The organism is Ferrovibrio sp., assembly GCF_041906005.1.
Lineage (GTDB): Bacteria > Pseudomonadota > Alphaproteobacteria > Ferrovibrionales > Ferrovibrionaceae > Ferrovibrio.
On record NZ_JAYRJY010000001.1, the window covers coordinates 953,266 to 1,065,498 of the forward strand.

107 protein-coding genes, 1 tRNA gene, 1 pseudogene and 1 riboswitch (2 of these 110 cut by a window edge) are annotated in these 112,233 nt (G+C 64.9%); of the genes and pseudogenes, 51 read left to right on the forward strand and 58 right to left on the reverse strand.

Going from position 1 to position 112,233, the window contains the following annotated elements; all coding sequences use genetic code 11:
* The 5 genes in view from ACE3OO_RS04670 to ACE3OO_RS04690 are tightly spaced (at most 12 nt apart) and all read left to right on the forward strand, a layout consistent with a single transcriptional unit that may run on beyond the window.
* Positions 1–500: the 3' portion of an extracellular solute-binding protein gene (locus ACE3OO_RS04670; protein WP_374300233.1), read on the forward strand. The gene continues 1,318 nt to the left of window position 1, outside the view; only the last 500 of its 1,818 coding nucleotides appear in the window; its start codon lies off the left edge, out of view; its stop codon occupies positions 498–500.
* Between the two features lie 12 nt (positions 501–512).
* Positions 513–1,622, forward strand: coding sequence for a microcin C ABC transporter permease YejB (locus ACE3OO_RS04675; protein ID WP_374300236.1), 1,110 nt, complete (start codon positions 513–515; stop codon positions 1,620–1,622).
* A gap of 4 nt (positions 1,623–1,626) precedes the next feature.
* On the forward strand, positions 1,627–2,655 hold the full coding sequence (locus ACE3OO_RS04680) for an ABC transporter permease (protein WP_374300238.1): 1,029 nt from the start codon (positions 1,627–1,629) through the stop codon (positions 2,653–2,655).
* A 5-nt stretch (positions 2,656–2,660) separates the two neighbouring features.
* Positions 2,661–4,289 carry an ABC transporter ATP-binding protein gene (locus ACE3OO_RS04685; RefSeq protein ID WP_374300241.1) on the forward strand — a complete coding sequence of 543 codons (1,629 nt, stop codon included), beginning with the start codon at positions 2,661–2,663 and terminating at the stop codon, positions 4,287–4,289.
* Positions 4,290–4,300: 11 nt separating this feature from the next.
* Positions 4,301–5,230: a 2-hydroxyacid dehydrogenase gene (locus tag ACE3OO_RS04690; RefSeq protein ID WP_374300244.1), complete on the forward strand. Its 930-nt coding sequence runs from the start codon at positions 4,301–4,303 to the stop codon at positions 5,228–5,230.
* A gap of 17 nt (positions 5,231–5,247) precedes the next feature.
* Here the strand turns inward: ACE3OO_RS04690 and ACE3OO_RS04695 are convergent, their stop codons facing one another.
* Entirely contained in the window at positions 5,248–6,945 is a 1,698-nt protein-coding gene (locus tag ACE3OO_RS04695; RefSeq protein WP_374300246.1) for an AAA family ATPase, read from the reverse strand.
* Between the two features lie 402 nt (positions 6,946–7,347).
* On the opposite strand from ACE3OO_RS04695, the gene ACE3OO_RS04700 reads away from it, so the two are divergent.
* Positions 7,348–7,596 carry a hypothetical protein gene (locus ACE3OO_RS04700; RefSeq protein WP_374300248.1) on the forward strand — a complete coding sequence of 83 codons (249 nt, stop codon included), beginning with the start codon at positions 7,348–7,350 and terminating at the stop codon, positions 7,594–7,596.
* A gap of 12 nt (positions 7,597–7,608) precedes the next feature.
* Here ACE3OO_RS04700 and ACE3OO_RS04705 read toward each other — a convergent pair whose 3' ends face one another.
* Positions 7,609–8,007 (reverse strand): hypothetical protein, encoded by a 399-nt coding sequence (locus ACE3OO_RS04705; protein ID WP_374300250.1) that lies wholly within the window; start codon positions 8,005–8,007, stop codon positions 7,609–7,611.
* A 78-nt stretch (positions 8,008–8,085) separates the two neighbouring features.
* On the reverse strand, positions 8,086–10,257 hold the full coding sequence (locus ACE3OO_RS04710) for a primosomal protein N' (protein ID WP_374300252.1): 2,172 nt from the start codon (positions 10,255–10,257) through the stop codon (positions 8,086–8,088).
* A gap of 128 nt (positions 10,258–10,385) precedes the next feature.
* Here ACE3OO_RS04710 and fsa point away from each other — a divergent pair, with 128 nt between their 5' ends.
* The 6 genes from fsa (at position 10,386) to ACE3OO_RS04740 (ending at position 15,433) form a co-directional block, all read left to right on the forward strand.
* A complete protein-coding gene (gene fsa, locus ACE3OO_RS04715; RefSeq protein WP_374300254.1) occupies positions 10,386–11,054 on the forward strand; it encodes a fructose-6-phosphate aldolase in 669 nt (222 codons plus the stop codon).
* A 17-nt stretch (positions 11,055–11,071) separates the two neighbouring features.
* On the forward strand, positions 11,072–11,791 hold the full coding sequence (locus ACE3OO_RS04720; RefSeq protein ID WP_374300256.1) for a DUF484 family protein: 720 nt from the start codon (positions 11,072–11,074) through the stop codon (positions 11,789–11,791).
* Positions 11,767–12,747: a tyrosine recombinase XerC gene (locus ACE3OO_RS04725; protein ID WP_374300258.1), complete on the forward strand. Its 981-nt coding sequence runs from the start codon at positions 11,767–11,769 to the stop codon at positions 12,745–12,747. The genes ACE3OO_RS04720 and ACE3OO_RS04725 overlap by 25 nt, the downstream gene beginning before the upstream one ends.
* Before the next feature lie 63 nt (positions 12,748–12,810).
* Positions 12,811–13,590 (forward strand): DUF3750 domain-containing protein, encoded by a 780-nt coding sequence (locus ACE3OO_RS04730; RefSeq protein ID WP_374300260.1) that lies wholly within the window; start codon positions 12,811–12,813, stop codon positions 13,588–13,590.
* A gap of 126 nt (positions 13,591–13,716) precedes the next feature.
* The gene (locus ACE3OO_RS04735; RefSeq protein ID WP_374300262.1) at positions 13,717–14,670 is read left to right on the forward strand and encodes a DUF692 domain-containing protein; all 954 of its coding nucleotides are present in this window, start codon (positions 13,717–13,719) and stop codon (positions 14,668–14,670) included.
* Complete coding sequence (locus ACE3OO_RS04740; protein WP_374300264.1) at positions 14,654–15,433, forward strand: putative DNA-binding domain-containing protein; 780 nt, start codon at positions 14,654–14,656, stop codon at positions 15,431–15,433. The genes ACE3OO_RS04735 and ACE3OO_RS04740 overlap by 17 nt, the downstream gene beginning before the upstream one ends.
* Positions 15,434–15,573: 140 nt before the next feature.
* Here ACE3OO_RS04740 and ACE3OO_RS04745 read toward each other — a convergent pair.
* The 3 genes and pseudogenes from ACE3OO_RS04745 to ACE3OO_RS04755 form a co-directional block, all read right to left on the reverse strand.
* Positions 15,574–16,752, reverse strand: a pseudogene (locus tag ACE3OO_RS04745) (amidohydrolase); the annotation flags it as partial.
* The gene (locus ACE3OO_RS04750; RefSeq protein WP_374300266.1) at positions 16,724–17,008 is read right to left on the reverse strand and encodes a hypothetical protein; all 285 of its coding nucleotides are present in this window, start codon (positions 17,006–17,008) and stop codon (positions 16,724–16,726) included. The pseudogene ACE3OO_RS04745 and the gene ACE3OO_RS04750, both read right to left, overlap by 29 nt.
* A 91-nt stretch (positions 17,009–17,099) precedes the next feature.
* The gene (locus ACE3OO_RS04755; protein ID WP_374300268.1) at positions 17,100–18,314 is read right to left on the reverse strand and encodes an MFS transporter; all 1,215 of its coding nucleotides are present in this window, start codon (positions 18,312–18,314) and stop codon (positions 17,100–17,102) included.
* A gap of 118 nt (positions 18,315–18,432) precedes the next feature.
* Between ACE3OO_RS04755 and ACE3OO_RS04760 the strand changes: the two genes are divergently transcribed.
* Positions 18,433–19,797 (forward strand): alpha/beta fold hydrolase, encoded by a 1,365-nt coding sequence (locus ACE3OO_RS04760; protein ID WP_374300270.1) that lies wholly within the window; start codon positions 18,433–18,435, stop codon positions 19,795–19,797.
* Positions 19,798–19,804: 7 nt separating this feature from the next.
* Here the strand turns inward: ACE3OO_RS04760 and ACE3OO_RS04765 are convergent, their stop codons facing one another.
* The 8 genes from ACE3OO_RS04765 to ACE3OO_RS04800 all read right to left on the reverse strand — a co-directional run bounded on the left by ACE3OO_RS04765 (position 19,805) and on the right by ACE3OO_RS04800 (position 29,624).
* Complete coding sequence (locus ACE3OO_RS04765) at positions 19,805–20,683, reverse strand: DMT family transporter (protein WP_374300272.1); 879 nt, start codon at positions 20,681–20,683, stop codon at positions 19,805–19,807.
* A gap of 68 nt (positions 20,684–20,751) precedes the next feature.
* Positions 20,752–22,155 carry a dihydrolipoyl dehydrogenase gene (lpdA, locus tag ACE3OO_RS04770; RefSeq protein ID WP_374300275.1) on the reverse strand — a complete coding sequence of 468 codons (1,404 nt, stop codon included), beginning with the start codon at positions 22,153–22,155 and terminating at the stop codon, positions 20,752–20,754.
* A gap of 18 nt (positions 22,156–22,173) precedes the next feature.
* Positions 22,174–22,488, reverse strand: a complete 315-nt coding sequence (locus ACE3OO_RS04775) for an antibiotic biosynthesis monooxygenase (RefSeq protein ID WP_374300277.1) — start codon at positions 22,486–22,488, stop codon at positions 22,174–22,176.
* 12 nt (positions 22,489–22,500) lie between these two features.
* Positions 22,501–23,715 carry a 2-oxoglutarate dehydrogenase complex dihydrolipoyllysine-residue succinyltransferase gene (gene odhB, locus ACE3OO_RS04780; protein ID WP_374300279.1) on the reverse strand — a complete coding sequence of 405 codons (1,215 nt, stop codon included), beginning with the start codon at positions 23,713–23,715 and terminating at the stop codon, positions 22,501–22,503.
* Positions 23,716–23,763: 48 nt separating this feature from the next.
* Complete coding sequence (locus tag ACE3OO_RS04785; RefSeq protein ID WP_374300281.1) at positions 23,764–26,643, reverse strand: 2-oxoglutarate dehydrogenase E1 component; 2,880 nt, start codon at positions 26,641–26,643, stop codon at positions 23,764–23,766.
* 50 nt (positions 26,644–26,693) lie between these two features.
* On the reverse strand, positions 26,694–27,572 hold the full coding sequence (sucD, locus tag ACE3OO_RS04790) for a succinate--CoA ligase subunit alpha (RefSeq protein ID WP_374300283.1): 879 nt from the start codon (positions 27,570–27,572) through the stop codon (positions 26,694–26,696).
* Position 27,573: 1 nt separating this feature from the next.
* Positions 27,574–28,743, reverse strand: a complete 1,170-nt coding sequence (gene sucC / locus ACE3OO_RS04795; RefSeq protein WP_374300285.1) for an ADP-forming succinate--CoA ligase subunit beta — start codon at positions 28,741–28,743, stop codon at positions 27,574–27,576.
* Positions 28,744–28,946: 203 nt separating this feature from the next.
* Positions 28,947–29,624: an outer membrane lipoprotein carrier protein LolA gene (locus tag ACE3OO_RS04800; RefSeq protein WP_374300287.1), complete on the reverse strand. Its 678-nt coding sequence runs from the start codon at positions 29,622–29,624 to the stop codon at positions 28,947–28,949.
* A 78-nt stretch (positions 29,625–29,702) separates the two neighbouring features.
* Between ACE3OO_RS04800 and ACE3OO_RS04805 the strand changes: the two genes are divergently transcribed.
* The gene (locus ACE3OO_RS04805; RefSeq protein WP_374300289.1) at positions 29,703–30,026 is read left to right on the forward strand and encodes a heavy metal-binding domain-containing protein; all 324 of its coding nucleotides are present in this window, start codon (positions 29,703–29,705) and stop codon (positions 30,024–30,026) included.
* 69 nt (positions 30,027–30,095) lie between these two features.
* Positions 30,096–31,058 (forward strand): alpha/beta hydrolase, encoded by a 963-nt coding sequence (locus ACE3OO_RS04810; protein WP_374300291.1) that lies wholly within the window; start codon positions 30,096–30,098, stop codon positions 31,056–31,058.
* Between the two features lie 4 nt (positions 31,059–31,062).
* On the opposite strand, the gene ACE3OO_RS04815 is transcribed toward ACE3OO_RS04810, so the two are convergent.
* Together ACE3OO_RS04815 and ACE3OO_RS04820 are read right to left on the reverse strand one after the other, a co-directional pair.
* Positions 31,063–32,268: a Bcr/CflA family efflux MFS transporter gene (locus ACE3OO_RS04815; RefSeq protein ID WP_374300293.1), complete on the reverse strand. Its 1,206-nt coding sequence runs from the start codon at positions 32,266–32,268 to the stop codon at positions 31,063–31,065.
* Positions 32,265–33,455: an acetyl-CoA C-acyltransferase gene (locus ACE3OO_RS04820; protein ID WP_374300295.1), complete on the reverse strand. Its 1,191-nt coding sequence runs from the start codon at positions 33,453–33,455 to the stop codon at positions 32,265–32,267. Before ACE3OO_RS04820 ends, ACE3OO_RS04815 begins: the two co-directional genes overlap by 4 nt.
* An 88-nt stretch (positions 33,456–33,543) precedes the next feature.
* Here ACE3OO_RS04820 and ACE3OO_RS04825 point away from each other — a divergent pair, with 88 nt between their 5' ends.
* Positions 33,544–34,125, forward strand: a complete 582-nt coding sequence (locus ACE3OO_RS04825; RefSeq protein WP_374300297.1) for a TetR/AcrR family transcriptional regulator — start codon at positions 33,544–33,546, stop codon at positions 34,123–34,125.
* A 48-nt stretch (positions 34,126–34,173) separates the two neighbouring features.
* Here ACE3OO_RS04825 and ACE3OO_RS04830 read toward each other — a convergent pair whose 3' ends face one another.
* Both ACE3OO_RS04830 and ACE3OO_RS04835 read right to left on the reverse strand, forming a co-directional pair.
* Positions 34,174–36,681: a DNA translocase FtsK gene (locus tag ACE3OO_RS04830; protein ID WP_374300299.1), complete on the reverse strand. Its 2,508-nt coding sequence runs from the start codon at positions 36,679–36,681 to the stop codon at positions 34,174–34,176.
* A gap of 93 nt (positions 36,682–36,774) precedes the next feature.
* Complete coding sequence (locus ACE3OO_RS04835; protein ID WP_374300301.1) at positions 36,775–37,995, reverse strand: aminotransferase class I/II-fold pyridoxal phosphate-dependent enzyme; 1,221 nt, start codon at positions 37,993–37,995, stop codon at positions 36,775–36,777.
* 360 nt (positions 37,996–38,355) lie between these two features.
* Here ACE3OO_RS04835 and ACE3OO_RS04840 point away from each other — a divergent pair, with 360 nt between their 5' ends.
* The 4 genes from ACE3OO_RS04840 to ACE3OO_RS04855 are packed head-to-tail and all read left to right on the forward strand — an operon-like array spanning position 38,356 to position 41,321.
* Positions 38,356–39,171: a 2-oxo acid dehydrogenase subunit E2 gene (locus ACE3OO_RS04840; protein WP_374300303.1), complete on the forward strand. Its 816-nt coding sequence runs from the start codon at positions 38,356–38,358 to the stop codon at positions 39,169–39,171.
* The gene (locus ACE3OO_RS04845) at positions 39,168–40,529 is read left to right on the forward strand and encodes a cytochrome P450 (protein WP_374300305.1); all 1,362 of its coding nucleotides are present in this window, start codon (positions 39,168–39,170) and stop codon (positions 40,527–40,529) included. Before ACE3OO_RS04840 ends, ACE3OO_RS04845 begins: the two co-directional genes overlap by 4 nt.
* Positions 40,526–41,089: a hypothetical protein gene (locus tag ACE3OO_RS04850; protein WP_374300307.1), complete on the forward strand. Its 564-nt coding sequence runs from the start codon at positions 40,526–40,528 to the stop codon at positions 41,087–41,089. The genes ACE3OO_RS04845 and ACE3OO_RS04850 overlap by 4 nt, the downstream gene beginning before the upstream one ends.
* Before the next feature lie 43 nt (positions 41,090–41,132).
* On the forward strand, positions 41,133–41,321 hold the full coding sequence (locus ACE3OO_RS04855) for a hypothetical protein (protein ID WP_374300310.1): 189 nt from the start codon (positions 41,133–41,135) through the stop codon (positions 41,319–41,321).
* Here ACE3OO_RS04855 and ACE3OO_RS04860 read toward each other — a convergent pair.
* Positions 41,318–43,636, reverse strand: coding sequence for a mechanosensitive ion channel domain-containing protein (locus ACE3OO_RS04860; RefSeq protein WP_374300311.1), 2,319 nt, complete (start codon positions 43,634–43,636; stop codon positions 41,318–41,320). The two genes, ACE3OO_RS04855 and ACE3OO_RS04860, sit on opposite strands and share 4 nt — an antisense overlap.
* Before the next feature lie 103 nt (positions 43,637–43,739).
* Positions 43,740–43,815, reverse strand: a tRNA-Phe gene (locus ACE3OO_RS04865).
* Between the two features lie 127 nt (positions 43,816–43,942).
* Here ACE3OO_RS04865 and ACE3OO_RS04870 point away from each other — a divergent pair.
* The 4 genes from ACE3OO_RS04870 (at position 43,943) to ACE3OO_RS04885 (ending at position 47,356) form a co-directional block, all read left to right on the forward strand.
* A complete protein-coding gene (locus tag ACE3OO_RS04870) occupies positions 43,943–44,716 on the forward strand; it encodes an ABC transporter ATP-binding protein (RefSeq protein WP_374300313.1) in 774 nt (257 codons plus the stop codon).
* Positions 44,713–45,525, forward strand: a complete 813-nt coding sequence (locus tag ACE3OO_RS04875) for an ABC transporter permease (RefSeq protein ID WP_374300315.1) — start codon at positions 44,713–44,715, stop codon at positions 45,523–45,525. The genes ACE3OO_RS04870 and ACE3OO_RS04875 overlap by 4 nt, the downstream gene beginning before the upstream one ends.
* Before the next feature lie 162 nt (positions 45,526–45,687).
* On the forward strand, positions 45,688–46,485 hold the full coding sequence (locus ACE3OO_RS04880; RefSeq protein ID WP_374300317.1) for a motility protein A: 798 nt from the start codon (positions 45,688–45,690) through the stop codon (positions 46,483–46,485).
* Positions 46,478–47,356, forward strand: a complete 879-nt coding sequence (locus tag ACE3OO_RS04885; protein WP_374300319.1) for an OmpA family protein — start codon at positions 46,478–46,480, stop codon at positions 47,354–47,356. Before ACE3OO_RS04880 ends, ACE3OO_RS04885 begins: the two co-directional genes overlap by 8 nt.
* A gap of 9 nt (positions 47,357–47,365) precedes the next feature.
* Here ACE3OO_RS04885 and ACE3OO_RS04890 read toward each other — a convergent pair whose 3' ends face one another.
* Positions 47,366–47,761, reverse strand: coding sequence for a DUF2306 domain-containing protein (locus ACE3OO_RS04890; RefSeq protein ID WP_374300321.1), 396 nt, complete (start codon positions 47,759–47,761; stop codon positions 47,366–47,368).
* A 117-nt stretch (positions 47,762–47,878) separates the two neighbouring features.
* On the opposite strand from ACE3OO_RS04890, the gene ACE3OO_RS04895 reads away from it, so the two are divergent.
* The 16 genes from ACE3OO_RS04895 to ACE3OO_RS04970 all read left to right on the forward strand — a co-directional run bounded on the left by ACE3OO_RS04895 (position 47,879) and on the right by ACE3OO_RS04970 (position 67,060).
* On the forward strand, positions 47,879–48,586 hold the full coding sequence (locus ACE3OO_RS04895) for a response regulator transcription factor (protein ID WP_374300323.1): 708 nt from the start codon (positions 47,879–47,881) through the stop codon (positions 48,584–48,586).
* Positions 48,587–48,616: 30 nt separating this feature from the next.
* Entirely contained in the window at positions 48,617–50,212 is a 1,596-nt protein-coding gene (locus ACE3OO_RS04900; protein WP_374300325.1) for a stimulus-sensing domain-containing protein, read from the forward strand.
* Positions 50,213–50,289: 77 nt separating this feature from the next.
* Positions 50,290–50,769 carry an HPr kinase/phosphorylase gene (locus ACE3OO_RS04905; protein ID WP_374300327.1) on the forward strand — a complete coding sequence of 160 codons (480 nt, stop codon included), beginning with the start codon at positions 50,290–50,292 and terminating at the stop codon, positions 50,767–50,769.
* Positions 50,766–51,671 carry an RNase adapter RapZ gene (gene rapZ / locus ACE3OO_RS04910; RefSeq protein ID WP_374300329.1) on the forward strand — a complete coding sequence of 302 codons (906 nt, stop codon included), beginning with the start codon at positions 50,766–50,768 and terminating at the stop codon, positions 51,669–51,671. The genes ACE3OO_RS04905 and rapZ overlap by 4 nt, the downstream gene beginning before the upstream one ends.
* Before the next feature lie 51 nt (positions 51,672–51,722).
* The gene (locus ACE3OO_RS04915; protein WP_374300331.1) at positions 51,723–52,130 is read left to right on the forward strand and encodes a PTS sugar transporter subunit IIA; all 408 of its coding nucleotides are present in this window, start codon (positions 51,723–51,725) and stop codon (positions 52,128–52,130) included.
* Positions 52,130–52,429, forward strand: a complete 300-nt coding sequence (locus ACE3OO_RS04920) for an HPr family phosphocarrier protein (RefSeq protein WP_374300333.1) — start codon at positions 52,130–52,132, stop codon at positions 52,427–52,429. The genes ACE3OO_RS04915 and ACE3OO_RS04920 overlap by 1 nt, the downstream gene beginning before the upstream one ends.
* A gap of 118 nt (positions 52,430–52,547) precedes the next feature.
* On the forward strand, positions 52,548–53,942 hold the full coding sequence (ahcY, locus tag ACE3OO_RS04925; RefSeq protein ID WP_374300335.1) for an adenosylhomocysteinase: 1,395 nt from the start codon (positions 52,548–52,550) through the stop codon (positions 53,940–53,942).
* 133 nt (positions 53,943–54,075) lie between these two features.
* Positions 54,076–56,187, forward strand: coding sequence for a PAS-domain containing protein (locus ACE3OO_RS04930; RefSeq protein ID WP_374300337.1), 2,112 nt, complete (start codon positions 54,076–54,078; stop codon positions 56,185–56,187).
* A gap of 9 nt (positions 56,188–56,196) precedes the next feature.
* Positions 56,197–56,679 (forward strand): tRNA (adenosine(37)-N6)-threonylcarbamoyltransferase complex ATPase subunit type 1 TsaE, encoded by a 483-nt coding sequence (gene tsaE, locus ACE3OO_RS04935; protein ID WP_374300339.1) that lies wholly within the window; start codon positions 56,197–56,199, stop codon positions 56,677–56,679.
* Positions 56,672–57,685 carry an aminoglycoside phosphotransferase family protein gene (locus ACE3OO_RS04940; protein ID WP_374300341.1) on the forward strand — a complete coding sequence of 338 codons (1,014 nt, stop codon included), beginning with the start codon at positions 56,672–56,674 and terminating at the stop codon, positions 57,683–57,685. Before tsaE ends, ACE3OO_RS04940 begins: the two co-directional genes overlap by 8 nt.
* Positions 57,682–58,404 carry a nucleotidyltransferase family protein gene (locus tag ACE3OO_RS04945; protein ID WP_374300343.1) on the forward strand — a complete coding sequence of 241 codons (723 nt, stop codon included), beginning with the start codon at positions 57,682–57,684 and terminating at the stop codon, positions 58,402–58,404. Before ACE3OO_RS04940 ends, ACE3OO_RS04945 begins: the two co-directional genes overlap by 4 nt.
* A complete protein-coding gene (gene addB / locus ACE3OO_RS04950; RefSeq protein ID WP_374300345.1) occupies positions 58,394–61,363 on the forward strand; it encodes a double-strand break repair protein AddB in 2,970 nt (989 codons plus the stop codon). The genes ACE3OO_RS04945 and addB overlap by 11 nt, the downstream gene beginning before the upstream one ends.
* Positions 61,360–64,833 (forward strand): double-strand break repair helicase AddA, encoded by a 3,474-nt coding sequence (gene addA / locus ACE3OO_RS04955; RefSeq protein ID WP_374300347.1) that lies wholly within the window; start codon positions 61,360–61,362, stop codon positions 64,831–64,833. The genes addB and addA overlap by 4 nt, the downstream gene beginning before the upstream one ends.
* Before the next feature lie 49 nt (positions 64,834–64,882).
* Positions 64,883–65,653: a DUF1223 domain-containing protein gene (locus ACE3OO_RS04960; RefSeq protein WP_374300349.1), complete on the forward strand. Its 771-nt coding sequence runs from the start codon at positions 64,883–64,885 to the stop codon at positions 65,651–65,653.
* A gap of 155 nt (positions 65,654–65,808) precedes the next feature.
* Positions 65,809–66,234 (forward strand): GNAT family N-acetyltransferase, encoded by a 426-nt coding sequence (locus tag ACE3OO_RS04965; RefSeq protein ID WP_374300351.1) that lies wholly within the window; start codon positions 65,809–65,811, stop codon positions 66,232–66,234.
* 28 nt (positions 66,235–66,262) lie between these two features.
* On the forward strand, positions 66,263–67,060 hold the full coding sequence (locus ACE3OO_RS04970) for a hypothetical protein (protein WP_374300353.1): 798 nt from the start codon (positions 66,263–66,265) through the stop codon (positions 67,058–67,060).
* Between the two features lie 10 nt (positions 67,061–67,070).
* On the opposite strand, the gene htpG is transcribed toward ACE3OO_RS04970, so the two are convergent.
* From htpG to ACE3OO_RS04995, 5 genes are read right to left on the reverse strand one after another with little or no spacing between them, the layout of a single operon-like run.
* Positions 67,071–68,933: a molecular chaperone HtpG gene (gene htpG / locus ACE3OO_RS04975; RefSeq protein ID WP_374300355.1), complete on the reverse strand. Its 1,863-nt coding sequence runs from the start codon at positions 68,931–68,933 to the stop codon at positions 67,071–67,073.
* A 23-nt stretch (positions 68,934–68,956) separates the two neighbouring features.
* Positions 68,957–70,099, reverse strand: a complete 1,143-nt coding sequence (locus ACE3OO_RS04980; protein ID WP_374300357.1) for a DUF4340 domain-containing protein — start codon at positions 70,097–70,099, stop codon at positions 68,957–68,959.
* A gap of 25 nt (positions 70,100–70,124) precedes the next feature.
* Positions 70,125–72,059, reverse strand: coding sequence for a Gldg family protein (locus ACE3OO_RS04985; protein WP_374300358.1), 1,935 nt, complete (start codon positions 72,057–72,059; stop codon positions 70,125–70,127).
* A 9-nt stretch (positions 72,060–72,068) separates the two neighbouring features.
* Entirely contained in the window at positions 72,069–72,803 is a 735-nt protein-coding gene (locus tag ACE3OO_RS04990) for an ABC transporter permease subunit (RefSeq protein ID WP_374300360.1), read from the reverse strand.
* Between the two features lie 14 nt (positions 72,804–72,817).
* Positions 72,818–73,558, reverse strand: a complete 741-nt coding sequence (locus ACE3OO_RS04995; RefSeq protein ID WP_374300363.1) for an ABC transporter ATP-binding protein — start codon at positions 73,556–73,558, stop codon at positions 72,818–72,820.
* Between the two features lie 161 nt (positions 73,559–73,719).
* On the opposite strand from ACE3OO_RS04995, the gene ACE3OO_RS05000 reads away from it, so the two are divergent.
* From ACE3OO_RS05000 to ACE3OO_RS05020, 5 genes are read left to right on the forward strand one after another with little or no spacing between them, the layout of a single operon-like run.
* On the forward strand, positions 73,720–73,905 hold the full coding sequence (locus ACE3OO_RS05000; RefSeq protein ID WP_374300365.1) for a DUF1289 domain-containing protein: 186 nt from the start codon (positions 73,720–73,722) through the stop codon (positions 73,903–73,905).
* Positions 73,905–74,855 carry an ABC transporter permease gene (locus ACE3OO_RS05005; protein WP_374300367.1) on the forward strand — a complete coding sequence of 317 codons (951 nt, stop codon included), beginning with the start codon at positions 73,905–73,907 and terminating at the stop codon, positions 74,853–74,855. Before ACE3OO_RS05000 ends, ACE3OO_RS05005 begins: the two co-directional genes overlap by 1 nt.
* Positions 74,848–75,693: an ABC transporter permease gene (locus ACE3OO_RS05010; RefSeq protein ID WP_374300370.1), complete on the forward strand. Its 846-nt coding sequence runs from the start codon at positions 74,848–74,850 to the stop codon at positions 75,691–75,693. The genes ACE3OO_RS05005 and ACE3OO_RS05010 overlap by 8 nt, the downstream gene beginning before the upstream one ends.
* 4 nt (positions 75,694–75,697) lie before the next feature.
* On the forward strand, positions 75,698–76,690 hold the full coding sequence (locus tag ACE3OO_RS05015; RefSeq protein ID WP_374300372.1) for an ABC transporter ATP-binding protein: 993 nt from the start codon (positions 75,698–75,700) through the stop codon (positions 76,688–76,690).
* On the forward strand, positions 76,687–77,682 hold the full coding sequence (locus ACE3OO_RS05020; RefSeq protein WP_374300374.1) for an ABC transporter ATP-binding protein: 996 nt from the start codon (positions 76,687–76,689) through the stop codon (positions 77,680–77,682). The genes ACE3OO_RS05015 and ACE3OO_RS05020 overlap by 4 nt, the downstream gene beginning before the upstream one ends.
* Here ACE3OO_RS05020 and ACE3OO_RS05025 read toward each other — a convergent pair.
* The 5 genes from ACE3OO_RS05025 to ACE3OO_RS05045 all read right to left on the reverse strand — a co-directional run bounded on the left by ACE3OO_RS05025 (position 77,663) and on the right by ACE3OO_RS05045 (position 79,975).
* Positions 77,663–78,007, reverse strand: coding sequence for a hypothetical protein (locus tag ACE3OO_RS05025; protein WP_374300376.1), 345 nt, complete (start codon positions 78,005–78,007; stop codon positions 77,663–77,665). The genes ACE3OO_RS05020 and ACE3OO_RS05025 overlap by 20 nt on opposite strands.
* Before the next feature lie 8 nt (positions 78,008–78,015).
* Positions 78,016–78,348 (reverse strand): hypothetical protein, encoded by a 333-nt coding sequence (locus ACE3OO_RS05030; protein WP_374300378.1) that lies wholly within the window; start codon positions 78,346–78,348, stop codon positions 78,016–78,018.
* Between the two features lie 9 nt (positions 78,349–78,357).
* The gene (locus ACE3OO_RS05035; RefSeq protein ID WP_374300379.1) at positions 78,358–78,714 is read right to left on the reverse strand and encodes a hypothetical protein; all 357 of its coding nucleotides are present in this window, start codon (positions 78,712–78,714) and stop codon (positions 78,358–78,360) included.
* Positions 78,715–78,818: 104 nt separating this feature from the next.
* Complete coding sequence (locus ACE3OO_RS05040) at positions 78,819–79,199, reverse strand: Rap1a/Tai family immunity protein (protein ID WP_374300381.1); 381 nt, start codon at positions 79,197–79,199, stop codon at positions 78,819–78,821.
* The gene (locus ACE3OO_RS05045; RefSeq protein ID WP_374300382.1) at positions 79,199–79,975 is read right to left on the reverse strand and encodes a competence/damage-inducible protein A; all 777 of its coding nucleotides are present in this window, start codon (positions 79,973–79,975) and stop codon (positions 79,199–79,201) included. The genes ACE3OO_RS05040 and ACE3OO_RS05045 overlap by 1 nt, the downstream gene beginning before the upstream one ends.
* 59 nt (positions 79,976–80,034) lie before the next feature.
* On the opposite strand from ACE3OO_RS05045, the gene sfsA reads away from it, so the two are divergent.
* From sfsA to bluB, 5 genes are all read left to right on the forward strand, one after another.
* The gene (gene sfsA / locus ACE3OO_RS05050; RefSeq protein ID WP_374300384.1) at positions 80,035–80,727 is read left to right on the forward strand and encodes a DNA/RNA nuclease SfsA; all 693 of its coding nucleotides are present in this window, start codon (positions 80,035–80,037) and stop codon (positions 80,725–80,727) included.
* A 61-nt stretch (positions 80,728–80,788) separates the two neighbouring features.
* The gene (map, locus tag ACE3OO_RS05055; RefSeq protein WP_374304662.1) at positions 80,789–81,601 is read left to right on the forward strand and encodes a type I methionyl aminopeptidase; all 813 of its coding nucleotides are present in this window, start codon (positions 80,789–80,791) and stop codon (positions 81,599–81,601) included.
* Between the two features lie 10 nt (positions 81,602–81,611).
* A complete protein-coding gene (gene radC, locus ACE3OO_RS05060; RefSeq protein ID WP_374300386.1) occupies positions 81,612–82,307 on the forward strand; it encodes a DNA repair protein RadC in 696 nt (231 codons plus the stop codon).
* Between the two features lie 35 nt (positions 82,308–82,342).
* Positions 82,343–82,492: riboswitch (TPP riboswitch) on the forward strand.
* Positions 82,493–82,571: 79 nt separating this feature from the next.
* A complete protein-coding gene (gene thiC, locus ACE3OO_RS05065; protein ID WP_374300387.1) occupies positions 82,572–84,410 on the forward strand; it encodes a phosphomethylpyrimidine synthase ThiC in 1,839 nt (612 codons plus the stop codon).
* Positions 84,407–85,054, forward strand: coding sequence for a 5,6-dimethylbenzimidazole synthase (bluB, locus tag ACE3OO_RS05070; RefSeq protein WP_374300389.1), 648 nt, complete (start codon positions 84,407–84,409; stop codon positions 85,052–85,054). Before thiC ends, bluB begins: the two co-directional genes overlap by 4 nt.
* Before the next feature lie 320 nt (positions 85,055–85,374).
* On the opposite strand, the gene ACE3OO_RS05075 is transcribed toward bluB, so the two are convergent.
* The 10 genes from ACE3OO_RS05075 to ACE3OO_RS05120 all read right to left on the reverse strand — a co-directional run bounded on the left by ACE3OO_RS05075 (position 85,375) and on the right by ACE3OO_RS05120 (position 94,717).
* Positions 85,375–86,058 carry a hypothetical protein gene (locus ACE3OO_RS05075; protein WP_374300391.1) on the reverse strand — a complete coding sequence of 228 codons (684 nt, stop codon included), beginning with the start codon at positions 86,056–86,058 and terminating at the stop codon, positions 85,375–85,377.
* A 26-nt stretch (positions 86,059–86,084) separates the two neighbouring features.
* On the reverse strand, positions 86,085–86,714 hold the full coding sequence (locus ACE3OO_RS05080) for a hypothetical protein (RefSeq protein ID WP_374300394.1): 630 nt from the start codon (positions 86,712–86,714) through the stop codon (positions 86,085–86,087).
* A gap of 397 nt (positions 86,715–87,111) precedes the next feature.
* Positions 87,112–87,744: a hypothetical protein gene (locus ACE3OO_RS05085; RefSeq protein WP_374300396.1), complete on the reverse strand. Its 633-nt coding sequence runs from the start codon at positions 87,742–87,744 to the stop codon at positions 87,112–87,114.
* 197 nt (positions 87,745–87,941) lie between these two features.
* Entirely contained in the window at positions 87,942–88,343 is a 402-nt protein-coding gene (locus ACE3OO_RS05090; protein WP_374300398.1) for a F0F1 ATP synthase subunit epsilon, read from the reverse strand.
* A 23-nt stretch (positions 88,344–88,366) separates the two neighbouring features.
* Complete coding sequence (atpD, locus tag ACE3OO_RS05095; protein ID WP_374300400.1) at positions 88,367–89,791, reverse strand: F0F1 ATP synthase subunit beta; 1,425 nt, start codon at positions 89,789–89,791, stop codon at positions 88,367–88,369.
* 45 nt (positions 89,792–89,836) lie between these two features.
* Positions 89,837–90,721 (reverse strand): F0F1 ATP synthase subunit gamma, encoded by an 885-nt coding sequence (locus ACE3OO_RS05100; RefSeq protein ID WP_374300402.1) that lies wholly within the window; start codon positions 90,719–90,721, stop codon positions 89,837–89,839.
* A 26-nt stretch (positions 90,722–90,747) separates the two neighbouring features.
* A complete protein-coding gene (atpA, locus tag ACE3OO_RS05105; RefSeq protein ID WP_374300404.1) occupies positions 90,748–92,277 on the reverse strand; it encodes a F0F1 ATP synthase subunit alpha in 1,530 nt (509 codons plus the stop codon).
* Entirely contained in the window at positions 92,277–92,837 is a 561-nt protein-coding gene (locus ACE3OO_RS05110) for a F0F1 ATP synthase subunit delta (protein WP_374300406.1), read from the reverse strand. Before ACE3OO_RS05110 ends, atpA begins: the two co-directional genes overlap by 1 nt.
* Before the next feature lie 350 nt (positions 92,838–93,187).
* Positions 93,188–93,811 carry a hypothetical protein gene (locus ACE3OO_RS05115; protein WP_374300408.1) on the reverse strand — a complete coding sequence of 208 codons (624 nt, stop codon included), beginning with the start codon at positions 93,809–93,811 and terminating at the stop codon, positions 93,188–93,190.
* A gap of 129 nt (positions 93,812–93,940) precedes the next feature.
* Entirely contained in the window at positions 93,941–94,717 is a 777-nt protein-coding gene (locus ACE3OO_RS05120) for a hypothetical protein (protein ID WP_374300410.1), read from the reverse strand.
* A 260-nt stretch (positions 94,718–94,977) separates the two neighbouring features.
* Here ACE3OO_RS05120 and ACE3OO_RS05125 point away from each other — a divergent pair, with 260 nt between their 5' ends.
* Positions 94,978–96,018 carry a helix-turn-helix domain-containing protein gene (locus tag ACE3OO_RS05125; RefSeq protein WP_374300412.1) on the forward strand — a complete coding sequence of 347 codons (1,041 nt, stop codon included), beginning with the start codon at positions 94,978–94,980 and terminating at the stop codon, positions 96,016–96,018.
* 4 nt (positions 96,019–96,022) lie between these two features.
* On the opposite strand, the gene glpK is transcribed toward ACE3OO_RS05125, so the two are convergent.
* The 17 genes from glpK to ACE3OO_RS05210 form a co-directional block, all read right to left on the reverse strand.
* Positions 96,023–97,516 (reverse strand): glycerol kinase GlpK, encoded by a 1,494-nt coding sequence (gene glpK, locus ACE3OO_RS05130; RefSeq protein ID WP_374300414.1) that lies wholly within the window; start codon positions 97,514–97,516, stop codon positions 96,023–96,025.
* A gap of 16 nt (positions 97,517–97,532) precedes the next feature.
* Positions 97,533–97,781, reverse strand: coding sequence for a DUF1272 domain-containing protein (locus tag ACE3OO_RS05135; protein WP_374300416.1), 249 nt, complete (start codon positions 97,779–97,781; stop codon positions 97,533–97,535).
* 15 nt (positions 97,782–97,796) lie between these two features.
* Entirely contained in the window at positions 97,797–98,465 is a 669-nt protein-coding gene (locus ACE3OO_RS05140) for a bifunctional 4-hydroxy-2-oxoglutarate aldolase/2-dehydro-3-deoxy-phosphogluconate aldolase (RefSeq protein ID WP_374300418.1), read from the reverse strand.
* 186 nt (positions 98,466–98,651) lie between these two features.
* On the reverse strand, positions 98,652–99,278 hold the full coding sequence (gene ureG, locus ACE3OO_RS05145; RefSeq protein WP_374300420.1) for an urease accessory protein UreG: 627 nt from the start codon (positions 99,276–99,278) through the stop codon (positions 98,652–98,654).
* The gene (locus ACE3OO_RS05150) at positions 99,275–99,994 is read right to left on the reverse strand and encodes an urease accessory protein UreF (RefSeq protein WP_374300422.1); all 720 of its coding nucleotides are present in this window, start codon (positions 99,992–99,994) and stop codon (positions 99,275–99,277) included. Before ACE3OO_RS05150 ends, ureG begins: the two co-directional genes overlap by 4 nt.
* Entirely contained in the window at positions 99,978–100,583 is a 606-nt protein-coding gene (locus ACE3OO_RS05155; RefSeq protein WP_374300424.1) for an urease accessory protein UreE, read from the reverse strand. The genes ACE3OO_RS05150 and ACE3OO_RS05155 overlap by 17 nt, the downstream gene beginning before the upstream one ends.
* A 132-nt stretch (positions 100,584–100,715) precedes the next feature.
* Positions 100,716–102,488, reverse strand: coding sequence for an urease subunit alpha (gene ureC / locus ACE3OO_RS05160; RefSeq protein WP_374300426.1), 1,773 nt, complete (start codon positions 102,486–102,488; stop codon positions 100,716–100,718).
* A gap of 11 nt (positions 102,489–102,499) precedes the next feature.
* Entirely contained in the window at positions 102,500–102,808 is a 309-nt protein-coding gene (locus ACE3OO_RS05165; RefSeq protein ID WP_374300429.1) for an urease subunit beta, read from the reverse strand.
* 13 nt (positions 102,809–102,821) lie between these two features.
* Positions 102,822–103,124, reverse strand: coding sequence for an urease subunit gamma (locus tag ACE3OO_RS05170; RefSeq protein ID WP_374300431.1), 303 nt, complete (start codon positions 103,122–103,124; stop codon positions 102,822–102,824).
* Between the two features lie 30 nt (positions 103,125–103,154).
* Positions 103,155–103,850 (reverse strand): urea ABC transporter ATP-binding subunit UrtE, encoded by a 696-nt coding sequence (urtE, locus tag ACE3OO_RS05175; protein ID WP_374300433.1) that lies wholly within the window; start codon positions 103,848–103,850, stop codon positions 103,155–103,157.
* 4 nt (positions 103,851–103,854) lie between these two features.
* Positions 103,855–104,682 (reverse strand): urea ABC transporter ATP-binding protein UrtD, encoded by an 828-nt coding sequence (gene urtD, locus ACE3OO_RS05180; protein ID WP_374300435.1) that lies wholly within the window; start codon positions 104,680–104,682, stop codon positions 103,855–103,857.
* Positions 104,679–105,854 carry an urea ABC transporter permease subunit UrtC gene (gene urtC, locus ACE3OO_RS05185; protein ID WP_374300437.1) on the reverse strand — a complete coding sequence of 392 codons (1,176 nt, stop codon included), beginning with the start codon at positions 105,852–105,854 and terminating at the stop codon, positions 104,679–104,681. Before urtC ends, urtD begins: the two co-directional genes overlap by 4 nt.
* Positions 105,847–107,811 carry an urea ABC transporter permease subunit UrtB gene (gene urtB / locus ACE3OO_RS05190; protein ID WP_374300440.1) on the reverse strand — a complete coding sequence of 655 codons (1,965 nt, stop codon included), beginning with the start codon at positions 107,809–107,811 and terminating at the stop codon, positions 105,847–105,849. The genes urtC and urtB overlap by 8 nt, the downstream gene beginning before the upstream one ends.
* A 106-nt stretch (positions 107,812–107,917) precedes the next feature.
* The gene (urtA, locus tag ACE3OO_RS05195) at positions 107,918–109,210 is read right to left on the reverse strand and encodes an urea ABC transporter substrate-binding protein (protein ID WP_374300442.1); all 1,293 of its coding nucleotides are present in this window, start codon (positions 109,208–109,210) and stop codon (positions 107,918–107,920) included.
* Positions 109,211–109,507: 297 nt separating this feature from the next.
* Positions 109,508–110,410, reverse strand: coding sequence for an urease accessory protein UreD (locus tag ACE3OO_RS05200; protein ID WP_374300445.1), 903 nt, complete (start codon positions 110,408–110,410; stop codon positions 109,508–109,510).
* A gap of 6 nt (positions 110,411–110,416) precedes the next feature.
* A complete protein-coding gene (locus tag ACE3OO_RS05205) occupies positions 110,417–110,971 on the reverse strand; it encodes a dTDP-4-dehydrorhamnose 3,5-epimerase family protein (RefSeq protein WP_374300447.1) in 555 nt (184 codons plus the stop codon).
* A gap of 83 nt (positions 110,972–111,054) precedes the next feature.
* A protein-coding gene (locus tag ACE3OO_RS05210; RefSeq protein WP_374300449.1) for an inverse autotransporter beta domain-containing protein crosses the window boundary here: on the reverse strand, positions 111,055–112,233 show its 3' portion. Its footprint extends 444 nt past the window's final position; 1,179 of the gene's 1,623 nt are visible here — the last part of the coding sequence; its start codon lies beyond the right edge, outside the window; the stop codon is at positions 111,055–111,057.

Genomic DNA, 112,233 nt, shown 5'->3' on the forward strand with positions numbered 1-112,233 from the left:
AGCCCAGCTTCCAGCGCATCATCAATCCCTTCGCCCGCAACCTGGAACGCATCGGCATCACTGTCTCGATCCGCGTGGTGGACGTCTCCGCCTTTGAAAACCGCATGCGGAGCTTCGATTTCGACGTGATGTCGCGCCGCTTTGCCCAGCCGCTCACGCCCGGCATCGAGCAACGCAATTACTGGAGTTCACGCGCCGCCGACACCGTGGGCAGTTTCAACTTCTCGGGCGTGCGCGATCCGGCGGTGGACGATCTGGTGGAACACATCGTCTCGGCCAGGAACCGCGACGAGCTGCGCACCGCCACCCGCGCGCTGGACCGCGTGCTGATGTGGGGCTGGTATGTGATTCCGCACTGGTACAGCGGCACGGTGAAACTGGGCTACTGGGACCGCTTCGAGCGGCCGGCCGTAAAACCCGCCTATGATGTGGGCCTGATCGATACCTGGTGGATCGACCCGAAAAAAGACAGGGCATTGAATTTGCCGCGGCAGAGGTGAGAGACTGGCGCCATGCTTGCTTATATCATCCGCCGCCTGGCCCTGATCGTGCCGACCCTGCTTGGCATCATGATCATCAATTTCGCCGTGGTGCAGTTCGCGCCCGGCGGCCCGGTCGAGCAGGTGATCGCCCAGGTGACGGGCACGGCCGCCGATGTCACGGCGCGCGTCTCGGGCGCCACCGGCGGCGAAACCGGCCCCGGCGCCGGTGCCTTCGCCCAGGCGGCCGAAGGCAGCGCCAAGTATCGTGGCGCCCAGGGCCTGGACCCGGAATTCATCAAGCGGATCGAGAAGCAGTTCGGTTTCGACAAGCCAGCCCATGAACGTTTTTTCCTCATGCTGGGCCAGTATGTCCGCTTCGATTTCGGGGTGAGCTATTTCAAGGACCGCCCGGTGGTGGACCTGATCATCGAGAAACTGCCGGTTTCGATCTCGCTCGGCCTGTGGACCACGCTGATTGTCTACCTGATCTCGATCCCGCTGGGCATTGCCAAGGCCGTGCGCGACGGCAGCCGCTTTGACATCTGGACCTCGGCTGCCATCGTGGTGGGGTATGCCATCCCCGGCTTCCTGTTCGCCGTATTGCTGGTGGTGCTGTTCGCGGGGGGAAGCTTCGTGCAGTGGTTTCCCCTCCGTGGCCTGACCTCGGATAACTGGGACCAGCTTTCCTGGGGCGCCAAGGTGCTGGATTATTTCTGGCATCTGGCCCTGCCGGTGATCGCCATGGTGATCGGCGGATTTGCCGGCCTGGTGATGCTGACCAAGAATTCTTTCCTGGAAGAGATCAACAAGCTGTATGTGCTCACCGCCCGTGCCAAGGGCCTGAGCGAGCGGCGCGTGCTGTATGGCCATGTCTTCCGCAATGCCATGCTGATCGTGATCGCCGGGTTCCCTTCGGCTTTCATCGGCATCCTGTTCACCTCCTCCCTGCTGATCGAGGTGATCTTCTCGCTCGACGGCCTGGGCCTGCTCGGTTTCGAGGCGGCGCTGAAACGCGACTATCCGATCATGTTCGGCTCGCTGTTCATCTTCACCCTGCTGGGTCTGGTGGTGAACCTGATCTCCGACCTGATGTATGTTGTGGTCGACCCGCGCATCGATTTCGAGAGCCGGGAGGCCTGAACCGATGCAGCTCTCACCCATCAACGCCCGACGCTGGCGCAATTTCCGCGCCAATGGCCGTGGCTTCTGGTCGCTGTGGATTTTCGCGCTGCTGTTCGTGGTCAGCCTGTTCGCTGAACTCGCGGCCAACGATTCCCCTTTGCTGGTGAAATACGACGGCCAGCTCTATTTCCCGGTCTTCAAGGCCTATCCGGAAACCACGTTCGGCGGCGATTTCGAGACGGAAGCGAAATACCGCGATGCCTTCGTGCAGGAACTGATCGCCGAAAAGGATGGCTGGATGATCTGGCCGCCGATCCGTTACAGCTACCGCACCATCAATTACGACCTCGGTCGCCCGGCCCCGGCGCCTCCCAGCACGGAAAACTGGCTCGGCACCGACGACCAGGGCCGCGACGTGATGGCGCGGCTGATCTACGGCTTCCGCATCTCCGTGCTGTTCGGCCTGGTTCTGACCCTGCTCAGTTCGGTGATCGGCGTGATCGCCGGCGCGGTGCAGGGCTATTTCGGCGGCAAGACCGACCTGATCTTCCAGCGCTTCATCGAAATCTGGTCCGGCCTGCCGACCCTGTATCTGCTGATCATCCTGGCCAGCATCGTGCAGCCGAACTTCTGGTGGCTGCTGGGCATCATGCTGCTGTTCTCGTGGATGGCGCTGGTCGGCGTGGTGCGCGCGGAATTCCTGCGGGCGCGCAATTTCGGCTATGTGCGCGCCGCCCGCGCCTTGGGCGTATCCGACACAGCCATCATGCTGCGCCATCTGCTGCCCAACGCCATGGTGGCGACGCTGACCTTCATGCCTTTCATCCTGAATGGTTCGATCACCACGCTGACCGCGCTGGACTTCCTCGGCTTCGGCCTGCCGCCCGGCTCACCCTCGCTGGGCGAACTGCTGAGCCAGGGCAAGACCAACATCCAGGCGCCGTGGCTGGGCATCACGGCTTTTGCCGTTCTGGCGGTGATGCTCAGCCTGCTCATCTTCATCGGCGAGGCGGTTCGCGACGCCTTCGACCCGCGCAAGACCTTCCGGTGAGCGGCATGACCGAACAACAACCCCTCCTGCGGGTGAAAGACCTGAGCGTGCGCTTTGGCCGCGATGCCGATGCCGTGAAGCATGTGTCGTTCGACATCCATCGCGGCGAGACCCTGGCGCTGGTGGGCGAAAGCGGCTCGGGCAAATCGGTGACGGCTTTGTCGGTGTTGCAGCTGCTGCCTTATCCACTGGCCAGCCACCCTTCCGGCTCGATTGCCTTCCGCGGCGGCGAGGAACTGGTTGGCGCGACCGAGCCGGTGCTGCGCGACATCCGTGGCAACCGCATCGCCATGGTGTTCCAGGAACCGATGACTTCGCTCAACCCGCTGCACACCATCGAGCGGCAGATCAACGAGGTATTGTTCCTGCACAAGGGCCTGGACAAGGCTGCCGCGCGGGCCCGCACGCTGGACTTGCTGCGCCTGGTCGGCCTGCCTGAAGCCGAAAAACGCCTGAACGCCTACCCGCACCAGCTTTCCGGCGGCCAGCGGCAACGCGTGATGATCGCCATGGCGCTGGCCAACGAGCCCGATCTGCTGATCGCCGACGAACCGACCACCGCGCTGGATGTCACCATCCAGGCGCAGATCCTGAAACTGCTGAAAGACCTGCAAGCCCGGATGGGCATGGCGATCCTGCTGATCACCCACGACCTGAACATCGTGCGCAAGGTGGCCGATACCGTCTGCGTGATGACGAAGGGCGAGATCGTCGAGGCCGGGCCGACGGCAGAAATTTTCGCGGCACCGAAACATGCCTATACGAAAAAGCTGCTGGCCGCCGAGCCGAAAGGCAAGCCGCATATCGCGGATATCGATGCCCCGGTGGTGACCGAGGCCAAGGACGTGAAAGTCTGGTTCCCGATCACTGCCGGCCTGCTGCGGCGGACCATCGGCCATATCAAGGCAGTGGACGGCATTTCCCTGAGCATCCGCGCCGGCGAGACGCTGGGCGTGGTGGGCGAAAGTGGTTCGGGCAAGTCGACGCTCGCCTATGCCCTGCTGCGGTTGCAGAAAAGCGAAGGCAGCATCCGCTTCGACGGCCAGGAATTGCAGGGCCGCAGCTGGGCCGAGATGCGCCCGCTGCGACGCGCGATGCAGATCGTGTTCCAGGATCCGTTCGATTCCCTCTCGCCGCGCCTGAGCGTATTCCACATTGTGGAGGAGGGCCTGCGCGTGCACGGCATCGGCCGCGACGAGACGGATCGCCGCACGATGGTGGCCGAAGCCCTGGCCGAGGTTGGCCTCGATCCTGCCACCATGGACCGCTATCCGCATGAATTTTCCGGCGGCCAGCGCCAGCGTATCGCGATTGCCCGCGCCATGGTGCTGAAACCCCGCTTCGTGGTGCTGGACGAACCGACCTCGGCGCTGGATATGAGCGTACAGGCCCAGATCGTCGACCTGCTGCGCGATCTGCAGCAGAAACACCGCCTGGCCTATCTGTTCATCAGTCACGACCTGCGCGTGGTGCGCGCGCTGGCCGACCGCGTGATGGTGATGAAGGACGGCCACGTGGTCGAACAGGGCATGGCTACGCAGATATTCCAGGCGCCGCAGACCGACTACACCCGCGCCCTGATCGCCGCGGCTTTCGACGTGGCGGTAAGCCACAGTCATGCCGTGCGCACCTGACCGCAACCACCATGGCCCTGCTGATCTATTCGAAGAACCATCCGGTCGAGGACTGGGCCTCGGCCCTGAAAGCCGAAGCGCCGGACCTGGACATCCGCCTGCACCCACAGACCGGCAATCCCGCCGAGATAGACGTGGCCCTGGTGTGGAAGCCGCCGCCGGGCCTGCTGCAGACTTTTCCGAACCTGAAGCTGATCCAGAGCTTCGGCGCCGGGGTGGACGGCATCCTGGCCGATCCGAATATCCCGAAACATGTGCCGCTGGCCCGCGTCGTGGACGGTCGCCTGACCCAGGGCATGAGCGAATACGTGCTGCTGCATGTGCTGCGCTTCCATCGCCAGGTTGACACCATGGCCAACAACCAGCGCAACCGCACCTGGCGCTGGCTGCCCCCGGTGGATGCCTCGGAGCGCGTCATCGGCATCATGGGCATGGGCACGCTGGGCGGCCATGTCGCCAGGAAACTGGTCGATTTCGGCTTTCAGGTGGCGAGCTGGAGCCGCAGCCTGAAAGCCGTGGATGGCGTCACCAGTTTCCACGGCGATGACCATCTGGAAGGTTTCCTGCGCATCTGCAACGTTCTGGTCTGCCTGCTGCCGCTCACACCGCAGACCAAAGGCATCATCAACCGCCGCACCCTGTCGCTGCTGCCGCGTGGGACTTATGTGATCAATGCCGGGCGTGGCGGCCATGTGGTGGAGGCCGATCTGCTGCACGCCCTGGACAGCGAATGGCTGTCGGGCGCCACGCTGGACGTATTCAACGAGGAACCGCTGCGGCCCGACCACCCGTTCTGGACCCATCCGAAGATCACGGTGACACCGCATAACGCGGCCGACAGCATCCCGGCCCATGTGGCGCCGCAGATCGTCGACAATATCCGCCGCCTGCGGCAGGGCCTACCGATCCTGCGTCTGGTGGACTACGCGCGCGGCTACTGACGCAGACCGCGCCTCCTTCAGAGGTCGAGCTGGCGGCCGCCGATATTCAGCAGATTGGAATTGGTGGATGCCTGCTCCTCGGGAGAGGACGCCCGGGTTGCATGCTCATCGGCCCAGCGGCGCATCGCGGTGATTTCGGTCTGCCTCATCTTGGCAAGCGGCACAATCCGCTCCAGCGCCGTTTCCAGATCGGTCATCGACAGGTCGGTTTCCGTGCCATCGTGCCGTCGGCGCTGGAAGGCGGCAATCAGGGCTTCGTTGACCCAGGAGTTGATCTCTGCACCGGTCAGCGCGACATCCGCGCCGAAGCGCTCCGGACCGGACATGGCAGCCAGCCGGTCGAGATCGAACGACGCCGGATCGCGGCCGCCGCGGCGAATGTGAATCTCGATGATCTCGCGCCGCTCCTCCTGGTTCGGCAGATCGACGAAAAAGATCTCGTCGAAGCGGCCCTTACGCAGCGCCTCGGGCGGCAGATATTCGATCGCATTGGCCGTCGCAAAGACAAAAACCGGCGATTCCTTCTCCTGCAGCCAGGTCAGAAACGTGGCCAGCACGCGCAGCGAGGTGCCGCTGTCGCCGACATAGCCATGGGTTCGCGGCAGGCCCTTTTCGATTTCGTCGATCCACAGAACGCAGGGCGCCACGGCCTCGCAGACCTGGATCGCCTCGCGCATGCGGTTCTCCGACGAGCCCACCAGCGACGAGAAGACCTTGCCCATATCCAGATGGATCAGCGGCAGCTTCCAGGTCGCGGCCACGCTCTTGGCCGACAAGGACTTGCCGCAACCCGGCACACCGGTGACGAGAACACCTTTCGGCGCGGCGATACCGAACGAACGACCTTCCGACGAGAAGGCCGCCTCCCGACGGGTCAACCACAGCTTCAGTTGATCAAGGCCGCCGACGTCATCAAGGGACAGCGTACGTGCATCGATGTATTCCAGAATCCCGCTCTTGCGCACGATCTGCTGCTTCTGCAGGAAGATGGACTGGACATCATGGTCGTCGAATTTCATGTCATCGACGATGGCTTTCGACAGGCAATTGCCGATCTCGGCCATCGTCAGTCCGATGGCGGAATCGACCATGCGGGTGACCAGCGCGGGATCGGGATCGACTTCGAAAGCGCGGTTCGGTTTCAGCCTGGCGACCAGGCCAGAGACATGGGCCTCGATCTCCGCCCGGCTCGGCAGCGGCAGGTCGATGATGGTGATTTCCTTTTCCAGTTCCTCCGGAATCGCGTTGCTCTGCGAAATCACCAGGCAGTTGGCGTGATAGCTGCGAGAGCGGATCGCCACCACCAGATCGCGCAGCTTGCGACGATAGATCGGATTGGCGGCCGGCTGGGACAGGTATGGATAGGGATCGAGGAAAACGAAAAGATAGCCGCCCTTGTGACGGTCCTTGTGCACGACCATGCGCTCGAACAATTCCAGCGCGGATGCCAAGTCACTCAGCGCCGCCTGCGCGGCCGCCGGAAAGGGGCCTTCGACCTTGCCGACCAGGTCGTGACGGTCTATCGGCGAACCGTCGACATTGTGAACGCCGCGGCTGGCGCTCCAGATGATCAATTTCTTGTTCAGTTCCGTCGCGATGGCCCCCAGGGCGGCGAGCGCCCGGTCTTCCTCATGGGTTGCGATCTGCACCAGCGGATAACGAGCCCGGATCAGCATTCGCAATTCGGCGGCAAAATCGTTCAGATCACGCAGCATTTCGTCATCCCCGGGACGGCGGTCCGACCAGACCATGTCCTGCAAGACTGACCGATGGCGTGGCCGGCGGCAATGATCCTGATGGCTGGGCGACCCCGCACATGCCAAGCCAATTGCCAATCAGGCGGTCAACGGTTCCCGGATGGTTCGCCCGTGCGGCCTGCCCAGGCGGGCTTGCCTAGGCGGGCTTGCCTAGGCGGGTCTGGCTGACAAACCCGGCCCAGGGGGCCAGATCCGATCTTTTTGCCACAACCGGATGCCGATCCCGACCGCCAGCATGCCCTGCGCCGGGATAGCCGCGACAATCTGCCCTGCGGCAATCTGCCGGGTGGCCTTCGCCCCTTCTGGCCATCATTTTCTGCTCCGCCTCCCTTTCGAGACGACACAAAAAAAGAGACCGCCATGACCGATATTGCCGCCGACGACCTGCTTGTGGCCGACGACGAAGCCGCCATTCCGCCCGAGGGTTTTGCCGCCAACGAGCGTCAGCCCCAGGCCATGAAGGCAACCCTGTTTTTCGTCAATATCCTGCTGCTGATCGGCGTGCTGGCTTTTGCCTGGACGCCTGCGGTGATCTTCTGGGTCGCGCTGGCGTTGGCTCCGATCACGCTGGCGGCGATTCTCGCCATCACGCTGGGATGGTGGATGTGAGCGGTACGCCGCTCACTCCCATTTACGGAATACGTCGACGAATTTTTCCTCGCCGCAGGCGATGAAATAACCACGCAGCACGCAGTTTTCAGACTCGCCGAGCCGCTGCCGGACGGCCTTAAGTGCCGGCAGCATTTCCTTGGCGAGCTGCTTGTCGCGGAAACGCATCACCTCGCCCTGCGTGCGGGCACCGTCATAGATCACGCCCAGGCTTTCTTCCGAATTGATCTCGGGCCGCCGCTTCTGGAAGGTGTTGAGGCTTTTCAGGCCGCCGGTCTTCTGGATGAACTGCTGGAAATTGCTCAACGAGCTATGCCGCTGATCCGGCGCAGTCTCCTTTTCCTGACATCCGGCCAGAGCGATGGCGGCAAACGACACCGCAAGGATGCCGGACAGGCGTGCGCGACGCATGGAATTCTTCCCCTCGTTTTCCGGTTTCCCCTTCTGCGGGGCCCGGGTCGACCATGGCTTTCCTTAAAAACCGGACTTCTAAAGAAAGCTATAAGGATCAACATCTACCGCGCGTTTTACAGCCGATGGTAGTTTTATACTTGAAATCCATTCCCGTAGAACGTTTGGCACATCGATCTCCCGCGCCGCCTTGAGCAGCAACCGTTCGCGAAAGCGGCCGCGCAGGTAATGCAGGGGCGCCGGGGCTGGGCCCAACACCGTCAATCCCGGCCCACGCGGCGCGGCGCGGGCCAGATCGCGGGCCGCCTGCTGTACCTGGGCCTGGTCGGTACCGCTCAGGATGATGGCCGCCAGCCGGCCGAAAGGCGGCATGCCGGCGCGCTGCCGTTCGGCCATCTCGGCCGCGATGAAACCGGCATTGTCGTGCCGGCTCAATGCCGCGATCACCGGATGTTCGGGCAGGAAACTCTGCAGCAATACGCGGCCGGGATGGTCGGCGCGACCGGCGCGGCCGGAAACCTGGGTGAGCAACTGATGCGTGCGCTCGGCGGCGCGTGGATCGCCACCGGCCAGTCCCAGATCGGCATCGATCACGCCCACCAGCGTCAGCAGCGGAAAATGATGACCCTTGGCCACGATCTGGGTGCCCACGAGAATGTCGATCTCGCGGTTTTCCATACGCGTCAGCATCTCGCCGATCTGCTGTGGCGAATTGGCAGTATCGGAGGCCATCACCGCCAGCCGCGCCTCGGCGAACAGCATGGCCGCTTCCTCGGCCAGCCGCTCCACGCCGGGGCCACAGGCCTTGAAACGATCCTCGGCACCGCAGGACGGGCAGGCATCAGGCAGGCGCTGCTGATGGCCGCAGTGATGGCATTGCAAACGGCCGTGGCGTTTGTGCTCCACCAGCCAGGCGGCACAGTTCGGACATTGCAGGCGATGGCCGCAGGCGCCGCACAGCGTGAGCGGTGCATAACCGCGGCGATTGAGAAACAGCATCGCCTGCTCGCCGTTTTCCACGGTTTCACGGATCGCCGTCTGCAGCGGCGCACTGATGAAGCGCTGGGCCGGCAGGCGTTCCTTGCGCAGATCAACGATATCGATACGCGGCAGCGTGGCGGCACCATGGCGCTCGGGCAGCACCGCATGGGCATACCGCCGGCGCGAGACATTATGCAGGCTTTCCAGCGACGGCGTCGCCGAAGCGAGAATGACGGCGATGCCTTCTAGCTTGGCGCGCACCACCGCCATGTCGCGCGCATTGTAGATCACGCCCTCTTCCTGCTTGTAGGAAGCGTCATGCTCCTCGTCGACCACCACAAGGCCGAGATCGGCATAGGGCAGGAAAAGCGCCGACCGCGCGCCGATCACCACTTTCGCCTCGCCATGGCCGATGGCGCGCAGGGTGGCGGCGCGACGGCCTTCGGCCATTTCCGAATGCCAGGCCCAGGCCGGCGCGCCGAACCGCTGTTCGAAACGGTCCAGCGACTGCTGGGTCAGCGCGATCTCGGGCAGCAGCACCAGCACCTGCCGGCCGGCCTTGAGCGCCTCGGCCACCGCCTCGTAATAAACTTCGGTCTTGCCCGCGCCGGTCACGCCTTCCAGCAATGTGACCGAGAAATCCCGTGCCGCCACCGCCGCGCGTAATCCGGCGGCGGCCTCGGCCTGAGTGGCATTCAGCGCGCGCCCGTCGCGGCGCCAGTCGGGTGGCGGCGGCGGCCGGAAGGCCGGCACCTGGTCGGCCTGCAATGCTCCCAGCTCGACCAGTTTGCGCACCACAGCCACCGACACGGCGGCGGCCTCGGCCAGTTCGGTAGGACTCAAGCCCGGCCGTTCGGCCGCGATCTGCAAAACACGGTCGCGCTGCGCACTGGTCCGCATCTCGATGGCCTTGCCGGGCCGCAGAATCTGCCGCATCGGCGGCGGCTCGACCAGGGCACGCGGCTCGGGCAGGCACATCTTCAGCACGGCACCCGTCGGATTGAGCGTATAGCCCGCCACCCAGTCGACCAGTTTGCGCAGGGCCGGCGATATCGGCGGCGCATCGCACCGGCGCAGCACCGCCTTCACCTTGGCCGGCGGCAGCGGCTCAGGATTACCATCCCAGACCACACCCAGCGAAACGCGGTTGCCGATCGGCACCTCCACGATGTCGCCCGGTACCAGCGGCCCCGCTTCTCCGGTGCGATAGGTGAAGGGTTCGGCCAGCGGCAGGGGCAGCAGAACGCGGATTTGATCGGACGGCGTCAAGGAATGGGTTCCGGTGGATCAGCCCGGTCTGGCTGGAAGCACTTGGCCGGGTCGGGTATTGTTAACCAAACGACATATACCATCGGGGCCGATTCGGGCAGGCCGGCGCCGCCCATGGAGTTTAGGACATGAAATTTTTCGTCGATACCGCCGATGTGGCCGAGATTGCCGACCTGAACGACAGCGGTCTGCTGGACGGCGTGACGACCAATCCCTCGCTGGTGGCCAAGACCGGCCGGGATTTCGTCACCACCGTGAAGGAAATCTGCAAGATCGTGAAGGGGCCGGTTTCGGCCGAGGTCGCCGCCACCGATCACGCCACCATGCTGGCCGAGGGCCGCAAGCTGGCCGCGCTGGCAACCAATGTGGCCGTGAAAGTGCCGCTGACGCTGGACGGCCTGAAGACCTGCAAGGCGCTGTCGGACGACGGCATCATGGTGAATGTCACGCTGTGCTTCTCGCCCGCCCAGGCGATCCTGGCCGCCAAGGCCGGCGCGGCTTTCGTCTCGCCCTTCGTGGGGCGGCTGGACGATGTGGGCCATGACGGCATGGCGCTGATCGCCGATATCGTGCGCATCTACACCAACTACCCCGATTTCCAGACCGAGGTGCTGGTCGCCTCGATCCGCCATCCCATGCATGTGGTGGAAGCCGCCAAGCTGGGCGCCGATGTCTGCACCGTGCCGCCGGCCGTGCTGCGCTCGCTGGTCAAGCATCCACTGACCGACAAGGGCCTGGATGCCTTCCTCGCCGACTGGAAGAAAACCGGTCAGTCGATCCTGGGCAACGACAAGTAACGCGGGGCGCGACGACGATGGCCGATGGCATCACCGCTCCCGCCGCCAGCATCACCGGCCTCGATGAAACCGAGGTCATCGCGTGGCTGAAGCAGCATCCCGATCTGCTGACCCGCCATCCCGATCTGTGCGAAGTTTTGCTGCCACCGGCCCAGCCGCATAGCGGCAACAATGTGGTCGACCTGCAGCGCTTCATGGTGCAGAAGCTGCAGGGCGAACTGACCCGCATCTCGCATGTCGGCTCGGAATTGCTGGATGCCAGCCGGCAGAATCTGTCGGCCACCCAGCGTGTGCACGCTGCCGTGCTGATGCTGCTGGAAGCCGGCAGCTTCGAGCATATGGTGCATATGGCGACCCAGGACTGGACCGATCTGCTGGAAGTCGACGTGATCAGTCTCTGCGTCGAGGGCGACCCTGAACGCATGAAGGATATCGCCACCGGCGGCGTCTTCGTGCTGCCCAACGGCGCCATCGATACCTTGCTGGGTGCCCTGCCCGCCATCGCACGCGACAAATGCGAAGCGGCCGACTGGATATACGGCCCCGCCGCCGGCTTGGTGCGTTCGGATGCGCTGGCGCGGCTGGATTTCGGCCCGACCTCGCCGGCTGCCATGCTGGCCCTGGGCTCGCGCGAGCCCGACAAGTTCCAGCCCAGCCAGGGCACGGAGCTGCTGCAATTCCTTGCCGGCGTGCTCGGCCGCTCGGTGCGCTCATGGCTCGACCTGCCGCAGCCGTAATCGCCGACGAGGAGCGGCTGCCGTTTTTTCTCGCGGCCGATGATGCGAAAGCCGCGGCCGAAAACTGGTATCGCTGGCTGGCCAAGGAAAAGCGTTTCTCGCGCCACACCCTGCGCGCCTATGGCCAGGACCTGGCCGGTTTCTTCGCATTCTTAAGCGAGCATCTGGGTGGCGCGGCTTCGCTGGAGGACCTGCGCGGCCTGCGGCTCAGCGATTTCCGCGCCTATTCCAGCCATCGCCGCAAGGACGGATTGGAAGCCACATCGCTGGCGCGCAATTTAAGCGCCGTGCGCAGCTTCTTCCGCCGCCTGCAACGCGACGGCCAGGTGGACACCGCCGCCATCAGTCTGCTGCGCAGCCCCAAACGCCCCCATAGCGTGCCCAAGCCTTTGAGCGTGCCGGCGGCGCAGGAGATGATCGACACGGCAGAGGATTTCGCCACCGAGCCCTGGCTGCAGGCGCGCGACGCGGCGATCCTGACGCTGCTGTGGGGTGCCGGCCTGCGCCTGGGTGAAGCGCTGGGCCTGAACGGCGGCGATGTTCCAAAAGGCGACAGCCTGACCGTGACCGGCAAGGGCAACAAGCAGCGCCTGGTGCCGATCCTGCCCGTGGTGCGGCAGGCAATCGCCGAATATGTGAAACTCTGCCCCTGGCCGATTGCTTCCGGCACGCCGCTCTTCTACGGCGCGCGCGGCAAGCGGCTGGACCCTGCCATCGTGCAGAAGGCCATGCGCAATGCCCGCCGCGCCCTGAACCTGCCCGAGACGGCAACACCTCATGCCCTGCGGCATTCCTTCGCCACGCATCTGCTGGCGGCCGGCGGCGACCTGCGCACCATCCAGGAATTGCTGGGCCATGCCTCGCTGGCCACCACCCAGCGCTATACCGAGGTGGATGCCGAGGCCCTGCTGCGCGTTTATGGCGGCGCGCATCCGCGCGCGCGCGCCGGAGCGTAGCCCCCGTCCCTGCCCTGCCGTTGCCACAATCGCCGGCCAGCCTATGCTTACTGGCAGGCAGACATGAAATCCCGACGCATAACCCGCTTCATCCTGGCCGCATTCACGGCCCTGATCGCGATGCCGCTGATGGCCAGCGGCGTCAGCATCGCCACGGCCGAGCGCAAACACTGGTCGACCAGCCGCTGGGATTCCGCCGGTCTGGCGCCCGATCCGCTGTCGGTGACGGATGCCGTGGTGCAGGTCTATGCCGCCCGGGTCTGGGGCTGGCGCGGGGCTTTCGCGGTCCATACCTGGCTGGTGGTGAAACCGGCGGGCGCGGCAGGCTATACCCGCTATGAAGTGGTCGGCTGGGGCGGTTCACCGGTGCGGGTCAGCCAGCGGGTGCCCGACGGCTATTGGGCCGGCAATCCTCCGGAACTGCTGCATGACCTGCGCGGAGCGGAAGCCGCCGCCGCCATTCCGCTGCTGATCGCCACCGCCGAACGATATCCCTACCGCGACGGCTATGTGATCTGGCCGGGGCCGAATTCGAACAGCTTCATCGCCTATCTGGCCCGCGAGGTTCCCGAACTGGGCCTGGAACTGCCGCCGACGGCCGTGGGCAAGGACTGGATCGGCACCGACCGTCTGTTTGCGCCCGCTCCCAGCGGTACCGGCTGGCAGGTTTCGCTGTTCGGCCTGGCCGGCATCACGGCCGCGGCGCGCGAGGGGCTGGAGTTGAATCTGCTGGGCCTGACCATCGGAGTCGATTTCCTGCGGCCTGCCCTGAAGCTGCCCGGCCTGGGGCGGTTGGGCCTGCCGGCCGGTAATGGTTCGCCGGTGGAAGAAACTGCTGGTTGATCTGATTTCTCGCTGAACTCGGCAGTTTTTTTCTCAAATGGAATGCTACACTTGCAGGCGGCGCCGGAACCCTGGGACGCCAAACAGCCACCAGTGTGGGATGTCCATCGTGATCTGCAGACTGCCATGACCGATCTGAAGCCGATTGCCGAAAGGGATCAGGCTTCGCCGCGGCCGGCCGTCCTGGCACCGGAGCGGGTGGGGATCGGCCTGCGGCCGCCGCATCATCGCGACCTGCTCGACCATCGCCCTGCTGTCGGCTGGCTGGATATCCATGCCGAAACCTATATGGGCGGCGGGGCGGCACGACATTACCTGGAACAGGCCCGCGCCCACTGGTCGGTGACCGTGCAGGGCATCGGCCTGGGCCTGGGCGGCAGCGAGCTGCCCGACCATGACCATCTGGAGCGTCTGGCCCGGCTGGTCGACTGGCTGGAGCCGGCGCAGGTTTCCGAACATCTGGCCTGGACCGGCATCGACGGCCGCTATTACAACGACCGCCTGCCCCTGCCTTACACGCTGGAAAGCCTGGAGACCTGCCGGCGCAATGTCGACATCGTGCAGAGCCGGCTGAACCGCCCGATCCTGATGGCCAATCCCGCCACCTATCTGCGCTTCCGCGACAGCCAGATCGCCGAGGCGGAGTTCCTGACCCGCCTGAGCCAGCAAAGCGGCTGCGGCATCCTCTGCGATGTGAACAACCTTTATGTTTCCAGCGTGAACCATGTCGGCCGCGAGGCCGCGCCAGCGGTAGCCGAGGCCTATCTCGACAGCCTGCCAGCCACAGCGGTGCACCAGATCCGCCTGGCCGGCCACAGCGAGATCCAGGCCGACGACCGGCCACTGCTGATCGACGATCATGGCGCGCTGGTGGCCGAACCGGTCTGGCGTCTCTATGCCAGCGCGGTGCAGCGTTTCCCGTATGCGGCCACCCTGCTGGAATGGGACAGCAACCTGCCACCACTGGATCATCTGGTGGCCGAGGCCCGCCATGCCGAGCGCCAGCGCGCCGCGGCCCTGCGCCCCAGCAACGCAACCGATCCCGACACCCTCGAGACGGATGATGAGCGCGCAGCTTGATCTGCAACGGGAATTCGCCGAGGCGCTGACCGGCTCGCTTTGCACCATCGCCGAAAAGGTGATCGGTGATGCGATCCCGGCCGAAGGCCGCCTGCAGATCTATGCCAATCGCTTCCGCGCCGGATTGCTGGATGCCATCGCCGCCACGTTTCCCGTCACCCGCGCGCTGGTGGGCGAGGCCTTCTTCGCCCAGACGGCGCGCGACTACCTGATCTACGATCCGCCGCGCTCACCGATCCTGCATCTTTACGGCGCGGGCTTTCCGACCTTCCTCGCCGCCCTGCCCGATCTGGCCGGCCATCATTACCTGCCCGACATCGCCGCCTTCGAATGGGCGCTGAACATCGCCGAGCATGCCGAGGATGCCACGTTGTTGCGCCCTGAAGACCTGCCCGACACGGATGCCACGGCGCAACTGGTGCTGCCGCTGCATCCTTCGGCCCAACGGCTTTCCACGCCATTCCCGGTCAGCGAGATATGGCAGGTGCACCAGCCGGAAGCCCCCTTTGTCGACCGTATCCAACTGGCCGGCAGCAGCGAACGCCTGCTGGTCTGGCGGCGCGACATCACCGTGCAATGGCGCAAGCTGGATCATGGCGAGGATCGTTTCCTGGCCGAGATTGCCGGCGGCGCCTCGCTCGGGCTTGCCGCGCTGGCCGCCGCCAGCGGCAGCGATTTCGACTTCCCCGCCAGTTTCAGCTGGATGCTGGATGGCGGCGTGTTCGCCCGCCCCGAGGCCCTCGCCTGGTCCAGCCAGGTATAGGCCGCGGCCAGCATCGCCTCTACGCCGGTGCGCAGCGTGGGGTGCAAAACGGGGGCATAGAAAGGCGAGTGGTTGACCGGCATCGCACCCGGATCGTCGCCGTTCATCGCCTTGGCAAATACTTCCGGATCGGTGCCACCGATCACCCAGAAAACCGAGGGCACGTTCCATGCCGTGCCGAACAGGCCGAAATCCTCGCTGCCCGAAGCGGCCTCCACCGCCACGACGCGATCGCCACCGAACCAGCCCTTCATGCCATCCACCGTGCGCGCCGTGGCGGCCTCGTCATTGAAGGTAAGCGGGAACTGGCTGATCACCGAGAATTCGGGCGGCTTGGGTGCGCCGGAGGCCTGGGCCTCGGCTTCGATGATCCGTTTCACCGAGGCCAGCACGCGCTGACGCACGTTTTCCTTGAAGGTGCGGATATTGAGCCGCAGCAGCGCCTCGTCGGGAATGACGTTCTCGTTGAAGCCGGACTGGATGGTGCCGACGGTGACCACCGCGCTGTCGGCCATCGCCACTTCGCGCGACACCACGGTCTGCAGCCGCATCACCGTGGCCGAGGCCATGACGACCGGATCGATGCTGTTCTGCGGTTTGGACCCATGGGCGCCGCGGCCGAACAGCTTTACCTCCCAGCTATCGGCGGCCGACATCGCCACGCCCGACTTGTAGCCGATGCGGCCGGCCGGCAGGGGAATGACATGCTGGCCCAGCGAAACGGTAGGCTTGGGGAAGCGCTTCACCATGCCGTCCTCCAGCATGGCGCGGGCGCCGGCACCGGTTTCCTCGGCGGGCTGGAACACGGCCATCACCGTGCCCTTCCAGGTATCGCGCGCTTCCGCAAGCAGCTTGCACACCGCCATCAACCAGGTGACGTGAAAGTCATGCCCGCAGGCATGCATGATCGACACCGACTGGCCGAAACGGTCGGTGCCGGTCTGCTCGCTGGCGAAAGGCAGGCCGGTCTTTTCCTTCACCGGCAAACCATCCATGTCGGCGCGCAACAGGATCACCGGGCCATCGCCATTTTTCAGCAGGCCGACCACGCCGGTCTTGCCCACGCCGGGATGCACCTCGAAGCCATGCTTGTCGAGCCAGGCTGCGGCAATACCGGCCGTGCGGATTTCCTGCATCGACAATTCCGGATGCTTGTGCAGGTCGATGTAGATTTTCTCCAGCTCCGGCATCAGGGCGTCAATCCTGGCAAAGACGGCAGCTTTCTGAGGCGCGAGACTGGTGCGGGCGGGAGCGTTCATGGATAGCGGGTCCGGGGTTGGAGAGGCAGGATCACTTGTATTCCCTGAAAGCCGGCGCATTGCCGGCGCGCAGGCGCGGCAGGCCTGACAACAGGGCTTCGGCTTCGGCGCCCTCGCCGATCTCGTCCAGCAGGGCGAGGATTTCCTGGCCGATGCGCAGGGCATCGCCGGGCGGCAGGGCTTCGGGATGTTCGATAAGCGCGAGCAGGTCGAGGATGCGCTGCTGCTGATACTGGCGATGCCAGTCGGGCGTGCCGATCTGACCCGAAAGGTCCATCAGGTCGGCATCGGACTGCATCTGGCAACGCTGGCACATGCCATGCTCGTGATTGAATAACGACTGCGGGATTAGACCGGATCATCCCGATACGGTCAATGCAGGTATTGCCGTTACACTATCCGCGAGCTCAGGCCGCGCGACGTCCAGCCCAGTACAAAGCGAGCGGACCAATCAGCGCACCAATTCCCATCACGGCAAGGCCAAGGCCCCAGCTTGCGACAGTCTGGCCGTCCAGCATGCGCTCGGCCTGATCGAGCGCGAAGCCGACGCAGAGTGGGCCGAGCACCGAGATGCCAAAACCCAGCGCGGAATGCAGCGCCATGGTGGAGCCGCGGTGCTCGGGCTCGGCGGCAGCCATCATGCCGGAGGTGAGCGCACCGGAATCGCCGCAGATGAAAACGAAATACACCGCGCAGTAGAGCAGCACGACCCAGGCTGGCAGAATGGCGGTAAAGCCCATCAGCACGCCCATGATACCCGAGATTCCCATGATCAGGATCAGGGCGCGGCGACGGCCGATCTTCAGCGCAAGCTCGTTCCCCAGCAGACTGGCCGGCAGGCCGATCAGGGTGACGATGGCGGCCAGAACGGTGGGACTGGGCAAACTGGCCGCAAGGGCGGCGTCACGCGCCAGCACAAAAACAAAGAATGCCGTAACCCAGGCGCGCATGGCGGTGAGTTCAAAGCCATGGGCGGCATAGCCAATGATGTAGCCCATGGCATCGCGGTTGCGCAGCACCGGACGCAACGCAAAGCCGGCCCTGGCGCCGGCCTCGGCACCGGGCGGGGTCTGCGGCTTCAGCAAAATCCAGGCGAGAATTGCGGCGATCAGGCTGCCCAGGCCGATCCCCGCGAAACTCCAGCGCCAGCCATACCATTCAGCCAGCAGGCCGGTGATGGTGAAACTGAGGGAAATGGCGATGGAATAGCTGGCGGTATAGAAGGTGACGGCGCGGCTCTGCTCGCCACCCTTGAGGCGATCGGTCAGCGCACGCAGGCCGGGCATGTAGACCGCCGCCTGTCCGGCACCGCCGATGGCGCGCAGCAACAAACCGGACCAGAAATCATCGGCAAAAACGGCAAAGGCCAGTGTGCTGATGCCGGTGACGGCACTGCCGATGATGAAAATAACCCGGGCATCGACACGGTCGGTCAGCATCACCGCCGGCGTCACCAGCAGCATGTAGCCGAGATAATAAATACCCGCGATCCAGCCGGCCTCGGTATTGCTGAGACCCCAGGCGGCAATGAAATCGGGCAGCAGGGCGGGGAAGCTGGCGATGGGCAGAATCGCTAGCACCTCCAGCGCGGAGAGCAGCAGAATCAGGCGACGCGAGGACATGGCTGGCGGGACGGGGGGAACATGATATCGTTGTCACACAGTATTCACCGATCTCGCCTAAACCGCCAGAGGCAACCGCTTGCCGGCCCAAGCCTCGGCACATGATCAGGGAAACGCCATGTCGATCCGCCAGCCCGTTATCACCCGCCGTCATTTCCTCGCCGGTTCCGCCGCATTGGGCTTCGCGACCGCCCTGCCCGGCTGCGCCGCCCGTTTCGGCCAGGCCGCGCCCATCGTGTTCGTTCATGGCAACGGCGATACGGCCGCGCTCTGGCACACCACCTTCTGGCGATGGGAAAGCAACGGCTTCGATACCGACCGGCTGTTCGCCATCGATTTCCCCTATCCGCTGGCGCGCAACGTGGATGCGACCTATCAGGCTTACCGTTCGTCTTCGGCCGATCAGCGCGAACAGCTGGCCGCCTTCGTGGCCGAGGCCAAACGGCGCACCGGCGCGCCGAAAGTGGTTCTGGTCGGCTCCTCACGCGGCGGCAATGCGATCCGCAACTACATCAAGAATGGCGGCGGCGCGGCCCATGTGAGTCATGCCGTTCTGTGCGGCACGCCCAACCATGGCGTGCTGGTTTCCGACAAGGCGCTGGTGGGCAGCGAGTTCAACGGCGCCTCGCCTTTCCTGCGCCAGTTGAACGAAGGTCCCACGGAAGTGGTGCCAGGCGTGGCCTGGATGACCACGCGCAGCGACAACGCCGACAAGTTCGCGCAGGCCGACGGCGCGGCCCTGGGCATGCCCGGCCAGCCGACCGGCGTAACGGCGGAAGGCCCGGCCCTGAAAGGCGCCAAGGACGTGGTGCTGGCCGGGCTGGACCATCGCGAGGTGGCCTTTCATCCGAAAGCCTTCGCCGCGGTCTGGGAATTCGTCATGGGCGGCGCACCGGCCACCACCGGCATCAGCAGCGAGAGCAGCCCGCTGCTGAACGGCAAGGTGAACGACATGGTGCGTGGCGCGGGCACCAACCTGCCGGTGGCCGGCGCCGTGGTCGAGGTTTACGAAACCGACCCCAAGACCGGCGTGCGGCGCGCGCTGGTGCACAAGCAGACCACGGGCGAGGATGGTTATTGGGGCCCGTTCCGCGGCTCCAGCCGGGCCACCTATGAATTCGTGATCAGCACGCCGGACCACCCGACCACGCATATCTACCGCTCACCCTTCGCGCGCTCGTCGCAGATCGTGCATCTGCGCCCGGGCGTGCTGACCGACAAGGACAAGGCGGCGGCCTCCAGCGTGACGATCAGCCGGCCGCGCGGCTATTTCGGCGCCGCTCGCGGCGACATCGTCACCTTCGACGGCCAGCCCGGCCCGGGCATCCCGCCCGGCATTCCGGTGAACTCGACCTCCACCCTGCTGCTGCCCGCCGGCACGGCCCAGCGCAGCGTGACCTGCCGCTTCAACGACGAGGTGATCGCGGTGCAGTCATGGCCGGTGGCCGACAACCGCGTGGTGATCGCGGAATTGCATTATTGATGGCGCCTTAACGCCGGATCAGCAGCAGGCCGCCAGCCACGATCAGAGCCGCGCCCAGCAGCGTGGCGAGCGTGGGCAGGTCGCCGAAGCCGATCCAGCCGATCAGCGCGGCAAAGACCAGCGCGCTGTAGCCGAACGGCGCCAGCCAGGCGGCATCGGCCAGGCGATAGGCCTGCACGTTGCACATCTGGCCGGCGATCGCCATCGGCCCGAGCAGACAAAGCGCGGCCAGTTCCCACGCCGGCGCCGGCTGCCACAGCATCAGCATCGGCAGAACCAGCAGCAGGGCGGCGAAGCCATTCACATGCAGCAGCATGGACAGCATGCTTTCATGGCGCGACAGCACCTTGATCAGGATCACTTCACAGGCGGTGAGGAAGGCGCCGGCGATCATCGCCAGCGGCGCGATACCGATGGGAAACGAAAATCCCGCCGCCGCTTCGGGAGCATTGCCGCGCACGATCACAACCGCGCCGGCCAGGCAAAGCGCGGCCGCCAGCACCTGCATCATGCTGACCCGTTCGCGCAGCAACAGCACGGCCAGCGCCATGACGAACACGCCCTGCAGCAAGGCCAGCGCCGAGGCATCGGCCAGCGGCATATGGGTGGCGCCATAGATCGAGCAGGCGCCGCCACCCACGCCACACAGCGCACGGACGAAATGCAGATGCCGACGGCCGGTATTCAGGATGCTGCGCGGCGGGATGCGACGGGCAGCCACGATGCTGCCAACCGTGGCGAAGCCGCTGACATAGCGGATGAACACGATCTGGATCGCCGGCACCAGACCGCCGGTCAGCTTGCCCGAGGCATAAAGCAGCGAGAAGGCCAGCGCCGCGCCCAGCACCCAGAGAGCGGCGCGAATCTTTACATCGAGGAGAGGCATACGAGCCGGAGTCTAAAACGAAAAGGGCGGCCCTGCAGCCGCCCTTTCCACATCCTGATGCCTGTGTGTCAGATGTTGATCGTGCGGCCATCCACGGCCAGGGCGGCTTCCTTCACCGCCTCGGTCAGTGCCGGATGGGCGTGCACGGTGCGATAGACGTCCTCGGCCGAAGCGCCGAATTCCAGCGCCATCACCAGTTCCTGGATCAGATGGCCGGCATCGGGGCCGATGATGTGGGCGCCCAGAACCTTCTTGGTCTTCTCGTCTTCCAGGATCTTCACGAAGCCGTCGGTCATGGTCATGGCGCGCGCGCGGGCATTCGCCGTGAAGGGGAACTTGCCCGCCTTGTAGGCGATGCCGGCCGCCTTCAGCTCTTCCTCGGTCTTGCCCACGCTGGCCACTTCCGGCCAGGTGTAGACCACGCCCGGAATGGCGTCGTAGTTGATATGCGGCTTCTGGCCGGCCAGCAGCTCGGCCAGCACCACGCCCTCTTCCTCGGCCTTGTGGGCCAGCATGGCGCCCTGGATCGCATCGCCGATGGCATAGACGCCCTTGGCCGTGGTCTGGAAATGATCGTCCACCTTCACGCGACCGCGCTCGTCGAGCTGCACGCCGGCGGCCTCCAGACCCAGGCCCTTGGTGTAGGGCCGGCGGCCGATCGAGACCAGCACGATATCGGCCTTCACCTCTTCGGCGGCACCACCGGCGGCCGGCTCCATGGTCAGCGTCACGCCGCCCTTGCCCGCCTTGGCGGCGGTGACCTTGGTGCCGAGCTTGAATTTCATGCCCTGCTTGGCCAACACGCGCTGCATCTGCTTCGACACTTCGCCGTCATTGGTCGGCAGGATGCGGTCGAGGAATTCGACCACCGTGACCTCGGCGCCCAGCCGGTTCCACACCGAGCCCAGCTCCAGGCCGATCACGCCGCCACCGATCACCACCATGGTCTTCGGCACCGCGCCGAGCTTGAGCGCGCCGGTAGAAGAGACGACCTGCTTCTCGTCGATCTCGATGCCCTTCAGCGGCATGACCTCGGAGCCGGTGGCGATCACGATATGCTTGGCCGAATACGTGCCGGCGCTTTCGCCCTTCACCGCGACCTTGCCGCCGCCCAGCAGGCTGCCTTCGCCCTTGAGCCAGGTGACCTTGTTCTTCTTGAACAGGAATTCGATGCCCTTGTTCGAGGAGCTGACCACGCTCTGCTTCTGCGCCATCATCGCCGGCAGGTCGACCTCGATCTTGCCGACCTTGATGCCGTGCTGGGCAAAGCCGTGGGTGGCCTCGTGATACAGTTCGGAGGAATGCAGCAGCGCCTTGGACGGAATGCAGCCGACATTCGTGCAGGTGCCGCCAAGGCCGGGATCCTTCTCGACGCAGGCGACACTCATGCCGAGCTGGGCGCAGCGGATCGCCATGGTGTAGCCGCCGGGGCCGGCGCCGATGATGATGATGTCAAAAGCCTGTTCGCTCATGTGTGAATCTCCCAAACCCTAAAAAGCCAGCGGACCGAAAACACCGCCGCCGGCGGCTTTGAACACGCGTGTATTCTGGCTGCCCTGCAGAATGCCGCTGCCGACCAGATCGGCCAGCATGGTGCGGTAATCAGAGGAATCCTTCACCGCGTCGACGGCAGTCTGGTCGCGCCACAGACTGATGGTGCGCCACTCATCGGAATCATAGGTGAAGAAGCAGCCCAGGCAGCCATCCTGGTTACGGAAAAACGGTTCCAGTCGGCTGCGGGCAAAAGCGACCAGATCGTCCAGGCGGGCGAGGGTGAACCCCGTGCTCCAGACCCGGACGATCATCGGTCTCTAACCTCAGACCTCAAACAGCAGGCGCTGCGGGTCTTCGATCGACTCCTTGACGCGCACCAGGAAGCTGACCGCTTCGCGGCCGTCGATGATGCGGTGGTCGTAGGACAGCGCCAGATACATCATCGGCCGGATCACGACCTGGCCGTTGATGGCCATCGGACGCTCCTGAATCTTGTGCATGCCCAGAATGGCCGATTGCGGCGGGTTGATGATTGGGGTCGACATCAGCGAGCCGAACACGCCGCCGTTGGAGATGCTGAAGGTGCCGCCCTGCAGCTCGTCGATGCCGAGCTTGCCGTCGCGGGCGCGCTTGCCGAAATCGCCAATGGCCTTCTCGATGCCAGCGAACGACATCTGGTCGGCATCGCGGATCACCGGCACGACTAGGCCGGTCGGGGTCGATACGGCGCAGCCGATGTTGAAGTAGTTCTTGAAGACGATGTCATCGCCCTCGATCTCGGCATTCACCGCCGGGAATTCCTTCAGCGCCTGCACGCAAGCCTTGACGAAGAAGGACATGAAGCCCAGCCGCACGCCATGCTTCTTCTCAAAGCCGTCGACATAGGTCTTGCGGGCGGCCATCAGCGCCGACATGTCCACCTCGTTGAAGGTGGTGAGCATGGCGGCGGTGTTCTGCGCTTCCTTCAGGCGACGGGCGATCACCTGGCGCAGCTTGGACATGCGCTGGCGTTCCTCGCGGTCGGCATTGGCGCGCGGGCCAGCCGGCACAGCCGGCTTCGCGGCCGGAGCGGCGCCACCGCCAGCCAGCAGGTCCATCACATCGCCCTTGGTGACGCGACCGCCCTTGCCCGAGCCGGCAACACCCGACACATCGACATTCTTTTCAGCGGCCAGCTTGGCAGCGGCCGGCAGAGCCTGGCCGGCGGCAGGCGCGGCGGCCGGAGCCTTCGGCGCGGCAGGAGCCGCCGCCGGCTTGGCAGCCTCGGCTGGCTTCGCGGCAGGCTTGGCGGCAGCACCGGCGCCGGCATTCAGGGTGGCGAGCAGGTCGCCGACCTGCACCGTTGCGCCCTCGGCGGCGAGAACCTCGCCCAGCGTGCCGGCTTCCGGCGCGTTGACCTCGACGGTCACCTTGTCGGTTTCCAGTTCGACCAGCAGCTGGTCGCGGGCCACCGCCTCACCGGCCTTGACGGCCCAGCGGCCGACGGTGGCTTCGGAGATCGATTCCGCCAGCTGCGGGACACGAATTTCGACTGCCATGTTTTACTTCCCTCTAAAAAAACGCCCCTCGGATATCCCCGTCCCGGGTTACGCCGTCAGTGCGTCGTCGACCAGTTTGGCCTGCTGCTGGTTATGCTTGCTCATCAGGCCGGTAGCCGGCGAAGCCGCCTCGACGCGGCCGGCATAAAGCGGCCGCTTCATCTTGATGTCGAGTTCGCCGAGCACGCCTTCGATATGGGGCTCGATGAAGCTCCAGGCACCCATGTTCTTCGGCTCTTCCTGGCACCACACCACCGTCTTGGCGTTCTTGTAACGCTTCATCTCGGCCAGCAGGGCCTTGTGCGGGAACGGATAGAGCTGTTCCACGCGCAGGATCACCGTGTCCTTCATTTCGCGCTTCTGGCGCTCCTCGAACAGGTCATAGTAGACCTTGCCGGTGCACAGCACGATGCGCTTGATCTTGGCGTCGTCATGCGGCGCGTCGTCCCACAGCACGCGGTGGAAGGACGAACCCGGCCCCATGTCGGTCAGCTTGGACACCGCCAGCTTGTGACGCAGCAGCGACTTCGGCGTCATCAGGATCAGCGGCTTGCGGAACTTGCGGTGCATCTGCCGGCGCAGGATGTGGAAATAGTTGGCCGGCGTGGTGCAGTTCGCCACCTGCATGTTGTCTTCGGCGCAGAGCTGCAGATAACGCTCCAGGCGGGCCGAGCTGTGCTCCGGGCCCTGGCCTTCATAGCCATGGGGCAGCAGCACGGCGAGACCCGACATGCGCATCCACTTCACCTCGCCCGAGGAGATGAACTGGTCGAACACCACCTGGGCGCCGTTGGCGAAGTCGCCGAACTGGCCTTCCCACATCACCAGGGCATTCGGCTCGGCCAGGCTGTAGCCGTATTCATAGCCAAGCACGGCGGCTTCCGACAGCAGGCTGTCGATCACCTCGTAATTCGCCTGGCCTTCCTGGATGTGATTGAGCGGCACATAGCGTTCTTCGGTCTGCTGGTCATGCCACACACTGTGGCGCTGGCTGAACGTGCCACGACCGCAATCCTGGCCCGACAGACGCACGCCAAAACCTTCGAGCTGCAGCGAACCGAAAGCCAGAGCTTCCGCCGTCGCCCAGTCGAGACCTTCACCGGCCTCGATGGCGGCGCGGCGATTCTGGGTGTTGCGGGCCAGCGTCTTGTGGATGTTGAAGCCGTCCGGCACGGTGGTCAGGGCGCGGCCGATCTTCTTCAGCGTCTCGATCTCGACCGCGGTGGTGCCACGGCGGTCGTCGCCCGAGGCGATTTCCAGGCCGGACCATTTGCCTTCCAGCCAGTCGGCCTTGTTGGGCTTGAACGACTTCGAGGCTTCCAGCTCCTCTTCCAGGCGATTCTGGAAGGTGGTGACCATGCCTTCGGCATCGGCCTCGCTGATCACGCCCTCGTCGACCAGGCGCTTGGCGTAAATCTGGCGCGTGGTCGGGTGCGTGGCGATCGCGCGATACATGATCGGCTGGGTGAAGGAGGGATCGTCGGTCTCGTTATGGCCGTGACGGCGATAACAGAACAGGTCTATGACCACGTCCTTCTTGAACTGCTGACGGAATTCGGTGGCGATCTTGGCCACGTGGGTCACGGCTTCCGGATCGTCGCCATTCACATGGAAGATCGGGGCCTGCACCACCTTGGCCAGGTCGGACGGATACGGCGACGATCGCGAATAGGACGGGTTCGTCGTGAAGCCGATCTGGTTGTTGACGATGATGTGGATGGTGCCGCCGGTGCGATAGCCGCGCAGCTCCGACAGCGCGAAGCATTCCGCCACCACGCCCTGGCCGGCAAAGGCCGCATCGCCATGCAGCAGCACGGTCAGCACCTGGCCGCGTTCGGTATCGCCCATCTGGGTCTGCTTGGCGCGCGACTTGCCCAGGCAGACCGGATTGATGATTTCCAGATGCGACGGGTTGGCCGCCAGCGAAAGATGCACCTTGTTGCCGTCGAATTCACGATCCGACGAGACGCCGAGGTGATACTTCACGTCACCCGAACCCTGGAAATCATCCGGGTGATAGGCCATGCCCTTGAATTCGGTGAAGATGGCGCGATAGGGCTTGGCCATCACGTTGGCCAGGATGTTGAGGCGGCCGCGATGCGGCATGCCCAGCTCGATATCCTTCAGGCCGAGCTGGCCGCCGCGCTTGATGATGGCTTCCATCGCCGGAATCAGCGCTTCACCGCCTTCCAGGCCGAAACGCTTGGTGCCGGTGAACTTCATGTGGCAGAAGCGCTCGAAAATCTCGCCTTCCACCAGCTTGTTGAGGATCGCCTTCTTGCCCTCGTTGGTGAAGTGAACTTCCTTGTCCCGCCCTTCGATGCGCTCCTGGATCCAGGCCTTCTGTTCCGGATGGTAGATGTGCATGAACTCGACGCCGATGGTCGAGCAATAGGTGCGGCGCAGGATCTGCAGGATCTCGCGCAGGGTCGCGGTCTCCAGACCCAGCATGTTGTCGATGAAGATCGGCCGGTCCATGTCGGCTTCCGAGAAGCCGTAGGATTGCGGTTCCAGCTCCGGATGGGCACCGGGCGCCTGGATGCCGAGCGGGTCCAGGTTGGCCATCAAATGGCCGCGGATACGGTAGTTGCGGATCAGCATGGCCGCGCGGATCGTGTCCAGCGCGGCGGCGCGGGCATCGGCGGCCGAAGCACCGGCCTTGGCGGCACGATCCGCCGCCTTGGCTGCCTTGCCCTGGGCGCCGAGCAGGCCCTCGTCCTCGAGCTGGATCAGCGCCGAGGTTGGCGCCCAGCTCGGACGGCTCAGGGCCTGCTTGGGCTGGCTGAAATCGTCGCCCAGAGCTTCGAAGAACTGCTTCCAGGAAGCATCGACGCTGTCAGGGTTGGCAACGTACTTGGCATACAGCTCCTCAACGAAGGTGCTGTTGCCACCGTAGAGGAACTGCGTGCGTTCAAGCTGCGCCGTCATCGATGTCGTGGCGCCGCTTGTTGGCCGGCGCCGCCCTCTTCTGATTCCTGTTACTTCCCGTTCAACAGATCAACCAGGGTGGTACCGAGCGCTGCCGGGCTATCCGATACGCGGATGCCGGCCGATCGCATGGCCTCCAACTTGGTGTTCGCATCGCCCTTGCCGCCCGAGATGATCGCGCCGGCATGACCCATGCGGCGGCCCGGAGGCGCGGTACGACCGGCGATGAAGCCAACGGTCGGCTTCTTCACCTTCGATTGCTTGAGGAACTCGGCAGCTTCTTCCTCGGCGCTGCCGCCGATCTCGCCGATCATGATGATGCATTCGGTTTCCTTGTCGCCAAGGAAGAGGTCGAGCGCATCGATAAAGTTGGTGCCGTTCACCGGATCGCCGCCGATGCCGATGCAGGTGGTCTGGCCCAGACCCGCAGCGGTGGTCTGCGCCACCGCCTCATAGGTCAGCGTGCCGGAACGCGACACGATGCCGACCTTGCCGCGGCGATGGATGTGGCCCGGCATGATGCCGATCTTGCATTCGCCCGGCGTGATGATGCCGGGGCAGTTCGGGCCGATCAGGCGGGTCTTGGAACCGCCCAGCGCGCGCTTGACCTTGACCATGTCGAGCACAGGGATGCCTTCGGTGATGCAGACCACCAGCGGGATCTCGGCGTCGATGGCTTCCAGGATCGAGTCGGCCGCGAACGGCGGCGGCACGTAGATCACCGAGGCATTGGCACCGGTCTTCGACACGGCTTCGGCCACGGTGTTGAACACCGGCAGGCCGACATGGGTGGTGCCGCCCTTGCCCGGGGTGACGCCGCCGACCATCTTGGTGCCGTAGGCGATCGCCTGTTCCGTGTGGAAGGTGCCCTGGCTGCCGGTGATGCCCTGGCAGATGACCTTGGTATCCTTGTTGACCAGAACAGCCATTTTACTTGGCTCCCTTCACGGCCTTCACCACCTTGTCGGCGGCGTCGGCAAGATTGTCGGCAGAAATGATCGGCAGGCCGCTCTCGGCCATGATCTTCTTGCCCAGATCGACATTGGTGCCTTCGAGGCGAACCACCAGCGGCACGGCCAGCTTCACCTCGCGGGCCGCCGCCACCACGCCCTCGGCGATGATGTCGCAGCGCATGATGCCGCCGAAGATATTGACCAGGATGCCCTTCACGTTCTTGTCGCCAAGAATGATCTTGAACGCCGCCGTGACGCGTTCCTTGGTGGCGCCGCCGCCCACATCGAGGAAGTTGGCCGGCTCGGAGCCGTACAGCTTGATGATGTCCATGGTGGCCATGGCCAGGCCGGCGCCGTTGACCATGCAGCCGATCTCGCCGTCCAGCTTCACGTAGTTGAGCGACCACTTCGCGGCTTCCAGCTCGGAGGCATCCTCCTCGTCCGGATCGCGCATGTCCTCGACATCCTTGTGACGGTACAGCGCGTTGTCGTCGAAGTTCATCTTCGCATCCAGCGCGATCAGGTCGCCCGCGCCGGTGACGACCAGCGGGTTGATCTCGACGATGGAGGCGTCGAGGCCAACGAAAGCCTCGTACATCGCAGTCATGAACTTCACCGCCGACTGCACCTGCTTGCCTTCCAGGCCAAGGCCGAAGGCGATCTTGCGGGCATGATAGGGCTGCAGGCCGGTGGCCGGGTCGATGGCGACCTTAAGAATCTTTTCAGGATGCGAGGCGGCAACCTCTTCGATCTCCATGCCGCCCTCGGTCGAGGCCATCACGGTGATGCGCGAGGTGGCACGATCAACCAGGAAGCTCAGGTAAAGCTCGCGCTTGATGTCGCAGCCTTCCTCGACATAGAGGCGCTTGACCAACTTGCCTTCCGGGCCGGTCTGGTGGGTCACCAGGGTCATGCCCAGCATGGCCTTGGACTTTTCCGCGACCTCGTCGATCGATTTCACCACCTTGACGCCGCCGCCCTTGCCGCGGCCGCCGGCATGGATCTGGGCCTTCACCACCCAGACCGGGCCGCCGAGCTGCTTGGCCACGGTGATGGCTTCGTCGGGCGAGAACGCCACGCCGCCACGCGGCACGGCGACACCGTATTTCGCGAGCAGGCTTTTCGCCTGGTATTCATGGATATTCATGCTGACCTACGGGTTTTCGGACCGGTAGCGGATGCCACGGTATATGTGATTGCCGTTCGGGGCCGAGGTTATAGCAGCCTTCCGAAGGCCTGCAACCTTTGCCCCGGGCCTAATCCGGGTTTTACGACGAAAGTTCACGGACTTGCGCGTTACGAGTCGGTAATTACCGGTTAAGATTGTGATTTCCGGCAAATCACCAGACGTCAGCGCCGCTGCTGCAGCACGCGCTCCGACGAGGGCCGGTCGCCATAGCTGAACAGCCGGGTGTTGAGCTGGGGATTGAAGTCGATCTGGCTGAGCGTGATGGCCGTGACCTTGCCCTGGGCATCGGTAACGGTCCAGCCGGCGAATTCCAGCGGCTTGTCGCCGAAGACCAGCGTCAGGGAACCCTCTTTGGGGCGATCCGGCGCGAACAGCGTGATGCGCAGGATGGCCGCGCCGCGTTCGACCTTGGCGATCCCCACGCTGTCGTCGAACTTCACCTGCTCGCGCAGCAGCAGATCGAGCGGCGTGGCGCCCAGCGGAATCCGCTCCACCGATTTCAGTTCGCGGTCTTCCATGATGATGTAGGCGCCATCGGAAACGATCAGCATGGGCACCGGCGGATCGAATTCGAAACGGAAGCGCCCCGGCCGGCTGAGATAGACCTTGCCCTCGGCCGCATCGCCTTCCGGCCCCACCTGCAGGAAGCGGCCCTGCATGGTCCGCACCTGGTTGAAATAGCCGGCAATCCGCTCCAGATCCGCGCGATCCTGCTGGGTCAGGCGCGCATTCGCCGCCGGAGCCGCGGCATAGGCCGTGGCCAGCGAGACTTTCGCCGCGGCGGCCGTGACGGCCATGGCGAGCAGGAAACGGCGGCGGCTGGTGGGCGTGGTATCCATGGTTGTCAGGGGTAGCCGTGGGCGATGGCGAAATCAAGGCAAGCCGCATAATCTTCCGTGACCAATAGGGAGCGAGCCATGATCCTGACCAGCACCGACAGCGTGGACGGCAAGAAGATCACCGCCTATCTCGGTATCGTCGCCGGCGAAGCCGTGATGGGGACCAACGTGTTCCGCGATTTCTTCGCCGGCATCACGGATATCCTGGGCGGCCGCTCGGGTTCCTATGAAAAGGAGCTGCGCAAGGCCAAGGCCCTGGCGCTGGAAAGCCTGGTCGAGGAAGCCAAGGCCCTGGGCGCCGATGCCGTGGTGGGCATGGACCTGGATTACCAGCAGATCGGCGGCAACGACCGCCAGATGCTGATGGTGGCGGCCAGCGGCACGGCGGTAAAACTCGGATAGCCGTAAAAATCCGCTTGAAATAGAACGATCGTTCGCTATTCTGTCCGAGCCTCCCGGAAAGGATAGCCCATGTCCCAGAAATCTTTCGCCAAGCCCAAAAATAGCACGAACATTCGAACTATTATTGGTTTCCTGGCCCGACGCAGCCTGATCCGCGCCGGATTCGCCGTCGCCCCCGGCTGGGCCGCCCGCCATGCCGCCACCCTGTTCCTGGCATCCCAGCGCCGCCCGACCGGGCTGCGGCAGCAACCCGCCAGCCATGCCACGCCGTTTGCCGTGGAGGGGCCGGTCGGCCCGGTCGCGGCCTGGAGCTATGGGCGAGCCGGCGGCCCTGCCGTTCTGCTGGTGCATGGCTGGGAGGACGATCACCTGAGCTGGGCTCCGCTGGTCGACCGGCTGGTGGAGAAAGGCTATCGCGTGCTCAGCCTCGATCTGCCCGGTCATGGCCGTTCCCCGGCCCGCTCCCGCCACGGCCGCGCCACGCCGATCCCGGTGCTGGCCGCGGGCATTGCCGCCGTGGCCCGCGAGGCGGTGGCCATCGGCGCGCTGCCACAGGGTGGAAAATTCCAGGCGGTGATCGCCCATTCGCTGGGCGGCACCGCCACGCTGATCGCGGCCACCGAACTGGGCCTGATGGCCGAGCGTTTCGCCATCCTGGCCGCGCCCAATCACCCGCGGCTGTTCGCCAGCGCGCTGATGCAGATGCTGAAACTCAACCGCGCCCAGGTGGAACATGTCTATGCCTCCATCGAGGCCATCGTCGGCCGCAGCATGGATTCGCTCTACCTGCCGCCCAAGCTGCGCGCGCTGGATGCCGCCGGCCTGATCCTGCACAGCCGCGACGACCGCACCGTGCCGCTGAAACACAGCCAGGAGAATGCCGCCGGCTGGCCGCGCGCCGAATTCCGCATCCTCGATGGTCTGGGCCACCGCAGGCTGATCAGCGACCCGGACGTGCAGGCCATGCTGCTGCATTTCATCGGCGCCGAGGCACCGGCCGACAGCTTCGGCCTGCGCCCGGACGCAGCCTAGGGCATCACGCCGGCTGCGCCGTCGCCTGCCGCCGGCGCAGCGTCACCGCAAGCCCGATCAGCGCCATCGCCAACATGGCGGCCGGCATCGCCTGCTGCCCTGGCGCCGGCAACAGATTGACCAGCGCGGCGCCAATCGTGGCGCCCGCCATCTGCATGGCGCCTATGAGTGCCGAGGCTGCGCCAGCGCGTTGCGGGAAAGGCTGCAGGGCGGCTGCAACGGTCAGCGGATTGACGATGCCGATGCCGAGCAGGAAGACCATTACCACACCGATCGCGGGCCAAAGGGCGGGCCAGACACTAACCTGCAGCAGCATCAGTGCCGCGCCGCCGGCCAGGATCGCGAAGCCCAGACGGGCCGCCACCGATGGCCCCAGCCGCCGCATCAGCTTCGGCGCCAGGTAACCGCCGGCAAAGACGGCGAAGACCGTGGCGCCCGACACCAGGCCGAAGCCAATCGGACTCTGGCCGTATTCGGCGATGAACAGGCCGGGCGCGCCGGCAAAGAATGCGAAGAGCGCGCCGATGGCGCAACTGGTTGCCAGCGAAGGCCGCAGGAAGACCGCACTGCCCAGCAGCGCGCCATAGCCGCCGAACACGCCAACCAGGGTCGTGCGCTGCGTCGCGGGAGGCCGGCTTTCGTCAAGCGCGATCAATGCCAGCAGCGCCACCGCGCCAGCGAAGGCGGCGACGAAGAAGAAGGGCGCGCGCCAGCCGAAGCCCTCCTGCAGCAGGCCGCCGAGCAGCGGCCCGAAGCCCGGCGCCACGGCAACGCCTGTCATGATCAGGCCCAGTGCCTTGCCCAGCGCGGCGCCATCGAAGAGGTCGCGCGCCATGGCGCGGCCCACGACCGAGGCCGTACAGGCGCCGACCGCCTGCAGAGCACGGCCGAGGATCAGCATCCCGATATCCAACGCCATGGCGCAGACGAGCGTCGCACCGACGAACAGCACCAGCCCGGCCAGCAGCAGCGGGCGTCGGCCATAGCGGTCGGAAAGCGGCCCGGCCACGAGCTGGCATAGCGCGAAAACAGCGAGGTAGATGGTGAGCGTCAACCGCACGCGGTCGGCATCGGCACGCAGGGCCTCGCCGATCACCGGCAACGCCGGCAGGTAGATATTGGTCGACAGCATGCCCAGCGCGGCCAGCGCGGTCAGCAATGCGATCAGCGGCCCATAGCTGAGGCGGTGCCCGGCCTCCGGGCGGGTCACGCCGCGCGCTCCACCGCGATTGCCGTGGCTTCGCCGCCACCGATACAGAGCGAGGCGATGCCGCGCTTGCCGCCGGAACGCTCGAGCGCATTCAGCAGGGTGACGATGATCCGCGCCCCGGTGGCGCCGATCGGGTGGCCGAGCGCGCAGGCGCCGCCCAGGATGTTCACGCGGTCATGACCGATATTGAGGTCGCGCATCGCGGCCATCGGCACGGCGGCGAAGGCTTCGTTGATCTCGAAGAGATCGACCTGATCGATGCTCCAGTCGACCTTCTGCAGCAGCTTGCGGATCGCAGGGATCGGCGCGGTGGTGAACCAGTCCGGCGCCTGGGCATGCACCGCATGGCCGAGGATCGTGGCAACCACCGGCAGGCGGCGCTCCTTCGCCACCGAGGCGCGGGTAAGTACCAGGGCCGCCGCGCCGTCGGCATTGGCGCTGGAGCTGGCCGGCGTGATCGTGCCGTTCTCCTTGAAGGCCGCCTTCAGGGCCGGGATCTTCTCGGGACTCACCTTGAGCGGGTTCTCGTCGCGGCTCACCGCTTCAGCGCCCTTTGCCGGCGGCGTCACCGCGACAATCTCGGCATCGAACCAGCCATTCTCCACCGCCCGGCGCGCCCGGGTCAGCGTCTCGATGGCATAGGCATCCTGCTCCTGGCGGGTGAAGCCATATTTCTCGGCGCATTGTTCGCCGAAGCTGCCCATGGCGCGGTCGCGCTCATAGGCATCCTCCAGTCCGTCCAGCATCATGTGATCCAGCACGCGCGCATGCCCGGCCTTGTGCCCGAAGCGCATCTGCGGCAGCAGATACGGCGCACCCGACATGCTCTCCATGCCACCCGCCACCATGATATCGGCCGAGCCGGCACGCAGCATGTCATGGGCCAGCATGGCAGCCCGCATGCCCGAGCCGCAGACTTTGTTCACAGTGACCGCGCCGACATGGTCGGGCAGGCCGGCCTTGCGGGCGGCCTGGCGCGCCGGGGCCTGCCCCTGGCCGGCCGGCAGCACACAGCCCATCAGAACCTCGTCGATATCCGCGCCCTTCACCTCGGCGCGCTCCAGCGCCGTCCGGATCACCGTGGCGCCCAGTTCGTTGGCGGCGATACCGGCCAGCGCGCCGCCGAAACGGCCGAGCGGGGTGCGGATGGCGGAGACGATAACAACGGGATCCTGCGAGACGGACATGGGCGGCTCTCCTCGATTTCTCTTGCCGGCCTATTTAGATGATTGTTATCATCTATCCGTCAAGCTCAATTTTGTGCCAGGAAAGACCATGCGCCGCTCAGCCGAGGAAAAGGCGGAAACCCGCCGCCAGATCGTGAAGACGGCCGGCCGCATGATCCGCGGCAAGGGCCTGGCCGAGACCGGCGTGGCCGAGGTGATGGCCGAGGCCGGCCTCACCCATGGCGGCTTCTACCGGCATTTCGCATCCAAGGAGGACCTGGCGGCCGCGGCCGTCGAGGAGGCCTTCGCCAGCATGCGCGCGCATCTGAAGTCGCTGGCCGAAAAAGCAGCCCCGGGCCAGGCGATGGTGGCAGTGATCGACGCCTATCTGACGAAAGCGCATCGCGACCGGCCCGAACATGGCTGCGTGATGGCCAGCGTCGGCACGGAGGCCTATCGTGCCGGCGGCCCGGTACAGACCGCCTATCAGACCGGCATCGTCCGATTGGCGGGACTTTTCGCCGACCTGATCACGGCACCAAGCCGGCGCGAGGCGGAAGACCGCGCCCAGGTCATGCTGTCGGTGCTGGTTGGCGGATTGCTGCTGGCGCGCGCACTGAAACACAATCCAGCGGAATCACAACGCGCCCTGGCGAATGCCAGGACAGCGGCACACGCCCTGCTGACATAAAAAAGCCCGGCATTTCTGCCGGGCTTTTAAGATCAGGATGGTACGGCGCTATTCCGCCGCCTCGATGTTGCGGGCCAGCACCTCACGTTTGCCGACATGGTTGGCGGGGCCGACCACGCCTTCCTTTTCCATGCGCTCCATGATGCGGGCGGCGCGGTTATAGCCAATCTGCAGATGGCGCTGGATGAAAGAGGTACTGGCCTTGCGCTCGCGGCAGACCAGGGCCACGGCCTGGTCGTAGAGCGTGTCTTCCTCGCCGCCCTCGCCGCCCGAGCCCGGCATGCCGAACTTGCCGCCATCAGGATCGCTGGTCACCGCCTCGACGTAGACCGGCTCGGCCTGGTCTTTCAGCATCTTCACCACGCGCTCGACCTCTTCATCCGAAACGAAGGGACCATGCACGCGGCTGATGCGCCCGGCGCCCGGCATGAACAGCATGTCGCCCATGCCGAGCAGCTGTTCGGCGCCCTGTTCGCCCAGAATGGTGCGGCTGTCGATCTTCGACGTCACCTGGAAGGAGATGCGGGTCGGGAAATTGGCCTTGATCGTGCCGGTGATCACGTCGACCGACGGGCGTTGCGTCGCCATGATCAGATGGATGCCGGCGGCGCGCGCCATCTGGGCCAGGCGCTGGATCGCCGCCTCGATGTCCTTGCCAGCCACCAGCATCAGGTCGGCCAGCTCGTCCACGATCACCACGATGAAAGGCAGCGGATTGAGGTCGATCGGCCGCTCCTCGTAGACCGGCTTGCCGGCCTCGTCGAAACCGGTCTGCACCGTGCGGCCGAGTTTCTCATCCTTGGCGCGGGCCTGGGCGAGGCGCTCGTTGTAGCTGGCGATGTTGCGCACGCCGAGTTCCGACATCTTGCGATAGCGGTCCTCCATCTCGCGCACGGTCCACTTCAGCGCCACCACCGCCTTGCCAGGCTCGGTCACCACCGGCGCCAGCAGATGCGGAATGCCGTCATAGACCGAAAGCTCCAGCATCTTCGGGTCGACCATGATGAAGCGGCACTGGTCGGGCGTGAGCTTGTAGAGCAGCGACAGGATCATGGTGTTGATCGCCACCGACTTACCCGAGCCGGTGGTGCCGGCCACCAGCAGATGCGGCATCTTGGCCAGATCGGCAATGATCGCCGCGCCGCCGATATCCTTGCCCAGCGCCAGCGCCAGCTTGCTGCTGGGCGACTCGAACTCGGCCGAGGCCAGCAGTTCGCGCAGATACACCGTCTCGCGCTTGGCATTGGGCAGTTCGATACCGATGGCATTGCGGCCGGGGATCACGGCGACGCGGGCCGACAGCGCGCTCATCGAGCGGGCGATATCATCCGACAGGCCGATCACGCGGCTGGATTTGGTGCCGGGCGCGGGCTCGAGTTCATACAGCGTCACCACCGGGCCGGGGCGGACCTTGGTGATCTCGCCCTGCACGCCGAATTCGTTCAGCACGGACTCAAGCATGCGCGCATTCTGCTCCAGCGCGTCCTCGTTGATCTTCTCGCGCGCGGAATCGGCCGGCGCGGGCTTCAGCAACGACAGTTCGGGCAGTTCGAAATCGCCGGCATCGCCCAGATTGAGCGTGGTCTGCGCCTCGCGCGCCACGCGGCTGCCGGTTTTCGGCTTCTCGATGCGGCGGGTGACGCGGCCCTCATCGGCCTTCTTGGCCGTGGGCAGGCGCGGCATGTCCTCGTCGTCATCCTCGTCGATCCCGTCATCCAGGTCCTCCGGATCGACGTAATCGTCCTCGGCGGCGGCACGGGCCCTGGCCTTGCCGAAGCTGGGCTCGGCCTTGCGGATCACCGGCTTGTCGTCATCGTCGCCGCGGCTGAAAAACGCCTTCAGGCGGCCGAAGAAACCACCCACCACTTCCGGCGCGTCCTGGCCGGTGCGCATGGCGGCCTTGCCGCCGCGATAGAGGCCCTGGGCCGCGAGACCGGTCGCTGCGGCAGCGCCGAAGCCAAGGCCGGCGCCCATGCGGCGCCATTCGCTGGAGCTGAGGCCCGAGGCGAAATAGAAGCAGAGCGCGGCGCAGGCAAAACACAGGATCGCCGGCAGCACGGCCGACATCGGCAGACCGAACGAGACACCCAGCGGCACGAGCTGGTGATAGAGGATGTAATCGCCCACCACGCCGCCCAGGCCAGCGCGCAGGCTCCAGCTCGCCGGCACCGGGAGCGCGGCGGCGAAACAGGCGAACAGGATCAGCGTGAGCGGCACCAGCGCCACATTCAGCCACCAGCGCGGCAAACCGCGATGCGACACGATGCGAAAACCCCAGGAGGCCAGCAGCAGCACGAACAGCCAGGCCGACAGACCCAGGGTCTGCAGCAGCACATCGGAGACATAGGCACCCGGCAGGCCCAGCCAGTTCTTCGGCGCCAGCGGCGTGGCGTGATTGAAATTCGGATCGGCCGGATCGAAGGTGGCCAGCGCCAGGGCCAGCAGGAAACCCACCCCCAGGATCAATACGCCGCCGCCTTCCCGTGCCCGCAGGCGCAGGAATTCATCGAAACCTTCGGGGAAGAAAGACCGCTTCTTCTTCGACCTGGCAGCCATGCCGTTCCTCGCACTCTGAAATCACGCGACCCGTTAACCATACCGGCAGGGAAAACGTCGCCGGTCCGGGCCGATTCGCCCCAGCCTGAGGATTTAACCCCCCAGAACGTTACCGATTCGTTGAAGCGCGCTGCGGGTGGTGTCCAGATCAGCCACCAGGGCGATCCTTAAGTAAGATTTTCCGGCCTTTTCCCCGCCGTTTTCCGGGCGGGTCAGATAATTGCCCGGCAGGGTGCGGATGCCGGCCTCGCGCCACAGTTTCAGTGCCATGGCCTCCGGGTCGCCCACATCGAGCCAGAGATAGAAGCCGCCAGCCGGCCGGAAAAAACCGAAGCGGTTGCCCAGCACATTCTGCGCCATGTCGAATTTCTGGCGATAAAGCGCCCGGTTCTGCTCCACATGGGCCTCGTCGCGCCACAGGGCGGTCGAGGCGGCGGCAACCGGCATCATCATGCCGGTGCAGCCGTAGTTGCGCAGCTTGATGAACGCCTTGGTGATCTCGGCATCGCCGGTGCAGAAACCCGACCGCAGGCCCGGCGCGCTGGAGCGCTTGGACAGCGAGTGGAAGACGATCACGTTTTTCAGCGCATCCGGACCGATCTTGCCGCCGGCCAGATGCAGGGCGGCATCCAGACCGCCCGGCGGCGGCACCTGGTCGTAGATCTCGGCATAGCATTCATCGAACGCGACGACGAAATCGTGTCTGCGCGACAATTCGATCAGATGGGCCAGGTAGTCCACACTGGCCACCGCACCCTGCGGATTGGCCGGCGAGCAGATATAGACCAGCGCGGTGCGGTCCAGCGTATCGGCATCCAGCGTGCGGAAATCGGGCAGGAAGCCGTTATCGGCCAAAGCCGGCATGAAATAGGGCTCGGCACCGGCGGCAACGGCGGCGCCGACATAGGTCTGGTAGAAGGGATTGGGCATCAGCACCAGCGGACGCTCGCCCTTCTTGCCCTTCTTCTCGGGCACCACCACGCCGGCGATCATGTACAGGCCCTCGCGCGTGCCGGTCAGCGCCACGATCTGCGTCTCTGGTTCGATCAGCCCTGCCGGCAGATTGTAGCGGCGCGTAACCCAGTCGGCGCAGGCGGAGCGGAATTCCGGCGTGCCGTTGATGGTGGGGTAGCGGTTCAGGATGCTCAGATCCGCCGTCATCTGCTCGATCACCATGGACGGCAGGGGATGCTGCGGTTCGCCGATCGACAGGTTGATCGGCGTCACGCCGGCCGGCAGCGGCTCGGCATCCAGCAGGCTGCGCAGGCGGGCGAAAGGATAGTCGCTGAGGGCGTCGATACGGGGGTTGAGCATGCGGGTCACGATAAAAAAGCAGCCGCGTCGATAGCGGCGAATCGGGCCGGAGAACGGGTTGCGGGCAATCTACGGGGCTGGCTGCCGGGCGGCAAGGCCGCAGGGGGATGTCGCACCGGCCGATTCCGTCCCGGATGAAGCCGTCGATATCGCGCCATGGGAGCATCCGGCCAGCCGATGCAAGCCGTCAGAATGACCCGGTTCTGCAATCTTCCGGCAGCCGCCGATTCGGCTGCAAATAGCATTGGTCATCAAGCGTGGCGGTTGCTAGACACTGCCCGGGCGCCGCATGCCATGCGGCGGCGGCAAAAAGAAGGGGGAGTCGCAGGCCACATCTGATGCGGCCTGCTGTCATGCACGATGGCACAGACCGACAAATTCCATTCCCAGCCGTGGCCGGTGGTGCGCAACGCCGTGCTCACCACGCTCAGCCTGCATCGCCGCCATACCGTCTACGGCTTCATCGAGGTCGACGTGACCCGCGCCATGGCTTTGATCGCGCAGTATCGCCGCGAATTGCGGGTGCCCGTGACCCTGCATGCGTTCGTTGCCTACTGCCTGACCCAGGCGGTGCACAAACACCCGATGATGCACACCTTCCGCCATGGCAAGTCGCTGGTCCGCTTCGACGACATCGACATCGCCACCGCCATCGACCGCCGCATGCCCGACGGGCATCGCATGGCCGTGGGTTATACCTTCCGCGCCGCGCAGGCGAAATCGCTGGCCGCGATCAACTGGGAACTGCGCGCCGCCACCAATACCGACCTGTCACAGGACCCGCTGGTGAAGCTGCGCCGCCGCTTCGCCCGCCTGCCCTGGTTCGTGCGCAGCCTGTTTGCCTGGCGCATGCGCAACAACCCACACCTGCTCAAGCGCATCAACGGCACCGTCGGCCTGACCAACCTGCAGAGCCCCGGTGTGCCGGGCACCTTCTGGGCCTTGCCGCCCAATGTCTTCACCTGCACCGTGGCGATTGGCGGCATCGCCGAACGCGAGGGACGCAAGATGCTCTGTCTGGCGGCCGGCGTGGACCATGCCATCACCGATGGCCTGACCCTGTCGCGCTTCACGGCCAGCTTCGGCGGGCTGCTGCAGAACGCCGCCGGGCTGGACGAGGCTTTCGTGGAAGAAACCCGGCGACTGCGCGATGCTGAGCGCGAGGCCGCCCAATGAAGTCGGCCGGCGCCAGCGGCGAGACCCCCACTGACTTTCCGCAGGCAGGCGGCCATTGGCTGTTCGGCCATGCCGCACAGATGATGTCTGCCACGCATCTGGTGCCGGCGGAGGTGGCGGCCGGCCATGGCGGCGCGGCATGGTTTCGCGTGCTGCACAAGCGCTTTCTCGCGGTTTCCGATCCCGAACTGGTGCGACAGGTGTTGGTAACACGGCACGAGAAATACGAACGCAGTTTCCATTACCGCAACATGCAGGCCGTGGTTGGCCATGGCCTGCTCTCCACCGACGGCCCCTTCTGGCTGAAACGGCGGCGCCAGATCCTGCCCGCCTTCCGCCTCGACGGACTGCAGCGCATGGCGCCGGCGGCGCAGGCCGCCACCAAGGCCATGCTGGATCACTGGGCAGCCGAATGTCGCGCCGGCCGCCCCATCCGAGCCATCTCTGAAACCCAGCATCTGTCGCTCGCGGTGATTGGCCGGGCCCTGCTGTCCGCCGATATCGATCGCGACAGTTCCGCGCGCTTTGGCGCCATCGTGCGAGACGGGCTGTATTGGCTGCGCCGCCGCAATACATCCCTGTTCATGCCGCCGCCCTGGATGCCGACTGGGGCCAACCGGCATCTGCGCCGGACGCGGCGGTTGATGGATGACTATGTCAACGCGCATATTTCGGAACGCCATGGCTGCCCGGTGAAACACGATATCCTGGAGACCATGCGCGCCGTCCGCGAGCCGGATGGCAGCGTGGCCCTGGACGATGCCGCGCTGCGCGATGAAAGCAAGACCCTGTTCATCGCCGGCTTCGAGACCACCGCCACATCGCTGGCCTGGATGCTGTATGCACTGGCCAGCCGACCGGAACTGGTCGAACAAATCCACGACGAACTGAGCCAGGTGCTGGCCGGCGACGCCCCCGACCTGGAAAGCATGAAACGCCTGCCATTGACCCAGGCGACGATCAACGAAACCATGCGTTTCTATCCGTCGGTCTACCACGTCTCGCGCCAGGCCATTGAGGATGATGAGTTCAACGGCCGGCAGATTCCACGCGGCAGCCAGCTGCTGCTGTCGATTTTCGGCATGCATCGCGACCCCGCCCTGTGGGGTGATCCGGACGCGTTTCGGCCGCAGCGTTTCATGGAGGCTGGCTGGCCGAGCCAGGCCTTCATGCCGTTCATCATCGGCAAGCACGCCTGCATCGGGAATCACTTCGCAATGATCGAGATGACCATTGCGCTGGCAATGATCGTGCAGCGTTATCGTCTGGAACTGGCGGATCCTGCCCCGGTCGGCATGATCGCCCGCATCACCCTGGCACCCGACCGCGACATCAGCCTGCGCTTGGTGCCGCGATGAGGATGCCGGCGCATTTCACGCTGCTGGATGCCGGCGATGCAGCCGCCGTGGCCGCCTATGAAACCGGATTCTACAAGGCTTTTTCGGCGGTGACCGGCAACCGGCTGATCCGCTGGCTGTGGCAATGGGATGACGACGCGCAGCGACTGGCGACCCGCGTCCCCTACGACGACCAGATCGTTTACCTGCAGCGCACGTCAGATGGCGAGGTCTGCGCCGCCCTCGCGGTCAACACTGCGCTGCGGCAATGCCAGGCGAGCGCCTTCGGCTTCGCGATGCCGGAGGATAAGGGCCTGTGCGAATTCCTCACCGTTTTCGTCAATGACGGTCACGACCTGCGCGCGCGCTATGCCTTCTGGGCGGATTGTTTCGCCGATCTGCGCCACCGCGGCCTGCTGGCCGGCTATGCCACCACCGCGCGGCGCCCACTGGGCCTGTATCGCCGCCTGGGCGCGGATGTCGTCGACACCGCAACGATCGAGGGGGAGGAGCGCTTTTTCCTGCGCTTCTCGCTGGGGCGCGATTACATCCGTCGCCGCGCCGAAGCCGACGCGGCCTGATACGCGGCGCGACAGCACCGCTTTTCCCGGCTAGACTGCCGTCATGGACAAGCCTCGCCCCTCCGCTTCGCCGGCCTGCAGCCTCGATGAGGCACCGGATGCCTATCGCGGCTATCTGACGCCGGCCGAGATCGCGGCCGAGCTGGATCGGTTGCTGCCGCGCATCCGCGACGACAGGCTGCATGCAAAACTGAAGGCCATTCGCGACAGCCTGGGCGAGCTGGAAGCCTAGCCCCCCTCGCCGCCGGTTTGCCGCGCCAGCCGCAATGGCGGTGCCTTGCCCTGTCTGTCGGCGCCGAAATAGACCGTCTGGTGCGGAAACGGGATTTCGATCCCGCGTTCGTCGAAGCGCTGCTTGATCCGCTTGCTGAACTCACGCTTCACGTTCCATTGCTGCGCGGGCAGCGTCTTGATGCGAAAGCGCAGCACCACGGCGGAATCGGCCAGCTGATCGACGCCCCACATCTCCAGATCATCGAGGATGCGGGCATTCCATTCCGGCTCGGCGCGGAATTCGGCGGCCAGCGCCTTGATCACCTCGATCACCGCATCGATATCCTCGCGATAGGATACCCGCAGGTCGAACAGCGCCTGGGCATAGCCGCGCGTCATGTTCTTGATCTTGGTCACCTCGCTGAACGGAATCACATGCACGATGCCTTCGGTGTCGCGCAGGCGGATGGTGCGGATCGATATATCCTCCACCACACCGCCATTGCCGCCCAGATCGACGATATCACCCACGGCGATGGTATCCTCGGTCAGTATGAAGATGCCGGTGATCACATCCTTCACCAGCGTCTGGGCGCCGAAGCCGATGGCCAGTCCGACCACGCCGGCGCCGGCCAGCAGCGGCGCGATATTGATCCCGAGTTCGGACAATACGATCAGCACCGCGATCAGGCCCAGCACGATGGAAACCGTGCGGCGCAGCAGTGGCAGCAGGGTGCGCATCCGCGCCGAGCGGGCGGCCGGCTGGCCGCCTGTTCCGGCACCGGTGAGGTAATATTCGATGCCGGCGGCGATGACCTCCCACAAGGCCACGGTGACCAGCACCACCAGCAGGATGGTGATGACGCGCGCCACGATGTTGCGGCCAGCCTCGCCAGCCAGCCAGGCCAACGAGTCGATCCCCCAGGCCTGCATGATCACGATGGCGGCCGTGGCATAAAGCAGAATGCGGACGGCCCCCAGCAGCAATGGCAGATAACGATTGGCGCGCTCTTCCAGACCCGGAAACCGCAGGCGCGTCTCCTTGCTGATGGCAAACAGGCGAGAGAACCCTTTTTCGACGGCAAGCTGCACCAACCGAACCCCGACCAGCAACACAACCGTCAGCAGCGTGCCGCGCAGGATCAGGCGAAAGCCGCCATCAACCTCAAAGGCCCAGACCCCGTAGGCCGCGACGATATAAAGCAGCGCCAGCACGTGCCAGATATCGCCGATCCGCTGGCGCAGGATGCGCCAGGACCGGCCGCGCGGCATCGCCGGCGCAACATCGGATGGCGGCAGGCGGCCGCGAATCCACGACGCCACGGGGTGCCGCAATTGCAGGACCAAAACCGCCAGCAGAGCCGCAAGGGCAAATGCCGCCAGCTTAGCGATGGTATCGACAGCGTCGGGCGGAACCCGCACTCGCGCCGCAACCTGCACCGCGACATAGCCGACAGCCGCCAGGATCGCCAGGCGCCGCAGCCAGAGCTGGGCATAGGCGGCGCTTTCCTCATCCAGACGCAGCGGCGCCGTTCCATGCGCCAGCAGCACGTCGCCGAGTATGCCAAGGGCATAAACGGCGACGAAAGCCAGCACCACGATCTGCGCCAGATCGCGCGTGAGGGCATTGGGCGCCAGCAGGGCGAGGCTGCCATAGGCCGCGCCGGCGAATACCGCGATCGGGATCAGCGAGACCAGCGCCCGCAACACAATAAAAAAGATCTGCAGCCACAGCGCGGACGGCGAGGTCTGCGGCGGGATGTGCGCCTGGCCGTTACCCGCGAGCTGCAGCACGGCCAGCGGCCGCCGGATCAGCAGATGCGCCAGGGCCTGCAGCAACAGGGCAGACAGAAGAGTCACGCCCAGCTTGAGCAGGACATCGCTCCACAATGCGCGGCGGCGTGGATCGTCCACCTGCAACTGAGCCCAGTCCGCCAGAGCCGGCAGATCGGAGAACAATGCGCCAAACGCAGCAAAGGCCGAACCTGCCCGCCGCATTTGCGCCATCACGCCATCGATGATGACCGCGCCGGGATCGCCATCCGCTTCCCGCTGGGCCGCACCATCCTGCGCCGCCGTCTCGCGCGTTGCGGCCAGGGCCCGCAGAGTGGCGATCAGCTCGTTCCGCCTGGTTTCGTCGGCAAGCTGATCGGCAAGCGCCCTGAGTTCGGCGGCGCGCAGTTCCGGCGCGACGGACGCTTCCGGCGGAGTAGACGAACGATCAGCAACCGGCAGTGCGGGCTGGGCAAAGGCCGCTCCGGACAGGACCGAGGCAGCGAGGAACAGCTGGATGAGGATCGTGCGGGCGCGGGGCCACCATTCCAAAACCGTCATCCGGGGGATTTTCGCCGGAAATATGGCATCAGCATGTCGATAATGGCCGCAAATCGCGATAAACGCGGCGCCACATCGGAACATGAGGGGAATATGGAGGGAATGGTGCCCAGGGACGGAATTGAACCGCCGACACGGGGATTTTCAGTCCCCTGCTCTACCAACTGAGCTACCTGGGCCCACCAAACTCGTTGCGGCCCGTCTGGTGTAACAGGGTGGCAACGGCGCGCGGTTATAGACAAAATCCCCCCGCCTGTCCATATCAAGGCGGGACAAATTTGTCCTTCCGGAAAAAAGCCTTAGATCATGTCTCCGCCCTCTCTCACACCGCCTGCCATCACCGTGGCCGGCCTTGCCAAGACCTACGGCAATGTCCAGGCCGTGGCGGGGATCGATTTCACCGTCCCCCAGGGCAGTGTCACCGCGCTGCTGGGCGGCAACGGCGCCGGCAAGACCACCACGATCGCCATGCTGCTGGGCCTGCTCAAACCCAGCGCCGGCAGCATCACCGTGCTGGGCACCGACATGCTGCGGAACCGCCATGCCGTGCTGCCACGCCTGAACTTCTCCTCGCCCTATGTCGATCTGCCGCACCGCCTGACCGTGCGCCAGAATCTGCGCGTTTTCGCACAGCTCTATGATGTGCCGGAGCCCAAACACAGGATTGCACAGCTGGCGCAGAAACTGGATTTCACCGCCTTGCTCGACCGGCCGGCCGGCGCCCTGTCGGCCGGACAGAAAACCCGTGTGGCCTTGGCCAAGGCGCTCATCAACCGGCCGGAACTGTTGCTGCTCGACGAACCCACCGCGTCCCTGGATCCCGACACCGCCGACTGGGTGCGCAGCCTGCTGGAAGATTATCGCGCCGAGCGCGGCGCCACCATCCTGCTGGCGTCGCACAACATGGCCGAAGTGGAACGGCTGTGCGATCAGGTGTTGATGATGAAACAGGGCCGCATCGTTGATCGCGGCACGCCGACCGAACTGATCGAACGATATGGCCGGGACAATCTGGAGGACGTGTTCCTCGACATAGCCCGCGGCCGCGGCAAGGCGGCGCAGGCGGAGACAGCAGCATGAACGGCGAGATTTTCGGTTTCAGCGCCAATCGCATCGGCGCCATGCTGCGCCGGCATGCCTATCTGCTGACCGGTTCCTGGGCGCGCATCATCGACATCATCTATTGGCCGGCCGTGCAGATGATCATGTGGGGCTTCCTCACCCAGTTCCTGGCCGGCAAGACATCCTACGTGGCGCAGGCCTTCGGCATCCTGCTGGCGGGCCTGATGCTGTGGGATTCGCTGTTCCGCGTGCAACTCAGCGTCGCCATTTCCTTTTTGGAGGAAATGTGGTCGCGCAACCTGGGCAACCTGTTCGTCAGTCCATTGCGGCCCAGCGAATTCGCCGCATCCGTTTTGCTGATGGGCGTGATCCGCACCCTGCTGGGCATGATCCCGGTCAGCCTGATGGCCTGGCTGTTCTTCGATTTCTCCATCTACTCCATGGGTTTCGCGCTAGCCGGCTTCTTTGCCAACCTTGTCCTGTTCGGCTGGGCGATCGGCATTGCGGTCTGCGGCCTGGTGATGCGCTATGGCCTGGGCGCCGAGAACATTGCCTGGGCCGCCACCTTCCTCTTCCTGCCGGTGGCGGCGGTGTATTACCCGGTCACCGTGCTGCCTGCCTGGCTGCAGACCGTGGCCTGGTCGCTGCCACCCGCTTATGTGTTCGAGGGCATGCGCGCCCTGCTGATCGACGGCAGCTTCCGGGGCGATCTGATGCTGGGTGCGCTGGGCCTGAATATTCTCTATCTCGGCCTCGGCTTTGCAGCCTTTCTCGGCTGGTTCGAAGCTTCGCGTCGCCGCGGCCAGTTGCTGGGTCAGGGCGAATAGAGCGCGCCAGGGCCGGCTTTCAATTTCCGGTATACCCCACCTCGACGACATGCCGTTGAGGCTGTGACCTTTGGTTGATCCAGATCGAGACCTAAACAATTTGTAATGACTGGGAAAAGCGGGTTTGCGGTATGAGTACCGCGCCAATCGTCGTTCCCAGTCATGTCCCGCCCCAGCAAATCCTCCATCCAGATCATCAATTCAACCTCCATCGGCGTCGTCATCACGGCCGCCCTGGTGGCGTTTATCCTGTTCGGCAGCAACGCCGGCGCCGGCTCATACTGGGATCCGGGCAGCCTGGTGATCGTGCTGGGCGGCACGGTCGCCGCCGCGTTTCTGTCCTTCCGTTCGTCGCAATTGGCCAGCATCGGCCGTTCCCTGTTTGCCATCTTCCATGAAGAGCCGCCGCTTGGCCGCGAGGTCGACGTGCTGGAGCAGGTGGCAATGGCATTGCAGAAACACCAGCTGCCGCAGGCCGAGAAGATCGCCAACGGCGTCAACAATCCCTTTCTGCGCCTCGGGCTGCAATTGGTGATCGATCGCGTGTCCATCGAGGACGTGCATCACCTGCTGAGCTGGCGAATCCAGAAAATGGTCGAGCGCGAAACCGCCGAGGCCAAGCTGTTCCGCACCATGGCGGAATTCGCCCCTGCCTTCGGCATGCTCGGCACCCTGGTTGGTCTGGTGGCGATGCTGGGAGAGCTTGGCGGCGGCAATCTGAGCGCCATCGGCGAAGGCATGGCGCTGGCGTTGATCACCACGGTCTATGGCGTGGTATTGGCCAACCTGATTTTCCGCCCGATCGCCATCAAGCTGGAACAGCGCACGGCCCAGCGCGTGGCAAAGCTGAACATGCTGCTGGAAGGCATCTCCCTGCTTGCGCTGGGTCGCGGTCCAACCATGGTGCGCGAAGCCATGAACAGCTTCATGCGCGACTACCGGGATGAAATTCATGGCTGAGCCTGCCCACGACCCGGCGGCACGGCCCCGCCGCCCCAACTGGCGCAGCGTTCGCTATACGCCGCCCGACGATGCCGATGGCGGCCATTGGCTGGTCACCTACAGCGACACCGTGACACTGCTGCTTACCATTTTCGTTGTGCTGGTTTCGATGATGACCTTCGTCAAAAGCACACCAGAACCATTGCAATCGCCGTTGCTGCGCCCGGTTTTCGTACCGGTCCTGACGGCGGATGGCGAGTTGCCGCCCGATACTCTCGCGCAGGACAGCCTCCCTCCGACCTCGCGCCCGGCCGTGGCACCCCCGCCACCACCGAATGTCGCGGCTGAACCCCAATCCACCGCCGGCATCAGCCGCGCCTATGCCAGCGTCGCCGCGCCGGAAGAACCGGGCCTGCCGGAAACGCCGCAAACCTGGGCGAGCCGCACCTCGCGCGAGCTTGCCGCCCTGCTGGCCCGCGAAGGCCTGGGCCGCAATGCCGTGGTCGAACGGGTCGATCGCCATGTGGTGGTGCGTTTGGGCGACAATATCCTGTTTCCACTGGGGCAGGCCGATCTGAGGCCCGAGGGCGCGGCATTGATGGCGAAACTGGCCCCCAACCTGGCGCGGCTGAACAGCTTCATCCGTGTCGAGGGCCATACCGACGACCTGCCGATCGCCAACCTGCGTTTTCCAAGTAACTGGGAATTGTCGGCCGGCCGCGCTGCGACAGTCGTGCGGCACTTGATCGCCGGCGGCGTGCCTGCCGGGCAGCTTGAAGCCGTTGGTTTCGCCGATACGCGGCCGGTGGTACGCGGCCGCACCGATGCCGCGCGCATGCGCAATCGCCGCGTCAGCTTCGTGATACTGCCGCCCGACGGCCTGCCCTGAGAGCAGCCCTTAGTTGCCGAACACCAAACCGCCCAGCAGTCGTGCCGGCAGCAGGGTAAACAGGCCCGGCAGCACGAGGCCGGTGAAATACAGCATCATCATGGCGCGGCGATGCGTCTGCACACGGCCATGCCGGATCGCGTAGACAGCCGCCGGCACCGCCACCAGCACCAGAAGCGAAAGGGCATGGATCGGGCTGAACTTGCCGGCATTCAGCCCGGTGATCCAGAAAGAGCTGACTGCGGCCGTCAGCATCAGCAGAACCCACAGCCACCCCAGACGTTTATGCCAGTCCGTGCCTTTGCGACGGATCAGCATGGCCATGCCGAGAACCAGCGCCGCAAGGGTGGCGGCGAGATGGATATGGACAGCCGGGCCTGCGGCCAGAAGCGGGGCGAGATTCATGGCCCTGACCCTGGCCTACCCCCTGCAAATCGGCTAGCGGCTTGCTATATAGATGTGACCCCAATCACCGGATTTCCGGGATTTCTCATTCATGTCTCAGGGATTTAGGAATTTGCCGTGAGCGCCACGATCGCCCTGGTCGACGACGACCGCAACATCCTCACCTCGGTATCCATCGCCCTGGAAGCCGAAGGCTATAAGGTCCGCACCTACAATGATGGTGCCGAAGCCCTGCGCCATCTGACCCAGCAAATGCCCGATCTGGTGATCCTGGACATCAAGATGCCGAGGCTGGACGGCATGGAAACGCTCAGCCGTCTGCGTCGCGTCAGCCAGGTGCCGGTGATCTTCCTCACCTCGAAAGACGAGGAGATCGACGAGGTGCTCGGCCTCAAGATGGGGGCCGACGACTACATCACCAAGCCGTTCAGCCAGCGCCTGCTGATCGAGCGCATCAAGGCCGTGCTGCGTCGCGCCGAAGCCAGCAAACCCGGCGCCGAGCAGACGTCGGCCGACAAGATGATCGTGCGCGGCCCGCTGTCGCTCGATCCGGCCCGGCATCGCTGCACGTGGAACGGCGAGGATGTCACGCTGACCGTGACCGAGTTCCTGCTGCTGGAAGCCCTGGCGCAACGGCCCGGCCATGTGAAGAACCGCGACCAGCTTATGGATGCGGCCTATGACGACAACGTGTATGTCGATGACCGCACGATCGACAGCCACATCAAGCGACTGCGCAAGAAGTTCAAGGCCGTCGACGACAACTTCGATGCGATCGAGACTCTCTATGGCGTGGGTTATCGCTTCAAGGAGCAGGCGGCCTGATGTCTGGCCGTCTGCGGCGGGAGCAGACCGGTGAGTGACACCCGCCCGCGGCGGCGACTGATGTCGCCGCTGACCCGCCGCATCCTGCTGATCAATCTGGCCGCACCGATCTCGCTGGTACTGGCGTTCTTCTATCTGGACCAGTTCCGCCTCAGCCTGATCGACAGCCGGCTGACCGCCCTGCGCTATGAGGCAAGCCTGATCGCCGGCGCGCTTGGCGAATCTGCCATCAGCCCCTCGGAACTGGCCCCCGCGCTGGAACCCGAGCTGGCGCGGCAGCTGTTGCGACGCATGTCCGCCCAATCGAGCGCCCGGGCCAGGCTGTTCGACAGCGAGGGCGAGATGATCGCCGACAGCCGATCGCTGCTGGCCGCCGGCCGCGGCGTGATAACCCGCCAGCTCCCGCCGCCCAATATAGACACCCCGTGGGAAAAGGTGCTGATCGGCATCTACGACCGCATCAACGCCCTGTTCATGACAAGGCTTCATCTGCCGAAATATGTCGAATTGCCTTTCACGCATGCCAACGACTATAGCGAGGCACGCAGTGCATTGGCCGGTGACGCGACCGAACAGCTACGCGATCTGGCCAGCGGGCGCATCATGCTGTCGGTTGCCGTGCCGGTGCAGGGGCTGCGCAAGGTGGTTGGCGCATTGATGATGAATGTCGACAGTGCCGAAATCGATGCCCGCGTGCGCGAGGAACGGCTGGGCGTGCTGAAAATCTTCGCCGCCGTCCTTGGCTTCACCGTGCTGGCTTCCCTCTATCTGGCCGGCGCCATCGTGCGGCCGATCCACCGCCTGGCCGAGGCGGCCGAGCGCATCCGCGCCGCCAAGGGCCGGATTGCCCATCTCTCGATCCCGGATTTTTCCCGGCGCCAGGACGAGATCGGCGACCTCTCCAGCGTATTGCGCGCCATGACCGCAGCCTTGTCGCAACGCCTGGACGCCATCGAGCGATTCGCCGCCGATGTGTCGCATGAAATCAAAAATCCGCTCACCTCGCTGCGCAGCGCCATGGAAACCTTTCGCCGCACCGAGAAACCGGAATTGCGCGAGCGGCTGCTGCAGGTGATGCAGGACGATGTCCGTCGCATGGATCGATTGATTACCGATATCTCCGGCGCATCGAGACTCGATGCCGAACTGGCCCGTATCGAGGCTGCGCCCATCGACATCGCCGAAATGTTGCGTTCGGTGGTCAGCACCTATATCGACCGCACCAAGGGCGATATGCCAAAGATCGAGTTGAAGGTGATCGAGCCCGGTCCTTATATGGCGCCGGGTTTCGAGGGGCGCCTGGGTCAGGTGGCACGCAACCTGATCGACAACGCGATCTCCTTCAGCCCGCCCGGCGGCGTGATCAGCGTTGCCGTCCGCCGAGATCCCCGCCATGTGGTCTTCAGCGTCACCGACCAGGGGCCGGGGATCCCGGAGGAAAACCGGGAATCCATCTTCGAGCGGTTTTACAGCGAGCGGCCATCCTCCGAAGCCTTCGGCCTGCATTCCGGCCTTGGCCTTTCGATCGCCCGCCAGATCGTGCAGTCGCTGGGCGGCCAGATTTACGCCGACAACCGCGACGATGGCCAGACCGGCGCCCGCTTCACCGTACGCCTGCCCCTGTAACAAACCGCTAGCCGCCTCCCCGAAGGCCGCGATCGCGTATTGACTCTGCCGGGCCACGAACGGCAGTCTGCGCGGCAATGATCAGACTGCATGCAAGCTGCGTGGCAATAGCGGGCGAGGCGGTATTGCTGCGCGGACCGTCCGGCGCGGGCAAATCCGATCTGGCGCTGCGCCTGATCGATGCCGGCGCGCGCCTGGTGGCCGATGACCAGACGCTGCTGCAGCGACAGGGCAATCGCCTGATCGCCTCGGCGCCGCCGGCCATTCACGGGCAGATCGAAATTCGCGGTCTGGGGCCTGTTGCCATGATCCCGGCACCGCCCACGCCAGTCGCGCTGGCCATCGACCTGGTTGAACCGGCTTTGATGCCGCGCCTGCCCGAACCGCGGTTTGAGTCGCTGCTCGATATTACCGTGCCCGTGCTGGCGCTAGACCCCTTCACGGCCAGTGCCGCCATCAAGGTAAAGCTGGCCTTGGCGCGCGCTGCCGCCGGGCTGCTGTTCGAACCGGCGGAAGCGCGGATGACCGGCACGGCAGGCTCACGGCAAAACGGATGACTGACGCGATTGTCGAGCCTGTTCGCGTTGTCGTCGTCAGCGGATTGTCTGGCGCGGGCAAAACCACCGCGCTCAAGCTGCTGGAGGATTTCGGTTACGAGGCGGTCGACAACCTGCCGATCCTTCTGCTGCGGCGTTTGACGCTGGTGGAGGCGGAAGACAGCGCTACGACGGCCAATCCCACACGACGCGCCATTGCCATCGGAGTCGACAGCCGCACGCGCGATTTCCAGCCCGACCGCGTGATCGCCCTGATCGGCGAACTCAAACAGCGGCCCGACCTGAGCGTTCAGCTGCTGTATTTTGACTGCGAAGACGAAGTCCTGCTCAAGCGCTTCACCGCCACGCGGCGGCGCCATCCCCTGGCGGCCGATCGGCCGGTGGCCGACGGCATCGCCGCCGAGCGGCATCTGATGAAGCCCCTGCTGCTCGAAGCTGACCAGATTTTTGATACCTCCACCGTCACATTGCCCGAATTGCGGCAGCTATTGGCGGCGCAATTCGCGCTGGACGCCCTGCCCGGCCTCAGTATCATGGTGCTCTCGTTCTCCTACAAACTGGGCCTGCCGCGCGAGGCGGATTTGGTGTTCGATGTGCGCTTCCTGCGCAACCCCCATTATGACGACCGCCTTCGCCCGCAAACCGGCACCGATCCGGCTGTGGCGGCCTATGTCGCGGCCGATCCCGGCTATACCGACTTTTTCGCGAAGCTGAACGACATGGTTTCCACCCTGCTGCCGCGCTACGCTGCCGAGGGCAAGCGCTACCTGACCATTGCCATTGGTTGTACCGGCGGGCGGCATCGCTCGGTTGTGGTTGCGGAGGCCCTTGGCCGGCACTTGCGCGAGGCCGGACAACGTGTCGATATCCGGCACCGTGACCGCGACTTGGCGAATGCCTGAGCGGCAATCTCGAGGATCCCCAATGACCGGTATCGCCCCAGGATCGGCTGCATGATCGGCATCGTCGTTGTTACCCATGGCCGCCTGGCCGAGGAATTCATCCATGCCACCGAGCATGTGGTCGGCCCGCAGAAGAACATGCGCGCCGTCTGCATCGGGCCGGATGACGATATGGAGCAGCGCCGCAAGGACATCCTTGCCGCCGTGGCGGCGGTGGAAACCGGCCGCGGCGTGATCGTGCTGACCGACATGTTCGGCGGCACGCCGTCGAACCTCGCCATATCGATCATGGACCAGGCCAAGGTGGAGGTGATCGCCGGCGTCAACCTGCCGATGCTGATCAAACTGGCCAGCGTACGCGCCAAGTCGGATATGGCGACCGCGGTGAATGCCGGCCAGGAAGCCGGCCGCAAGTACATCAACGTCGCCTCCAAGCTGCTGGCAGGGGAATCCGCCTGATGGATGGAACGACCGCCACCGGCGCACCGCTGCGGCAAAGCGTGGTGATTCCGAACCAGCGGGGCCTTCATGCCCGCGCGGCGGCCAAGTTCGTCCAGGTCGTCGCCCGCTTCCCCCAGGCCAAGATCCAGGTTTCCAAGGACGGCCAGACCGTTAACGGGGAATCGATCATGGGCCTGATGATGCTGGCCGGCACCCAGGGCTCCAGCATCGAGATCGCCGCCAGCGGACCCGACGCCCCGGCCGCCATGGCTGCCCTGGTCGAGCTGGTGGAGGGCAAGTTCGGGGAGTCGGAATAACAGCCCCGTAATCCTATATTCCTATATAAAGATTTCTTTATATAAAGCTGGACAGACCCTTTCCGGCCCTGCTATACCGCCGCGCAGTTGTGAAACTGACGAACGCTGGAGCTGCGGAATGAGCGCGGATTACAAGATCAAGGATATCGGTCTCGCCGATTGGGGCCGCAAGGAACTGGACATGGCCGAGACCGAAATGCCCGGTCTGATGGCCATTCGCGAGGAATTCGGCAAGAAGCAGCCCCTGAAGGGCGCGCGCATCGCCGGCTCGCTGCACATGACGATCCAGACCGCGGTGCTGATCGAGACCCTGAAGGCGCTGGGCGCCGATATCCGCTGGGCCTCGTGCAACATCTATTCGACCCAGGATCATGCCGCCGCCGCCATTGCCAAGGCCGGCATCCCGGTCTTTGCCGTGAAGGGCGAGACCCTGGAGGAATACTGGGACTATACCCACAAGATCTTCGAATGGGCCGATGGCGGCACGCCGAACATGATCCTGGACGATGGCGGCGACGCCACCCTGCTGATCCACCTGGGCATGCAGGCCGAGAAGGATCCCTCGGTGATCACCAAGCCGACCAATGAGGAAGAAACCGTCCTCTATGCCGCGATCGCCAAGAAGCTGAAGGAAGCGCCGGGCTGGTATTCCAAGATGGGCACCGCCATCAAGGGCGTGACCGAGGAAACCACCACCGGCGTGCACCGTCTGTATGTGATGGCCAAGGAAGGCCGCCTGCTGTTCCCGGCGATCAACGTGAACGACAGCGTCACCAAGTCGAAGTTCGACAACCTGTATGGCTGCCGCGAAAGCCTGGTCGACGGCATCCGCCGCGGCACCGACGTCATGATGGCCGGCAAGGTCGCCGTGGTTGCCGGTTTCGGCGATGTCGGCAAGGGCTCGGCCGCCAGCCTGCGCAACGCCGGCTGCCGCGTGATGGTCACCGAGATCGATCCGATCTGCGCCCTGCAGGCGGCGATGGAAGGCTATGAAGTCGTCACCATGGAAGAAGCCGCCCCGAAGGGCGACATCTTCGTGACCGCCACCGGCAACGTCGATGTCATCACGCTGGACCACATGCGCCAGATGAAGCACCGCGCCATCGTCTGCAACATCGGCCATTTCGACAGCGAGATCCAGATCGGCGCGCTGAAGAACTACAAGTGGGACAACGTCAAGCCGCAGGTGGACGAAGTTGAATTCCCCGATGGCAAGCGCCTGATCGTGCTGTCGGAAGGCCGCCTGGTCAACCTGGGCAACGCCACCGGCCATCCCAGCTTCGTGATGAGCGCCTCCTTCTCCAACCAGGTTCTGGCGCAGATCGAGTTGTGGACCAATCCGGGCAAATACCAGAAGCAGGTCTACACCCTGCCCAAACATCTGGATGAGAAAGTTGCCAGCCTCCACCTGGCCAAGGTGGGCGCCAAGCTGACCAAGCTGACCAACCAGCAGGCCAAGTATCTCGGCATCGCCGAGACCGGTCCGTTCAAGCCGGATCATTATCGCTACTGATCGGGTTCAGTCCCTTCTGTTCAGCAAAGGCCAGGCCAGGAAATATTCCTGGCCTGGCCTTCATTGTTTTTAACGCCTTGTCTTGGGCCGCCGGGCTGGCCGATAGTGGCGGGATGCAGAGGAATGCGGACCGATGCCGCTGAACGAGACGATCTGGCTTGGCGTTGTCGCCGGGGCCGCCATCGGCCTTGCCGGCTGGCAGGTCCTGCGCAGCCGCCGCCTGTCTGATCAGCTACAGGCCGCACTGGCCGCCTTCGACATGCGCACCGTCGAACGTGACGGCGAACGCAAGGCCAAGGCCGCTCTGCAGGAACAGCTTGCGGCGTTGCAGGCCGAGCACGAACGCCAGAATATCGAGATATCGACCCTGCGCCGCACCGAGGCCGAGGCCAAGGCCCTGCTGGATGCCGCGCCCTTCCCGATCTGGCGCCGCGATAGCAATGGCCGTCTGGTCTGGGTGAATGCCCGTTATGCCCAACTGGCCGAGACCGATGCCGAGGATACCGTAAAGCGCGGCCTTGAACTGGCCTCCGCGCATGACCTCGACCAGCCGCGCGAGCTGGCCAGGGCCGCGCTGACCGCCAATGCCCTGCAAATGCAGGAGCGGCGCTTCGTCGCCGAAGGCGACCGCCGCAATTATCGCATTTTCGAACTGCCGGCCGGTGGCGGCACGCTTGGCTTCGGCCAGGACATCACGCCGGAGGCCGATGCACGCGGCCAGCTGCGCCGCCATATGGAAGCCCATATGGAGGTGCTGCGCACCATCTCCACCGCCACAGCGATATATGGCCCTGACAAGAAACTGCTGATCTGGAACCGGGCCTATGCGCGGCTATGGCAACTGGACGAAGCCTGGCTCGAAACCCGACCGACCTTTGGCGAGGTGCTGGAACAGCTGCGCGCCGAACGCCGCCTGCCCGAGCAGATCGACTGGCAGGCGTACAAGCGCGCTCAGTTGTCGCTGTTCACGACCGTCATCGAGCGGCAGGAGGAGCTGATCCACCTGCCCGACGGTTCGACCCTGCGGCTGGTGATCAGCGCCTATCCCTCCGGCGGCCTGCTGTTCGCCTATGACGACGTGACCCGGCAACTGACGCTGGAACGCGCCACCAACACCATGATCGCCGTCCAGCGCGCCACCCTGGACAACCTCTACGAGGCAGTCGTTGTCTATGGTTCGGATGGCCGCCTGTCGCTGTATAACCGTGCCTTCGCCCAGCTCTGGCAGATCGACCCCGATCTGCTGAACCGCCACCCTCACATCACCGAGGTGCTGGAGGCGGCCCGACCGCTGATGCAGCGCGGGCCCGACTGGAGCCAGATGCGCGAACGGCTGGTCGACAGTTTCGCCAGCCGCAAGGCCGGCCGCGGCAGGCTGGAACGCGGCGATGGCGCAGTGATCGATTACGCGTCGGTGCCGCTGCCCGACGGCGCGGTTCTGTATACCTATCTCGATGTCAGCGCCAGCATCCGCATCGAGCGCGCCCTGCGCGAACGCAACGAAGCGCTGGAACGCACAGACCGCATGAACGCGGCCTTCATCAGCAACATCACGCATGACCTGCGTTCGCCGCTGGGCACGCTGATCAGCATGACGGAAGTTCTGGCCCAGGGCATCCTCGGCCCGATGAATGCGCGGCAGGAAGAATATTGCAGCGACATCATGAAAACCTCGCGCGACCTGCTGCGCCTGCTGGATGACATCATCGCCATCGCCACCATCGAGGTCGGCCAGATGGCGCTGGAACCCACCGCGATCAGGCTCGATGCCCTGTGGCGCGAGGATGCCGCCCAATGGCAGGAGCTGGCCGAACGGCGCGCCATTATGCTCGACCTGCCCGACCTGGTACCCGACACCGTCATCACCGGCGACAGCCAGCGCCTGCGCCAGGCGCTGGACAGCGTCATGGCCGCCGCCCTGGATGGCACGCCGCAAGGCGGCCGCGTCGTGATCCAGGTGGCCCGCGATGGCGATGCCCGCCTGGGTCTGCGCATCGAATGCCACAGCGGGGGCCTGAGTCCCGTGCAGCCGCGTCAGGTCTTTGCCGATCTGGTCGACATTGCCGACCGGCGGCGCGCCAAGACCAATCTTTCGCTGATCGTGGCCCGCGGCCTGTTCGACCTGCACGGTGCCAGCCTGCGGCAGGATGCGACCGCGGACGGCGCGCAGGCGGTGGAAATCCTGCTGCCCTGCCGCACGCCCGAGGCCGAGCGCCAGATTGCGGCGCTTTCCGCCCGTCAGTAGAGTGCCGGCATGCCCGTGATTCGCAGTCTGACGCTGCCCGACGAAGCGGCCACCGCCGCATTGGCGGCCGGCCTTGCCCCATTGTTGCGGCCGGGCGATGCCTTGCTGCTCGACGGTCCGCTGGGTGCCGGCAAGACCAGCTTTGCCCGCGCCCTGATCCGCAGCCTGTGCGGCGCAGGCACGGAAGTCCCCAGTCCGAGTTTCAACATCGTGCTGACCTACGATGCCCCGCAAGGCACAGTGTGGCATTTCGATCTGTATCGCATCGCCGACCCGCGCGAACTGGACGAGCTTGGCCTTGATGAAGCCCTGCAGGATGGCATCGCACTGATCGAATGGCCCGACCGGCTGGGTGAACATCCGCCATCCGGCGCCCTGACCCTGCGGCTTGCCGCACTCGACACCCCGCCTACTGCCCGCCGCGCCGACCTGATCGGCAATGCGGAATGGGCCGCCCGTCTATCCTCGCTTCCGGTTTCCGCTCATGTCTGATCGCGCCGCGCTGTCCCATGGTTTCCTTGTCCAGGCCGGCTGGGGCACAGCCAGCCGCGCGCAACTGGCCGGTGATGCCTCCTTCCGCAAATACGAGCGCCTGCGGCTGAACAACCAGCCGGCGGTATTGATGGATGCACCGCCGCCGCATGAAGATGTCCGCCCTTTTCTGAAGATCGCCCGCCTGCTGCTGCAGCTTGGCTACAGCGCGCCGCGCATACTGGCCGAGGATGCAGACCATGGCTTCCTGCTGCTGGAAGATCTGGGCGACGATCTCTATGCCCGCCTGATCCGTCAGGGCAGCGCCGAACTGCCGCTTTATGAAGCCGCCGTGGATTTCCTGCTCGATCTGCATCGTCATGCCGCGCCGGCCGATCTGGCGCCCTATGATGAAGCGAGGCTGATCGACGAAACAGCCCTGTTCACCGACTGGTATCTGCCGGCCCGCACCGGGCGCGATACGCCGGAAACCCAGCGCCGTGAATTCCAGGTGCTGTGGCAGGCTCTGGCCCCGGAAGTCTGCCAGCCGCAACGCATCCTGGTGTTGCGCGACTTCCATGCCGAAAACCTGATCTGGTTGCCGCAGCGCAGCGGCGCGGCCCGCGTCGGCCTGCTGGATTTCCAGGATGCCGTGGCCGGCCATCCGGCCTATGACCTCGTTTCGCTGCTGGAAGATGCCCGCCGCGATGTTGCACCCGAGCTGGCCGAGGCCATGCTGCAGCGCTATATCGCCGGCAGCGGCTTTGATGCGGCCAGCTTCCGCCGCGCCTATGCCATCCTGGGCGCCCAGCGCAACCTGCGCATCATCGGCATTTTCACCCGCCTGTGGAAACGCGACGGCAAGCCGCATTACCAGGCTTTCATGCCGCGCATGTGGCGCCTGGTGGAACGCGATCTGGCTCATCCCGCGCTGGCCGATCTGCGCCGCTGGATCGATGAAACCGTGCCGACGGACCTGCGTTGCACACCTTTGCCGGGCGCACCGGCTTTCAGCCTTGCCTCATGATCGCCCTGCCCGAAACCGCGATGGTTCTGGCCGCCGGGTACGGCACCCGGTTGCGACCGCTGACCGATCGCATGCCGAAACCCCTGATCCCGGTGGCGGGCCGAAGCCTGCTGGACCGCTGCCTGGATCGCCTGGTCGAGGCTGGTGTGAAACACGCCGTGGTCAATATCCACTGGCTTGGCATCCAGATCCGCGATCATCTGGCCCAGCGCGGCGACATCGCCATCACGATCTCGGATGAAAGCGAGCTGCTGCTGGAAACCGGTGGCGGTATCGCCAAGGCCCTGCCGCTGCTGGGCGGGGCGCCGTTCTTCGCCGTCAATGCCGACCTGATCTGGCGCGACGAGGCCGAGCCGGCATTGCTGCGACTGGCACAGGCATTCGATCCGGCACACATGGATGCCCTGCTGCTTCTGCAACCGCGCGAAAAGGCCACTGGTCACGCCGGACCGGGCGATTTCGCGATGGCTGGCGATGGCCGTCTGGCGCGCCGTGGCGACCAGCCGACCGCACCTTATGTCTTCACCGGCGTACAGATTTTGCAGCCGCGCCTGTTCCGCGATGTGCCGGCCGGACCATTTTCACTGAACCTGATCTACGACCGTGCCATCGCCAGCGGCCGCCTGTACGGCCTGCCACATCGCGGGTTGTGGCTGGATGTCGGCAACCATGACGGCCTCGCAACAGCCGAAGCCCTGCTTGGCGGCCATGACGACTGACCCCGCTGTATTCACCATCGCGCCGGGCCGGCCGTTTCTCGACCTGCTCGCCGCCGGCGTGTTGCAGCGTTGGGGAAAAGACCCGGTCGGACTTTCCCGCATCACCATCCTGTTGCCCACCCGGCGCGCCTGCCGTGCGTTGAGCGAGGCATTCCTGCGCCTGAGCGACGGCGCCGCGCTGCTGCTGCCCCGGATCCGGCCGCTCGGCGATATCGACGAGGATGAGCTTGAGCTGCGCGGCATTGGCGATGGTGGCGAGGACGCCCAGCCGTTTTCCGCGCTGGACCGCAGCCTGCTGCTGGCCCGGCTGGTCCTGGCTTCGCCACTGGCCGGCAACGACCCTGCGAATGCCCTGCGGCTGGCGCGCGAACTCGGCCATCTGCTCGACACCGTGGCCACCGAGGAAACCACGCTCGACAAGCTGCCCGATCTGGTGCCGCTGGAACTCGCCGGCCACTGGCAGCAGACGCTCGACTTCCTGCAGGTGATCCGCCAGGCATGGCCCGCCATCAAGGCCGAACAGGGCCGATTGGATACGGCCGAATACCGCCAGCGTCTGACCCAGCGCTGGATCGAACATTGGCAGGCCAACCCACCCGCCGATCCGGTGATCGCCGCCGGCTCCACCGGCACCATCCCGGCCACGGCACGACTGCTGAAACTGGTGGCGCGCCTGCCGCAGGGGGCCGTGGTATTACCCGGCCTGGATACCGGCCTCGACGACGCGGCCTGGCAGGGCGCACGCGACGAACCGACCCATCCCCAGCATGCGCTGGCACATCTGCTGGATGGCATGGGCGTGCTGCGCGGCGAGGTCAGGCCATGGCCTGCGGCGGATGGCGATACCTCCACCGAGATCGCGCGGGCCGCGCTGCTGTCGGCCGCCCTGCTGCCACCTGGCGAAACCCATCGCTGGCGCGGCCTGTCGGCAGGCATCGCGACAAACGCTTTCCAGAATCTGCAGCGTATTGAAGCGCCGGGCCCACGCGAGGAAGCGCTGACCATTGCGCTGGCCATGCGCGAGACCCTGGAACAGCCTGGCCGTACGGCCGCCCTGATCACCCCCGACCGCATGCTGGCCCGCCGGGTGGCCGCCGAGCTTGCCCGCTACGACATCGGGGTGGATGATTCCGCCGGCCAGCCTCTGGGCCAGACGCCACCGGCCGTGTTCCTGCGCCTGATCGCCGAGGCTGTGGCACAGGATTTCAGGGCCGTTGCCCTGCTGGCCCTGCTCAAGCATCCCTTCTGCCGGCTGGGCATGGCACGTCAGGACCTGCTGCGCTGGACGCGACAGGTCGAGCGCAGGGCCCTGCGCCGCAGTCATCCCGGGCAAGGCATCGAAGCACTCGCCATCTTGCTGGCCGACCATGCCGATCTGCTGCCACCGCTGGCACGACTGCAATCGGCCTTGTCACCGCTGGCGGATTTGATGTCGCAGGATTCGGCAGACCTGCATGACGTGCTGACTGCACAAATCGATGCGGCCGAAATGCTGTCGCGGGCCACGGAAGACGAACAGCAGAGCCTGTGGCAGCATGAGGATGGCGAGGCGCTGCACGACCTGATTACCGAGTTACTGAAGGCCGCGCCGCAATTCGGCGCGCTGGCGCCCGCCAGCTGGCCGCGCCTGCTGGACGCCCTGCTGGAAGGCCAGATGGTGCGTCCGCGTTATGGCCGGCATCCGCGCCTGTTCATCTGGGGCTTGCTGGAGGCGCGGCTGCAGCATGCCGACCGCATCATCCTCGGCGGCCTCAACGAAGGCACCTGGCCGCCGCAAGCCAAGGAAGATCCCTGGCTGAGCCGCCCGATGCGCCAGCATCTGGGTCTCAGTGCGCCGGAGCGCCGGCTGGGCCAGACCGCACAGGATTTCGTGCAGGCTGCCTGCAGCCGCGAGGTGATCCTGACCCGCGCCGCCAAGGTGGACGGCACACCCACCGTGCCGGCGCGCTGGCTGCTGCGGCTGGACGCCCTGCTGAAAGACGATCCGCGCTGGCAGGCGACATTGGCGCCGCACTATCTCGCCTGGGCCGAATTGCTCGATCGCCCGGCAACCACGATCCGCCTCGACCCGCCGCGCCCGACACCGCCGCTGGAGGCGCGACCGCGCGAGCTGTATGTCACGGCCATCGAGACCTGGGTGCGCGACCCCTATGCCCTTTATGCCCGCCGCGTGCTTGGCCTGCGCCGGCTCGATCCGCCCGACCAGCCGCCCGATGCGCGGCTGCGCGGCGAGGTGATCCATGCCGTGCTGGAACGTTTTCTCGCCAGTCATGCCGAAGCATTGCCTGATGATGCGACGGCCTTGCGCACCTTGCTTGATCTCGGCCGGACGGAATTCGGCGACTGGCTGAAACAACCCGAGATCGCCGCGCTATGGTGGCCGCGATTTGAACGTGCCATGCGCTGGTTCCTGATCCATGAACGCGAACGACGGATGGCCGGCTTCCGCCCGGCACTGCTGGAACGTGAGGGCGGCTATGCCATCGCGACGCCGGGCGGCCCCTTCACATTGAAGGCCAAGGCCGATCGCATCGACCGCAATGCCGGCGACGGCCGCCTTGCCATCCTGGATTACAAGACCGGCCGGCCACCCTCGCCCAGGCAGGTGCAGACCGGCCTGTCGCCGCAATTGGCACTGGAAGCCGCGATCGCCCGGCATGGCGGCTTCGAGGGACTCGCCCCGTCGGAGATAGCCGAACTGGCCTACATCCGGCTTGGCGGCGGCGATCCGCCGGGCGAAGCCAGGCGCATCGAGGGCACGAGCCGCACACCGATGCCGGGACCAGACGACCTGGCCGCCGAGGCGCTGGCCCGTTTGCAGAACTGGGTGGCCAGGTTCGATGACCCGGCCATGCCATACCTGTCGCGGCCGCGGCCGCAATTCATCGATTACGCCGGCGACTACGATCATCTGGCCCGCGTGGCCGAACGCGCCGAGAGTGGCGGAGAAGACGCATGAGCGAGCTTCACGCCCACCAGACCAACCAGCGCGTCGCCGCCGATCCCAATCTGTCGGCCTGGGTGGCGGCCAATGCCGGATCGGGCAAGACCCGCGTGCTGGTCGACCGCGTCACCCGCCTGCTGCTGATGGGCACGCGGCCTAGCGGCATTCTCTGCCTCACCTTCACCAAGGCCGCCGCCGCCGAAATGGCCCTGCGCCTGACCGAGCGCCTGGGCAAGTGGACCACGCTGGACGATGCATCCCTGAAGGCGGACCTGTTCGAATTGCTGGGCCAGCAGGTGAGCGAAGCCGATATCGCCGCGGCCCGGAAGCTGTTTGCCCATACGCTGGAATCACCCGGCGGCCTGCGGCTGCAGACCGTGCATGCCTTCTGCGAGGCCTTGCTGAAACGCTTCCCCGTCGAGGCCGGCGTGCCGCCGGGCTTTGCCGTCGCCGATGAAGCCGCGACCAGGGAACTCTTCGCTGTGGCGCGCGACCGCGTTCTGGGCGACAGCCTGAACGATGCGGATTTCGCTCCGGTGGTCCGCTTTTTCGCCGAGCGGGTGGACGACAGCCGTTTTGGCAACCTGATCAAGGCCCTGCTCGGCAAGCGGCGCGACCTCGGCCTGCTGTTGCAGGCCCATGGCGATGCCGCGGCTGCGTCCGGGGCGCTCTATGCGCAGCTTGGCCTGCCGCCCGATGCCACGCGGGAGGGCATGATCGGCGAGCATATCGCCGGCATGGCACTGGCCGATCTGCGCCGCGCCGTCGACGCGCTGACACAGGGCGGCACGAATGATCGCAAGCTGGGCGAACCGCTGGCCGGCTGGCTGGCCGCCGGCGCCGCCGCCGAACGCTTCGAGGCGGAATGGATGGCGTCTTTCTTCACCCAGAAAGGCGAACCGCGCAGCAACCTTGCCAGCAAGGCGGCGCAGAAGCTCGACGCGGCCTGCGTCGATACCCTGAAACAGGAACAGGATCGCCTGATCACCCTGCAGCAGCAGCTCAATGCCGTGGCCATCGCCGAGGCCACATCCATGCTGCTGCGGCTGGGCGAACGGCTGCTGGAAGCGTATGGCGCGCTGAAAACCGCCTACGGCCTGCTGGATTACGACGACCTGATCCTGAAAAGCCGTGACCTCCTGGTGGAACCCAGTCGGGTTCCCTGGGTGATGTTCAAGCTGGATCAGGGCATCGACCATATCCTGGTCGATGAAGCGCAGGATACCAGCCCTGACCAGTGGTCGGTGGTGGCCGCTTTGGCCGAGGAATTTTTCAGCGGCACCGGCGCGCGCGACGGACTGCGTCGCACGATTTTCGCCGTCGGCGACGTCAAGCAGTCGATCTACAGCTTTCAGGGTGCGCGACCACAGGCCTTCCTCGACATGCGCAGCGATTTCCGCCGCCGCGCCGAGGCCGTGGGCGAACAGCTGCATCCGGTGCCGCTGGAAATGTCGTTCCGTTCGGCCCCCGCCGTGTTGCAGCTGGTGGATGCCGTCTTCGCGCAGGAAGCCGCGCGCCCGGGCGTGGTGGAAGACCGGCCGCTGCATCACAAGGCCAAACGCGCGAATGAGGCCGGGCGGATCGAGATCTGGCCGCCATTCAGGCCCGATCCGAAGGCGCAGAGCGAACCCTGGGACGCCCCGCTGGATTATGTCGGCCAGAAGGATCCGCGCGTGCGGCTGGCGGAAACCATCGCGACCCGGATCCGCCACTGGATCGACCATGAAGATCTGCCCGCCCTGGGGCGCCGCATTCAGCCGGGCGACGTGATGATCCTGGTGCGTCGGCGCAACGTGTTTTTCGAGGCGATGGTGCAGGCGCTGAAAAACGCCAATGTGCCGGTGGCCGGCGCCGACCGCATGATCCTGGCCGAGCAGGTGGCGGTGCTCGACCTGCTGGCGCTGGGCGCATTCTGCCTGTTGCCGGAGGACGACCTCACGCTGGCCACCGTGCTGAAGGGCCCGCTGTTCAATTTCAGCGAAGACGATCTTTTCAAGCTGTGCTGGCAACGGCAGGAAGCCCGCCTGTGGCACGAATTGCTGCGCCGGGCCCATGAGCAGCCGCATTGGCAGGCGGCCAGCGACGAGCTGCACCATCTGCTCAATCGCGCCGATCTGGTGCCGCCCTTCGCCTTCTACGGCGCGATGCTGGGTGCCGGCGGTGGACGCCGGCGGCTGATCGCGCGGCTGGGAAGCCAGGCGAATGAGCCGATTGATGAATTCCTGAGCGCCACATTGTCCTATGAGCGCGAAGCCGCGCCCAGCCTGCAGGGCTTCCTGGCCTGGTTCCCGCAGCATGCCGGCGAGATCAAGCGCGACCTCGATCAGGGCCGCAATGAAGTCCGCGTCCTGACCGTGCATGGCGCCAAGGGCCTGGAAGCGCCGGTGGTGATCCTGCCCGATTGCTGCGACCTGCCGCAGGAGCGCGACGGCGAAGGCCTGCTCTGGGGTGAAGCGCCACAACCGCCGCGCCGGCCGGTGATGGGTGGCCCGCGCGCCGCGCAGGCCGTGCCGCAACTCTACTGGCCGATGCGCAAGGACAGCGACACGGCGTTGACTGCCGCCCTGCGCAATGCCCGTCGCGCCGAGCAGATGGCGGAATATCGACGCCTGCTGTATGTGGCGCTGACGCGCGCGCGCGACCGGCTATATGTCTGCGGCTATCTCAATGGCAAGACGGCGGAGAACGGCCCGCCGACGGGTAGCTGGTATGACCTGATTGTTGGCGGTTTCGCCGCGCTCCAGCCGCAGCAGGCCATCGCCCTGCCCTGGGGCGAGGAAGGTCTGCGCTACGAAACCTACCCCGAGCAGCGCGCGGCTCCGGCGACAGCGGCCAGCGCGCCACAGGGTTTTGCGCCGCCCGCCTGGCTGCATCGCCTGCCACCGCCGGAACCCGCGCCGCCGCGGCCGCTTACGCCGTCGCGGCCGAGCAAGGCTGAGCCACCGCCGCTGAGTCCAACCGCGCCGGATCGCCTGGCCGGACTGGCACGCGGCAAGCTGATCCATCGCCTGCTGCAAACCCTGCCCGACCTGCCGGATTCACAGCGCGCCGCCGCGGCCGCGCGCTACCTTGCTCATCCCATGCACGGCCTGGCGCCGCAGGCGCAGGCCGAGATCGCGACCGAGGTGCTGGCCGTTCTGACGGATACGACCTTTGCCCCGGTATTCGCATCCGGCGCGCAGGTCGAGGCGCCGCTGGTCGGTCGACTGGGCAAACGGCTGGTGACAGGGCAGATCGATCGCCTGCTGGTAACCGATGCCGCCGTGCTGGTGGTGGATTTCAAGACCAACCGGCCACCGCCGACCAATCCGGAAGAGGTCGATCCCGCCTATCTGGATCAAATGGCGCTGTATCGCGGATTATTGCAGGCGATTTTCCCGGATCGTCCGGTGCGGGCCGCCCTGCTGTGGACTTATGCGCCGCGATTGATGCCGCTGCCCGCCGCCCTGCTGGACCGGCGGCTGGCAAATTTCACCGCAACGTGACTGGTCGGACCGCGACCGAATGCCTAGTTTGACCGGCATGAGAAGAGGAATGCGATACTGGCTCTCGGCCATGCTGGTTGCCTTGCTGCCACTGGCCGCCGGCCAGCCGGCCCGGGGACAGACGGCCCAAGGGCAGACAGCTCCGGCACAGATGGCTGCACAGACGCAATTGGTGGTACTGGAACTGTTCACCAGCCAGGGCTGCAATTCCTGCCCGCCCGCCGATGCGCTGATGACCGAATGGATGAAGCAGCCCGGCGTGCTGCCGATCTCGCTGCATGTCGATTACTGGGACTATCTCGGCTGGAAGGATACGCTGAGCCGCAAGGGCCATAATATCCGCCAGCAGGATTACGCCCGTGGCATTGGCAATCGCCAGGTCTATACACCGCAGGTGGTGATCGACGGGCAGTTCCAGGCCGTGGGTTCAAACCGCGAGGCGATCGAGACAGCTCTGGTCAAAGCCCGCAAACAGCAGCATGTGCCGCTGCGCACGGAGCGCGGCAAGACCAAAGGCTGGCAGATCGTGCTGCCCGACATGCCAAACTGGCAGGGTGAAGCCAAGCTGCTGCTCTGTCGTTACGACCGCCAGCATGACGTGACGATAGAACGCGGCGAAAATCATGGCCGCACGCTGAGCTATCTGAATGTTGCCCGCGCCTGGAACGAATTCGGCCGCTGGAACGGCCAGACCGCGCGTTACGACGTACCCGATCTGGACGACACCGACTGGAGCCGGCAGGGTGCCGTTGTCATGCTGCAGATGCTCAATGCCGGCGCGAACGGGCCGATCATCGGTGCCGTCGACCTCAAACCCTAGAGGTCGCCCCGGCTGCCCCTGCGGCAGTCGTTGACAGCCCCGCTCCCCCGCCCGAAGCTGGATATAGGAAGCAGGGAGTCGCCAGAAGGGAGCCCCCCAATGCAGATCGTCACGGGCCAGTGATTCGATGTTTGTGATTCGATGTTGGTGATTCGATGCCGGTAATCCAGCGGATCGAACATCGCATGCGCCTGGCCGATCGCAACGATCTGCCACGCCTGATAGAGATTGCGCAGGCCACTTTGGCTGATGCGGCCAAACTCGATTTCCGTTCCCTGCAGCATGAGCAGACGTTGTTCGTCGCCGAATGGCGCACCGCCATCGACGGCTTCGCAGTGTTCCTGCCCCTGCAGGAAAGCCTGCTGGTGCACCGCCTGGCGGTGGCGGAAGACGCGCGCGGACGCGGCCTGGGTGGCTGGATGCTGGATGTGGCCGGCCATCATGCCCGCCAGCTCGGCCTGCAGGCCGTGGAGGTGCAACGCGCCATCGAGGAACGCGACAGCATCGCCTGGTTGCAGCGACGCGGCTTCAGCCCGATGCCCCATGGCGGCAATCGACTCTATCTGCGCCGCCCGGCCTGAGAACCAGAAAACCATAAAGGGGAAACCGATGTCCGAGACGAAACCCGCCCTGCTGCCGTCCAGCACCATCCTGATGCTGCGCGATGGACCTGCCGGGCTGGAGGTGTTCATGGTCAAGCGCCATCACGCCATCGACTTCGCTTCCGGCGCCATGGTGTTCCCTGGCGGCAAGCTGGCCAGCGGCGACAGCGACCCGGTGCTGCAGGGCCGACATGCCCGGCCCGGCCGCTTCGATCCGGCATTGACGCCGTTCGCCTTCGGCGCGATCCGCGAGGCATTCGAGGAATCCGGCCTGTTGCTGGCCCGCCCCAAGGGAGATGGCAAGCTGCTCTCCGCCGAGCGCGCGGCCGCGCTGGAAAGCTGGCGTGAACCACTCAACCGCGGCGACAAGTCGCTGCGCGACATGGCCGAGGCCGAGACGCTGGATTACGCGCTGGACTGCATGGTGCCGTTCGCGCACTGGATCACGCCCGAGGTGATGCCCAAGCGCTTTGATACCTGGTTTTTCCTGGCCCGTGCCCCGGAAGGACAAATCGGCGCCCATGACGGCAGTGAGTCGGTGGATTCCGAATGGATCGCGCCACAGGCGGCGCTGGATGCCTGGGAAGCCAAGACCCGCACCATCGTCTTCGCCACCCGGATGCAACTGGTGAAACTGGCCCGCGCGCGCAGTGTGGATGACGCCCTGGCCCAGGCGGCACAGACGCCCATCGTCGACGTGATGCCGGTGCTCGACAAGGAAAGCTTCGCCGAGCCGCATCTGCGCATCCCGGCCGAGGCCGGTTATGGCGTGACGGAAGTTCCGCTCAGCCGCGTCGGAATGTAGACGGCAAGGTCTACAGCGCCTTCTCCATGACCCGCGCCAGCCGCTGGGCGAAGCCGGCCGGATCGGCCAGCGGTTCGCCTTCCACCAGTCGCGCCTGATCGAGCAGCAACTGGGCCGCGTCAGCCAGCGCATCCATCGCGCCCGGCTGCTGCGCCCGCGCCGCCAGCGCCTTGATCAGCGCATGGCCCGGATTGATCTCAAGGATGCGCGCGCTGCTCTTGTCCAGTTTCTGGTGCATGCGCAGCAGGCGTTCCAGGTGCATGTCCATGTCGCCATCGGCAGCCACCAGACAAACCGCGCTATCGGTGAGACGCTTGGATTCCCGCACATCCTTCACCGCATCACCCAGAGCCTGTTTCAGCGCCGCGATCAGCGTACCGAGCGACGCGCCTTCAAGCTTGTCGCCGCCCTCCGGCTTGGATTCAACCGTATCCGGCACGGCATCCAGGTCGGCGCCGGCCCGGGTCGCCGACTTGACCGGCTTGCCTACATAATCCTGCACAACCGAAAGCCAGAAATCGTCAACCGGATCGGTCAGCAGCAGCACCTCCACGCCCTTGGCGCGGAACCCTTCCAGCTGGGGGCTGCGCTTGAGCTGGTCGAGCTGGTCGCCGTTGATCACGTAGATCGCGGCCTGGCCCTCTTTCATCGCCGCGACGTAGTCATCAAGCGACACCCAGCCTTCGCGCGCCGACGAGCGGAAACGCGCCAGCTTCAGGATTTGCGCGCGATGCTCGGCATCCTCATAGATGCCTTCTTTCAGCACCGCGCCGAAATTTTCCCAGAAAGACGCATAGGCGGTCGCATCCTTCTCCGCCTTCTTCTCCAGTTCTGTCAGTACGCGTCGCGTGATCGCCTGACGGATACGCGCCACCACCGGATTATTCTGCAGCATCTCGCGGCTGACATTGAGCGGCAGATCGGCGGAATCGACCACGCCACGCAGGAATCGCAGCCAGGCCGGAACCAGCTCCTCGCAGCGATCGGTAATGAACACGCGCCGCACATAGAGCTTCAGCGCCGACTTGCGGGCCGGATCAAACAGGTCGTGCGGCCGCATGCCCGGCACAAACAGGAGCAGGCTATAATCCAGCTTGCCCTCGGCCCGGGCATGCAGCGTGAGCCAGGGTTCGTCGAAGGCATGGGCGACGTGGTGATAGAAATCCTTGTATTGCTGCTCGGTGACTTCGGATTTCGGCCGCGACCACAGCGCGCTGGCGGCATTCAGCGTTTCAGGTTTGCCGTCTTCGTGCAGCACCACCGGCAGGGCAATATGATCGGAGTAAGTCCTGACGATCTGCCGCAGCCGCATGGGGTCGAGGAACTCGTCCTCGCCTTCGCGCAGATGCAGCAGGATGGTGGTGCCACGGCCTTCGCGCTCGGCCTCACCCACACTGAACTGCCCCGAACCATCGGAAACCCAGCGCCAGGCCTGGGCCTCGCCGGCCTTGCGCGAGATCACCTCCACCTTGCCGGCCACCATGAAGGCGGAATAGAAACCGACGCCGAACTGGCCGATCAGGGCCATGTCCCTGGCGCTGTCGCCGCTCAGCGATGAAACGAATTCCCCGGTGCCTGACCGCGCGATGGTGCCCAGATTGGCGATCAGCTCGTCGCGACCCATCCCGATGCCGTTGTCGGCAATGCTCAAGCACCGGTTCGCCTTGTCGACTGCGATGGTGACTTTCAGTTCGGTGTCGCCTGCCCACAGATCCGGGTTCGTCTGCGCGGCGAAGCGCAGTTTGTCGCAGGCATCCGAGGCATTGGAGATCAGCTCGCGAAGGAAAATTTCCTTCTGGCTGTACAGGGCATGGGTGACGATATGCAGCAGCCGCGTCACCTCGGCCTGGAAATGCATGGTCTGGTCGGTCATCTCCACACCTCCCGTCTGATGCCTTATCCCTTCTTGTCGTCCTTCTTTTCCGGCTCGATCAGGTCAGCCAGCTTCCGCGTCAGGTCACGCACGGCCGATTCCGGAACCAGATAGGCCCAGCCGGCCATCCGCCGCGTGGCGGCATTGATCTGCTTTTCCGCCTCTTCCGGCGCCAGAAGATCCTTGTTCCCGGCATCGGGCTTGGCCAGGGCGGCATCGTGGCTTGCCGTGATGGTGATCCAGCCCTTCTTGCCGTCTTCGGCCGGAATGGTTTTCACCACCGCCTTCACGCCATCCAGCGTGACGATTTCGGTAACCGTGGCCTTGGCAAAATCATGCTCGCTGTCCTTGGCGACGTCGTCGAAGGCCAGATAGGCCAGCGCCCCGGCCACGGCATTCACGTCATAGGCCGAGGCCACCTTCATTCCCTTGGGCAGATCGGCCGGCACGAAGTCCACGGACGAACCATCGGTCTTGCCAGGCCCGCGGGCTATGCGCAGCACGCTGCCATCGGGATGGGTGACGGTGACCGAAGCGACACGGGCCCGGTCGATCTTGATCAGGTCCTTCACCAGCCACTGCACCGGATCGGCCGGCAGTTCGAGAATGCCCTGCGCCAGCCAGGCGCGCGCCTCCTCGGGTTTGCGCACATGCACCTGCCCCGGCTTGCCGCCAACCGGATAGCTCTTGGTCTTGCCGACAATCACCGCGGCGATCGACTTGGCATCCGGATCAACCAGGCGGACCAGGATCGGGCCCGGATCGGATTTCGAGGCATCGTCGGCCGGCTGGTATTTCTCGGGATCGGAAACCTGCAGACGATCGTAATGCTCGGGCTTGTCCGTGCGCGGCTCGACGGTTTCCAGCCCGGCGATGCCCAGCACATTCTTGCGCACCAGATCGGCCCGTACCGGATAATCGTTGCGGCTTGGCATCGTCCAGTGCTCGGCGTCGGCGCCGCGCTCGATGCGGAACAGGGCCTTGGGTGTGGAGATTTCCAGCGAGGCGACGTCGTTGACCTTGGCCATCAGGCCGGGCAACAGCGGCCTGGGCGTGAAATCGGCTTCGGTGGCACGATCCCGCGAGGTGGCCAGCCACCAGCCGACGCCACCCAGCACGACCGCCGCCGTCACCAGGATCGCCCAGCTCTTGTTACGCATCTGCATCGCCATACTCCCTAACGGAAAGAGATCAGCCTTCAAGGGCGCGCCGGATACGCCGGCGGCGCCAGGCGATCGCCAGGCCAACCGCCACCAGGGCGGCCAGCAGCGGCATCAGGCCGATATTGATGAACTTGACCAGCAATTGCAGGCCCTCGATGTCGCGGTTCAGCTCGCGCTGCACGCCGCGCAATTCGCGCCGGGTATTGAGCAGGTCGTCGCGGAAGGCGTCCATGGCCGCCTGCTGCTCGGCGCTGAGCAGGGCGTTGGACTGCTCCTGGCTCTTCGACTGCATGTCGGCCAGCTTCTTCTGCGTGTCGCTGAGCTTCTGTTCCAGCGCCTTCTGGCGGGCGAGGAACTGCTGCTCGGCCTGGCGGCGCATGTTGTCGATCAGCTCGAACGGCCGCTGCGACTTGCCGCGGCTGCGCAGGCCGATCAGATCGCCCGAGCCCGACATGTTGTCGATGGCATTGACCAGGAAATCGGCATTGGCGGCGATCGGCACATAGAGGTTCTGGCCGAACATCTGCTGATTGCGCACCCAGAAGCGGTCGTCCAGCAGATCGGCATCGCTCACCAGCAGCACGTTGATCGGCTTGGCGCTCTCCATCACCTGCGCGGCCGGAGCCGGCTGCCCATCCTTCTTGTCAGCCGCCTGTTTGTCGGAGGAGGGCGCACCATTCGGGAAGGCCGTCTTGGCCGGGCCACTGATGCGCGCCGCCAGCGTATAGGTCTCGCCCGCGGGCTTGAACTTCTCGGCCAGGGCCTGCGGGTTCGGATCGCCCTGCAGGTCGTTGACATCCATCAGCATCGCCTGGTTCGACGAGGTGATCAGCGGGGTGAGCGTGGTGGCCGCGCCTTCCAGCTTGCGGATCGCGCCCATCGAGGCGGCATTGATCTGCGTGAGCTCGGCGGTGACGACATCCTGCTGGCTCAGGCGGTCGCCCGGGATGGCCAGCCAGGGAATGTAATCGACCACGGCGGCCGGGCCGCTGCGGCCGGTCTGCACGCGCTGGGCCAGCGTCAGGTCGGCAACGAACTTGCCGGGCACCACTTCGACGCCCCAGGCCTTGAACAAGTCGGGCAGCAGCGACGACTGGTCGCCGCCCGGCGGCATCGGCTGCCCGGTCATCGGGTTGGGCATCGCCGCCATGGTTTCGGAATAGGGATCGGCGAACACGATCAGCCGGCCGCCCTTCAGCACGAACTGGTCGACGGCATACTGCGCCTGCGGCGACAGATCCTTGGGATGGGCCAGGACCAGCACGGAGAGCTTGTCGTCGATCTCTTCCGGCTTGGTGGCATCCAGCATCTTCACGTCGAAGAACTGCTTGATCTGGTCAAGGATCAGATAAGGCTGCGACTGGCCGCGCATCGCCGCCATCATCCCGCCCGGGCCGAATTCCAGCGGCAGGCTGCCGAGGATGCCGACGGTGGGTTTCTTCGGATTGCTGAGGCCGTAGACCAGCTTGGTCAGATCGTATTCCAGGAACTGCTCTTTCTCGGCCTGGAAGAAGGGAATGCTCTGCTGCTGGTCCAGCGTGTTGCTGGCGACCAGGCCGAAATAGAACTGCCCGCCCGGCAGATTGATTCCCTGCAGGCCGGCCTGCACGGCGCGGTCCTCGGCCTCGGTGAAGGGCTCGGGGTCGATCACCTCCAGCCGCAGCTTGCCGCCCGACAGCGCTGCATAGCGTTCCAGCAACTCGCGCACACGGATGCCGTACTGCTTCAGTTGCGGCGCACTGCCGGCCAGCTTGTCGGAAAAGAAGAAGCGCAGCGTGATCGGCTCGGGGATCGTCTTCAGCACGTTGCGCGTGCCGTCAGACAGCGTGTAGAGCCGCGCCTGCGTCAGGTCTATGCGGGTGTCGCGCAGACCCTGGTTGACGATGATGTTGACCGCGAAGAACACCGCGAAGGCGGCGATCAGTCCGGTGCCGGTGAGAAGGGCTTTGCTGCCGGTTTTCATGCTGCGACCTCAGCCCGCTTTCTTGAAATCGACGACAATCGCGGTGGCATAGAGCCAGACCACGATCAGGGAGACGAAGAACACCAGATCGCGCAGATCGATCACGCCTTCGGTGATGGCATTGAAATGCCCCAGGAAGCTGAAGGAGGCGATGGTGTCGACCACCAGCGACGGCGCCCAGCCCTGGAAGAAGCTCAGCACCATCGGCGCGCCCGAAACCGTGAAGATGAAGCAGACCAGCACGGCCACCACGAAGGCGATCACCTGATTCTTGGTCACGGCCGACATGCAGCTGCCGATCGCCAGATAGGCACCGGCCATCAGCAGGCTGCCGATATAGCCGGCCAGGATCACGCCGTTATCGGGCGAGCCGAGCCAGTTGACGGTGAGCCAAAGCGGGAAGGTCAGCGCCAGCGCAATGCCGGCGAAGGCCCAGGCGGCGAGGAACTTGCCCGCCACCGCGGCCCAGAGCGGGATCGGCAGCGTGAGCAGCAGCTCGATCGTGCCGGCCTTGCGTTCCTCTGCCCACAGCCGCATGGCGATGGCCGGCAGGAAGAACAGGTAAAGCCAGGGGTGGAACAGGAAGAAGGCCTTCAGGTCGGCCTGGCCGCGTTCGAAGAACTGGCCGAGATAGAAGGTGAAGATGCCGGCGGTGAACAGGAACACCACGATGAAGACATAGGCCACCGGGGTGGCGAAATAGCCAGCGATTTCGCGGCGAAAGACAGCGAGCATGGGTTTCATGGCGAGTATCCTGGTCAGGCCGCGCGGGCTTGCGTCACTTGGCGGAAAGCGGCATCGAGTTTGCCCGGCGCGGCGAGGATGTCGCCGATGCGCCAGCCGGCGCTGCCTTCCGGCCGCCCCTCGGCCACGATGCGGCCCCGGGCGATCACGATGGCGCGGCTGCACACCGCTTCCACTTCTTCAAGGATATGGGTGGAGATGATGATCGCCTTGTCGCGCGACATGGCCTGGATCAGTCCGCGCACCTCGTGCTTCTGGTTCGGATCGAGGCCGTCGGTCGGCTCGTCCAGCACCAGCACCGGCGGATCATGCAGGATCGCCTGGGCCAGACCGACACGGCGTTTGTAGCCTTTGGACAGGGTGTCGATCGGCTGGTCCAGCACATCCTTGATGTTGACCTGATCGATCACCTTGTCGAGCCGCCAGTCGCGGTCCTTGCCGTTCATGCCGCGCACATCGGCGATGAAATCGAGGAACCCGCGCGCCGTCATGTCGGCATAGCTGGGCGCGCCCTCGGGCAGGTAGCCGATGCTGGCCTTGGCCGCCAGCGGATCGGCCTCCACATCATGACCACAAACCGAAATGCTGCCCGCGGTGGGGTTCAGGAACCCGCACAGCATTTTCATGGTGGTGGATTTGCCGGCACCGTTGGGGCCCAGGAAGCCGAGCACCTCGCCTTTGGCGACACTGAAACTGATATGGTCGACAGCGGTGAACGGACCGAATTGCTTGACCAGATTTTTTATGTCGATCATCGTCTTACTGCATCCCCTGCCCGCCCGGGCCGACTCCCGTCCCGCGGCGCCCGCTAGATAAGAGTTTCCATGCCCCAGGTTCAAGCCCCCCATGGCATTTTGCGGTCATCCAAGCCCCTCACGGGCCTGTGAATTCCGCTCCTGGGTGCCATAATTTCGCCATGATCGACGACCCGCCGCCCTCCCCCTGCACCAAGGTGTGCAGCATCGACCGCCGCACCGGCTGGTGCCTGGGCTGTTTCCGCACCGGCGAGGAAATCGGCGCCTGGCCGGCGCTGGACACCGTCGGCAAACAGGCCCTGCTGGAGCGGCTGGCCGACCGGCGGCGGCAGGCGGACCCCTCCTGATGCCCGTTTTCCTGCTCAAGCGCTTCGCCACCCTGATTGCCACCCTTCTGGCAACCTCGGTGGTCGTGTTCCTGGTGCTGGAAATCCTGCCCGGCGACCCGGCCCTGCTGGTGCTGGGCATCGATGCCACCGACGATCAGCTCGCCGTGTTCCGTCATGAATACGGCCTCGACCAGCCGGTGCTGGATCGTTACCTGGGCTGGCTCGGCGCCCTGCTGCAGGGTGATTTCGGCATCTCCTATGCCTACAAGACGCCGGTCTGGCCGCTGATCGCCGAACGGCTGGCGCTTACCTATCCGCTGGCGCTGTTCGCCATGCTGATCACCGTGGTTCTGGCGTTGGGCCTGGGCGTTTTCGCCGCCGCGCAGCATAACAGGGCCGGCGACGTCGTGATCATGGGCATCAGCCAGCTCGGCATCTCGATTCCGAATTTCTGGTTCGGCCTGCTGCTCATCCTGCTGTTCGCCGTGAATCTCGGCTGGCTGGCGGCCGGCGGCTTCCCCGGCTGGCGCGCCGGCTTCGGTCCGGCGATGCTCAGTCTGATCCTGCCCGGCATCTCGCTCGCCGTGGTGCAGGCCGCCATCCTGGCCCGCATCACCCGCTCGGCCGTGCTGGAAGTCCTGCGCGAGGATTTCGTGCGCACGGCGCGCGCAAAAGGCTTAAGTCGCAGCCAGGCCCTGTGGCGCCATGTGCTGCGCAACGCCCTGATCCCGGTGATCACGGTGATCGGCCTGCAATTCGGCAACCTGCTGACCGGAACCATCGTGGTCGAACAGGTCTTCTCCCTGCCCGGCCTCGGCCGGCTGGTCTTCCAGGCGATCAGCAATCGCGATATCGAGGTGGTGAAAGCGGCGGTCATCCTGCTCGCCTTCACCGTGGTCGCGGTGAATTTCGTGGTCGATGTGCTCTATGCAGTGATCGATCCGCGACTGAAGGGCCGCGATGTCTGAGACCGTACTCATGCTGCGCCGCGCCCTGCGGCATCGCAGCTTCGCCGTCGGCGCCCTGCTTTCAGGATGCGTGTTCGGCATGGCGTTGCTGTCGCTGATCTGGACGCCCTATGCGCCGACCGCGATGAATATCCGCAAGCGCATGGCCCTGCCCTCGGCCGAACACTGGCTGGGCACCGACAGTTTCGGGCGTGATGTGCTGTCGCTGATTCTGGCTGGGGCACAGAATTCCCTGCTGGTGGGCCTGGTCGCCGTTGGCATCGGTCTGCTGGCAGGCAGCGCGCTGGGCCTGCTGGCCGCGGCGCGGCGCGGCTGGATCGAGGAACTGGTGATGCGCTTCGCCGACTTCACCTTTGCCTTCCCCGCCATCCTCTCGGCCATCCTGCTCGCTGCGGTATTCGGTCCCAGCACGATGAATTCCATCGTCGCCATCGCCATTTTCAACATCCCGGTTTTCGCCCGCGTGGTGCGCGGCTCGGCCAATGCGGTCTGGTCGCGCGACTACATCCTGGCCGCGCGTAGCGCCGGCAAGGGCGGCTTTCGGATCACCCTGGAGCATGTGCTGCCCAATATCCTGGCCGTGATTGTCGTGCAGGCGACCATCCAGTTCGCGCTGGCCATCCTGGCCGAGGCGGCGTTGTCCTATCTCGGGCTGGGCACCCAGCCGCCGACGCCGTCCTGGGGCCGCATGCTGAACGAGGCGCAGACCATGGTGTTCCGCGCGCCTTATCTGGCGGTATTTCCCGGCATGGCCATCGCCATCGCCGTACTGGGGTTCAACCTGCTGGGCGACGGCCTGCGCGATCTGACCGATCCGCGCCTGTCGCGACAACGGTAACGCGATGGACCGGCCGCTTCTCGCCGTGCGCGATCTGCGCGTGACGCTGACCACCGCCCGCGGTCCGGCCGAAGCCGTGCGCGGACTGGATTTCAGCCTCAACCGCGGCGAGACACTCGGCATCGTGGGTGAATCGGGCTGCGGCAAGTCGCTCACCGCGCTGGCCCTGATGGGATTGCTGCCCGACAATGCCCGCGCCGATGGCCATGTGCTGTTCCATGGCGAGGACATCCTGCAATACGACGAGCGCCGGCTGTGCGGCCTGCGCGGCAATCGCCTGGCGATGATCTTCCAGGAACCGATGACCTCTCTGAATCCATTGCACCGCATCGGCGACCAGATCGCCGAACCGCTGCAACAGCATCTGGGGCTGAACCGCCGGCAGGCCTATGAGCGCGCGGCCGAACTGCTGGACCGCGTCGGCATTCCCAATCCGCGCGCGCGGCTGGATTCCTATCCGCACCAGATGTCGGGCGGCCAGCGCCAGCGCGTGATGATCGCCATGGCGCTGGCCTGCGACCCCGACATCCTGATCGCCGACGAACCGACCACGGCGCTGGATGTCACCATCCAGGGCCAGATCCTCGACCTGATCCGCAGGCTGGTGGACGACAGCGGCATGGCCCTGATCCTGATCAGCCACGATCTCGGCGTGATCGCCGAAACCGTGGATCGCGTGCTGGTGATGTATGCCGGCCGCGCCGTCGAGACCGGTCCGGTGCACGAGGTCTTCGCCGGCCTGCGCCATCCTTACGCGCGCGGCCTGTTCGCGGCCATGCCGCGCCTCGCCCCCGGCATGCCGCATCCGCGACCCCGCCTGCCGACCATCCCCGGCGTGGTGCCCGACCTGCGCGACCTGGGCGGCGCCTGCGCCTTCGCCCCGCGCTGCGCCCTGGCCGAACCGCGCTGCGGCAGCGACTTCCCGCCCTTTGTGGAGGTCGGGCCGCAGCATGGTGCCGAATGCTGGCGCACCGACATGACGCAGGACCGGCCATGAACGCGCTGGTCGAGATCCGCGATGTGCACAAGGCCTATCCGCTGCCACGCGCCATCCCGTTCGCGCCGCCGCAGAAGGTCTATGCCGTCAATGGCGTATCGCTGGATATCAGGCCCGGCGAGAATCTGGGCGTGGTCGGTGAATCGGGGTGCGGCAAATCCACATTGGCGCGGCTCGTCATGGCCCTGGAGACACCCGATCAGGGCGCAATCCGCATCGATGGCCGTGATCTGAACAGCCTGACGGCTGCCGGCCTGCGCGCAGCGCGCCGCGATTTTCAGATGGTGTTCCAGGACCCGTATGGGTCTCTCGATCCCCGCCTGACCGTTGCCCGCATCGTGGCCGAGCCGCTGGATGCGCTGGAGCATCTGGGAAAAGCCGAGCGACACCTGCGCATTGCCGAAGCACTGGAGACCGTCGGCCTGCGGCCCGGCGACATGGACAAATATCCGCATGAATTCTCCGGCGGCCAGCGCCAGCGTATCGCCATCGCCCGCGCCCTGATCACGCGGCCGAAACTGATTGTCGCCGACGAGGCCGTCTCGGCCCTGGATGTCTCGGTGCAGGCCCAGGTACTCAACCTGATGGCCGAATTGCAGGAACGCCATGGCGTGACCTACCTGTTCATCAGCCATAACCTGGCCGTGATCGATCAGCTCTGCCCGAAGGTGGCGGTGATGTATCTCGGCCGCGTGGTCGAACATGGCGATACCGCCACGGTCTTCGCCCGGCCGGCCCACCCCTATACCGAAGCCCTGCTGGCCGCCCTGCCGCAGCCGACGCCGCCGGCACCGGGCCAGCGTCGCCGTCATGCCCTGCTGCAGGGCAATCCGCCGAACCAGACGGCGCTGCCGACGGGCTGCGCCCTCGCCGAGCGCTGCCGCTACGCCGATGCATCCTGCCGCAGCCAGGCGCCGGCCCTGCGGCGTATGCCCGATGGCCGCGCAACAGCCTGCCACAAGGCCGAGGAACTTATTTCGGCGCCGGCGTGATCGGTTTTGGCGTGATCGATTGCAGCGTATAGCCGCGCTGGCGCATGCAGTAATCGGTCAGCTCGTACTGGCGCGGCCCGCGGGCGAAATAGGATGGCGATTCATTGCCGCCGAAAAATGGCGACCCCGGAAAGCCCTGGTTGAAGCCGGTACCTGTCCAGGGTGGATAGAGCGGGTGTGACGACGAACTCTCATCCAGTGCCTGCCGGGCTGCGATCTGCCCGCATTCCTTTTCGTCCTTGTCGCGCTGCGCCATGGTCGTGTCGCTGCGCACCCATTCGGTCTGGGCCGTGACACAGGCTGCAAGACAGAGAGGAAGCAGCAATGCACGCCTCATGGCTTGGCCACCGGCACGAGCACATAGCCGCGCTGCTGCATGCAGTATTCGGCCAGTTCATACTGCCGGGCGCCCCGCCGGCTGTAGGATACATTGCGGCCGCCGCCATCCGGCCCGCCATCCTCGATGAATTGCGTGTCCCGGTAGGGCGGGTATTTTGCCCCGGAAGCAAAGCTTTCATCGAATGCCTGATAGGCGGCAATGGCCTCGCAGTCTTTCTCGTCAGCCTGTCTTTGCGCAGCACTGGTATCCGGCCGCGACCATTCCGTGGTCGGCGCACAGGCCACCAGGCAGGTGGCGATGATCGTCGCGTAACCGGCAAGGCGCATCCGGTTCTCCTATTGCTGCACCGGCATCAGGCGGTAGCCCCGGGCGCGCAGGCAGAATTCCTGCAATTCGCTCTCACGCTGGCTGCGCCACATGAAAGAGTCGGAAAAGCCGTAGCGTGGCCCGGAATACCCCCATGGATATGGCCCGAAAGAACGGCCATAGGGATACCCATAATAGCCGTAAGACGAAGCGAACAGGCTGTCGCGGAATGCCTGGTCACGGGCCAGCGCCGCGCATTCCCGGCTGTCCTGTTCGGCATCGGCCAGCGAAGTATTCGGCCGCTGCCAGGCCAGCGGCGGGCCACAGGCCGTCAGCGGGCCGACCAGCAGGATGAGGACAAGAGGCACGAGGCAGGTGCTGCGCATGGCATATCCGTCTGCCGGTTCCAGCCGGCCGACATGATGATAGTCCAGCCAGACTGGGAGGCGATTGCGGCATAATCAGGGCCGCGCCGGGCCTCGTCGAGGCCCTAATCCCCCTGGCAGGGATAGGCATCGGCCAGGGCCAGTTTCACCGCCTGGATGGCATCCGCCCCCATCTGGTCGGTATTGTCGCGGGCCCATTCGACGAATTGCTGCCGCAGCATGCTCGCCGGTGCCTCGCGCGGCGCACAGAACCAGGTCAGGTCCTTGCCCTCCGCCACCGCCAGTTCATAGATCGCCACCGCACCCTGCAGATACCGCAGGCAGCCGGCGAGCCGCGCGGTGCCATCGCCGCCATCGCACAGGGCCTGCAGGTCCTTGGCCAGAAAGCGCGGCGGCGGCTGGAGGGCAGCCGGGGTCTGCTGCTGGGCGGACGCGGAAAAGACAAAAGCCACGGCCAGAACCGCGGCGCTGGAGAAACGGCGCATCAAACGATCTCGTTCTCGAATGGCTCGCCGCCCATGCGGCGGAAAATCGCATACATCGCTTCCGAGGCGGCATCCAGCCGGGTCTTGTCGGTCGAACGCAGCACGATGGCGGTGGACGCCTTGCCGGAACGGAAGGCGGGATAAGACCCCATATCCACATCGGGATACTCGGCCTGCAATTTGCCCAGATCCTCGGCCACGGCGCCCTCGGGCACCAGCGCCAGCACGGTGCGCGACAGCAACCTGTCGCCGCCGACGAGGCTGGGCGTCACGCTGGTCACCATGGCCTGGAAGATCATCGGCACACCGGCCATCACCATGACGTTACCGATCCGGAAACCGGGCGCCGCCGAAACCGGATTGTCGATCAACGTAGCGGTATCGGGAATGCGGGCCATGCGCAGGCGGGCGGCATTGAGCATGCCGGCCTCGTAATGCGCCTCCAGCCGGCGGCGGGCTTCCGGATGAATATCGATGCCAACGCCGAAGGCCTTGGCGATGCAGTCGGCCGTGATGTCGTCATGGGTCGGGCCGATGCCGCCCGAGGTGAAGACATAATCGTAGCGCGCGCGCAGGTCGTTCACGGCCGCGATGATCGTCTCTTCGATATCGGGCACCACGCGCGCCTCGCGCAGGCGGATACCCAGATCAGTGAGCCGGCCGGCCAGGAAATGCATGTTGGCGTCGCGGGTGCGGCCCGAGAGAATCTCGTTACCGATCACCAGCATGGCTGCTGTCACGATCTTGGGGGTCACGATCTCGGGCGTTTCCGTCATGGCGCACAGGACATAGCACGCGCTGGACGGGCAGACCAGCCGCCGCTATAGCCGGGAATATGGAGTTTCCCCAAGCCCTCACCCCGGCCATCCTGCTGCGGCGCTATAAACGCTTCCTCGCCGATGTGCGTTTCCCCGACGGCCGCGAGGCCACCGTGCATTGCCCCAATCCCGGCGCCATGCTGGGGCTTGATATGCCGGGCAGCCGGGTCTGGCTGAAACCCGGCCGTGGCAAACTCGCCTGGGGCTGGGTGCTGGCCGAGGCCGATGGCGCACTGGTGGGCATCGACACCACCCTGCCCAACCGCCTGGTGGCCGAGGCTCTGGCCCAGGGCCGCATCACCGAGCTGGCGGGTTATGACACCCACCGTCCGGAAGTCGCCTATGGCGGCAACAGCCGGGTGGACTTCCTGCTCTCCGGCCCGGGCCGGCCGGACTGCTATCTGGAAATCAAGAACGTGCATCTGATGCGGCAGGCAGGCCTGGCCGAATTTCCCGATTGCGTGACAGCGCGCGGGGCCAAGCATCTGCGCGAACTGGCTGCCATGGTGGCGGCCGGCCATCGCGCCGTGATGCTGTTCCTGGTTCAGCGCGGCGATTGCGCCAGTTTCCGCATCGCGGGCGATTGCGACCCTGGCTATGCCGCCGGGTTCATCGAGGCTAGGAATGCCGGGGTCGAGGCGCTATGTTACGCATGTCATGTTACGGAGGCTGGCATTGCGTTGGACCGGCCCTTGTCGATTGATCCGTAAGACACTGATTTTACAATAATATTGGATTTTTGCCGTGAACCAGACCCAGGCCCGCGCCATCATCGACACGGACGAGGACGACGACCTCCGCCCCGGCGCCATCCGGCTGCACAGCCCGGCGGATTTCGAGGGCATGCGCAAGGCCGGCCGCCTGGCCGCGGAGACGCTGGACTACATCACGCCTTTCGTGGTGCCCGGCGCCACCACCGGCAGGCTGGATGAGTTGTGCCACAATTTCATCGTCGAGCATGGCGCCGTGCCGGCGCCGCTGGGCTATCGCGGCTTTCCGAAATCGATCTGCACCTCGGTCAACCACGTGGTCTGCCACGGCATCCCGGGCGACAAGGTGCTGGAGGATGGCGACATCCTGAACATCGACGTCACCGTGATCCTCGATGGCTGGCATGGTGATACCAGCCGCATGTTCCTGCTGGGCGATGTGGGCGTGAAGGGCCGCCGTATCTGCGACATCACCTATGAAGCGATGATGCGCGGCATCGAGGTGGTGAAGCCCGGCGCCACCACCGGCGATATCGGCCACGCCATCCAGACCTTCGTTGAGAAGGAACGCTTCTCGGTGGTGCGCGATTTCTGCGGCCATGGCCTCGGCCGGATTTTCCACGAGCCGCCCAACATCCTGCATTACGGCGAACCCGGCACCGGTGTGCCGCTGAAGGCCGGCATGTTCTTCACCATCGAACCGATGGTGAATGCCGGCAAGTGGCAGGTGAAGCTGCTCTCCGACGGCTGGACGGCCGTGACCAAGGACCGCTCGCTGTCGGCGCAGTTCGAGCATTCCATCGGCGTGACCGAAACCGGCTACGAAATCTTCACGCTCTCGCCCAAGGGCTGGCACAAGCCGCCTTATGTATAAGACGGGTTGATTGGCAGAAGCGGACGAAACCGAAAAACCCCATTATCACGGCCATCGCGCAAGATTGCGGGCCCGCTTCCTGGAAAGCGGCGGCGCCGGCATACCCGATTATGAAATCCTCGAACTGATCCTGTTCGGCGTGTTCCGCAACGGCGACGTCAAACCGCTGGCCAAGGCGCTGATCGCGGAATGCGGCTCGCTGGGGGCCGTGCTGTCGGCACCGGCGGAACGGCTGGCAAAAGTGCCGGGCTGCGGCGAGGCGGTGATCGCCGCGCTGAAAGTCACCCGCGAGGCGGGGTTGCGGCTGCTGAAGGAAGACGCCATGCAGCGGCCGGCGATCTCCAACTGGCAGGCCCTGCTGGATTACTGCCGCGCCGCGCTCCAGCATGAAGGCATCGAGCAGTTCCGCATCCTGTTCCTCGATCGCAAGAACCAGATCATCGCCGACGAGGCGCAGCAGCGCGGCACCGTGGACCATACGCCGGTTTATCCGCGCGAGGTGGTGAAGCGTGCCCTGGAGCTGAATGCCGCCGCCCTGATCCTGGTGCACAACCATCCGAGCGGCGACCCGACGCCATCGCGCGCCGATGTCGAGATGACGCGCCAGGTGCGGCAGGCTGCCGCCGTGATGGGCATCGAGCTGCACGATCATCTGATCGTTGGCCGCAAGGGCCATGTGTCCCTGCGGGAGAAGGGGCTGATCTGACGGGTTGACCCGGCAGCCACCCTGCGCCACCATCCGCCTTACCGAGGGGGGCGCCGCTAGGGCGCTGAGATTCGGCCGGCAGGTTCATTTCCTGCAACGCCGTGACCCTGAGAAATCGCGCAGATGCGCGGTTTCGTGAACCTGATCCGGGTCATGCCGGCGGAGGGAACGGTCGTTCAGGCGCGCCAGCCATGCTCGTCGCCTGCATTCCGCGAACATCCACCACATCCCGGATTTCCTGTCGTCAAACGAGAAGGAAATCCCATGGACAAGATTTCAGACGCTCCCAATTTCCGGATAACCACGGGCCCGCTGCCGGCCTCGGCCAAGGTCTATCAGCCCGGCCATCTTTATCCCGAGCTGCGCGTACCGCATCGCGAGATCGCCACGCATCCCTCGGCCAATGAGCCGCCGCTGCCGGTCTACGACACCTCCGGTCCCTATACCGATCCCGAGGCCGAGATCGACATCAACAAAGGCCTGCCGCGCTGGCGCACCGCGCTGATCGCAGCACGCGGCGATGTCGAGGCCTATGACGGCCGCGCCGTGCAGGCCGCCGATAATGGCGGCAATGCGTCCGTTCCCGCCTTCCCCCACCATCCACGTCCACTGCGCGCAAAAGACGGTGCCGCCGTCACGCAGTTTGAATACGCCCGGCGCGGCATCGTCACGCCGGAGATGGAATATGTCGCGATCCGCGAAAACGAGGCGCGGAAAGAGCTGGCCCAAAAAGATCAAAAGCTGCGCGATGGCGAAGACTTCGGAGCCAGCATCCCCGATTTCGTGACGCCCGAATTCGTGCGCGAGGAAATCGCGCGCGGCCGCGCCATCATCCCCTGCAACATCAACCATCCGGAACTGGAGCCGATGATCATCGGCCGCAATTTCCTGGTGAAGGTGAATGCCAATATCGGCAACTCGGCCGTCACCTCCTCGGTGGCCGAGGAAGTCGACAAGATGGTCTGGGCGATCCGCTGGGGCGCGGATACGGTGATGGACCTCTCGACCGGCCGCAACATCCACAACATCCGCGACTGGATCATCCGCAATTCCCCCGTGCCGATCGGCACCGTGCCGATTTATCAGGCGCTGGAGAAGGTGAACGGCAAGGCCGAGGACCTGACCTGGGAGGTCTATCGCGACACCCTGATCGAGCAGGCCGAGCAGGGCGTGGATTATTTCACCATCCATGCCGGCGTGCGGCTCAGCTACATCCCGCTCACCGCCAATCGTGTGACCGGCATCGTCTCGCGTGGCGGGTCCATCATGGCGAAATGGTGCCTGGCGCATCATCGGGAGAATTTCCTCTACACGCATTTCGAAGAAATCTGCGACATCATGCGGGCCTATGACATCAGCTTCTCGCTGGGCGACGGCCTGCGGCCGGGTTCGACGGCGGATGCCAACGATGCCGCGCAGTTCGCCGAGCTGGAAACCCTGGGCGAGCTGACCAAAATCGCCTGGGCGAAGGGCGTTCAGGTGATGATCGAGGGGCCGGGCCATGTCGCCATGCACAAGATCAAGGCCAACATGGACAAGCAGCTCAAAGCCTGCGGCGAGGCGCCCTTCTACACGCTGGGGCCGCTCACCACCGATATCGCGCCGGGCTACGATCACATCACCAGCGGCATCGGCGCGGCGATGATCGGCTGGTATGGCTGCGCCATGCTCTGCTACGTCACGCCGAAGGAGCATCTGGGCCTGCCCGACCGCAACGACGTGAAGACCGGTGTGATCACCTATCGCATCGCCGCCCATGCCGCCGATCTGGCCAAGGGCCATCCCGGCGCGGCGCGGCGCGACGACGCGCTTAGCCGCGCGCGGTTCGAATTCCGCTGGGAGGACCAGTTCAACCTGGGCCTGGACCCCGAGACGGCGGCCCAGTTCCACGACCAGACCCTGCCCAAGGAGGCGCACAAGACGGCGCATTTCTGCTCGATGTGCGGGCCAAAATTCTGCTCGATGAAAATCAGCCAGGAGGTGCGCGACGCCGCCCGGCAGCAGAATGATATCGCCGCGCCAATAGATGCTCAGGGGGGCATGGCGGAGATGGCGGAGCGCTTCCGCAAACAGGGCGGCGAGATATATCATCCGGAGCGATGAAGGCTGTTTCGCCACCCGTTTTCGACGATGCCTTTCAGGACAAGCTCAAGGAGCTGATGGCCTGGCGGCGCGACGTGCGCCATTTCAGGACCGATCCGGTGCCGGGCGAACTGATCGCCCGGCTGCTGGAGGTCGCTGCCCTGGCGCCCAGCGTCGGCAACAGCCAGCCCTGGCGCTTCGTGCTGGTGGAAGACGCGACGCGGCGGCAGAAGGTGATCGCCAATTTCGAAGCCGCCAATGCCGAGGCGCTGTCGGACTACAGCGGCGAACAGGCGAAGCTCTATGCCTCGCTCAAACTCGCCGGCCTGAAGGAAGCACCGGTGCATCTGGCCGTCTTTTGCGACGAGGGCACGGCGCAGGGCCATGGCCTCGGCCGCCGCACCATGCCCGAGATGCTGGACTATTCCGCCGTGATGGCGGTCTACGGTTTCTGGCTGGCGGCGCGCGCCCACGGCCTGGGCGTGGGCTGGGTCTCGATCTTCGAGCCGGAGGCGCTGGCGCGCGATCTCGACGTCGAGCTGGACTGGAAGCTGGTGGCCTATCTCTGCGTCGGCTGGCCGGAGGACGAACAGGCGACGCCGGAGCTCGAACGCGCCGGCTGGGAGCATCGGCGCGGCGTGGAAAGTTTTATCATCCGGCGATGACTCTGAATGTGTCATGGCACGCTTTAGGCGTGCCATCCACGCGTTCATTTTTTATCGAGCAAAAAACAACTCGCAGATGCCACGGCCAAGCCGTGGCATGACGGCTGTGATGAAGACCTATTCACGATGGTCAACAGCGTTTAGAACAAAAATGGTACATCAGATCCAAAAATCAAGGCCCGGTTTTGAGGCGGGCCTTAAGACGTGGATGGCCGGCCAAGAAGCTCTTCTTGGGCCCGGCCATGACACTAAACTTACAATGACGATGGGCGCTGTTACGCCGCCGCCTCGAGCATCGCCGTGTATTTCTCGATCTGCGCCTAGTCACCGGGCTGAACCGGGATGTTGTCTCGGTTATGAGGCAACATGCGTACCGGACTGTTGGACGCCTGAACGTCATCCCAGCAAGCCATGGTCGCCACATAGGCAGGTGACTTCCGAGCCTCGGAGACCTCGATCTCACAATGGAGCAACCGGACAAATTCGGGAACCCTTCGACGCATGTCCCTCATCAGGGTCGCCGGGTCTATCAAAATATAGAATGCGGCATAGCCAATAATTACTGCGAGGAAGCCTGATCGCAGTAATACGTAGAACGTGGCCTTGGCGGAGAGCGGGTTCGACTTTGGCGAGAAAACATTAACCACGTCAAAGAAATTCAGATACCAGAAAAGAAAGTAGGCATATCCGAGATACGCGGTCGCCTCGCTGGCGGTCATGAAAACAAATTCGGCAATCTTCAACTGTATCGGGCTGGCCGACCCGGTGAAGATAGCACCTAACGCAAGTCCTGATAGGGCGGCCCCGCCCCCAAAACAGTAGCCAATCCCCTTGAGCAGATCGGCGAGCAGTTTTCGGTGCCGGGCGAGCAGCGTTCCACTGGGATCGATATCGCCAACATCGGTTGCTGCGAGATTGTCCTCTTGCCAGAGGCGGAACCGGCGCCATCGATCGATGACCCATCGGAAATTGATACGGATGAAGTGGTGCAGATTTCCCAACATGATGGATCAGCTTTGGTTTTATGCAGTTACATTTTGGCTTGCCGGAGGGGAAATACAGGCTGAATGATAGGCTCCCGCCCCGTGATGTCCCTATAGATAGCAGCAAGCTTCAAGCGAATATCAGGGAAATGGGAAATGCCGTACCCGCAAAACATTTCAAGGAATGATTGGTCATCGTCCAAATAGGTGATGAGTCTGCCACGCATATCTTCGAGGTCGACAAGTGTGGTCTGGAGTTCCTGCATCGACTTGAAAAGCGGCCCTCCTAGGCTGGCAGCATCGAGCATATGCTTATTTAAAGCGTCTCTCATGACGGATGGAATCATTGATTGGGAATGAAGATGGTTATTCGAAAAGAAGCACTCATATAAAACGTTTGCTGATTTTGTGAAGCGGACTTTATGTACGCAGTCAAAGTCTACTTCCTCACTTTCTTTCAACTCCTCGCTTTGTTTAATGTCCTTACACAAATGTTCGAGTTGGTCGACGGCACGGATATTCTCCAGACATTCTCGTTCAAGGAGCTGGACGATCCCGCGGTGTTTGCGAGCATCGGCCTGCCTGCGACGCCGGTATTCCAGCCCCTCTTTGATGAGAAATAAGCAGATGGCGCATATCACTGTAATCGGAAGTATAGTGGTTAGCTCGGGCATCATTTGGCTCTCGGCAGATTGGTCGATTGGATTCGGCTGTCATAAAAATTAGCAGACCTGCAGAATTGGTTTCCACCGAAGGATTGCCCGAGTCCTTAACCTTGCCGGCCTTTCAGATCGAGCGTGCGACTAATGCGAAAAAGCAGCTCAGGGTTCACCTCCAGCCTCGACCCCAGTGGGGCAACTAGGAGTGCCCTATAATTGATTGCTCCATCCTTCGCAGTGCCCGCAACCGGTATCGAAAAGCTTTGGCACGAGCCTCTTGGACAGTACGACGCGGTCCAGAACGACGGCTTTCAGAGCCTAAGAGGTTCTTGGTGGTGAACAGATCACGTGGAGACTAGAGCGCCGCGACTGGGAACACCGGTACGATATGACCAAGCAGATTCTGAACTGATAACTAAAAATATTGTTTCTGAAGCTTCGAGAACTCACTCAAGCGACGAAAAATATCGCCAAGATAAGAAGCCATTTCCCGATCAAATCCCAACTGCACTAATTCTGAAGCAATGTAAGACTCGGATAGGCGCTGTCGATTCCGACACTGAAGTACGAATTCGTAATATCGCTTCCAGTCCAAGGGATGAAGCACCGCTTTGTTTGCAAGATTGGCAAATCGGTAGAGACCCTCTTTACCAAGGAGTGTCAGTTGCGGCTCTCTGTAGGGGCTTTTGACCTGCCGCAATCTATGTCGAGTGTCGTGTTTTTTATTGTAGCGTGAAAGCAGTGGGCGTAGCGACTGCTGCATATCGGCCAAATAAGCCACTGCAGTCTGATAATTCCGGCTTTCAAAAATTCTAGGCTCCAACTCAACCCAAATACATTTTGCCTCGTCTCCCACACGATGGAAGGCGATTTGACAATTCGCCGTTGGGCTGAACTTCAAGAAATCAATGCTAGAGTCGCCGGCAGAGATGTAGCCTCGAACATACGAGTCACCAAATATTTCGCGAACAATCTCCTCAAAACGGTCAATGAATTGCTTGGCCCCATAGTTAGCGGCGATACGCAGGTGAGGGAGAGGGATGCCCATAGCTGTCTCTTTGCCAACAATATTCAGAGCATCGTCACTTATTCACGATGATTAACAATAACAGTGAACATAATAGGAACATTCATTTCAAAAATCAAGGGCCATTTTTGACATGGCCCTTAAGACGTGGATGGCCGGCCAAGAAGCTCTTCTTGGGCCCGGCCATGACACTAAACTTACAATGACGATGGGCGCTGTTACGCCGCCGCCTCGAGCATCGCCGTGTATTTCTCGACCTGCGCATTGGCACGAGCCTTGGCGTGGTCGTCCTTGGCGTCCTCGACGTCCTCGCGGGCGTCTTTGAGCATCTGCTCGACCTTGGCGCGGTCGAGCTGCTTCACCGGCACGGCCTCTTCGGCCAGCACGGTGAGCTTGTCGTTGGCGATCTCGGCAAAGCCGCCGGCGACGAAGATGCGCTCGGCGACGCGGCCATCGACCGTGACCTCGATGACGCCGTTGCGGATCGTCGAGATCAGCGGGGTGTGGCCCGGCAGCACGCCGAAATCACCGCCCTCGCCCGGCACGACGACCATTTCGGCGTCGAGAGCCAGGAGCAGCTTCTCCGGCGATACCAGTTCGAACCTGACGCTATCCGCCATGGCTTAACTCCTTACCTTGCGGCTCAGGCCGCCTCGGCCGCCAGCTTCTTCGCCTTGGCAATCGCCTCGTCGATGGTGCCGACCATGTAGAAGGCCGATTCCGGCAGATGGTCGTGCTTGCCTTCGACGATTTCCTTGAAGCCGCGGATCGTCTCGGCCAGCGGAACCTGCACGCCCGGCGAACCGGTGAAGACCTGGGCCACGTCGAAGGGCTGGCTCAGGAAACGCTGGATCTTGCGGGCGCGGGCGACGGTGAGCTTGTCTTCTTCCGACAGCTCGTCCATGCCCAGGATGGCGATGATGTCCTGCAGCGACTTGTAGCTCTGCAGGATTTCCTGCACGCGGCGGGCGACGTCGTAATGCTCGTCGCCGACGATGCGCGGATCCAGGATGCGCGAGGTGGAGTCGAGCGGATCCACGGCCGGGTAGATGCCCAGCTCGGCGATCTGGCGCGACAGCACCGTGGTGGCGTCCAGGTGGGCGAACGAGGTGGCCGGCGCCGGGTCGGTCAAGTCGTCGGCCGGCACGTAAATCGCCTGCACCGAGGTGATCGAGCCCTTGTTGGTGGAGGTGATGCGCTCCTGCAGGGCGCCCATGTCGGTGGCCAGCGTCGGCTGGTAACCCACCGCCGAGGGGATGCGGCCGAGCAGCGCCGACATTTCCGAACCCGCCTGGGTGAAACGGAAGATGTTGTCGACGAAGAACAGCACGTCCTGGCCTTCCTGGTCGCGGAAGTATTCCGCCAGGGTGAGGCCGGTCAGCGCGACGCGGGCGCGGGCGCCCGGCGGCTCGTTCATCTGGCCGTACACCAGGGCCACCTTGGAACCCGGGCCATCGGTCTTGATGACGCCCGATTCCATCATTTCGTGATAGAGGTCGTTACCCTCGCGGGTACGCTCGCCGACGCCGGCGAACACCGAGTAGCCGCCATGGGTCTTCGCGATGTTGTTGATCAGCTCCATGATCAGCACGGTCTTGCCCACGCCGGCGCCGCCGAACAGGCCGATCTTGCCGCCCTTGGCATACGGCGCGAGCAGGTCGACGACCTTGATGCCGGTGACCAGCACCTTCTGCTCGGTCGACTGGTCGATATAGGCCGGAGCCGGCGCATGGATCGGGGCGGCCTGCTTGGCGTTGACCGGGCCGCGCTCGTCGATCGGCTGGCCGATCACGTTGATGATGCGGCCGAGCGTCTCCTGGCCGACCGGCACCGAGATCGGCGCGCCGGTGTCGGTGACTTCCATGCCGCGGACCAGACCGTCGGTCGAGTCCATCGCGATGGTGCGGACGGTGTTCTCGCCCAGATGCTGCGCCACTTCGAGCACCAGGTGGTTGCCCTGGTTGGTGCAATGCAGTGCGTTGAGGATCGCCGGCAGGTGCCCGTCGAACTGAACGTCGACGACCGCGCCGATAACCTGGGTGATGCGACCCGCTTTGCTCGTAGCCATGATGCTGCTCCGTCCTTCTGTCTCGTTTCTGCCAGCGCGCGCCGTTTACACGGCCTCGGCGCCGGAGATGATTTCGATAAGCTCTTTGGTGATCTGGGCCTGACGCGACCGGTTGTAGACGGTCGTGAGTTTCTTGATCATCTCGCCGGCATTGCGCGTCGCGTTGTCCATCGCGGACATGCGGGCGCCCTGTTCGGAAGCCGCGTTCTCGAGCAGCGCCCGGTAGACCTGCATCGACAGGTTCCGCGGCAGCAGCTGGGTGAGAATGGTTTCCTCGTCCGGCTCGAACTCGTAGATCGCGCCGCTCAGGTCGGGCGCGGCCGCCGCGGCATCGCCGGCCATGGCCGGGATCAGCTGCTGCACGGTCGGCACCTGGCTGATGACCGATTTGAAGTTGTTGAAGAAGACGTGGGCGACATCGAACTCGCCGGCCTCGAACATCGCCACCACGCGGTCGGCGATTTCCTGGGCCTCGGCGAAACCGACGCGCTTCACCTTGGCCAGATCGACGGTGTCGACGATCTTGGCGGCATGGTCGCGGCGCAGCTGGTCGCGGCCCTTCTTGCCGACGCAGAGGATCTTGACCGTCTTACCCTGGGCGGTCAGTTCCTCGATCTTGCGGCGGGCCAGCTTGACGATGGACGAGTTGAAGGCGCCGCACAGGCCGCGTTCGGCGGTGGCGACGACCAGCAGATGCACATCGTCGCGGCCGGTGCCGACCAGCAGCCGGGGCGCGGTATCGCTGCCGGTCTGGCCGGCGGCCAGCGAGGCAAGGATGCCGGCCATACGCTCGGCGTAAGGACGCGCGGCCTCGGCCGCCTCCTGGGCGCGGCGCAGCTTGCTGGCTGCCACCATCTTCATCGCCTTCGTGATCTTCTGGGTCGATTTGACCGAGTTGATCCGAACGCGCAGTGACTTGAGGCTAGGCATGACGCGCTACCCTTCGTTCAGCCGGCTCAGGCGAAGGTCTTGGCGAGCTCGTCGAGCACACCCTTGAGCTTGGCTTCCAGATCCGGGGTCAAAGCCTGCTGCTCGCGGATGCCCTTGAGCAGGTCGGCATGCTTGGAGCGGACCGTGTTCAGCAGGGTCTGCTCGTAGCGCGTGACGGCATTGACCGGCAGCTTGTCGAGATAGCCCTTCACGCCCGAATAGATCGAGACGACCTGCTCTTCGACCGGCAGCGGCTGGTACTGCGCCTGCTTGAGCAGTTCGGTCAGGCGGGCGCCGCGGTTCAGCAGGCGCTGGGTCGCCGGATCGAGATCGGAACCGAACTGGGCGAAGGCGGCCATTTCGCGATACTGCGCGAGCTCGAGCTTGATCGAGCCGGCAACCTGCTTCATCGCCTTGATCTGCGCGGCCGAGCCGACGCGGCTGACCGAGAGGCCGACGTTGATGGCCGGGCGGATGCCCTTATAGAACAGCTCGGTCTCGAGGAAGATCTGGCCGTCGGTGATCGAGATGACGTTGGTCGGGATGTAGGCCGACACGTCGCCCGCCTGGGTCTCGATGACCGGCAGGGCGGTCAGCGAACCGGCGCCGTTCTTGTCGCTCATCTTCGCGGCGCGTTCCAGCAGGCGCGAGTGGATGTAGAACACGTCGCCCGGATAGGCTTCGCGGCCCGGCGGACGGCGCAGCAGCAGCGACATCTGGCGGTAGGCGACGGCCTGCTTGGACAGATCGTCATAGATGATGACGGCATGCATGCCGTTGTCGCGGAAGAACTCGCCCATGGCGCAGCCGGTATAGGGCGCCAGGAACTGCAGCGGCGCCGGCTCGGAAGCGGTGGCGGCGACGACGATGGAGTATTCCATCGCACCCGACTCTTCCAGCGTCTTCACCACCTGCGCGACGGTCGAGCGCTTCTGGCCCACCGCGACGTAGATGCAGAACAGCTTCTTCTTCTCGTCGGCGCCCGCATTGGTCGCCTTCTGGTTCAGGATCGCGTCGATCGCCACGGCGGTCTTGCCGGTCTGGCGGTCGCCGATGATCAGCTCGCGCTGGCCGCGGCCGACGGGCACCAGGGCGTCGAGCGCCTTCAGGCCGGTCTGCATCGGCTCGTGCACCGACTTGCGCGGGATGATGCCCGGGGCCTTCACTTCCACGCGGGCGCGCTTGACGTCGGTCAGCGGGCCCTTGCCGTCGATCGGGTTGCCGAGCGCGTCGACGACGCGGCCGAGCAGGCCCTTGCCGACCGGCACGTCCACGATGGCGCCGGTACGCTTGACGGTGTCGCCTTCCTTGATGCCGCGGTCGTCGCCGAAGATCACGACGCCGACATTGTCGGTCTCGAGGTTCAGGGCCATGCCCTTCACGCCGCCGGGGAATTCGACCATCTCGCCGGCCTGGACCTTGTCGAGGCCATGAACGCGCGCAATGCCGTCGCCGATGCTCAGCACCTGGCCGACTTCAGAAACCTCGGCTTCGGTGCCGAAATTCTTGATCTGCGTCTTCAGGATTTCGGAAATCTCTGCGGCGCGGATGTCCATCACGCAACCCCTTTCATGGCGGTCTTCAGATTATTGAGTTTGGTACGGATCGACGCGTCGAGCATGCGCGAGCCGAATTTGACGACCAGGCCGCCGATCAGGCCGGCATCGACCTTGGCGTCGATCACCACGTTGCCGGCGGCATCCGACGACAACGAAGACTTGATCTGCTGCAGCTGCGCATCGGTCAGCGGCACGGCAGAGATAACCTCGGCCACGGTCTCGCCACGATGATGGCTGAGCAGGCGCTTGAAGCCGGCGATCACGTCGGCCAGCACGAACAGGCGGCGGTTGGTGGCCAGCACGCCGAGGAAGCGGCGCACCAGATCGGCGAAGCCGGCCTTTTCGGCCACGGCGGCGATGGCGCGGGCCTGTTCGTCGCGGCTGAACACCGGCGAACGCACCAGGCGGACCAGATCGGTCGACTGGGCCAGCATGGCCGACACTGTATCGAGATCCTTGGCGACGGCGTCGAGCTGGCCGGCATCGCGCGCCAGATCGAACAGCGCAGTCGCGTAGCGGCCGGCGATGCCGGAGACGAGCGTAGATTCCTGAGCCACGAACGACCCTTCTTCTCTAGGACGCGGAACCGCCGATCGGGACTCGGGCATCACGGCCCGTGCCAACCTCCCGACGCTCCGCATAAGACTTTGAACAGTCTAAGGAATTCACGGGGTGACCACTGCCTTCACAAAGCCCCCCCGGCGCGAAAGCCGCGCTTAACTAGCATACGGGTTTCGGCGGCGCAACAGCGAGGCCGGCGCGCGGCTCTGCGCCTTTCGCCGCAGCGCTCGGACGGGTCATTCGTGCAGCGGCCAGAGCCGGAAAGAGCGGCAAAAACGGGCCAGAACTCGCCAGTAATTGCCAATTATCGACAATTTTGGCCAATCATCGCCAATCCGGCCGCGCATCACCCCCATTCCTCCTCCTCGTCCCGGCCCAAACGCTGGGCGGCGCGGGCGGCGGCGGCCTGCCGCTCCCGCTCCGCCATGCTGGCGTTCACCTGTTCGACCAGTTCCCGGTATTTCTCCAGGGTCAGCACCTCGATCGCCTCGGGCTGCACGGCCTGGGGAGCATCCGGCGGCGGGGCGTCCTGCGCCGCGGGCCGGGCCAGGCCCAGCGCGACCCGCAGCCGCTCGGCAACATGGCCGGTGAGCAGCCGGTCGCCGCGCTCCAGGCCAAGCTGCGCGCCCAGCCATTGCAGCGTGCGGGCATCCAGCTTCTCGGCATCCTGCAGATACCGCACGGTCCGCTCGGCCAGGGCGGCGAAGCGCAGCTGGCCGCGCAGATGCTGTTGCTTGAAGGCCTGGTCGATCAGGCGCTGGAACCGCGGACTGCGCTTGAGGTTGCGGCGGATTTCATGGGCCCGGCAGCCGAGCTGCGCGGCGACCTCCTGCAGGGTCGCGCCACCCGCGATCAGGATCGCCGCATTCTCCCAGTCGACCCGGCGGCGCCGGGGGGAGGACGGGGATGGCGATGCAGGCTGGGCGGCAGGATTGGCAGAAAATGAAGATGGATCAATAACTTCAGGCATATGATGACTCCCGGTATCCGGTATGGGCGTAATTTCCCACCCCCAGATATGGGAACATAATGAGAACATTCAAGAGCCTGCCCCCTGTCCGGGCGCGGCCGGCGGCGGCGAATGCAATAGAATGCAGTATCAGGACAGGCAGGCGGCGGCGCGGGCGACCGACGGACCGGCAATCGCCAGCCCCGCAGAAGCCAGACCGGGAGCCAGACCGGGAGCCAAACCGGGGGACGGCGTTTCCCCGGCGGCCCGGAGCGTCGCCGTGACAAAGGCGTGGCGGTCTTCCAGCGCCTGCTTCTGCACCGACAGCGCGACCAGGCGGGTTTCGACCCGATGCGCGAAACCGTCGAGCAGATACCCGGCAACAAAGGTGTTGGGCGGCGACATCGACAGCCAGTTGACCATGCCGCCCTGCTCGGCCAGCAGGCCCCGCGCCGCATCGGCCAGGCTGCGCGCTGCCGGGCCGGGCGATGCGTCCGGATCCGGGCTGCTCGCTTCCGCGGATGATGCTTCAGCAAAGCCCAGCGCAGGATCGAATCCTTCGTCCCGCAGAAGATTGCGGCCAGCGCTGTTGGCGCGCGCGATGCTTGCCTCGATCCGGCCCACCAGCAGGCCGATGTTGTTGCGCAGGATATCCTGCTCCGGCGCGGCGAGGCCGCGCTCGCCCAGCACGGCGATCTGGCCGCGGATTTTGGCGATCAGCCGCGTGATGTCGTCGAGCGATCCCAGCGCCGCTTCGCATTGCGCGACCGCCGCCTCCAGACCGGCCCGCATCGCCAGGCCGATATCGGCATCATGCAGTGGCAAGGCCGGCTGCGCATCGGCCGCCTGCTGCCAGGGCAATATGCCCGGCTCCGGCAGCGCCGGCGCCATCATCGTTTGAGCATCAAGACCATCCTGCCGATCCATGATCCCGCCCCTTCTGTGGTTGACCATCCCGTTCTGGGATGGCGGAAAACTACCAGAAGGCGCGCAGGCGGAATTGTCCCGGAATCTCGGAAATCTGTCGTTTGCGTCTCAGATTGCCGGCGGTGTCGCACAAAATTCATGCCCCGCGACCCAACCTGCCGTTGCCCCCGGCCACCGGGCATGACCTAATGCCATGCATACAATCCACGGCATTGCCGTGGTCCAGGCGCCAGGCGCCCAAGACATGGGGGATTTTGGGTATGACCGGTCCGATCCCGAGCGCGGCGCTGCTGCCGGGCATGGTGCCCGACGAGGTGCTGCCCGAGCTGTGGCGGCAAAGCCTCGCGGTCTATTACGACACCCGGCCGCTGGACCCCGAGGCGCCGGCCGCGCCGCCCGCGATCCGGCAATACCATCTGGGCCAGGCGCTGTTCATCGACACGCAATTCGATGCCCAGCATTTCCGCCGCGATGCCGCCTGGCTGACCCGCAACAGCGATACCGACCACGTCACGATCCAGTTCTTCGTCTCCGGCCGCAACCGGGTCGTCAATGACGGCCACAGTTTCGTGCAGCAGCCGGGCAACATCACCATGGTCAATCTCGGCCGCGAGGTGATGGCGGAATCGACCGAAGCCGACACGCTGACCCTGATCCTGCCGCGCGAGCTGTTGCAGAATGGATTGCCGCAACTGCTCGACCGCTCGGGTGCCCTGTTCGAGGACAATTCGGCCTCGGCGCAGGTCTTCGGCAATCACATGCTTTCGCTGCGCCAGACCCTGGGTCGGGCCGCCGCCGACGAAGCGGACTCGATCGCGCAGGGCACGCTGGCGCTGCTCGACGCCCTGACCCGCCATCGCGATATCGGTGCGGCGGCGGCGCAGAGCGCGACACTGGCCACGATCTGCCGCCATATCGACCGCAGCCTGAAGGATCCGACGCTGGATGCCGAAAGCCTGTGCCGGGAATTCCGCTGCTCGCGCGCCACGCTCTATCGCCTGTTCCAGCCGCTGGGCGGCGTGCGCGAGCATATCCAGCGCCGCCGCCTGATGGCCTGTTTCCGCGCCATCAGCGCACCGGCCCAGGCGCATCGCCGCATCTTCGATATCGCACTGGATTACGGGTTCAGCTCACCCAGCCATTTCAGCAGCCTGTTCCGCACCCATTTCGGCATGACGCCACGCGAAGCGCGCGAGCGCGGCATCAACCGGCCGGCCCTGCCCGCGCTGGCCGAAAGCGGTACGGCGGAAACCGCCGTGCAGGCGATGTGGGCCTGGGCGCGCGGCCTGGCCGGAAGCTGAACGATCAACCGGATCGTTTGCCCAGCACGCGGCTGACGGCATCCTGCCAGCCGGCATAAAGCCGCTGGCGCGTGGCGGCATTCATGCGCGGCTCGAAACGCCGTTCGCAATGCCAGCCATAGGCCACGGCATCCAGCCCGGAATACACGCCCACCGCCAGGCCAGCCAGATAGGCCGCGCCGAGCGCCGTGGTCTCGATCACGCGCGGCCGTTCCACCGCCACGTCGAGCATGTCGGCCAGGAACTGGCAGAGCCAGTCATTGGCCACCATGCCGCCATCGACACGCAAAGCCGTGGGCGACACCGCGCCATCGGATTTCATTGCCGCCGTGAGGTCACGCGTCTGGTAGGCCACCGATTCCAGCGTGGCGCGCGCGATATGCGCCGCACCGGCATCGAGCGTGAGGCCAAGCAGGGCGCCGCGTGCGTCCGGGTCCCAGTAGGGCGCGCCGAGGCCGACAAAGGCCGGCACCAGATAGACGCCGTGGGTTTCCGGCACGGCGGCGGCCAGCGTGGCGGTTTCGGCGGCGTCTTTCACCAGATGCAGGCCGTCGCGCAGCCACTTCACGGCGGCGCCGGCCACGAAGATCGAGCCTTCCAGCGCATAGGTGGTTTCGCCATTGAGCCGGTAGGCGACCGTGGTCAGCAGGCGGTTTTCCGACCGCACGGGCTTGTCGCCGATATTGACCAGCGCGAAGCAGCCGGTGCCATAGGTGGATTTCACCATGCCGGGCTGGAAACAGGCCTGACCGAACAGGGCGGCCTGCTGGTCACCGGCGATGCCGGCCACCGGAATGGCATGGCCGAGGATATCGGGCGTCGTGATGCCGAACTCGCCGCTGCAATCCCTCACGTCGGGCAGCATGGCGCGCGGCACGTCGAACACCTTCAGCAGCGTGTCGTCCCATGCTTGAGCATGGATGTCGAACAGCATGCTGCGCGAGGCATTGGTGGCATCCGTGGCATGCACGGCACCACCCGTGAGGCGGAACAGCAGGAAGGAATCGATGGTGCCGAAACACAGCTCGCCCTTCTCCGCCCGGGCCCGCGCGCCGGGCACATGATCGAGCAGCCAGGCGATCTTGGTGGCCGAGAAATAGCTGTCGATCAGCAGGCCGGTCTTCTGCTGCACATGATTCCCTAAGCCATCGGCCAGTTTCTGGCGGCAGGTTTCGGCCGTGCGGCGATCCTGCCACACGATGGCGCGATGGATCGGCCGGCCGGTGGCGCGCTCCCAGACCACGGTGGTCTCGCGCTGATTGGTGATGCCGATGGCGGCGATATCGCCGCCACGCAGGCCGGCCTTGGCGACCGCCTCGCGCATCACGCTCTGCACGTCGCGCCAGATGTCCTCGGCGTCATGCTCGACCCAGCCATCGGCGGGGTAATGCTGGGTCAGTTCCTTCTGCGCGACGGCAAGCGGCAGGCCGACGCCATCGAAAACGATGGCGCGTGACGAGGTGGTGCCCTGGTCGATGGCGAGGACAAATTTGCTCATGCCTATTCTACTGCATCTATTCGGCTGCGGCGCAGCCTTCGGCCTTGAACACGCGTTTCGTGCTGGCGGGGTATTTCAGCAGTTTCGATGCCGGGCGGACCGGCCGCGTCACCAGCCCGCCGCCGCAATTGGGGCAGATGCCTTTCAGCCTGCCTTCGCCGCAATCGCGGCAGAAGGTGCATTCGAAGCTGCAGATCATCGCATCCGGCGATTCAGCCGGCAGGTCGGTGTTGCAGCATTCGCAGTTCGGGCGCAGCTCCAGCATCGTCGCCACTCCTCCCTATTGGCCTTTGGCGATCTGCACGGCTTTTTTCGCCAATGCCGTAATGCCGGCCCAGTCGTTTTTCTGCAGCATCTCCTTCGGCGCCAGCCAGGAGCCGCCGACGCTGCTCACGTTGGGCAGGGCGGCATAGGCGGCGAGGTTGGCCTCGGTGATGCCGCCGGTGGGGCAGAAGCGCATCTGCGGGAAAGGCCCGGCGAGGCTCTGCAGCGCCTTGATCCCGCCCATCGCCTCGGCGGGGAAGAACTTGGCCCGCGTGAAGCCCTGCTCCAGCGCGCGCATCACCTCGCTGGCCGTCGCCACCGCCGGCAGGTACGGCAGCCCGGTATCCTTCGCGGTGTAATACAGCGCTTCCGTCGCGCCCGGCGAGATAACGAATTTGGCGCCGGCGAGCTGGCTGGCGGCGAACTGCGCGGCATTGAGTACCGTGCCGGCACCGACCACCGCTTCGGGCACCTCGGCCGCGATGCGTTTGATCGCCTCCAGGGCAGCGGCCGAGCGCAGGGTTATTTCCAGCACCGACAATCCGCCCGCCACCAGGGCCTTGGCCAGCGGCACGGCCTGGCCGGCATCTTCCACCACCAGAACCGGGATCACCGGCGCGCGGCCGAGGATCGCATCGATGGCGGCGGTACGCTCCATGGTCTTCTCACTGGCCTTGTCCGGCATGATTCCTCCCGTGGTTTGTTTTGCGCAGGATAGCCCCAATTTTTGCCGTCATGCCACGGCTTGGCCGTGGCATCCACGCGTTTTTTGGCTTTGAGCAAAAAAGAACGCGTGGATGCTCGGGCCAAGCCCGAGCATGACGATTCTATATGGCCGAGGTCGGAGCTGGTTCCGCGAGTGGATCGGGGCCTATTCCCTCAGCCCGCCACTCTTCAGGATGAAGTCGGCGATTTCGGCCACGCCCTTCTCGGCCTTCAGGTTGGCGAAGATGAAAGGCCGTGTCCCGCGCATCTTCCTAGCGTCGCGGTCCATCACCTCCAGCGAGGCGCCGACCAGCGGCGCGAGGTCGATCTTGTTGATCACCAGCAGGTCGGACCGCGTAATGCCCGGGCCGCCCTTGCGCGGAATCTTGTCGCCGGCCGAGACGTCGATCACATAGATGGTGATGTCGGCCAGTTCGGGCGAGAAGGTGGCAGCGAGGTTGTCGCCGCCGGATTCGACGAAGATCACGTCGAGGCCGGGGAATTTCTTCTGCATCTCGGCCACGGCGGCGAGATTGATCGAGGCATCCTCGCGGATCGCGGTATGCGGGCAGCCGCCGGTCTCGACACCGGCGATGCGCTCGGGTGCCAGCGCGTTGGCGCGGGTGAGGAATTCGGCGTCTTCCTTGGTGTAGATGTCGTTGGTGACGACGGCGATGTTCCAGTCGTCGCGCAGATGACGGCAGAGCCGTTCGACCAGCGCGGTCTTGCCGGACCCCACAGGACCACCGATGCCAACGCGGAGGGGATTCGAGCTGGGAGGATTGGAACTCATGACCGGAACAGCCTCGTATACTGGGTTTCGTGCAGCATCGACATCAGGTCGACCATCGGCGCCGCCGTGCCGCATTCATCCAGCGGGCAGGCCAGCGCGCAGTCTGCCACGCTTTCCACCACTGGCAACAGCATGCTGAGCGCGCGCTGACCATCAGTCTGGCCCAGCGGAATCAGGCGCACCGCCGCCGAGACCAGATTGGCGGCGAAGGCATGCAGGCAGGCGGCCAGCACCGGACGCAGCGGCAGGCGATGCGCGGCCGCCGCCACGCCGATGGCGATACTCAGGGCCACCGGCCGCTCGCCGCGTGCGGCGGCGAAGGCATCGATGGCGGGGTGCCCCCAGGCGGCGCGCGTGACCATCACGAAGGAACCGCCCTGCTGCGCGCTTTCCAGCGCGGTTTCCGCCGTGCCGCGCCAGGCGGCGGCGAGGTCGGCCAGGTCCTGCAGCCGTGCGGCATCGCCCCCTTCTGATTGACTGGCGGCCATGTAAGCTTCCTTCAGCAGCACGGCATCCACCCAGGCGGCGCCATGGCGCAGGACATGGCCGATCCAGCCGCTGAGATCACTGGCGGTTTTCACACGGCCGGTTTCGACCGCGAATTCGATGCCGTGGCTGTAGGAAAAGGCGCCGATCGGATAGCTGGGCGAGAACCAGGCCAGCAGGCGGTAGAGATCGCCGGGTGCGATGCCGCCCGACTCAGTGCTTGTGGTCATGATCGTGGCTGTGCCCAGACATGGGATCGTGCTCATGCCCGGGATCGTCGGCATGGGGATGCACATGGGCATGGCCGCCATGGCTGTGGGCATGGCCCTGTTCCGGTTTGCCATAGCGCGAGCCGAGGCCGTAGGGATGCGCCGGATCGTGGTTATGCTGGCCATAGGCGCCGCCTTCGGGATCGAAGGGCGCCTCCACGGCCTGCACCTGCGCGCCGAGACCTTTCAGCATGTCGACGATCACATGGTCGTCGCGGATCAGGATACGATCAGCATGGATGGCGGCCGGCAGATGCCGGTTACCCAGATGCCAGGCCAGCCGCGCCAGCAGCTGCGGCGAGGCGGCGCGCACCTCCACCAGCGGCTCGATGGCGGCCTTCACTTCAACATAGCCGCCCTGCTCCAGCTTCAGCCCGTCGCCATCGCGCAGCAGCGTCGCCTCGGGCAGATCGAGCAGGAAGGCCATGCCGTCATCGGCGGTGAGGCGGATGCGACGGCGATGGCGGTCGTGATGCGCCAGCGTGACCGTGGCCTTGCGCTCGGACGCTGACCAGTGGCCGGCGGGAATGACAGAGGTGGCTTTATTCATAGTTCGTCATGCCACGCCTTGGGCGTGGCATCCATGAGTTGTTTTCCGGTCGATTGAAAAATGGAACTCGTGGATGGCACGGCCAAGCCGTGCCATGACGGTTTTTGTTTGCATGCGCGGGCGGCGAACATCTCAGAACAGGAAATACCGCTGCGCCATGGCGAGCACCGAAGCCGGTTCGCAGGTCAGCAGCTGGCCGTCGGCGCGCACCATATAGGTTTCCGGATCGACCTCGATCTTCGGCATGTAGGCATTATGCACCATGTCCTGCTTCTTCACCTTGCGGCAGCCCTTCACCGCCACCAGCGGACGCTGCAGCCCGAATTTGGCGGCAATGTTGTTGTCGATGCCAGCCTGGCTGACGAAGGTGAGGCTGGACTGCACCCTGTTGCGACCGAAGGCGGCGAACATCGGCCGGTAATGCACCGGCTGTGGCGTGGGGATCGAGGCGTTCGGATCGCCCATCGGGGCGGCGGCAATGCTGCCGCCTTTCAGCACCATGTCGGGCTTCACGCCGAAGAAGGCCGGCGACCAGATCACCAGATCGGCGAACTTGCCGATCTCGACCGAGCCGATCTCGTGTGCCACGCCATGGGAAAGCGCGGGATTGATGGTGTATTTGGCGATATAGCGTTTGGCGCGCAGATTGTCGTTGTCGCCTTTTTCCTCAGGCAGCCGGCCGCGCTGCTTCTTCATCTTGTCGGCCGTCTGCCAGGTGCGGATGATCACCTCGCCCACCCGGCCCATGGCCTGGCTGTCGGACGACATCATCGAGAAGGCGCCGAGATCATGCAGGACGTCTTCGGCGGCAATCGTCTCGCGCCGGATGCGGCTGTCGGCGAAGGCGACGTCTTCCGGGATGCGCTGGTCGAGATGGTGGCAGACCATCAGCATGTCGAGATGCTCGTCCACGGTGTTGACCGTGTAGGGCATGGTGGGGTTGGTGGATGAGGGCAGCACATTGGCGAGGCCGGCGACGCGGATGATGTCGGGCGCGTGGCCGCCGCCGGCGCCTTCGGTGTGGAAGGCGTGAATGGTGCGGTGTTTGAACGCCGCGATAGTGTCTTCCACGAAGCCGCTTTCATTCAGCGTATCGGTATGGATCGCCACCTGGATGTCATGCTGCTCGGCCACGTTCAGGCAGTTGTCGATGGCGGCCGGCGTGGTGCCCCAGTCCTCGTGCAGCTTCAGGCCGCAGACGCCGGCGGCGACCTGCTCGACCAGCCCGTCGGGCAAAGCGGCATTGCCCTTGCCCAGCAGGCCGATATTCATCGGAAACGCCTCGGCCGCCTGCAGCATGCGCATGATGTGGAACGGGCCGGGCGTGCAGGTGGTGGCCGAGGTGCCGGCCGCCGGGCCGGTGCCGCCGCCCATCATGGTGGTGACGCCGGAATAGAGCGCCTCCTCGATCTGCTGCGGGCAGATGAAGTGGATATGGGCGTCGAAGCCACCGGCGGTGACGATCTTGCCCTCGCCCGCGATGGCCTCGGTGCCCGGACCGATAATGATGTCGACGCCGGGCTGGATATCGGGGTTGCCGGCCTTGCCGATGCCGACGATGCGGCCGTTCTTCAGGCCGATATCGGCCTTCACGATGCCCCAGTGATCCAGGATCAGCGCGTTGGTGATGACCGTATCGACCGCGCCGGCGGCATTGGTGACCTGGCTCTGGCCCATGCCGTCGCGGATCACCTTGCCGCCGCCGAACTTCACTTCCTCGCCATAAAGCGGCGTGTTGGCGGCATAACCGTCCGGATGGCCTTTGCTCGGTGCGTGGACCGGAGGCTGGGCGGTGAAATCCTTTTCCACCTCGATGATGATGTCGGTATCGGCCAGGCGGACCTTGTCGCCCAATGTGGGGCCATACATGCCGGCATAGGCGGAACGGGGAATGCGGATCGCCATGGTTTTGCCCCTTACCTGACCGTGCCCATGATGGCGGCGCGGAAGCCGTAGACATTGCGCTTGCCGGCATAGGCCACCAGCGACACCTGCCGTGTCTGCCCTGGCTCGAAGCGCACCGCCGTGCCGGCCGGGATATCCAGCCGCATGCCACGGGCTTTCTCGCGGTCAAATTTCAGCGCCGGGTTGGTCTCGAAGAAATGGTAATGGCTGCCGACCTGGATCGGGCGGTCGCCGGTATTCGCCACCTCGATGCTCACCGTCGGTCGGCCGGCATTCAGCTCGATCTCGCCGGGGGCCGTGATGATTTCGCCGGGAATCATGCTGCGCCCTCCGTCAGCGGATCGGATTATGTACGGTCACCAGTTTGGTGCCGTCCGGGAAGGTGGCCTCCACCTGGATCTCGTGGATCATCTCAGGAATCCCATCCATCACCTGGTCGCGGGTGATCACGCTGGCGCCGTCGCGCATCAGCTCGGCCACGGAGCGGCCATCGCGTGCGCCTTCCACCACATAGTCGGTGATCAGCGCCACGGCCTCGGGGTGGTTCAGTTTCACGCCGCGCTCCAGCCGGCGGCGCGCCACCATGGCCGCCATGGCGACCAGCAATTTGTCCTTTTCGCGGGGCGTGAGATTCATGCCGCGGCGCTCCCTGCTCTGGATCGGAAATCAGACGGTAAGATAGCGGCGGACGTCGTCGCCTTCCAGCCGGGAGGCGTCGCCCTCGACCACAACCTCGCCACGCTGGAGCAGGATGAAGCGGTCGGCCAGCGCCTTGGCGAAGTCGAAATACTGTTCGACCAGCACGATAGCCATGGTGCCGCGATCGGCCAGGCTGCGGATCACCCGGCCGATATCCTTGATGATCGAGGGCTGGATGCCCTCGGTGGGTTCGTCCAGCAGCAGCAGCCGGGGGCGCGTGACCAGGGCCCGCGCGATCGCCAGCTGCTGCTGCTGTCCCCCCGAAAGATCGCCGCCCCGGCGGTTGCGCATCTCGTGCAATACCGGAAACAGGGCGAAAATCTCGTCGTCGATGCTGCGCTCGCTCCGGGGCAGCGGCGCCAGGCCGGTTTCCAGGTTCTCGTAGACCGTGAGGCGCGGAAAAATCTCGCGGCCCTGCGGCACCATGGCGATGCCGCGCCGGGCGCGTTCATGGGGTTTCAGTCCGACGATATCCTCGCCTTCCCACAGGATGGCGCCGCTGCGCACCCCCTGCAGGCCGACCAGGGCGCGCATCAGCGAGGTCTTGCCCACGCCGTTGCGCCCCAGCACGCAGGTGATCTTGCCGGCTTCCGCCGTCAAAGACACATCGCGCAGGGCGTGGCTGGCGCCGTAATAGAGATTCAGGTCCTCGGCTTTCAGCATGCGCTCAACGCCCCAGATAGACTTCGATCACGCGCGGATCGTTCTGCACATGGTCGATGCTGCCCTCGGCCAGCACGCTGCCCTCGTGCAGCACGGTGACGCGGGCGCCGAGATCGCGCACGAATTCCATGTCATGTTCCACCACCACCAGCGTGCGCTCGCCTTTCAGCGACAGGATCAGCTCGGCGGTCTGCTTCGTTTCGGCGTCGGTCATGCCGGCCACCGGTTCGTCCAACAATATGAGTTGAGTGTCCTGCACCAGCAGCATGCCGATCTCGAGCCACTGCTTCTGCCCGTGGCTGAGCGCGCCGGCGGAATCGCGCAGCTTGGCGGCCAGGCCAACGGTGTCCAGCGCCCAGGCGATGCGGTCGAGCGCTTCCGAGTCCAGCCGGGCGGTGAGCGTACGGAAGGAACCGCGCGGCGCCTTGAGCGCCAGTTCGAAATTCTCGAATACGGTCAGATTCTCGAACACCGTGGGCTTCTGGAACTTGCGGCCGATGCCCAGATTGGCGATTTCGGTTTCATCCAGCTTGGTCAGGTCGATGCGGCCGGCGAACAGCACCTCGCCTTCGTCGGGCCGGGTCTTGCCGGTGATGATATCCATCATCGTGGTCTTGCCGGCACCATTCGGGCCGATGATGGTGCGTAGTTCTCCAGGGGCAACCATCAAAGCAAGATTGTTGATCGCCCTAAAACCGTCGAATGAGACGGTGACGCCATCGAGGTAAAGCTGCGTATCGGAGACGCGCGGCTTGTGCACCACATCGGGCGCGATGCCGGCCGTGGCTGGTTCAACCAGCGGCGTGGGGTTGGGAGCTGCCGCGCGCATCATTCAGCCGCCTTTTCCGTTGGTGCGGCCGACTGATAACTGCGCCGTTCGGCACGCCAGGCCTGCCACTGGCCGACCAGGCCGACGATGCCTTTGGGGAACAGCAGCGTGGAGGCGACGAACAGCGCCCCCAGCACAAAGAGCCAGAGTTCGGGCGCGGCGCCGGTGAGCCAGGTTTTCACCAGATTGATCAGCACACCGCCCAGCACCGCGCCATAGAGCGTGCCACGACCGCCAACCGCCACCCAGATGGCGATCTCGATGGAATTTGCCGGCGAGAATTCGCTGGGGTTGATGATGCCGACCTGCGGCACATAGAGCGCACCGGCCAGGCCGGCGAGCAGGGCCGACAGCACGAAGGCGAACAGCTTGGCCGAGGTCGGCGAATAGCCGAGGAAGCGCACGCGGCTTTCGGCATCGCGCACCGCCAGCAGCACACGGCCGAGCTTGGAACGGGTGACGAAACGGCAGAGCAGGAAACACAGGCCGAGGCTGAGTACGGATGCCACATACAGCCCGATGCGGGTTTCCGGCGCCTGCACCGGGAAACCGAGGATGTCCTTGAAATCGGTGAGGCCGTTATTGCCGCCGAAACCCATGTCGTTGCGGAAAAAGGCCAGCAGCAGGGCAAAGGTCATCGCCTGGGTGACGATGGAGATGTAGACGCCGGTGACGCGCGAGCGGAAGGCGAACCAGCCCAGCACCAGGGCCAGCAGGCCCGGCACCAGGAACACCATCAAGAGCGCGAAGGGAAAATGCTCGAAGCCGTACCAGTACCAGGGCAGTTCCTTCCAGTTCAGGAACACCATGAAATCGGGCAACTCGGGATGGCCGTAGACGCCACGCGTGCCGATCTGGCGCATCAGATACATGCCCATGGCATAGCCGCCGAGCGCGAAGAAGGCGCCATGGCCCAGGCTGAGGATGCCGGCATAACCCCAGACCAGATCGAGACTGAGGGCCAGGATCGCATAACAGGCATATTTGCCCAGCAAGGGAATCAGGTAGCCGGGCAGATGCAGCGCCGAACCGGTGCCCGGCAGCAGATTGAACAGCGGCACCAGAACGATCAGCACGAAGCCAACGCCAAGGAACAGCGCCCAGCCGCGCCGGTCGAGCAGGGGCTTGGGCTGCGCAAGCGCTTTCAGATCCTCAAGCCCGGTCTTGTTAAGCATCGGCGGAGCGTCCCTTGGCGGCAAACAGCCCGCGCGGGCGTTTCTGGATGAACAGGATGATGCAGACCAGCACGACAACCTTGCCCAGCACCGCACCCGCCACCGGCTCGAGCAGCTTGTTGACGATTCCGAGCGTGAGCGCGCCGACCAGGGTGCCCATCAGGTTGCCGACGCCGCCGAAAACGACGACCAGGAAGCTGTCGACGATATAGATGGTGCCGAGATTGGGCGACACATTGCCGATCTGGCTGAGCGCCACGCCGGCCATGCCGGCGATGCCGGAGCCCAGGCCGAAGGTGAGCGCGTCGATGCGGGCGGTTGGAATGCCCATCACATCGGCCATGGCGCGGTTCTGCGTCACGGCGCGCATATGCAAACCGAAACTGGTGCGGCGCAGGATCAGCGCGATCAGGCCCAGCACGGCGAAGCAGAAGATGATGATGTAGATGCGGTTCCAGGTGATGGCGAAGCCGCCGGCCAGTTCCAGCGCGCCGGTCATCCATTCCGGATTGGCGACTTCCTTGTTGGGCGCGCCGAAGATGGCGCGCACCGCCTGCTGCAGGATCAGGCTGATGCCCCAGGTGGCCAGCATGGTTTCCAGCGGGCGGCCGTAGAGGAAGCGGATCACGCCGCGTTCCAATGCGATGCCGACGGCCGCCGCCACCAGGAAAGCGATCGGCAAGGCGGCAATCAGATAGGCGCCGATCCACGAGGGCGGCAGGAAGGCCCGGAAGATCTCCTGCGTCACATAGGCCGAATAGGCACCCAGCATGATCATTTCGCCATGGGCCATGTTGATGATGCCCATGACACCGAATGTGATCGCCAGCCCAACGGCCGCCAGCAGCAGCACGGAGCCGAGCGAGATGCCCTGCACCAGATTCTCGGCATAGCCGTAGAGCTGCAGCTTGAGCTGCAGTTTATCGAAGGCCGCGTTCAGCGCCGCCTTCACATCGGGTTCGCTTTCCTGGCTCAATCGCGCCTGCAGCAGGGCCCGCACGCGCAGGTCGGAGGAACCGCTCAGAATCTGGATCGCCTGCAGCCGGCTGGCCTTTTCGGGACTGGACAGATCAATCGCGGCAAGGCTGAGCGCCATGGCGGATTTGACGCTGCCGCTGGTTTCCGTCGCCAGGGCCGCGCGCAGCAGCGCGATGGTTTCCGGCGTGGCGCCATCCAGCAGCGCATTGGCCGCCGCCCGGCGCTGGGCCGGGTCGGGGCTGGCAAGGCCCAGCCGGCCAACCGCCTCGCGCAGCACGTTACGCAGGTTGTTGTTGACGAACACCACGTCCAGCTCGGCCGGCGCAACGATGCCGGTCCGCTGCTGCGTGAGGGGATCGGTGAGTGCCACGTCATTGCCGCTGGCATTGCCGATCACAATGGCTCCGTCGCTCTTGCGCAGGAACAGCCGGCCGTCGGCCAGGGCCTGAAAGACCGGGATGGCGCGCGGATCGGCCAGGGCGGTGAGCGCATCGATGGCCTTGGCCTTGTCGGCGAAATTGTCGGCTTTCAGCGCGGCCAGGGCGCCAGCGAAATCGAGCGGGCCGCTCGGCTTCGTTGCCCCGGCATCGCCCAGCAGGGCGCGCGCATCATCGGGCAGCGCGATCGGCTGCAGGTCCTCCGGCTTGGCCATGTCTTCGATATCGCCGGTGGCCGCGTTGGTGACGATGATCATCTCGCCGTCCTTTTCGCCGATCACCACGGCATTATCGGCCAGCCGCAGATAAAGATTGCCCTGGACCAGCGCGGCCAGCGCGGCCCTGGCTTTTGCGTCATCGCTCTGGGTCAGCGCGGCGATGGCGGGCTTCGGGTCGCTATCGGCAAGGCCAGCCAGCGTGGCGGCCAAGTCCTGGGCATGGGCCGGACGCATCACGGCCAGCAGCGCCAGCATGAGCGCGACCATCAGAATGGGCAGGAAACGGTTCATCGGCACCAAACGCTGAGCGAGTTTCTCGGGCAAGACGGTTTTTATGGTTGCTCTGACGGTTCCATCGCCAGAGGAGGCGGTGCCGGCCCCTTCCCGCGCCGCAGGACGGAGGAAGGGGCCGGTCGCCATTACGCCAGGCTCAGTTGGCGAGGGCCGCGTATTTCGGCTTCTCGCAATTGCCGCAGACCCACGGGAAGGTCCAGTCGGCGGTCAGCTTGGCGCTTTCCGGGATATACTTCGACCAGGCGTCGGCCTTCACCGGGCCCTTGGTCTGCCAGACGATGTTGAACTGGCCGTCCGGGCGGATTTCGCCAATCATCACCGGCTTGGACAGGTGATGGTTGGTGTTCATCACGGCCGTGAAACCCGACGGCGCCTTGACCTTCTGGCCATACATGGCCTGCCGCACGGCATCCACGTTGGTCGTGCCGGCCTGGGCAACGGCCTGCGTCCACATCTTGAAGCCGATATAGGTGGCTTCCATCGGATCGTTGGTGACGCGCTTGTCGTTCTTGATGAAGGTCTTCCACTGCTTGATGAAGGCGTCGTTGACCGGATTCTTCACCGACTGGAAGTAGTTCCACGCCGCCAGATGGCCGACCAGGTTCTTGGTGTCGATGCCGGCCAGTTCTTCCTCGCCGACCGAGAAGGCCACGACCGGGATGTCGGACGCCTTGATGCCCGCGTTGGCCAGTTCCTTGTAGAACGGCACGTTGGCGTCGCCATTGATGGTGGAGACCACGGCGGTCTTCTTGCCGGCCGAAGCGAACTTCTTGATGTCCGCCACGATGGTCTGCCAGTCGCTGTGACCAAAGGGCGTGTAGTTGATCATGATGTCTTCCGGCTTCACGCCCTTCGACTTCAGGAAGGCTTCCAGAATCTTGTTGGTGGTGCGCGGATAGACGTAGTCGGTGCCGGCCAGCACCCAGCGTTTCACTTCGCCGCCTTCCTTGCCCATCAGGTATTCAACCGCCGGAATCGCCTGCTGGTTCGGCGCGGCACCGGTGTAGAACACGTTCTTCGAGCTTTCCTCGCCCTCGTACTGGACGGGGTAGAACAGCATGCTGTTCAGTTCCTCGAACACCGGCAGCACCGACTTGCGCGACACCGAGGTCCAGCAGCCGAACACCACCGAGACCTTTTCCTTGGAAATCAGCTCGCGCGCCTTTTCGGCAAAGAGCGGCCAGTTGGAAGCCGGATCGACCACCACGGCCTCGACCTTCTTGCCGAGCAGGCCGCCCTTCTTGTTGATGTCGTCGACCATCATCAGGACGGTGTCCTTCAGGGTCGTCTCCGAAATGGCCATGGTGCCAGACAGCGAATGGAGGACGCCGACCTTGATCGTGTCCTGGGCCTGGGCGCCGTGGCTGCCGAGGGCGACCGCCCCAAGCATCGCGCCTGCTGCGGCCATGGTCCGCATGAACTTGCTCATTCTCTTCCTCTCCTGCTTTGGGCCTGCCCCCCCATGGGCTCAGCCGGACAGGATTGGAATGGCAAGGAGCGTGCCAAGGCAGGAATGCCCTCAGGACATGATCCGATACCCCGGGTAATACGCTGATTCCGCGCTGCAATATGACACGCAGCGTTTTATCGGCGGATTACAACTCGGGTGATTCTACAGCGAGTTTGTGAACTACTTCGGCGCGCTTTGGCCTAATATTTAGACAATATCCGTCAATAAATAGGCAAAGATTAAAATACAGGCAAAATTGGGCGCGCGTGGCCGAGATCAGAAATGCCAATGCCGGGGCATCGCCTGTGGCCGGCCCCCTCCCGCGTCCAGACCCGGCCGCAACATGGCCCAGAGCTGACCGAAATGACGGCGCAGCCGGGCAGCATCACGATCCAGCAGCCTGACCAGCAGCAGATCCTCGATCACGGTGACGCCCCAAAGGCTGCCATCCGGCAATTCGGCGGCCGGCAGCAGATCGCGCAATCGGTCGCGCAGTCGCGTCGGGCCGAAATCCGGTTCCGGCAGCCGGGCCAGGATCAGGCCCTGGGCCACCGCGCCGGCGAAGCCGGCGGGATGATGCGAGACCGAAGCCAGACTGCCCTCGTCGAGTCTCGTGGCATCGCGCCAGAGCGGACGGCCATCACGGCTGACCTGCCAGCGGTCGAAGAGGCGGCCGGATGTGAAGCGCTCGCCGCGGGCGATGCGGCCGAACACGGTGATATCGCCGGCCAGCAGCCGCGCATCATTCCGCAAGTCGATGGCGACCTGGCGATCCAGCCGGGCACCGTCGAACAGGATCGTTTCCTGCGGCAGCCATTCCAGCGCGGCGCCGGCCGAAACGGACAACGCGATGTCGATATGCGCCGCCGCGCTGTCCTGCTCGGCGCGATAGATCTTTTCCGCGGCCTGCGGCGTGCAGAGCGCATCGGCGCCAGCCTCGACGGTAACGCCCAGGCGCAGGCGGTCGCCGCCCGTGAGGCCGCCCGCGGTCGTGACCAGAACGGCGGTGAAAGCCTCGCCCGGATCGGGTGCCGGCATCAGGGCACGGCAGGGATCATGCTGGTAGAGATCGGCTACGCGGCTGAGGCCACCCGGCGCAAGCGGCGGCGCAATGCGCAGGATCAGCGCGCCGTCGGCCCGTTGCAGACGCGGCACGCCAATGCTCCCGACGTCGCTCATGCCGGATCAGAGCAGGTCGATCTGATCGACCAGCATCGGCTGGCTGATGTCTTCCGTCGAAACGATCGCCTCGGCCGGCCGCACCGGCCATTTGATCCCCAGGGCCGGATCGCACCAGTTGATGCCGCGCTCCAGATCCGGATTGCTCTCGGTGCTGGCCTTGACCAGCACTTCGACGGCCGGCTCCATGCTGCACCAGCCGACGGCGAATCCCGGCATGACGTAAAGCTGCTCCGCACCCATATAGGAGATGTCGCCCTGCAGCACCTTGCCGAACGTATCGGAAGCCTTGCGCACATCGATGGCAGCGAAATAGATGCGGCCGCGCAACACGCGCAACAGCATGGCCTGGCTGGCCGGCGCAAGCTGATATCGGGGGCCCCGCACCGCGCCGGGTTTGTGGGCATAGTGAATCCAGTCTTCCACGAAGCGGTCATGGATGCCGAGCCGCCCCATATGGCTTTCGCTGAAGATCGGACTGGACCAGCCTTCACCCAGCATCAGCGTGGGGGCGCGCACCAGCAGGCAGCCGGGCAGGACAGGCGGAGCAATCTGAAACATGGCAGGCCAAACGAAAAAGAAAGGGCCCTCATCATCGACAAGGGCCCTTCTCTTGGCAAGGCGCGGAAACGTCTCACCTCATATTACGGACAGGTCGTGCCGTTGGTGAAACCGATGCTGCCGCTGGCCGGCGTGCCGTTGCAGTCGCCGGAGCCGCGAATATTGCCGGTCGAGCCGGCATTGATGACGGTTCCGGCGCCGACCAACACCATATTGTTTGTCGTGCCGCCTGAAGCACTGATGCTGTTGTTCGCCACCGTTATGGTGGGGGAGCCGACATTCGCGGCCAACGCCGTGATCGTCGTGGCCGCCCCGCTGCCGGTTGCCGTGAGCGTATTGCCGCGCACCACGGCACTGACGTTATTGCCAAGGACCAAGGCAACGCCCCCATTGGCGCCGCTCTGGGTCACGGTGATCGTATTGTTGCTGATCGTTGCGTTGCTCACACCATCCGCAACCAAGACAGCACGACCGCCGGTGCCACCACTGAAGGCATTGGTGACCGTCAGGTTGGAGACCGTGCCCCCGCTATTGACCACAACCGTGGACGCCAGGTTGCTGGCATTGACCGTTGCGCCGGTGCTGACCGTGGCGAGGCGACCCGAGGCGTTGCGCACCGTGACGGCGCCGGTCAGGGTCTGGCCGGTGGCCAGGCTGACGGTGTTGGTCGTGTTGAATGTGCCGGACAGCAGGACCGTTGAATTGCTGCCGGCATTGGTGACGGCCGTAGCGAGGTTGGCACCGCTGGTGCTGGCGCTGTTCAGCACTGTAAGGCTGCCGCCATTGGCCGTCTGCGTCACCGTTTCAGGAGCGCCGAAGGTGCCGGCCCGGCTGACGATGTCGATGTCGCGCACGACCGGATCGGCCATGCGGCGCTCCATCGGCGTCAGCCGCGATGCAGTCCTGCCGAAACTCTGCAGCGGGATGCGCAGGCGGGCCGAAAGGAACCCCTGGCTGCCGCGCGGATCGTCATGCTGCCATTCCGCGCCCAGGCTGAGACGCGCGCCGTCCCACAGGCCCGGCACCTCGTCGAACACCATTTCGGCCCGCAGACGCGGGCCCTGCACGTCGGGCACGGCATCGTTGTCGCTGGTGAAGCGGTAGCCGCCGGCATAGAAGCGAAGCTGCTGTGCCGCCTCGGAATCGAAGAACGGCAGCCGCCAGCCGATCTCGCCGTCGAAGCCGCTCAGGCTGCGTTCCTCGCCGCCACGGAAGACAACGCTGGTACCGGAAACCTCGGCGGTATTCAGGGCATCGACCTG

What these genes read in the sequence shown, in the direction of transcription:
- lpdA (WP_374300275.1), bottom strand. Translation starts at nt 22,155, where the DNA reads ATGAGCGAACAGGCTTTTGACATCATCATCATCGGCGCCGGCCCCGGC.
- ACE3OO_RS04690 (WP_374300244.1), top strand. Translation starts at nt 4,301, where the DNA reads ATGGCCCTGCTGATCTATTCGAAGAACCATCCGGTCGAGGACTGGGCC.
- sfsA (WP_374300384.1), top strand. Translation starts at nt 80,035, where the DNA reads ATGGAGTTTCCCCAAGCCCTCACCCCGGCCATCCTGCTGCGGCGCTAT.
- ACE3OO_RS05045 (WP_374300382.1), bottom strand. Translation starts at nt 79,975, where the DNA reads ATGACGGAAACGCCCGAGATCGTGACCCCCAAGATCGTGACAGCAGCC.
- tsaE (WP_374300339.1), top strand. Translation starts at nt 56,197, where the DNA reads ATGCCCGTGATTCGCAGTCTGACGCTGCCCGACGAAGCGGCCACCGCC.
- ACE3OO_RS05075 (WP_374300391.1), bottom strand. Translation starts at nt 86,058, where the DNA reads ATGTTGGGAAATCTGCACCACTTCATCCGTATCAATTTCCGATGGGTC.
- sucD (WP_374300283.1), bottom strand. Translation starts at nt 27,572, where the DNA reads ATGGCTGTTCTGGTCAACAAGGATACCAAGGTCATCTGCCAGGGCATC.
- ACE3OO_RS04720 (WP_374300256.1), top strand. Translation starts at nt 11,072, where the DNA reads ATGGCCGATGGCATCACCGCTCCCGCCGCCAGCATCACCGGCCTCGAT.
- ACE3OO_RS04735 (WP_374300262.1), top strand. Translation starts at nt 13,717, where the DNA reads ATGACCGATCTGAAGCCGATTGCCGAAAGGGATCAGGCTTCGCCGCGG.
- ACE3OO_RS04740 (WP_374300264.1), top strand. Translation starts at nt 14,654, where the DNA reads ATGAGCGCGCAGCTTGATCTGCAACGGGAATTCGCCGAGGCGCTGACC.
- ACE3OO_RS04680 (WP_374300238.1), top strand. Translation starts at nt 1,627, where the DNA reads ATGCAGCTCTCACCCATCAACGCCCGACGCTGGCGCAATTTCCGCGCC.
- ACE3OO_RS04985 (WP_374300358.1), bottom strand. Translation starts at nt 72,059, where the DNA reads ATGAAAACCGGCAGCAAAGCCCTTCTCACCGGCACCGGACTGATCGCC.
- ACE3OO_RS04970 (WP_374300353.1), top strand. Translation starts at nt 66,263, where the DNA reads ATGTCCGAGACGAAACCCGCCCTGCTGCCGTCCAGCACCATCCTGATG.
- ACE3OO_RS04905 (WP_374300327.1), top strand. Translation starts at nt 50,290, where the DNA reads ATGATCAGACTGCATGCAAGCTGCGTGGCAATAGCGGGCGAGGCGGTA.
- ureG (WP_374300420.1), bottom strand. Translation starts at nt 99,278, where the DNA reads ATGAGTTCCAATCCTCCCAGCTCGAATCCCCTCCGCGTTGGCATCGGT.
- ACE3OO_RS04825 (WP_374300297.1), top strand. Translation starts at nt 33,544, where the DNA reads ATGCGCCGCTCAGCCGAGGAAAAGGCGGAAACCCGCCGCCAGATCGTG.
- fsa (WP_374300254.1), top strand. Translation starts at nt 10,386, where the DNA reads ATGAAATTTTTCGTCGATACCGCCGATGTGGCCGAGATTGCCGACCTG.
- urtD (WP_374300435.1), bottom strand. Translation starts at nt 104,682, where the DNA reads ATGATGCGCGCGGCAGCTCCCAACCCCACGCCGCTGGTTGAACCAGCC.
- htpG (WP_374300355.1), bottom strand. Translation starts at nt 68,933, where the DNA reads ATGACCGACCAGACCATGCATTTCCAGGCCGAGGTGACGCGGCTGCTG.
- ACE3OO_RS04855 (WP_374300310.1), top strand. Translation starts at nt 41,133, where the DNA reads ATGGACAAGCCTCGCCCCTCCGCTTCGCCGGCCTGCAGCCTCGATGAG.
- ACE3OO_RS05080 (WP_374300394.1), bottom strand. Translation starts at nt 86,714, where the DNA reads ATGATGCCCGAGCTAACCACTATACTTCCGATTACAGTGATATGCGCC.
- ACE3OO_RS04915 (WP_374300331.1), top strand. Translation starts at nt 51,723, where the DNA reads ATGATCGGCATCGTCGTTGTTACCCATGGCCGCCTGGCCGAGGAATTC.
- ACE3OO_RS05085 (WP_374300396.1), bottom strand. Translation starts at nt 87,744, where the DNA reads ATGGGCATCCCTCTCCCTCACCTGCGTATCGCCGCTAACTATGGGGCC.
- ACE3OO_RS05125 (WP_374300412.1), top strand. Translation starts at nt 94,978, where the DNA reads ATGACCGGTCCGATCCCGAGCGCGGCGCTGCTGCCGGGCATGGTGCCC.
- ACE3OO_RS04840 (WP_374300303.1), top strand. Translation starts at nt 38,356, where the DNA reads ATGGCACAGACCGACAAATTCCATTCCCAGCCGTGGCCGGTGGTGCGC.
- ACE3OO_RS05020 (WP_374300374.1), top strand. Translation starts at nt 76,687, where the DNA reads ATGAACGCGCTGGTCGAGATCCGCGATGTGCACAAGGCCTATCCGCTG.
- sucC (WP_374300285.1), bottom strand. Translation starts at nt 28,743, where the DNA reads ATGAATATCCATGAATACCAGGCGAAAAGCCTGCTCGCGAAATACGGT.
- ACE3OO_RS04965 (WP_374300351.1), top strand. Translation starts at nt 65,809, where the DNA reads ATGCCGGTAATCCAGCGGATCGAACATCGCATGCGCCTGGCCGATCGC.
- ACE3OO_RS05010 (WP_374300370.1), top strand. Translation starts at nt 74,848, where the DNA reads ATGTCTGAGACCGTACTCATGCTGCGCCGCGCCCTGCGGCATCGCAGC.
- ACE3OO_RS04725 (WP_374300258.1), top strand. Translation starts at nt 11,767, where the DNA reads ATGGCTCGACCTGCCGCAGCCGTAATCGCCGACGAGGAGCGGCTGCCG.
- ureC (WP_374300426.1), bottom strand. Translation starts at nt 102,488, where the DNA reads ATGGCGATCCGCATTCCCCGTTCCGCCTATGCCGGCATGTATGGCCCC.
- ACE3OO_RS05135 (WP_374300416.1), bottom strand. Translation starts at nt 97,781, where the DNA reads ATGCTGGAGCTGCGCCCGAACTGCGAATGCTGCAACACCGACCTGCCG.
- ACE3OO_RS05140 (WP_374300418.1), bottom strand. Translation starts at nt 98,465, where the DNA reads ATGCCGGACAAGGCCAGTGAGAAGACCATGGAGCGTACCGCCGCCATC.
- ACE3OO_RS05040 (WP_374300381.1), bottom strand. Translation starts at nt 79,199, where the DNA reads ATGCGCCGTTTCTCCAGCGCCGCGGTTCTGGCCGTGGCTTTTGTCTTT.
- ACE3OO_RS04990 (WP_374300360.1), bottom strand. Translation starts at nt 72,803, where the DNA reads ATGAAACCCATGCTCGCTGTCTTTCGCCGCGAAATCGCTGGCTATTTC.
- ACE3OO_RS04800 (WP_374300287.1), bottom strand. Translation starts at nt 29,624, where the DNA reads ATGGATACCACGCCCACCAGCCGCCGCCGTTTCCTGCTCGCCATGGCC.
- addB (WP_374300345.1), top strand. Translation starts at nt 58,394, where the DNA reads ATGACGACTGACCCCGCTGTATTCACCATCGCGCCGGGCCGGCCGTTT.
- ACE3OO_RS04960 (WP_374300349.1), top strand. Translation starts at nt 64,883, where the DNA reads ATGCGATACTGGCTCTCGGCCATGCTGGTTGCCTTGCTGCCACTGGCC.
- ACE3OO_RS04675 (WP_374300236.1), top strand. Translation starts at nt 513, where the DNA reads ATGCTTGCTTATATCATCCGCCGCCTGGCCCTGATCGTGCCGACCCTG.
- bluB (WP_374300389.1), top strand. Translation starts at nt 84,407, where the DNA reads ATGAAGGCTGTTTCGCCACCCGTTTTCGACGATGCCTTTCAGGACAAG.
- glpK (WP_374300414.1), bottom strand. Translation starts at nt 97,516, where the DNA reads ATGAGCAAATTTGTCCTCGCCATCGACCAGGGCACCACCTCGTCACGC.
- ACE3OO_RS04980 (WP_374300357.1), bottom strand. Translation starts at nt 70,099, where the DNA reads ATGCAGATGCGTAACAAGAGCTGGGCGATCCTGGTGACGGCGGCGGTC.
- urtA (WP_374300442.1), bottom strand. Translation starts at nt 109,210, where the DNA reads ATGAGCAAGTTCATGCGGACCATGGCCGCAGCAGGCGCGATGCTTGGG.
- ACE3OO_RS04775 (WP_374300277.1), bottom strand. Translation starts at nt 22,488, where the DNA reads ATGATCGTCCGGGTCTGGAGCACGGGGTTCACCCTCGCCCGCCTGGAC.
- ACE3OO_RS05165 (WP_374300429.1), bottom strand. Translation starts at nt 102,808, where the DNA reads ATGATTCCCGGCGAAATCATCACGGCCCCCGGCGAGATCGAGCTGAAT.
- atpD (WP_374300400.1), bottom strand. Translation starts at nt 89,791, where the DNA reads ATGGCTACGAGCAAAGCGGGTCGCATCACCCAGGTTATCGGCGCGGTC.
- ACE3OO_RS04890 (WP_374300321.1), bottom strand. Translation starts at nt 47,761, where the DNA reads ATGAATCTCGCCCCGCTTCTGGCCGCAGGCCCGGCTGTCCATATCCAT.
- ACE3OO_RS04945 (WP_374300343.1), top strand. Translation starts at nt 57,682, where the DNA reads ATGATCGCCCTGCCCGAAACCGCGATGGTTCTGGCCGCCGGGTACGGC.
- addA (WP_374300347.1), top strand. Translation starts at nt 61,360, where the DNA reads ATGAGCGAGCTTCACGCCCACCAGACCAACCAGCGCGTCGCCGCCGAT.
- ACE3OO_RS05090 (WP_374300398.1), bottom strand. Translation starts at nt 88,343, where the DNA reads ATGGCGGATAGCGTCAGGTTCGAACTGGTATCGCCGGAGAAGCTGCTC.
- thiC (WP_374300387.1), top strand. Translation starts at nt 82,572, where the DNA reads ATGGACAAGATTTCAGACGCTCCCAATTTCCGGATAACCACGGGCCCG.
- ACE3OO_RS04750 (WP_374300266.1), bottom strand. Translation starts at nt 17,008, where the DNA reads ATGTGCCAGCGTTGCCAGATGCAGTCCGATGCCGACCTGATGGACCTT.
- ACE3OO_RS05030 (WP_374300378.1), bottom strand. Translation starts at nt 78,348, where the DNA reads ATGCGCCTTGCCGGTTACGCGACGATCATCGCCACCTGCCTGGTGGCC.
- atpA (WP_374300404.1), bottom strand. Translation starts at nt 92,277, where the DNA reads ATGGACATCCGCGCCGCAGAGATTTCCGAAATCCTGAAGACGCAGATC.
- ACE3OO_RS04765 (WP_374300272.1), bottom strand. Translation starts at nt 20,683, where the DNA reads ATGCCTCTCCTCGATGTAAAGATTCGCGCCGCTCTCTGGGTGCTGGGC.
- ACE3OO_RS05005 (WP_374300367.1), top strand. Translation starts at nt 73,905, where the DNA reads ATGCCCGTTTTCCTGCTCAAGCGCTTCGCCACCCTGATTGCCACCCTT.
- ACE3OO_RS05000 (WP_374300365.1), top strand. Translation starts at nt 73,720, where the DNA reads ATGATCGACGACCCGCCGCCCTCCCCCTGCACCAAGGTGTGCAGCATC.
- ACE3OO_RS05205 (WP_374300447.1), bottom strand. Translation starts at nt 110,971, where the DNA reads ATGTTTCAGATTGCTCCGCCTGTCCTGCCCGGCTGCCTGCTGGTGCGC.
- ACE3OO_RS05150 (WP_374300422.1), bottom strand. Translation starts at nt 99,994, where the DNA reads ATGACCACAAGCACTGAGTCGGGCGGCATCGCACCCGGCGATCTCTAC.
- ACE3OO_RS04920 (WP_374300333.1), top strand. Translation starts at nt 52,130, where the DNA reads ATGGATGGAACGACCGCCACCGGCGCACCGCTGCGGCAAAGCGTGGTG.
- ACE3OO_RS04700 (WP_374300248.1), top strand. Translation starts at nt 7,348, where the DNA reads ATGACCGATATTGCCGCCGACGACCTGCTTGTGGCCGACGACGAAGCC.
- ACE3OO_RS05100 (WP_374300402.1), bottom strand. Translation starts at nt 90,721, where the DNA reads ATGCCTAGCCTCAAGTCACTGCGCGTTCGGATCAACTCGGTCAAATCG.
- ACE3OO_RS05015 (WP_374300372.1), top strand. Translation starts at nt 75,698, where the DNA reads ATGGACCGGCCGCTTCTCGCCGTGCGCGATCTGCGCGTGACGCTGACC.
- ACE3OO_RS04730 (WP_374300260.1), top strand. Translation starts at nt 12,811, where the DNA reads ATGAAATCCCGACGCATAACCCGCTTCATCCTGGCCGCATTCACGGCC.
- ACE3OO_RS04705 (WP_374300250.1), bottom strand. Translation starts at nt 8,007, where the DNA reads ATGCGTCGCGCACGCCTGTCCGGCATCCTTGCGGTGTCGTTTGCCGCC.
- ACE3OO_RS04850 (WP_374300307.1), top strand. Translation starts at nt 40,526, where the DNA reads ATGAGGATGCCGGCGCATTTCACGCTGCTGGATGCCGGCGATGCAGCC.
- ACE3OO_RS04880 (WP_374300317.1), top strand. Translation starts at nt 45,688, where the DNA reads ATGTCCCGCCCCAGCAAATCCTCCATCCAGATCATCAATTCAACCTCC.
- ACE3OO_RS04760 (WP_374300270.1), top strand. Translation starts at nt 18,433, where the DNA reads ATGTCGATCCGCCAGCCCGTTATCACCCGCCGTCATTTCCTCGCCGGT.
- ACE3OO_RS05200 (WP_374300445.1), bottom strand. Translation starts at nt 110,410, where the DNA reads ATGAGCGACGTCGGGAGCATTGGCGTGCCGCGTCTGCAACGGGCCGAC.
- ACE3OO_RS05115 (WP_374300408.1), bottom strand. Translation starts at nt 93,811, where the DNA reads ATGCCTGAAGTTATTGATCCATCTTCATTTTCTGCCAATCCTGCCGCC.
- ACE3OO_RS05155 (WP_374300424.1), bottom strand. Translation starts at nt 100,583, where the DNA reads ATGAATAAAGCCACCTCTGTCATTCCCGCCGGCCACTGGTCAGCGTCC.
- urtC (WP_374300437.1), bottom strand. Translation starts at nt 105,854, where the DNA reads ATGCTTAACAAGACCGGGCTTGAGGATCTGAAAGCGCTTGCGCAGCCC.
- ACE3OO_RS04755 (WP_374300268.1), bottom strand. Translation starts at nt 18,314, where the DNA reads ATGTCCTCGCGTCGCCTGATTCTGCTGCTCTCCGCGCTGGAGGTGCTA.
- ACE3OO_RS04870 (WP_374300313.1), top strand. Translation starts at nt 43,943, where the DNA reads ATGTCTCCGCCCTCTCTCACACCGCCTGCCATCACCGTGGCCGGCCTT.
- ACE3OO_RS04695 (WP_374300246.1), bottom strand. Translation starts at nt 6,945, where the DNA reads ATGCTGCGTGATCTGAACGATTTTGCCGCCGAATTGCGAATGCTGATC.
- ACE3OO_RS04885 (WP_374300319.1), top strand. Translation starts at nt 46,478, where the DNA reads ATGGCTGAGCCTGCCCACGACCCGGCGGCACGGCCCCGCCGCCCCAAC.
- ACE3OO_RS04830 (WP_374300299.1), bottom strand. Translation starts at nt 36,681, where the DNA reads ATGGCTGCCAGGTCGAAGAAGAAGCGGTCTTTCTTCCCCGAAGGTTTC.
- ACE3OO_RS04835 (WP_374300301.1), bottom strand. Translation starts at nt 37,995, where the DNA reads ATGCTCAACCCCCGTATCGACGCCCTCAGCGACTATCCTTTCGCCCGC.
- ACE3OO_RS04875 (WP_374300315.1), top strand. Translation starts at nt 44,713, where the DNA reads ATGAACGGCGAGATTTTCGGTTTCAGCGCCAATCGCATCGGCGCCATG.
- ahcY (WP_374300335.1), top strand. Translation starts at nt 52,548, where the DNA reads ATGAGCGCGGATTACAAGATCAAGGATATCGGTCTCGCCGATTGGGGC.
- ACE3OO_RS04860 (WP_374300311.1), bottom strand. Translation starts at nt 43,636, where the DNA reads ATGACGGTTTTGGAATGGTGGCCCCGCGCCCGCACGATCCTCATCCAG.
- rapZ (WP_374300329.1), top strand. Translation starts at nt 50,766, where the DNA reads ATGACTGACGCGATTGTCGAGCCTGTTCGCGTTGTCGTCGTCAGCGGA.
- ACE3OO_RS04845 (WP_374300305.1), top strand. Translation starts at nt 39,168, where the DNA reads ATGAAGTCGGCCGGCGCCAGCGGCGAGACCCCCACTGACTTTCCGCAG.
- ACE3OO_RS05035 (WP_374300379.1), bottom strand. Translation starts at nt 78,714, where the DNA reads ATGCGCAGCACCTGCCTCGTGCCTCTTGTCCTCATCCTGCTGGTCGGC.
- urtE (WP_374300433.1), bottom strand. Translation starts at nt 103,850, where the DNA reads ATGCTGAAAGCCGAGGACCTGAATCTCTATTACGGCGCCAGCCACGCC.
- ACE3OO_RS04785 (WP_374300281.1), bottom strand. Translation starts at nt 26,643, where the DNA reads ATGACGGCGCAGCTTGAACGCACGCAGTTCCTCTACGGTGGCAACAGC.
- ACE3OO_RS04930 (WP_374300337.1), top strand. Translation starts at nt 54,076, where the DNA reads ATGCCGCTGAACGAGACGATCTGGCTTGGCGTTGTCGCCGGGGCCGCC.
- odhB (WP_374300279.1), bottom strand. Translation starts at nt 23,715, where the DNA reads ATGGCAGTCGAAATTCGTGTCCCGCAGCTGGCGGAATCGATCTCCGAA.
- ACE3OO_RS04940 (WP_374300341.1), top strand. Translation starts at nt 56,672, where the DNA reads ATGTCTGATCGCGCCGCGCTGTCCCATGGTTTCCTTGTCCAGGCCGGC.
- ACE3OO_RS04810 (WP_374300291.1), top strand. Translation starts at nt 30,096, where the DNA reads ATGTCCCAGAAATCTTTCGCCAAGCCCAAAAATAGCACGAACATTCGA.
- ACE3OO_RS04805 (WP_374300289.1), top strand. Translation starts at nt 29,703, where the DNA reads ATGATCCTGACCAGCACCGACAGCGTGGACGGCAAGAAGATCACCGCC.
- ACE3OO_RS04685 (WP_374300241.1), top strand. Translation starts at nt 2,661, where the DNA reads ATGACCGAACAACAACCCCTCCTGCGGGTGAAAGACCTGAGCGTGCGC.
- ACE3OO_RS05120 (WP_374300410.1), bottom strand. Translation starts at nt 94,717, where the DNA reads ATGGATCGGCAGGATGGTCTTGATGCTCAAACGATGATGGCGCCGGCG.
- ACE3OO_RS04995 (WP_374300363.1), bottom strand. Translation starts at nt 73,558, where the DNA reads ATGATCGACATAAAAAATCTGGTCAAGCAATTCGGTCCGTTCACCGCT.
- ACE3OO_RS04820 (WP_374300295.1), bottom strand. Translation starts at nt 33,455, where the DNA reads ATGTCCGTCTCGCAGGATCCCGTTGTTATCGTCTCCGCCATCCGCACC.
- ACE3OO_RS05170 (WP_374300431.1), bottom strand. Translation starts at nt 103,124, where the DNA reads ATGAATCTCACGCCCCGCGAAAAGGACAAATTGCTGGTCGCCATGGCG.